The organism is uncultured Streptomyces sp., assembly GCF_947488945.1.
Taxonomy (GTDB): domain Bacteria; phylum Actinomycetota; class Actinomycetes; order Streptomycetales; family Streptomycetaceae; genus Streptomyces.
Map to the genome: position 1 here is coordinate 400,515 of NZ_CANLBS010000002.1, position 115,343 is coordinate 515,857.

Consider the following 115,343-nt stretch of genomic DNA (forward strand, 5'->3'; position numbering starts at 1 on the left):
CACCACGCCCCGTAGAATTGACCCAACACCCGGCCGGTCGGCCGGGTGGTGACCCGAGGAGCCACCCTTGGCTGCTGAGCTGCATGTCGAGCTGGTCGCCGCGGACCGCAGTGTCTGGTCCGGCGAGGCCACCCTGGTCGTCGCGCGCACCACGTCCGGCGACATCGGCGTCATGCCCGGTCACCAGCCGCTTCTGGGTGTGCTGGAATCGGGCCCGGTGACGATCCGCACCAGTGACGGCGGTACCGTCGTCGCCGCGGTGCACGGCGGATTCCTCTCCTTCGCGGACGACAAGCTGTCGCTGCTGGCGGAGATCGCCGAGCTCGCCGACGAGATCGACGTCCAGCGCGCCGAGCGCGCGCTGGAGCGTGCGAAGTCGGACACGGACGCCGCCGCCGAGCGGCGCGCGGACGTCCGACTGCGTGCGGTGTCGGTGCACTAGCACCCCACCGAGCGATGTTTTTACTCAGCCGCGGCCCGAGCTGGAATTATCCAGACCGTGTCGCGGCTGAGGCGATGCAGGTGCGACGCGTTTTTTCGGTTACTCGACGATGCGAGGAGGTCGGTGGAGATGGTCCTCGCGTTGTGGGTGGGGGGTCTGGTCGTCGTACTGGTCCTGGTGGGGCTGTTCGTCTTCGGACTGCGCCGGCGGCTGATCCAGCGGTCCGGCGGCACCTTCGACTGCAGCCTGCGCTGGGACGTCGCGGACGACCCCGACCCGTCCGGCAAGGGCTGGGTCTACGGCGTCGCCCGCTACAGCGGTGACCGGGTCGACTGGTTCCGTGTCTTCTCCTACTCCCCGCGGCCCCGCCGCGCCCTGGAGCGGGCCGCCATCGAGGTGGTCGACCGCCGGCTCCCCGAGGGCGAGGAAGAACTCGCGCTGCTCTCCGATTCCGTCGTGCTCGGCTGTCTCCTGCGGGAGACGCGCCTGGAGCTGGCGATGAGCGAGGACGCCCTGACCGGCTTCCTCGCCTGGCTGGAGGCGGCCCCGCCCGGCCAGCGGGTCAACGTGGCCTGACACCCGCACGGGTGTATTCCTCAGCCCGGTTTCCGCCCCCACGCCGTGAAGACGGCGAGCGAGAGGTCGTGGAAGTCGGGCCGCGCCAGCTCCTCGTACGCCGCCTCGAAGTCGGCGTCGGAGGCGAGCCCGGCCGCGACCATCGCCGCCCGGGACTGCTCCAGGCTGAGCCGCCACCACTGCGCCTCGGTGTCCCCGCCCGAGACCGGCTGGATGCGGGCCTCCATCCCCGTGCCGGTCAGCCCGGCCCGTTGCAGCGGCACCGGCAGGGTGCGCGCCCAGCCGGTGTCCGTCCCCACCGTGCGTTCCAGATGGGTGCGGAAGGCCCGCATCACCGTCCGGTACGCCGGATGCGGGGAGTCCAGCACCGGGAACGAGGCCGGCTCCTCCAGCAGCAGAGTCCCGCCCGGCGCCAGCCACGAGGCGAGCCGGGCGACGACCCGGTCGGGTTCGGGCAGGTGCAGGACGACGTACCGGGCGTGCACCAGGTCGAAGGAGCCGGGCGGGAAGTCGTCGGTGCACACGTCGTGGCGCAGCACCCGCACGCCCAGGTCGCCGAGGTCGGTCAGGAAGCGGGTGTCGAGGTCGGTGACGGTGACCCGGGCGCCCTGCCGGGCCATCCGGCGGGCCACCGAACCGCCCCCGCCGCCCACCTCCAGGACCCGGGCGCCGGGGGCCGGCCGCAGTGCGTCGATCCGGTCGTGGGTGGGGCCGTCGAGGAGCGACTCCAGCAGCTCCAGCCGGTGCCGTTCGGTGGCGAGGGAGTGGCTGAACATCCCGTCGCTGTAGCGGTCCTGGAACGGCACCGGGGCGGGTGGCGCCGCGGTCGTGGATCCGTCCACGGTGAAGGTCCTTCCCTGGTGCGTGGGCCGGGCGGGCGTGGGGCCGGGCGTCAGAGCGCCGGCTCCGGCACCAGCCGGTCGCCGGGGATGCCCGCCTTGTCCGGTGCGTAGAAGTCCCTGATGCCGAGGTCCCAGACGTCCACCGGGATCCGGTCGGCCGGGTCGGGGCCGAAGGCGGTGAACAGGGCGTCGATGTTGGCCGGGCGGAAGCCGATCGCGGTCATCAGGGCGCTGAAGTCGGCGTGCTCGACGCGTCCGTCGCCGTCCGGGTCGCCCAGGACCGAGAGCGCGCGGGCGAATTCGGTGACCGCCGCGTCGAACCGCTCCGGAGACAGGACGCAGGCGCGGTACTCGTCGAAGTCCACCCGGCCGTCCCGGTCGGCGTCCAACTCGGTGAGCAGGGTGCGCCAGTAGGTCGTGAAGGCGTTCCGCATCGCCTCCTTCGCCGCCTCGGAGGCCTCGGGCGCCGCCTCGACGACGTTGTGCGCCATCAGGTCGAAGTCGCGTTCCTCCAGGGCGCCGTTGCCGTCCACGTCGAAGAGGGTGAAGACCAGCCGTACCCGGTCGACCGCTTCCTGCCGCATCGTGTTCCGCCTCACCTCGGTGAGCGGGCCGTGTGCCCGCGCCCCCCAACTCTGCGCGGCGGCACGGTCCCGCACGCCGCGGGCCGCCCGTGTTCACCGGAAGAGGTGGCAACGGGCGGCCCGAGGTTTGGGGCGGCTTCCGGCGGTGCCCGGGGCGGTGCCGGGCGGTTTCCGGCGGTGCCGGGTCGCCGCAGGCCGGACACGAAAGACCGGGGAGACAGGGGGCGGACCTGTCTCCCCGGCGTTTTCGGGGGGTGGCTGTGCGGACCGGTGTTACAGGTTGTTGCCCATGGCCTTCACGAGCTCACCGTTGGCGGTGTCGCCGCTGAACTCCCAGAAGAAGGCGCCGCCGAGGCCCTGGTTCTTGGCCCAGGCCATCTTGGTGGCGATGGTGGCCGGGGTGTCGTAGCTCCACCAGTTGGTGCCGCAGTGGGCGTAGGCGGTGCCGGCGATGGTGCCGGTGACGGGGCAGCTGGTCTTGAGGACCTTGTAGTCCTCGATGCCCGCCTCGTAGGTGCCGGCCGCCGCGCCGGTGGCGGTGCCGCCGGGCGCGGACTGGGTGACGCCGGTCCAGCCGCGGCCGTAGAAGCCGATGCCGAGCAGCAGCTTGGCCGCCGGCACGCCCTGCGCCTTGAGCTTGGCGATGGCGTCGGCCGAGGTGAAGCCGGCCTGCGGGATGCCGGAGTACGAGGTCAGCGGCGAGTGCGGGGCGGTCGGACCCTTGGCGGCCCAGGCGCCGAAGAAGTCGTACGTCATCACGTTGTACCAGTTCATGTACTGCGAGGCGCCGGCGTAGTCCGCCGCGTCGATCTTGCCGCCCGCGGAGCCGTCCGCGGTGATGGCGGCGGTGACCAGGTTGGAGGTGCCGAACTTGGTGCGGAGCGCGGAGGCGAGGTTCTTCAGGGCCGCCGGGCCGCTGGTGTCACAGGTGAGACCGCAGGCGTTCGGGTACTCCCAGTCGATGTCGATGCCGTCGAAGACGTCGGCCCAGCGCGGGTCCTCCACCAGGTCGTAGCAGGACTGGGCGAACGCGGCGGGGTTCTGCGCGGCCTGGCCGAAGCCGCCGGACCAGGTCCAGCCGCCGAAGGACCAGAGGACCTTGATGTGGGGGTACTTGGCCTTCAGCTTGCGGAGCTGGTTGAAGTTGCCGCGCAGCGGCTGGTCCCAGGTGTCCGCCACGCCGTCCACCGACTGGTCGGCGGTGTAGGCCTTGTCGTAGTCGGCGTAGGCGTCGCCGATGGTGCACTTGCCGCCGGAGACGTTGCCGAAGGCGTAGTTGATGTGCGTGATCTTCTCGGCGGAACCGGAGGTGACCAGGTTCTTCACGTGGTAGTTGCGCCCGTAGACGCCCCACTCGGTGAAGTAGCCGAGGTTGATCTTGCTGCCGGGGTTGGGGTTGGTGGTGCCGCCCCCGGTGGTGCGGACCTTGACGGCCGCGGAGACCGGACCGGTCTGGTCGGCGGTGTCACGGGCCTGAACGGTGTACGAGTAGTCGGTGCCGGCGGTGAGGCCGGTGTCCGTGTACGTCAGCGTGGTGACGGTGGCGACCTTGGCCCCGTCGCGCAGCACGTCGTAGTTCTTGACGCCGTTGTTGTCGGTGGCGGCGGTCCAGGAGATCTTCGCCGAGGTGTCGGTCACGGCGCTCGCGGTGGGGGTGCCGGGCGCGCTCGGAGCGCTGTCGCCGGGGACGCTGCCGCCGTCGCAGGAGGCGCCGTTGAGCTTGCAGCCGGCGGGGGAGCCCGTGCCGGAGCCGTTGAAGCCGAAGCTGATGCTCGCGCCGGCCGCGAGGGAGCCGTTCCAGCCGAGGTTCTTCGCGGTCCAGTGGTCACCGGAGTTGGTGACCGTGGCGTCCCAGGCCGAGGTGACCTTGGTGCCGGAGGGGAAGTCCCACTCGACGGTCCAGGAGGAGAGCGCCGTCGTGCCGGTGTTCTTCACCGTCCACTGGCCCTCGAAGCCGGTGCCCCAGTCGGACTTCTTGACGTAGGTCGCGGTCGCGGAGGTGGCCGCCTCGGCGGGGGAGGCGAGGCCCACCATCGCGGCCAGCGGCAGCAGCAGTGCGGTGAGGCCCGCGACCGCCTTGGAACGGGTGGTGCTTCTGAACGGCCGGCCGAATCTTGTTCGGCGTCCGGGGGTCTCGGTGCTCAACGGTGCTCCTCGGGTGAGGTCCGACAAACGGGGGTGGTTCGTGGACTGCAGACCCTGCGCCGCCCTGAGCGCGCTTTGTCATGGCGTGCTCACCGCAGTGTTGTTGCGGTGAGACTAGGAAGGTCTGGACCAATCGTCAAGAGGTCTGGACCAAGGGCGGAAGCTTCGGGTTCACACGCCCGACTCCCGCGCCAGCACCGCGGCTTGGGCCCGGCTGCGCAGTCCGAGCTTGGCCAGCAGGCGGCTGACGTGCGTCTTCACCGTCGTTTCCGCCATCGAGAGCCGGTCCGCGATCTCCGCGTTGGAGAGCCCCTCGCCGAGCCGGCCGAGCACCTCGCGTTCGCGCGGGGTCAGCACGTCCAGCACCGCGGGGTCGGCCGTGCGCGCGGACGCCGTCCCGGCGAACTCCGCGATCAGACGGCGGGTCACGGCGGGGGCGATCATGCCCTCGCCCCGCGCCACCGTACGGACCGCCGCCAGCAGGTCGTGCGCGTCGGTGCTCTTCAGCAGGAACCCGGCGGCTCCCGCCCGCAGCGCGCCGAAGACGTATGCGTCCAGGTCGAAGGTGGTCAGCACCAGCACGTCCGCGAGGCCTTCCGCCACCACCTGCCGCGTCGCCGACACCCCGTCCAGCCGGGGCATCTGCACGTCCATCAGCACCAGGTCGGGCCGGAGCGCACGGGCCAGCCGCACGGCGGCCTCGCCGTCACAGACCTCGCCCACCACCTCGATGTCCGGCGCACTGCGCAGGATCAGCACCAGTCCGGCGCGCACCGACGTGTGGTCCTCGGCCACCAGCACCCGGATCGTCACCGCCCCATCATCCCCTCCGCCGCCGGCAGTTCGGCCCGCACCCGCCACACTCCGCCTCCGTCCGGCCCGTCCGCCGGCCCCGCCTCGAACGTGCCGCCCAGCAGCACCGCCCGCTCCCGCATGCCGACCAGCCCGGCCCCCGAACCCGGCGCCCGCGGCCGCTCCGGGCCCCCGTACACGCTGGTCACCTCCACCCGCAGCACCCCGCCGGCGTCGCCGAGCCGCACGGTCACCGGACCCGGCGCGGCGTGCTTGAGGGCGTTGGTCAGCGACTCCTGGACGATCCGGTACGCGGCCAGCTCCACCGGCGCGGGCAGCCGCTCCCGCGACCTCCGCCCGTCCTCCAGCACGCAGACCAGCCCGCCGGAGGCGGCGTTGGCCCCGGACAGCCGGACCAGTGCCTCCAGCCCGGACAGCGCCGGCGCCGCGGCCGGCTCCCGGTGGTCCTCGGCCGTCCGCAACAACCCGATCAGACGGCGCATTTCGGCCAGTCCCGCCACGCTGTTCTCCCGGACGACGCCCAGTGCGTCCCGCGAGGCCGCCGGGTCGTCCAGGGACAGCGCGGCGGTCGAGTGGATGGCGATGGCGGAGAGGTGGCCCGCGACCATGTCGTGCAGTTCCCGCGCCATCCGCGACCGCTCGGCGGTCACCGCCTGGGCGCGGTCCATCTCCGCCAGCAGCGCGGTCTGCTCCGCCCGCAGCCGCGCCGCGTCCGCCGCGACCCGGTGGGTGCGCACGCCGGCACCGGTCAGGGCCGGCAGCACCGCCACCATCCCGACCACGACGCCGATCAGCAGCGCCTCGGCGGGCCGCAGCCAGGCCAGGCACCCGATCGTGACGGCCACCGTCACCAGCGACGCGGCCGCCGGGACGCGCCGGGCCGCCGACGCAGTGCCGTACACCACCGCCGCGTAGGCGAGATCGGTGAACATCACCACCGTGGCGAGATTGCCCGGGGTGAGCTGGTCGGCCGTCAGGGCCACCACGCCGAGGGCCACCGCCGTCGCCGGCCGTACCCGCCGCAGCAGTTCCAGCGCGGCCATCGCGGCCAGCGGCAGCAGGGCGCTCCACGGCGCGCCGAAGGGCCGGCCGGCCTGGAGGCCGAGCCCGGCCAGCCACATGAGCAGACCGCCGGACAGGCCGCAGACCGCGATCAGCACGTCGGCACGGTGGGGGCGCGATACGGGAGCCACGCGCCCCATCCAACACGCCGTGCCCGTCCATCGGCATCGGCCGTGACGCGCGGAGGACGGGGGCCGCATCCGTCGAAGGATGCAGTCCCGGCTCGTCACCGCCGACGACGACTGCGGCCCCGCCGGCCGGGATGCTGGAAGGGAACGGGAGGAGAAGACGGTGATCGTCACCCTGATCGTGCTCTGCGAGATCGGCTTCTGGGTGCTGCTGGCCGCCGGGCTGGCCCTGCGCTACGGAGCCCGCAGGCCGAGGCTCGGAGCCGCCGTGCTGCTCTGCGAACCGGTGCTGGAGGTCGTCCTGCTGGTGGTCACGGCGATCGACCTCAAGAACGGCGCCGCGCCCGACTGGAAGCACGGACTGGCCGCCGTCTACATCGGCTTCACGGTCGGCCTCGGCCGCTCGACCATCACCTGGGTCGACGCCCGCGTCGCCCACCGCTTCGCGGGCGGTCCCGCCCCGGTGAAGCCGCCGAGGTACGGCCGGGACCGCGCCCTGCACGAGTGGCGCGTCGCCGCCCGCTGGATCCTGGCCGCAGGGGTGGCTGCGGCCCTTCTCCAGGCCGCAGCCTGGTACGTCGGCGGGGACGGGGACGTCAGCTCCCTGCGGGCCTGGCAGTACCGGACGGGGTTCGTGGCCGCGATCAATCTGGTCATCGCCACGAGCTACACCCTCTTCCCCAAGCGGGCCCCGGCGGGCGGCGCCGCACGGACCCGTGCGGACGCCTGAAACCCCGCGAGCCGCTGGTCAGCGTTCGCCGCCCGGCACCCACAGCACGTCGCCGACCTCCTTGTTCGCCGTCCTGGCAAGGATGAACAGGAGGTCGGACAGACGGTTGAGATAGGTCGCCGTGAGCGCGTTCATGGTCTCGCCGTGCACCTCCAGCGCCGCCCAGGTGGACCGCTCCGCCCGTCGCACCACCGTGCACGCCTGGTGCAGCAGCGCCGCCCCCGGCGTCCCGCCCGGCAGGATGAAGCTCCGCAGCTTCTCCAGGTCCTCCAGGAAGCGGTCGCAGTCGGCCTCCAGCTTGTCGACGTAGCCCTGTTCGACGCGCAGCGGCGGGTACTGCGGATTCTCGACCACCGGCGTCGACAGGTCCGCGCCCACGTCGAACAGGTCGTTCTGGACCCGCACCAGGACCTTCACCACGTCCTCGTCGAGCCGCCCCAGCGCGACGGCCGCCCCGATCGCCGCGTTGGCCTCGTTGGCGTCGGCGTACGCGGCGATCCGCAGATCGGTCTTGGCGGTACGGCTCATGTCACCGAGCGCGGTGGTGCCCCGGTCGCCGGTACGGGTGTAAATGCGCGTCAGATTGACCATGCCGTCAGGGTAAGCGCGGGCGCGGCCCCGAGCCGTGTCGCGCACGCCACACACCTGCCGCGCACCCCCGCGCGACCCGTCCGCCGAAGCGGCCGTCGAACGCGCGTCGGGGACGGCCGCGCCCAACTGCGCCCGGCATGCCACCGGGTGGCCCCGTCGGTGTGATGTCCGTCATGTGAGACGTGACGCGCATCTCTTCACGGTCACATCGTCCGTTCCGGGCACTAATCTCCGCCGGAGAGCATGGACAGCCGGGCGGGACGACGTCCGGGACGACAGCAGTGCCGAACAGAACCGAGGGGTGCCAACGTGGCCAGGAAGCTCGCCGTGATCGGAGCCGGACTCATGGGGTCGGGCATCGCCCAGGTCTCGGCCCAGGCGGGCTGGGACGTGGTCCTGCGCGACGTCACGGACGCGGCGCTGACCCGCGGACTCGACGGGATCAAGGGCTCGTACGACAAGTTCGTGGCCAAGGGGAAGCTGGCCGGGGCCGACGCCGAGGCCGCCCTCGGACGCATCACCGCCACCACCGATCTGGACGCCGTCGCCGACGCGGACGTGGTGGTGGAGGCGGTCTTCGAGCGGCTCGACGTCAAGCACGAGATCTTCCGCTCCCTGGACCGGGTGGTCCGCGAGGACGCCGTGCTCGCCTCCAACACCTCCGCGATCCCGATCACGAAGATCGCGGCCGTGACGGAGCGTCCGGAGCGGGTGGTCGGGGTGCACTTCTTCTCCCCGGTCCCGATGATGCAGCTCTGCGAACTGGTGCGCGGCTACAAGACGAGCGACCAAACCCTGGCCGCGGCCCGCGAGTTCGCCGAGTCGGTCGGCAAGACCTGCATCGTCGTCAACCGGGACGTGGCGGGCTTCGTCACCACCCGGCTGATCTCCGCCCTGGTCGTCGAGGCCGCCAAGCTGCACGAGTCGGGCGTCGCGTCCGCCGAGGACATCGACACCGCCTGCCGGCTGGGCTTCGGCCACGCCATGGGCCCGCTCGCCACCGCGGACCTGACCGGCGTCGACATCCTGCTGCACGCCACCTCGAACATCTACACGGAGTCGCAGGACGAGAAGTTCGCCGCCCCGGAGTCGATGCGCCGGATGGTCGACGCCGGTGACATCGGCCGCAAGAGCGGGCAGGGGTTCTACACCTACGGAACGTGAGCGGCGCCCTCGTCCCCCCGGTCCCGCCACCCGGGGCCCGGAGGGGGCCGGCCCCCGGGGCGGGGCGCGGACGGCGGGCCCGCCGGGCGTCCGCCGGTGCGCCCGGATCACCCCGCGGAGTGAATTCGGTATCGGTTCGCTCACGGGCGGCAACCACGCCTTCGCCGCCGCGGTCCATGCGGGCAGTGTCGGAACGGACAGACGGAACTCGCTACGGAGTACATCGGGAGCGCATATGCACATCAGGGGCGATCATGCCGAGCTGGTCGTCGGGGGCCGCCTCGACGTCCGGAGCGCGGCGGACGCCCGTACGTCGCTGCACGCCGCCGTCGACGGGGGCACCGGGGATCTGCTGCTGGACCTGAGCGAACTGGACTCCTGGGACGCCACCGGACTCGGCGTCATCATGGGCGTGCACCGGCGCGCGGGACGCGGCGGCCGCCGCCTGGTGCTGCGCGGTGTGCCGCCCCAGATGCAGCGCCTGCTGGTCGCGACCCGGCTGCACCGCATCCTCTCCATCGAGGGCGGTCTCGCCGCGGAGTCCCTGCCGCGCGTCTGAGCTGCGGGCGCTCCGGCGGACCCTCCCGGTCCGCTTCGGGTGGCCATGCCCGCGCCGTACCACCCCCCGCCGGTCCGCCGGACACCGGGACGGTCTAAGGTTCGCCCGTCCGCCGATCGACCAACCCGGGGCGGACACCGAACCGTGAGCGACAGCGGTCCGTACGGTGCCGGTGGGGCGATCGTGCGGCGCGTATGGGGGACTTGGACGATGGACCCGACATCCCGGGACCCGGAGCACTTCACCGGTGAGCCCGGCACGTCCGGCGACTCCGCGAGCCGCAAGAGACCGCCCCGCGACCCGCTGGCGACCGAACCGGCCCCGCCGACCGGCGCGCAGGCCCGCGTCGTGCAGGTGATATCGGGCGACCTGCTGCTGACGGTCAACCCCGTCGACGGCACCGAGGCCGAGCAGCTTCCGCCCGGCGAGCGCGCTCCGGCCCCCGTGCGGCGGACCGCCGAGGAGCGCGCCGACCACGAACGCGCCGGGTCGCCCCCGGTGCCGCCCGGCCCGCCCGCCCCCCAGCTCCCGCTGCTGGAGCGTCAGGAGGAGCGCGAGCAACTAGTCCGGCTGCTCTCCCGCGGCCGCTCGGTCCGGCTCACCGGCCCCGCCGGATCGGGCCGCACCGCGCTGCTGGAGGCCGTCGCCGCCGACTGCGCCGATCTCGCGCCGGACGGCGTCGTACGCCTGAACGGTCACCGGCGCACCGTCACCGATCTGCTGCACGCCCTGTTCTCCACCGTCCACCGGGCCCCGCTGTACCGGCCCGACCGCGAGGAACTGCTCGCCCTGCTCGGCGGCGTCGGCGCGGTGGTCGTCGTCGACGACCTGGAGTGCGGTGGCGCCGCCCTGGACGAACTGCTCGACGCCACCCCCGAGTGCGCCTTCCTCTTCTCCGCCACCCCCGACCTGGACACCGGCGACGTCGTCGAAGAGGTCTTCCTCGGCGGCCTCAGCCGGGCCGCCGCCACCGACCTGCTGGCGCAGGTCGTCGGCCGGCCGCTCTCCGAGGACGAGTCGAACTGGGCCGGCGACCTCTGGTTCGAGTCCGAGGGGCTGCCGCTCCGCTTCGTCCAGGCGGGCGCGCTGCTCAGCCAGCGCGACCGGCTGACCGAGGAGCACGCCGACCCCGACGAGTACAACGCCTTCGAGGAACGCCCGGCCGGCCCGCCGCCCGTCTCCCTGCTGCCCGCCTCCGGCACGCACCCCGGCGACGACACCCCACTGCCCAGCATCGGCGAGGGTGCGGCGCCCTCCCTGCTGCTCGCCTCACGGCTCAGCGAGGCCGCCCGGGACACCCTCCGCTTCGCGGTGGCGCTGGGCGGCGAGGTGCCGCACCAGGCGCACCTGCCCGCCCTCGTTGGCCACACCCACGCCGACGCCGCCCTCGGCGAACTGGCCGGCTGCGGGCTGCTCTCCCCGGCGGGCTCCCGCTACCGGCTGGCGGCGGGCGTCCTCGCGCAGCTCGAAGCCGGCGGCTACGGCGACGACGCCGTCGAGCGGGCCCGTACCGCGGCCCAGCACTACGCCTGGTGGGCGGGCCACCCGTCGGTCACCGTCGAGCGGGCCGCGGCGGAGTCCGACGCCGTGCTCGCCTCGATGGCGCGACTGGTCCCCGGCTCCGAGGCCGGCCAGGCCGGCACGGTCGTCCTGCTGGCCCGCCGGGCGGCCCCGGCGTTCGCGGCCGCTCTGCACTGGGGCGCCTGGGAGAAGGTGCTGCGGATCGGTCAGGAGGCCGCGCGGATCGCCGGAGAGGTCGCCGAAGAGGCGTACTTCCACCACGAACTGGGCGTACTGGCCCTCTGCGGCGGTCATCTCGACCGGGCGCGCGCCGAGTTGGAGACCTCCATCGGGATGCGCGGGGCGCTCGCCGACAAGTCGGGAGCGGTCACCGGACGGCGCGCACTGGCACTGGTCTCGGACCGTGCGGGCACCCCCGCGGCCGGGAGCGCCGCCCTCGCCGCGGGCGGGGCGCCCACCGGCCGGCCCGAACCCGTGGCTCCGGCGCCCCTGGGTCTGACGGCCCCGACCGCCGTGCTGCCGACGCCGCGCGACGCGGTGGTGGTGGACGCGGTGCCGCTCGCCCCCGCCGCGCAGTCCGCCGGTCCGGCGGCCCGCCTGTGGGGCGGGGTGCGCAACAACCTGGTCGCGGTCGGCGCGGGCGCGCTGCTGGTCGCCGTGCTCGGCACGGTGGTGACCCTCGGCGCCACCTCGGGCAGCGAGGAGGCCGACGGCCGCGACGCCACTCCGGGCCAGTCGGTCACGGAGGACGGCGGCGACGACGGGGGCCCGTCCCCGGAGGACACCCCGCAGGACGACGGCGTACCGGGGGAGACCGCACCGAGCGGCAGCGCCTCCGCCTCGCCCGGTCCGTCCGGCTCGGCCACCACTCCGACGGGCACCCCGTCGCCCGGAGCCACCGCCTCACCGTCGCGGACGAGCCCGGCGGACGGCGGGGAGCAGGACGGTAACGAGGGCGGTGACGGGGACGGGGACGGGAACGAGGACCCGACGGGCGGGAACACCGGAACCGACGGGTCGACGCCGCCGGAATCCGAGTCGTCCGGACCCGCGACGCCCACGCCGACCACCTCGACCTCGCCGGCGCCGACACCCACCATTCCCACTCCCACGGACACCGGGACGACCGGTGGCGAGGAGGAGTCGGCCTCGGCCAGCGCCTCGCAGTCGCTCGCGGACCCGACGGCCACCGCACCGATCGTCTGACGCCCCGTCCGGGCGGGGTGGTCCGGGGCGGGCCGTCCGGACAGGGCGGTCCGGGCTCGTCCGGGCGGGGCAGTCCGGGGCGGGCCGTCCGGACGCCCCGCCCCGGACGGCCTGGCCGCTGGACGACGACGCCCGGAGCCCCGTCCCGAAAGCAGCGGACACGGGCGACGGCCGTGCGCGACACCGGGCCCCGAAACGTCCGCCCGAAACCCCGATTACCGGACTTTCCCGCGCGGCTCCAGGGGCGGGGGTGAACCGGGCGAACGCCCTCAGAACAGGCGGAGTTTGTCGTCCTCGATGCCGCGCATCGCGTCGTAGTCGAGCACCACGCAGCCGATCTTGCGGTCGGTCGCCAGCACGCGCGCCTGGGGCTTGATCTCCTGCGCGGCGAAGACGCCGCGCACCGGGGCGAGATGGGGATCGCGGTTGAGCAGTTCCAGGTAGCGGGTCAACTGCTCGACCCCGTCGATGTCGCCCCGCCGCTTCAGCTCCACGGCGACCGTGCCGCCGTCCGCGTCCCGGCACAGGATGTCGACCGGCCCGATGGCGGTGGGGTATTCGCGGCGGACGAGGGTGTAGCCCTCGCCCAGGATCTCGATCCGGTCCGCGAGCAGTTCCTGGAGGTGCGCCTCCACACCGTCCTTGATCAGGCCGGGGTCCACGCCCAGTTCGTGCGAGGAGTCGTGGAGGATCTCCTCCATCGTGATGATCAGTTTCTCGCCCGCTTTGTTGATCACGGTCCACACGCCCGCCTCGTCACCCGCGCCCTCCTTCAGGGTGCAGGGCGGCGACATCCAGTTGAGCGGTTTGTACGCACGGTCGTCGGCGTGGATGGAGACGCTGCCGTCCGCCTTGACCAGGATGAGACGGGGCGCGGAGGGCAGGTGGGCGGTGAGCCGGCCCGCGTAGTCCACGGAGCAACGGGCGATGACGAGACGCATGGTCGGCAACGCTACTCGACGTCCGGCGGTGCATGCGACCGCCCCTTGCGTCCCTCCCGTCCCGCGGGTATGCACCGCGGGCTTGTCCGCCTTTGTTCCCGCCCGTCATTGGCCGGTTGTGTTCCCATTCTCCTGGTGCGGTCGGGACTGCGCCCTTACCGTGGATGCAGGAGGTCGCCGCCCGTGTACCCTGCGTCGTCGCTCTCCTGCCCTGCCCGTAAGGCCCCGGCCACCGTCGGGGCCGCGAGAGGAGAATCCATGTCGCTCGACGTCTCACCGGCCCTCTTGGAACAGGCCGAGCGAGGCGAGGTCGACGAAGCCGACTTCGTCGACTGCGTCCGGACCTCCCTGCCCTACGCATGGGAGATGGTCAGCTCCCTGGTGGCCCAGCTGAAGGTGGACGGCGGAGAGTTCGCCGACAACCAGACGCCGCCGCCGGACGAGCAGGCTCGTGGCCAGCTGCTGCGCGCGCTCGCGAGCGATGCGATACGCGGGGCGCTCCAGCGGCACTTCGGGGTGCGTCTCGCATTCCAGAACTGTCACCGGCTCGCGGTGTTCCCGCTGGATTCCTCGGTCGACGACCGGCTGGCCAAGTTCACCTCGGTGAGGGGCCAGCTGCTCAACCAGTCGCCCGAACTCCGGGACTGCTGAATCCCTTCGCTGCCGACCCGGAGCGCGGGAGGCGCCCCGCGCTCCGGGACGGCAGCTCTCCCCGCCGACGACGCGTCGGCCGGTACGCCGCCATGAACCCTTCACCCCAGCAGGGGCAGCACCTCGGTGCCCAGCCTGCGCACGTTGTCCTCGGTCGCCGCCAGCTCGCCGGATCCCTCCGTCAGCAGGGCGAACCGGGTGATGCCCGTGCGCTCCGCGGTGGCCGCGAGCCGGTCGGCGGCGAACTCCGGGGGCCCCACCGGATGGATCCCGCACAGCATCTCGGTGTACGCCACCGGGTCCCGCATCACGCGGTGCCGGCCGTCCACCGTGACGTGCGCGTCCAGTCCCTGCCGCAGCCACCCCGGCATCGCCTTCACCAGCGTCTGCTCGGCGTCCTCGCGCCGGTCCCCGATCTGGGCGACCCCGGCCGACACGTGGCCGGCGTTCTCCACCGCCTCCGCACAGACGCCCGCCTCGCGCGCCGCCGTCCGCCAGAGACCCACCATCTCGGCCTTCTCCTCGTCGCCGCAGTGCATGCCCAGCAGCATCGGCAGCCCCTTCGAGGCGGCGAGCCGCACGGTTTTGGGGGAGGTGCACGCCACGATCACCTCGGGCCCCCCGGCCGGCCGCTCGCCCTGGGCGTCCAGCAGCTCGTCGGCGCGCGGGACGACGGCCACCTCCCGGAAGCCGTGCGCCCCGCGCCCCGGGACGCGGGGCAGCCGCAGCCAGTCCATCAGCAGCCCGAGCGCGTCCGGGAAGCCGTTCTCGTACGCCTCCAGGCCGCCGCCGAACACCTCCAGGTCGACCCAGGGACCGCCCCGGCCGACGCCGAGGGTGAACCGGCCGCCGCTGGTGAGGTGCAGCAGCGCCGCCTGCTCGCCGAGTGCCACCGGGTGGTGGTTGGGCAGCACGCTCACCGCGGTCCCGACCCGGACGGTGCGGGTGCGGCCGAGCAGCAGTGCCGCCAGGGTCACGGCCGACGGGCAGACCCCGTACGGCACGAAGTGGTGCTCCGCCAGCCAGACCGCGTCGAGCCCGGAGGCCTCCGCGACCTCGGCGGACCGGACGGCCCGGTGCAGGGCCTCGGCCTGGCCCTGACCCGGGAACTGGGCTGCCAGTACGAACGTTCCAACGCGCATCGCGCTCTTGCCTCCTTGGGGCCGACGCGGCTCTCCCCTACCGGCACCAACGTCTGACACGTGCCAAAGGCACGGGCACGCGCGAAGTTCTTGCGATTTTCCGCTAACTCACTCCACTGCGCCCCCGCCGGACCGGGGCCCGGCCCTCGCGGCGGCGGTCCGCCCTTAGGCTGGAAGGCCCTGCCGTCCGCACCCCCGTGAGGTGTCCACGTGTCCCCGCGCCGCAACCGCCCCCGAGGCGGCGAGAGTCCCGCACCGAGTCCCGGCGGCGGGGCGCGGTACGGGGGAGGAGCCGCCACCGACAGCTGGCAGGGCGAGGAGTGGTCGGTGCGCCCGGTCAGCGGGGCGAGCGCGCAGGGCAAGCGCTACCGCTGCCCCGGCTGCGACCAGGAGATCCCCTCCGGTGTCCCGCACGTGGTGGTCTGGCCCGAATGGGGCGGCGTCGACGACCGCCGGCACTGGCACAAGGCCTGCTGGAACGCGCGGGACCGCCGCACCACACGGGTGCAGCGGTCCAGGAACGCCCCGCGCCACTGAGCGGCCGGGCGGCGCGCGGCCGGACGGCGACTGGCCGGGCGCCGTGCGGGCGGGACATGAGCGGGCCGGGGGGCCCGCCCGGCAGCAGGGGCTCGAGCGGGCCGGGCGCGGGCTGGCCCGGCAGGGTCAGACGTCGCGCCGGTCCATCACGAAGAAGGCCGCGCCGAGGGCCACCGCCGCCACCGCCGCCATGATGCCCACCGCCTGCCATCCGGACGGCCCCGAGACGCCCACCGAGGCGTCGTAGAGCGAGGCGATCTGGCTCGGGACCGAGTACGCGAACAGCGCGGTCCGGACGTCCGTCAGCCGGTCCGAGAACATGAACATGGCCATCACCAGCGGCAGCAGCACCAGCGCGATCACGATCGTGATCGCACCCGCCGAGTGCCGGACCACCGCGCCGAGGGCGAGCGAGGCGAGCCCCAGGAGCGCCAGGTAGAGGCCCACGCCGAGAGTGGCACGGGCCCACTCCGCGCCGTCCGCGGCCCGGCCGCCCATCAGCGCGGTCTGCAGCATCGCCACCACGGTGGTGGTCACGGCGGTGACCGTGAAGACCATCAGGAAGAAGACGCAGGACTTGGCCGCGAGCACCCGGCCCCTGCTCGGGCACGCCGTGAGCGTCGTGCGGATCATGCCGGTGCCGAACTCGGAGGTCACGGTCAGCACCCCGAGGGTGATCACGCAGATGGAGCTGAGCAGCACCCCGAAGAAGCCGAGTTCCAGCACCTCGTCGGTGCCCGGCGGCTGATCGCTGTAGGCGGTCACGGCGATCGCGGCCAGCACCCCGACGACCAGCAGCAGCGCGACCATCACGCCGAGCGTCCACAGGGTGGAGCGCACCGACCGGATCTTGGTCCACTCGGAGGCGAGGGCGTCGGAGAGGGTGGCGGGCCGGACCGGGATCGCGGAGACGTACGGGCCGAGCCCGGGGAGTCCCGCCCCGGGGTCCGTCGGGGGCTGCGGCGCGGCCGGCGTCGTCATCGGGATTCCTCGCCGGTCTCGGCGCCGGCGCGGGCCGGCGGCGTGGTCGCGTACGGGTTCCCGCCGGGCGGCGGCGGGACGTACCAGTTCCGCAGCGGTACCTCGTCGGCCGGCCGCGGCGGCCCGGCCGGGTCGGGCGGCAGGACGTAAGGGGGCGGCGGGGGTCGCAGCCCGGCCTTCGCGTCATCCGTCGAACGGTAGTCCACCTCGGCCTGCGTCATCCGCATGTACGCCTCTTCCAGCGAGGCCCGGTGGGGCGAGAGCTCCCACAGCCGCACACCGTCCGCGTGGGCCAGGTCGCTGATCCGGGGCAGCGGTACGCCCATGACGCGCAGTGCCCCGTCCGGCTCGGACACCACCCGGCCTCCGTCGCCCTCCACCGCGGCGGTGAGCGCCCGGCTCCCCTCCGCGTCGTCGTCCGCCACCCGCACCCGGGCGTACCCGGCGGAGTTGGCCGCGATGAACTCGCCGACCCCCATGTCTGCCAGCAGCCGGCCCCGGCCGATCACGATCAGATGGTCGGCGGTCAGGGCCATCTCACTCATCAGATGGCTGGAGACGAAGACCGTGCGGCCCTCCGCCGCCAGCGTCTTCATGAGGGTGCGGATCCAGAGGATGCCCTCCGGGTCGAGCCCGTTGACCGGCTCGTCGAAGAGCAGCACCTGCGGGTCGCCGAGCAGGGCCGCCGCGATGCCGAGCCGCTGCCCCATCCCGAGCGAGAAGCCGCTGGAACGCCGCCCCGCCACCTCACGCAGCCCCACCACCGCGAGGACCTCGTCGACCCGGGCCGCCGGAATGCCCGCGAGCTGGGCCAGCGACAGCAGGTGGTTGCGGGCACTGCGCCCGCCGTGCACCGCCTTGGCGTCCAGCAGCGCGCCCACCAGCCGCGGCGCGTTCGGCAGGCTCCGGTAGGGATGGCCGCCGATCGTCACGTGGCCGGACGTCGGCCGGTCCAGTCCGAGCATCATCCGCATGGTCGTGGACTTCCCCGAACCGTTCGGCCCGAGGAACCCGGTGACGATGCCGGGCCGCACCCGGAACGAGAGGTCGTGCACGGCGGTCCTGGACCCGAACCGCTTGGTCAGGCCGACTGCCTCGATCATTCCCAGCCCCATCGACTCGTCCGTCCGGCACCCGGCCCGCCCACCCGGCCGCGCGCCCCCCGTATGAGTGAGGAGGATAACCAGGACACATCGGTTCCGGCGAAGCCCTGCCGGGTGCGGCGCGCGCCCCCGCGGCCGGTCCGGCCGGTCCTACGCGTCCCGCTTCCGCAGCACCACGTACCCGCCGACGAGGGCCGCGACGACCCACAGGGCCATGATGCCGAGGCCGCCCCAGGGGCCGTACGGGGCGGGGTCGCTGTTCATCGCGTCGGGGACGACCTGCATGATCTTCGAGCCGGCCTGGTCGGGGAAGTAGCGGGCGACCGTCTTGGCGACGGGGACCGCCGACAGGATCTGGGAGACCAGGAAGAAGAACGGCATCAGGATGCCGAGCGAGAGCATCGAGCTGCGCAGCATCGAGGCCACGCCCATCGAGAAGATGGCGATCAGGCCCATGTACAGCCCGCCGCCGATCACCGCGCGCAGCACGTTGTCCGCGCCCAGGTCGGTGCGGTGGTCGCCGAGCAGCGCCTGGCTGAGGAAGAAGGTGACGAAGCTGGTGGCGAGGCCGACCACCAGGGCCAGCACGCCGGCCACCAGGATCTTGGAGAAGAGGAAGACGCCGCGCTTCGGGACGGCCGCCAGCGAGGTGCGGATCATGCCGGAGCTGTACTCCGTGCCGACCACCAGCACCCCGAAGACGACCATGGCGAGCTGCCCCAGGATCATCCCGGAGAAGCCGACGAAGGTCGGGTCGAAGGTGGCCCGCTCCGCCTCGGAGAGGTCGTCGAACTGGGAGCGGAGCAGGGCGCTGAGCGCCGCCCCCATGGCGACGGTGACCACGAACGCCGAGATCAGCGTCCAGGTGGTGGAGGAGACCGTGCGGATCTTCGTCCACTCGGAGTTCAGGACCGCGGGTACCGATGCCATCGCCGTCATGCTCCCGTTCCGTCGGGGCCCTGGGGGCCCCGGCTGTCGTCCGCGGTGGATCCGGCGGTACCCGAGGAGCTGCCGCCCTTGCCCTGCGGCTGCCGCCAGTCCGCGCCCCAGTCGGCTCCCACCACCGGCTTCTCCCCGTCCTGCCCGTCGTGCGCGTGGTACTCCACCGAACCCGCCGTCATCTGCATGAACGCCTCCTCCAGCGAGGCCCGCTGGGGGCTCAGCTCGTGCAGCACCACCTGGTGGCGGGCGGCCAGTTCGCCGATCGCCTCGGTGGTGGCGCCGTCGATCTCCAGCGTGCCGTTGCCGGACTCGACGGGTGTGAAGCCCTCCTGGTGCAGCACGTCGCGCAACCGCTCCTGCTGCGGCGAGCGCAGCCGTACGTAACTGCGCGAGTTCTCGTGGATGAAGTCGGCCATGGAGGTGTCGGCCAGCAGCTTTCCCTGGCCGATCACGATGAGGTGATCGGCGGTCAGCGCCATTTCGCTCATCAGGTGGGAGGAGACGAAGATCGTCCGGCCTTCGGAGGCCAGCGATTTCATCAGATTGCGAATCCAGTGGATTCCCTCGGGGTCCAGGCCGTTCACCGGTTCGTCGAACATCAGGATCTGCGGATCGCCGAGCAGCGCGGAGGCGATGCCGAGCCGCTGTCCCATGCCGAGCGAGAACCCCTTGGACTTCTTCTTCGCCACCGCGCTGAGCCCGACGGTGTCCAGCACCTCGGCGACCCGGCGGGTGGGGATGCGGTTGCTCTGGGCGAGGCAGAGCAGGTTGTTGTACGCGCTGCGCCCGCCGTTCATCGACTTCGCGTCGAGCAACGCCCCGATGTACTTGAGCGGTTCCGCGAGATCGCGGTACTGCTTGCCGTCGATGCGGACCGATCCGCTCGTCGGGTTGTCCAGACCGAGCATCATGCGCATGGTGGTGGACTTCCCCGCGCCGTTCGGTCCGAGGAAGCCCGTCACGATGCCCGGCTTGATCCGGCAGGACAGATGGTCGACGGCGACCTTGCGGCCGAATCGCTTGGTCAGTCCCTCGAGCTCGATCATGCGTTCACGCTAGAACGGCCGCGCGCCCGGCGCCACCACAACGGCGGAACCGGGCGCACATGGCGTACAGCGGTGGGACGGGAGGCGTCAGCGGGTCTGCTGGGCCGGAACCCCGCGGGTGGCGGGCTCGTCGTCGGGGGAACCGGCAGCGGCGACCGCGGCGCCGGTCAGCGTCGCCAGCATCTCGCGGACGTTGGTGAGCTGGGCGTTGATCGAGTCGCGGCGGTTGGTGAGCGCCGCCAGCTCGCGCTCCGACTCGCTGCGGATCCGGTCGGCCTTGGCGTTCGCGTCGGCCACGATGTCCTCGGACTGGCGCTGCGCGGTCTCGACCGTCTGGCGGGCCCGGCGCTCGGCGTCCGTACGGAGCTTCTCGGCCTCCAGGCGGAGCTGCTCCGCGCGGTGCTCGATCTCCGCGAGGCGCTTCTCGGCCTTGGCCTGACGGGACGCGAGGTCGCGCTCCGACTGGTCGCGGCGCTTGGCCAGGTTGGTCTCGAAGTCCGCGGCGGCCTGGGCGGCCTTCGCGCGGGTCTCCTCGAAGAGGGCGTCCGCCTCCTCACGCTTGGACTGGGCGTCCTTCTGCGCGTCCCCGCGCAGCGAGGCCGCCTCGCCCTGGGCCTTCTCGACGATGCGGACGCCGTCGTCCTCGGCCTTCGCCTTGCGCTCGGCGGCGAAGGACTCGGCGTCGTTGCGCACCTGCTGGGCGGCCGACTCGGCCAGCTCGCGGTGCTGCTCGGCGGCGCGACGGGCCTCCTCGCGCAGGTCCTTCGCCTCCTCCTCGGCGAGGCGGAGGATCTTCTCGACGCGCGCGCCGAGGCCGGCGTACGACGGCTCCGCGTCGTTGACCTGGGCCTGGGCGTTCTGCGTCTCGAGGTGGAGTTCCTCGATGCGCTTTTCCAGAGAGGTGATGCGTGCCAGAGCACTGTCGCGGTCGGCGACGAGCTTGGTAATGCGGTCGTCCACCTGACCGCGGTCGTAACCACGTCGCACGAGCTCGAAGCCGAAGGGGGAAGAGGGGTCGCTCATGGGTTTCCTGTCGAATGAGACCGGTGAGGTGATAGAGGGAATCCTAGGGGCCAAAGCGGCGTGTCAGCGTGCAGATACTGGTTTGATCTGGAGAATGACACCTCTTTAGGGTGGCTGGCCCACAAGGTGCTTACCACCCCGCGGGGTTGATGTCCGTGCCCATGCACGGGACTCGGCGTCCCGCTAGCCCTCCGACTGCTTGCCACCCGAACGGGTGCCCGCGGTCGCAGCTGCCTTGACGCCCCCGGCGGAACCGCCGCTGCCGGACTTCCCGCCCCCCGTCGGCGCCTCGAATGATTCCAACGCCTCCAGCACGTCCTGGACACGGGAGATCTCCGTATTGATGTCCTCGCGCCTGCGCACCAGGACGTCCAGTTCGTGCCTGCCCTCGTCCACGATCCGCTTCGCCTCCGCCTCCGCGTCGGCCCGCAGCTTCTCCGCCTCGCGGACCAGGCCGGCCTTCTTGGTCTCGGCCTCCTTCAACAGCGACTCGGCCCGCTTCACCGCGGCGATCCGGACCTTGCTCGCCTCCGAATTGGCCTCCGCCAGCAACTCCTTGGCCTTCGCCGCGGCCTCGTCGCGCTGCTCGGTCGCCGCCTTCATCAGGTGGTCGACGCGCTCGCCCGCGGTCCGCATCTGCTCGGACGTCTCGCGGCGGGCGCGGTCGTGGAGTTCCTCGATCTCGGCCTCGATCCGCGTCCGCAGCTCCTCGGCCCGCTCCCGGGTCGCCGTGGCGTCCCGGCGCGCGCCGACCAGCAGCTCGTCCGCGTCCGTCCGGGCCCGCTCCACCAGGGTGTTGCCCTCGACCGTGGCCTCGGAGGTGATCCGCACCGACTCCTGGCGGGCCGCGCCGACCATGGCGTCCGCCTGGGCCTCGGCCTCGGTGGCGGTGCGCAGCGCCTCCTCGCGGGCCTTGTTGATGAGCTGGTCCGCCTGTTCGGCGGCGTCCGCCCGGCGCTTGGCCGCGTCGGTGCGCGCCTCGTCGAGCGTGCGGTCCGCCTCCTCGCGGGCCTCGCTCCGCATCCGCTCGGACGCCGACTCCGCCTCCGCGCGCACCTCTTCGGCCTCCGCACGGGTACGGGCCGCGTGCTCCTGGGCCGACCGCACGGTCTCCGCCGCCTCCGCGCGCAGCCGCGCCGCCTCCGACGAGGCCTCGGACAGGAGCTGTTCGGACTTCTCCTTGGCGTCCTTGCGCCGGCGCTCCGCCTCGACGGTGGCCTCACCGACCAGCTGGTTGGAGGCGTCGGTGGCCTCGGTGCGCACCCGGGTGCTCTCGGTCGTCGCCTCGGCCATGAGCCGGTCCGCCTGCTCGGCGGCCTCCGAACGCATCCGGTTGGCGTCCTCGCGGGCCTCCGCACGCGCCTTGGCGGCGTCCTGCTCGGCCGACGTCAGGGCGTCGGCCGCCTCGGTGCGGACCCGCCGGCCGTACTCGGCGGCCTCGCCGCGCAGCCGGTCCGACTCGGCGATCGCCTCGGTGACGGTCCGCTCGGCCAGCGCCTTCGCGGCCTCGGACTCCTCCGCGGCGACCTGCCGGATACGGCCGGCGTCCTCCGCGGCGCGCTCGCGCTCGGCGTGGGCGTCGGCACGGAGGCAGTCGGCCTCCGCCTGCGCCTCGGTCCTGACCCGGTCGGCCGACTCCTCGGCGGCCGTCCGCCGCTCGGCGATCTCCTGCTCGGCCTGCTCGTGCAGTCCGGCGACCGCGTCCCGCACCTGCTGGGCGGTCTGCTCGGCCGCGGCCGTCAGCTCGGCGGCGCGGGTCTCGGCCTCCTCGACCAGCCGGTGCGCCTCGGTCTGCGCCTCCTCGACCCGCTTGCGGGCGGAGGCGAGCAGCTCCTCGCTCTGCTCACGGGCCCGCTCCCGCTCCTGCTCCGCCTCGGTACGGGCGGAGTCCAGGGTCTCCTCGGCCGCCCGGCGGCGCCGGTGGGCCTCCTCCTGGGCCGCGGACAGTGCCTCCGCCGCTTCCGCGGCGACCCGCTCGGCCGCGGCCGCCGCCTCGGCCCGCACCCGGTCGGCCGTCTCCTGCGCCTCCGACTTCAGGCGCTCCGCCTCGGCGGCCGCCTCGGAGCGCAGCCGCACGGCGAGGGTCTCGCCCTCGGAGCGGGACTGGGCGGCGTCGGCCGCCGCCTCGTCGCGGAGCCGCTCGGCCTCCGCCTCGGCCTGCTCCCGGTGGACGCGCAGCCGCTCGGCGGACTCCGCGCGCAGCCGCTCCGCCTCCTCGCCGGCCTCGCGCCGCAGCCGCTCCGCCTCGGCGCGGGCCCCGGCCAGCGCCTCCTCGGCGGCGGCGACCCGCTCCTCGGCCTCGGCACGCAGCCGGGCGAGCTCCCCGGCCGCCTCCTCCTCGCGGGCGGCGACCGCGCGCTCGGCCTCCGTACGCAGCTCGCCCGCGGCCGCCTCGGCGGCCGTGACGGCGGCCCGTGCCTGTTCCTCGGCGTCGGTCCGCAGCTTCTCGGCCTCCGCGCGGGCGCGCTCCCACTGCTCCTCGGCCTGCTTGCGCAGACCGGTGGCGCGCTCGGCCGCCTCGGTGCGGACCCGCTCGCTCTCGGCGGCGGCGGAGGTACGCAGTTCCTCGGCGTCCGCCTTCGCCTTGGTCAGCAGCTCCTCGGCGGTGCGGGCTTTCTCCTCGATCTGCTGGACGGCCTCGCGGCGCGCCTCGCCGCGGATGCGCTCACCCTCGGCGACCGCCTCGGAGCGCAACTGCTCGGCCTCGCCGCGCAGCCGGCGGGCCTCTTCCTGGAGCTCGACCGTCTTGGCCCGGTACTCCTTGGTGTCGTCCTTGGCCGCGCCCTTGAGCTGGTCGGCCTGCTCGGCGGCCTCGCCGCGCAGCCGGTCGGCCTCGGCCTCCGCCTCGCGGCGGATGCGCTCGGCCTCCTCGCCCGCCGACCTGGTGGTGGACCGGGCGTCCTCCGACGCCTTGGTCAGCACCTCCTCGGCGCTGCGGGCGGCCTTGGCGAGCTGGGCCGCGGCGTCCTCGGCCGCGTCCGTGCGGGCCTTCTCGGCCGCCTCGGCGACCAGCCGCTCGGCCTCGGCGCGGGCGTCCGCGAGGGCCTGCTCGGCCTCCGCCTTCAGCGTCTCGGCGCTGGTGGTGGCCTCGCCGACCAGGCGGGCGATCTCGGACTTGGCGGTCCGGGTGCGCTGCTCGTTCTGCGACTCGACCCCGGCGAGCTGCTTGGCGGCGGCGTCCTTGGCCTCCTGGACCAGCTTCTCCGCCTCCAGCCGCGCCTCGCGCAGCCGGGTGGCGGCCTCCGTCATCTGCTCTTCGGCGGCCCGCTGGAGCTCGGCGGTCCGGCGGCGGCTCTGCTCGGACTCGGCGGTGGTCGTGGTGCGGAGCTGCTCCGCGTGGGTGGACGCCTCCTGGGCCTGGGTGGAGGCGGCGTTCAGCAGACGCTCGGCGTCCCTGCGGGCGCGCAGCAGGATGGCCTCGGCCTCGGCGCGGGCGGTCTCCGCCTCGGAGCCGAGCCGCTGCCGGGTCTCCTCGGCGACCCGGACGGCCTCGCTCCGCGCGGCGGCGAGCGCCTGCTCGGCCTCGGCGCGGGTCTCCTCCATGAGGCGGCGGGCCTGCGACTCCGTGCGCGCGCGCAACTGCTCGGCCCACGCGACGTTCTCGTTGACGTGGGACTCGACGGTCTGCCGGCGCTCGGCGAGCTCCTGGTCGAGCCGCTGCCTGCGCTGCACCGCCTCGGCGTGCAGTTCCGCCTGGAGCCGGGCCTGGTGCTCGGCGTGCTCCTGGAGGATGCGCTGCGTCTGGGCGCGGGCCTCGCGCAACTCGCGTTCCGCGTCGGTCCGGAGCTGGTCCGCCTGCATCTGGGCGGTGCGGAGCATCTGTTCGGCCTGGTAGCCGAGATCGGCGCCGTCGTACGCGGGACGGGTCGCCAGAGTGCGGCGCGCCTCGTGCAGCTTGGCGCGCAGGACCTCGACCTGGTACCCGAGGTCCTCGGCGTGCTGGACGGCCTTCTCCCGGTCGGTCTTCAGCCGGTCCATCTCGGCCTCGAACCGCGAGAGATGGTCGACTTCAGCCCGGTGGCTCTCCTGGCGTTCGTAGCCCCGCACTGCGCGGTCCCATCCTTCCCCGAGCTCTCAACTGCGTTCGAGCAGGGGAGACCCCAACCCTGGTCGAAAATCGAACGAGCACCGCTCGCCGACGAACGGCCCCCCGGGGAATGGTGACAGATGCATCGGGGACGCGGTGCGGCCCCGACCCGGCCCGGGCCCGGAAACGCCCACTCTACCGGGCCGGGTATCCGGAGGTCAGTGCTCCGTCCGGGACGTGACCAGTTCGGTCAGTACGCCGTGGCAGTCCTTGGGGTGCAGGAAGGTGATCCGGGACCCCATCGAGCCGGTCCGGGGCTCGTCGTAGAGCACCCGGACGCCCTTTTCGCGGATGTTCGCGGCGTCTTGGTCCACGTCCGCGGTCCCGAAGGCGATGTGGTGGACGCCCTCCCCGTTCTTTTCCAGCCACTTGCCGACGGCCGAGTCCGGTCGGGTCGGCTCCAGGAGTTGGAGGTACGAAGCACCCCCGTCCGAGGTCTCGTTGATCTTCAGCATGGCCTCGCGCACGCCCTGCTCCTCGTTGACCTCGGAGTGGTACACCTCGAACCCGTAGGTCGCGCGGTAGAACTCCACGGTCTTGTCGAGATCGAAACAGGCGATTCCGATGTGGTCGATTCGCGTCAGCATGGAACCAGTGCAACGGTCCGCGGATGGTTACGCAACGTGCGCGCCGTCACACCCGCTGCCGGATGACGGGCGCGAGGGTGCTCAGTACATTCGAGTAAACCCTCGTTCACACCACATGTTTAGGGGCCGTGCCCATGTCAGCAACGACCGGTAACACCTCAGTGATCGTCGCGGGCGCCCGGACGCCCATGGGGCGGCTCCTCGGCTCCCTGAAGAGCTTCTCCGGCGCCGATCTCGGCGGCTTCGCCATCAAGGCGGCGCTGGACCGGGCCGGCATCGGCGGCGACCAGGTCGAGTACGTGATCATGGGCCAGGTCCTCCAGGCGGGCGCCGGCCAGATCCCCGCGCGCCAGGCCGCCGTCAAGGCGGGCATTCCGATGAACGTCCCCGCGCTCACCGTGAACAAGGTGTGCCTCTCCGGGCTCGACGCCATCGCCCTCGCCGACCAGCTCATCCGCGCGGGCGAGTTCGACGTGGTCGTCGCCGGCGGCCAGGAGTCGATGACCAACGCCCCGCACCTGCTGCCCAAGTCCCGCGAGGGCTACAAGTACGGCGCGGTCGAGGTGCTCGACGCGATGGCGTACGACGGGCTGACCGACGCCTTCGAGAACATCGCCATGGGCGAGTCCACCGAGAAGCACAACACCCGGCTGGGCCTGAACCGCGCCGAGCAGGACGCCGTCGCAGCCCTCTCGCACCAGCGGGCCGCCGCCGCGCAGAAGAACGGGATCTTCGAGGCGGAGATCACCCCGGTCGAGATCCCGCAGCGCAAGGGCGACCCGGTCCTCTTCTCGCAGGACGAGGGCATCCGCCCCGAGACGACCGCCGAGTCCCTCGGCAAGCTCCGCCCGGCCTTCACCAAGGACGGCACCATCACCGCCGGCACCTCCTCGCAGATCTCCGACGGCGCCGCCGCCGTGGTCGTGATGAGCAAGGCCAAGGCGGAGGCGCTGGGCCTCGACTGGATCGCCGAGATCGGCGCGCACGGCAATGTCGCCGGCCCGGACAACTCGCTCCAGTCGCAGCCGTCCAACGCCATCCGGCACGCCCTGAAGAAGGACGGCCTGACCGTCGACGACCTCGACCTGATCGAGATCAACGAGGCGTTCGCGGCCGTCGCCGTCCAGTCCATGAAGGATCTCGGCGTCTCCTCGGACAAGGTCAACGTCAACGGCGGGGCCATCGCGCTGGGCCACCCGATCGGGATGTCCGGCGCCCGCGTGGTGCTGCACCTGGCGCTGGAGCTGAAGCGGCGCGGCGGCGGCACCGGCGCGGCGGCGCTGTGCGGCGGCGGCGGTCAGGGCGACGCGCTGATCATCCGCGTTCCGGGCAAGTAGTCCCCGGCGGCGGGCCGGGTGCCCCGGGGAAGGGGTTCCGGCCCGCCCGCCCCGGGGAACCACGTACGGACGAGCAGGCCGGCAGAGCGAACGGAGCGGTGATGGTGGACGTCCCCACCCTGGTGGAGCAGGCACGGCAGGGCGCGCCGCGTGCGGTGGCCCGGCTGATCTCCCTGGTGGAGGGGGCGTCCCCGCTGCTGCGCGAGGTGATGGCGGCGCTGGCCCCGCTCGCGGGCAACGCGTACGTCGTCGGGCTGACCGGCTCGCCCGGCGTGGGGAAGTCCACCTCCACCTCGGCGCTGGTCTCCGCCTACCGCCGGGCCGGCAAGCGCGTCGGGGTGCTGGCGGTGGACCCGTCCTCGCCGTTCTCCGGGGGCGCGCTCCTCGGCGACCGGGTCCGGATGTCGGACCACGCCTCCGACCCGGGCGTCTACATCCGCTCCATGGCCACCCGCGGCCACCTCGGAGGTCTCGCCCGCTCCGCGCCGCAGGCGGTGCGGGTGCTGGACGCGGCCGGCTGCGACGTGATCCTGGTGGAGACGGTGGGCGTCGGCCAGTCGGAGGTCGAGATCGCCTCCCAGGCCGACACCTCGGTCGTCCTGCTGGCTCCCGGCATGGGCGACGGCATCCAGGCGGCGAAGGCCGGAATCCTGGAGATCGGCGACGTCTACGTGGTCAACAAGGCGGACCGGGACGGCGCGGACGCCACCGCCCGGGAGCTGAACCACATGCTGTCGCTGGGGGAGTCGCGCGGTCCCGGCGACTGGCGGCCGCCGATCGTGAAGACGGTCGCCGCCCGCGGCGAGGGCATCGACGAGGTCGTCGAGGCGCTGGAGAAGCACCGCGCCTGGATGGAGGAGCACGGCGTGCTGGGCACCCGGCGGGCCGCGCGCGCGGCCCGCGAGGTGGAGACGATCGCCGTCACCACGCTGCGCGCACGCATCGCGGACCTGCACGGCGACCGCCGCCTCGACACCCTGGCCGAACGCATCGTCGCGGGCTCCCTCGACCCGTACGCGGCGGCCGACGAACTGGTTGCGGGCCTCACCGGCGAAGGCTGACGCACCCCCGACGCACCCCCGGCTGCCGGGTGGGGGAGCGCCGGGGCCGGCCCGTCCTCCCGTCAGTCGCGGTCGTCGCGCTCCCCGCCGCGGTCGTCGTCGGAGTCGTGGGAGTCGTCGTCCGCCGTGACCGACGCCGCCGCCGTCCCCGCGTCGACCCGCACGTCCCGGTCCGCGCCCTTCGCGCCCGTGACCTCCACGTCCCAGTGCGCCCCGCCGTCGTCCTCCAGGTCCACCGACGTCACCCGGCCCGGAGCCGCCTTCAGCGCCGCATCCGCCGCCTCCGTCACGGAGACGGCGGCCGACCGGGGCGCGCGGCGGTGGCGGTCGTCGTTGTCGTCGTCGGCGCGGTGCGACAGGACCGAGCCGTCGCGCCCGTCCACCGTCACGTCGTGCCAGGCCTTGTCGGCGCCGTACACGTCGAGCTCCCAGACCGGACGGTCGCGGTCGTCGTCCCCGTCGTCGTCCGGGCCCTCCCACTCCGCCCCGGTGACGGTGCCCGGCACGGCCTTCAGCGCGGCGGCCACCGCCCGGTCCACCGTGATCCGGCCGGAGGCGGGGGCATCGGAGGCGGTGCGGTCGCCGGCGGTGTCCCTGCCGGCGGCGCCGGTGCCCGCGGCGGACGAGGACCGGGTGCGGTCCCGGTCGTCCGCGCCGTCGTCGGCCCATGCGACGGTGGCGGCGGTGGCGCCCCCGACGAGCACGGCGGCGGTGGCTGCGGCGATGGCGATCTGGCGCTTCATGAGGTTCCTCCCCGAGTACGGTGCGGTGCGACGGGAACCACCCTGCCGGGACGTTGCTGAACGCAGCCTGAAGCGAGCTGAAGACGTCTTCAGCTCCGGTTTGCGACGCTGTGCGTATGCGCCTGTTGATCGTGGAGGACGAGAAGCGCCTCGCGGTGTCCCTGGCCAGGGGGCTGACCGCCGAGGGTTTCGCCGTGGACGTCGTGCACGACGGCCTGGAAGGGCTGCACCGGGCCGGGCAGGGCGGCTACGACCTGCTGATCCTGGACATCATGCTGCCCGGCATGAACGGCTACCGGGTCTGCGCGGAACTACGGGCGGCCGGCCACGAACTGCCGATCCTGATGCTCACCGCCAAGGACGGCGAGTACGACGAGGCCGAGGGGCTCGACACGGGTGCCGACGACTACCTGACCAAGCCGTTCTCCTACGTGGTGCTCGTCGCCCGGGTCCGCGCCCTGCTGCGCCGGCGCGGCGGTTCCGCCTCGCCCGTGCTCACGGCCGGCGGTCTGCGGATGGACACCGCCGCCCGCCGGGTCCACCGCGAGGGGACCGAGATCGTCCTCACCGCCAAGGAGTTCGCCGTGCTGGAGCAACTTGCGGTGCGCGCGGGCGAGGTGGTGAGCAAGGCCGAGATCCTGGAGCACGTCTGGGACTTCGCCTACGACGGGGACCCGAACATCGTCGAGGTCTACGTCAGCACCCTGCGGCGCAAGCTCGGCGCGGAGACCATCCGTACGGTGCGCGGCGCCGGTTACCGCCTGGAGGCCCGATGAGATCGGTGACCGCCAGGGCCGCCCTGGGTGCGACCCTGGTGGTCGCGGTGGCGCTGGTCGCCGCGGGGCTCACGGTGCTGCTGGTGCTGCGGAGCAACCTGACGGACCGGGCCGGGCTGGAGGCGGAGGTGGCCGCCCGCGAGGTGGCCGGCCGGCTCGCGCTCGACGTGCCGTACGCCGAACTCGACCTGGACGACGAGGAGACCCCGGTCCAGGTCACCGACGAGGAGGGCCGGGTGGTCGCGGTCTCCGACAAGCTGGAGGCGGTCACCGGCACCGGGGCCGCCGGCGTCACCCCCGTCCCCCCGCCGACGGTCGGCCAAGGGCGCGGATCCACTGCCGACGAGCCCCGGCACGACTCCGACGGCTCCGACGACTCCGAGGGCGATGACGGCGGCGACGGCGGCGGCCGCTCGGCGGACGATCCCGCCCGGGGCGAGGTCTCCGACGACGACCCGGTGTTCTCCGACGGCACCGCCACCGTCGACGGGACCCGCGCCGCCTACCGGTTCGCCGCCGTCGAGGGCACCACCCCGGACGGCGTCACCCTCACCGTCCACGCGGGCGCCCCGCTCGCCGCCGAACGGGAGGCGGTCGGCTCGGTCCGCACCGCCATGCTGGCCGGCCTTCCCGTGCTGCTGGCGGTCGTCGCCGGGGTGTCCTGGCTGGTGACCCGCCGGGCGCTGCGCCCGGTGGAGGGCATCCGGCGGGAGCTGGCCGCCATCACCGCCTCGGAGGACCTCGCCCGGCGGGTTCCGGAGCCGGACTCGCGGGACGAGATCGCCCGGCTGGCGCGCACCACCAACGAGACGCTCTCCGTGCTGGAGGCGTCGGTGGAGCGGCAGCGCAGGTTCGTCGCGGACGCCTCGCACGAGCTGCGCTCGCCGATCGCCTCGCTGCGGACCCAGCTGGAGGTCGGCGAGGCCCATCCGGACCTCCTCGACGTGCCGGGCGCGGTCGCGGACACCGTACGCCTCCAGGTGCTGGCCGCCGACCTGTTGCTGCTGGCCCGGCTGGACGCGGGGGAGCGGCCGGGGGACGCGCCGGTCGACCTCGGCGCGCTGGTCCGCGAGGAGCTGGCGCAGCGGACCGGGGACCGGGTGGCGCCGGAGCTGTCCGTGGCGGACGGCGCGCTGGAAGTCACCGGTTCGCGCGGCCAGTTGGCGCGGGTGGTCGGCAACCTGCTGGACAACGCCCGGCGTCACGCCGAGGGCTGGACGGCCGTGGCGGTGGGGCGGGAGGCCGGGCACGTGCTGGTGCGCGTCGACGACGACGGGGCGGGTGTCCCCGAGGGCGAACGGGAGCGGATCTTCGAGCGGTTCGTCCGGCTCGACGACGCCCGCGGCCGGGACGACGGCGGCGCCGGGCTCGGTCTCGCCATCGCCCGGGACGTGGCGGTCCGGCACGGCGGCACGCTCACCGCCGGCCCGGCACCGCGGGGCGGGGCCCGGTTCACGCTCCGGCTGCCGGCCGCGCCGGGAGGCCCCCGGCGGACCGGGGGGCGCCCGACCCCCGGCGGACCCGTGCCCGGAACGGACCGCCGGCCGGGCCCGTGCCCGGAACGGATCACCGGAGGCGCGCCGGACAGGCCTGTGGCCCCGGCGCCCGGGGGGACGGGTGACGGGGCCGCGGGGGCGGGTCCGCACGCCCCGCCGGCCTGAGGAACCCGGCGGGACGTGCGAGCTGAGGGGGAGGGCCGCTACAGCGGGGCGTCCGTGGTGGCCAGGTACGCGATCTCCGGCACGGAGGTGACGCCCGCGAGGAATGCCGTCGCGCCGGTCAGGACCGCGCCCTCGCCGGTGACGCGGACGGTCACCGTGCGGGTGGTGACGGGCTCGAAGATCTGCACCCGCTGGGAGCCGACGGTGAACCCCGAGGCGAACGGCGTGCCGGTCGCGTCGCACAGTTCGTGCGCGGTCACCCGCTGGCCCCCGGCCAGTTCCTCGGTCAGCCAGAGGTGGTCGAAGGTCACCGCGGAACCGAAGTCCAGCTCCCAGACGCCCGGCGCGACCTCGCGGACCCCGGCCGGCAGCGGGGCGGCGAACCGGCGGTCGAGCTCGGTGCGCAGCTCGCGCAGCCGCCGCACGTCCTCCTGCGGCAGCCGTCCGGTGCTGTCCGGCGGCAGGTTGAGCAGCAGGTTGGCGCCCAGGCCGACGGACCGGTAGTAGATGGCCAGCAGGTGGTCCAGCGTCTTCGGCGCGTCCTCGGGGTGCCAGAACCAGCCGCGCCGCAGCGACACGTCGCACTCCGGCGGCAGGTAGAGCGCGTCGGTCAGCTCCACCGTCTCCACCGTGTAGTTGGAGAACTCGGTCTTGCGCACCACGTATTCGACCGGGTCGGCGGCCAGTCCGTCCTCGTTGCCGACCCACCGGATGGTGGGGGCGCCCATGTTGAAGACCATGGCCTGCGGCTGGAGCTCGTGGATGACCGAGCTGATCCGGGCCCAGTCGTAGCGGTGGCCCTCGGAGCCGGCGCCGTCGAACCAGATCTCGTCGACCCGTCCGTAGCCGGTGCACAGCTCGCGCAACTGCTGGGCGTAGAAGTCGTCGTAGGCCGCCTCGTCCGCGTACGCCGGGGCGTTGCGGTCCCAGGGGGAGAGGTAGAAGCCGAACTTCACCCCGTGCCGGGCGCAGGCGTCGGACACCTCGCGGACCACGTCGCCCCTACCGTCGCGCCACGGCGAGGAGCGCACCGAGTAGTCGGTGGTGGCGGTCGGCCAGAGGCAGAAGCCGTCGTGGTGCTTCGCGGTCAGGACGACGTAACGCGCGCCCAGCTCCTTCGCGGTGGCCACCCACTGGTCGGCGTCCAGGTCGCTCGGGTCGAAGGACGAGGCGGGCAGCGTTCCGTCGCTCCACTCGACTCCGTGGAAGGTGTTCATCCCGAAGTGGAAGAAGACGCCGAGCCGGTCCCGCTGCCAGGCCGACTGCTGCGGGGTGGGGACGATTGCGGTGGGCACGGGGGACTCCTGGTCCGGTCGGGCGGCGGGGGCCGGGGCGGTCTCGACGGCGGTCATCGGACCACCTCGGTGAGGGAGCGGGCGGCGAGGTACGCGGTGTCGTCCGCGCGGGAGGCGAGCACCAGGGCCGGGGCCGGGCCGCGCTCGCAGGCCATTTCCTTACTTTCCCAACGGACCCGCGCAGGCTATACATCGGTTGTTTCGGCTGTCAATGCTCCGCTGGACGGCGACGAGTCGCTACCTCTGTGCGATGTGGCCGGGTGATTTTCCCCTTCTGTTGCGCGCCTCCTGCCGAGGTGTGCGGACTGATGCTGCGTCAGGTCGTGCGCCATGTGGTCTTGGGCTGGGGGAATGCTGAACCGTTGACACGGGAGGGCTTCCGGCGGGTCGCGGCGACGTCCGATGTGCGCATTCGTGGGGACGTATTCCGTATGTGCGGGGGTCCCAGGACATCGGATGATTGGTCACACTCGTGCCATGACCGTCACCGACGGAGCGATCGTCAGATCAGAAGGATGATCGCCTCCGGGGAGCCGGCCCTCGGGGCGGCTGCCGCCGGAGAAGGAACTCAGGGCCTGGTCGAGCACGATCTGGAGTTCCCTCGGGCGATCGTCGACAGCGCGGGCAACGGCTGTCTCGCGAGCCTGATCGACGGCTCTCCAGCGCCACCGTGCGGGCACGGATCTGGCGCGGCATCACCCAGGAGGACGCCGTGACCCACACGCTCTCCGAGCGCCGGGCGATCGTGGAGGCGCTGCGCCGCGGCGACGCCACCCTGGTCAAGGCGCTGACCACGGTGCACATCAACGGCGTGGAGCAGTGGCTGCGCATGGCGCTCTGAGGCGCGCGGACGGCACCGGGGGCCGGACGGCGTCCGGCCCCCGGCCCGTACTGTTCCCCGCCGCTACGGCCGGCCGCGCCGCCCCCGCAGGTGCTCCGCGATCGGCGTGAGCGCCGCGTGCAGCTCGGCCAGCGCCTCGGGCGACAGCAGGTCGATGAAGTGGTTGCGCACGGAGGCCACGTGGTGCGGGGCCACCGCGCGCATCGTCTCCGCTCCGTGATCGGTCAGCACCGCGAAGAGCCCCCGCCGGTCGGACTCGCAGTTCTCGCGCCGGACCAGCCCGGCCGCTTCCATGCGGGTGATCTGGTGGGAGAGGCGGCTCTTGGACTGGAGGGTGGCCTCCGCCAGGTCGCTCATCCGCAGGCGCTGGTCCTCGGCCTCCGAGAGGTTGACGAGGATCTCGTAGTCGTTGTTGGTCAGGCCGAACGGCTGCAGATCCTTCTCCAACTGGTGCGACAGCAGTCTGCTGACGTCCAGGTGGGTGCGCCAGGCGCACTGCTCCGCGTCGCTCAGCCAGCGCGTGGCCGTCTCGGTCTCCATGTATGGATTCTACCTAAGAAGTTGAAAGCCGGACGAATTAAGGGGTGTGAGCCCCGGCACCCGTCCGCGACCGCGGAGCCGCCCCCGTCCCCGGAGCGGACCCGCGCCGTGACGGCCGCGCCTACGGCCTCACGTTCCGCAGGGTACCCGTCACAGGCCGAAGCGACGCTGGAGATCCCCGAGCTGACCGGGAGCGCGGGGGAGGGAGCCGTGTTGACCGCCCCCCGGAACCCCGGGCGCGGCGGCCTGCTGCGGAGTCCCGCCGACCGGCTGCTCGGGCATCAGCACCTCCGTCGACTGGAGCAGCACCGTACCCGCCCCGACGAACTCGAACTGGTGCTCCTCGCCCGAGGCGCCGCCGAGACCGGTCATCGCCCGCAGCCCGCCCATGACCCCGGTCATGTACCCGTGGTCGTAGTGGTGGCACGGCGACGGGCAGTCCGCCCAGCCGACCAGCGCCTCCGGGTCGACCCGCAGCGGCGGTTCCATGAAGACCACCGGACCGTTCGACGCCGCCACGAACTTCCCCGTGCCGATCAGCGTCAGGAACCCGGGCACGATGGACTGCTTCAGCGCCAGCGACGGCTGGTACGCCAGCAGGTTCCCCGACCGGATCGTCAGGTTGCCCTGGTCCAGGTCGAAGCTGTTCACGTCGAACGCCCGGTCCGCCAGCAGCATCTTCCCGCTGCCCTCGGCCACCACCCAGTCCGCGGCGTGCAGCGGCGAGTGGAAGCTGGTCCGCAGCAGCCGGTCGAAACGGCCGTTGCCGATGCCGGTGAAGTCGATCCGCCCGTAGTAGGCGATCATCTTCCCCTTCTGCAGGAACCACTGGCTCCCCTTCAGCTCCACGCAGAAGGTGTACGCGTTGACGTTGTCGTCCGACGGCAGCGTCGCCGGATCGTGGATCACGGGGGTGCTCACAGCTTCTCCTCCGACGCCTGGACGTACACCGCGCCGCTGCCGCTCAGCTCCAGCTGGAACGCCTCGCCGGAGCCGCGCCCCACCATGTCCCGCCAGCCGAGCGCGGTGGACAGCTTGTTGGTCACGTCCCCGTGGTGGGCGACGTACGCCTGCGGGTCGACGTGCACCGGACGGCCCGGCGCGATCGGCAGTTCGATCACCCCGCCGTGCGCCATCACCGCCACCGCGCCGTGCCCCTTCAGGGTGGTGGTGAACAGGCCCTGCCCGGTGACCTGGCCGCGCACCATCCCCATCACCCCGCCCTGCGAGCCCATGAACATGGTGCCCTGGTGGAGGGTGCCGTCGAAGGCGAGCAGCCGGTCGGCCTCGACGTGGAGCGTGTCCCCGGCGAGGTTGATCACCTGGATGTGGTGCCCGCCGTGGCCGAACATCACCGTGCCGCTGCCCTCGACCGTCATCAGCGGGGTGGCCTCGTTCGCCACCCGCCGGCCGATCATGGACATCACGCCGCCGCTGCCGCCCTGCAGGTTCGGGGTGAAGGAGACGTCCCCGCGGTAGGCGAGCATCGCCCCGCGCTGGCTGAACATCTTCTGGCCGGGCACCACCGTCGCCTCGACCATCTTCGCGTTGATCTCGCGGAACGGCATCAGACGTCGCCCCCGATCGTGTTGCGCTCGCTGGGCTGGACGTAGACGACGCCGTCGCCCTCGAAGCGGATCTGGAACGACTCCCCGGACCCCTCGCCCATCAGCGTCCGGAAGTTCACCCCGGACTGGAAGTGCTGCTGGAGGTTGCCCTGGTGCGCGACGTACGCGCCGGGGTCCACGGTCAGCGGGTACTGCGGCGTCACCCGGAGCACCACCGCCTGGCCGTCCGACATGATCGCCGCCTGCCCGGTGCCCTCGATGGTCGTGGTGAACAGGCCGTTGCCGGTCGCCCCGCCGCGCATCCCGGTGAAGGAGGTGCCGGTACGCAGCCCGCCGTCGGTGGCCAGGACGTTGCTCGCCTCGACGTACAGCTTGTCGCCGCGCAGCTGGACCAGACTGATCTGGCTCGCGCGGTCGGCGAACCAGCAGGTGCCCCGGCCCGTCACCTCCATCATGGTCATCTGCTCGCCGGTCAGGCGGCGGGTCACCATGCCGCGCAGCCCGTCACCGCCGCCGCTCAGCTTCTTGAAGGACATCTGGCCGTCGTACGCGACCATCGATCCGTTCTTCGCCCGGACGGCGTCGCCCGTCATGTCGACGGCGAGCGTCTTGCTGCCTTGGAGCCGGAACATCGCCACCCTGCGACGGTAGCCGCTGGGCCCCCGGCCGGGCCAGCGATTCCGGCGAGAGTGACGGCGCCCGCCGGTCCGACCGTCCCAGCCGCCCCGTCCGCCCCGTGCGCGCCTCGGGTACCGGGCCCCCGGCACCGGAGCACCCGGCCGCCGGTGCCACAATGGTGCCCGGCTTTGTGCTCGCGTTCACAAGCCGTGACGCCCCTCCCACCGAAGGTGCCCCTGTGGACATCAAGACCGCTACCGCCCTGCACCGGCTGCGCCTCATCTCGATTCCCGAGGCGCTCTCGTTCCCGGCGCTTATCCTCTTCGGCTCGGTTCTCAGCCGCGTCTCGGACATCGATTTCCTGATGATGCCGCTGGGCATGCTGCACGGCTTCCTCTTCGTGGTCTACGCCGTGATCCTGCTCGACGTCTGGGTGAAGGCGAAGTGGCCCTTCCCGCGCGTCCTCCTCTTCTTCGTCCTCTCGCTGATCCCGTTCGGCGGGCTCTACGGCGACCGGCGCCTCAAGCGGTACGAGGCCGACGGCGTCATCGCCGCCCGCGCCCGCCGCGAGGGGACGGTCAGCGCATGATCGTCGCCTTCTCCGTCTCCCCGCTCGGCGTCGGCGAGGACGTCGGGGAGTACGTCGCCGACGCCGTCCGGGTCGTCCGCGCGTCCGGGCTGCCGAACCGCACCGACGCGATGTTCACCTCGATCGAAGGCGAGTGGGACGAGGTCATGGACGTCGTCAAGCGTGCCGTCGCCGCCGTCGAGGCTCGCGCCGGCCGCGTCTCGCTGGTGCTGAAGGCCGACATCCGGCCCGGCGTCACCGACGGTCTGACCTCCAAGGTCGAGACCGTGGAACGGCACCTGGCGGGCTGACACTCTTCGTCCGGGGCCACGGCCCCGAACTCCTCGACAGGCCCCCGCCGCGTCCGGCGGGGGCCTGTCGAGGTGCGCGCTCCGGGCCCTGACGACTACAGCCGCAGGCGGCGTACCGTCCAAGGGGTGAGCGAGCATCTCGGAGACAAGCTCTCCCGCCTGCGCCGGCTGTCCGACCTGACCCAAGAGGAACTGGCGGAGAAGTCAGGCGTCTCCGTCGACGTCGTGCGCAAGCTCGAACAGAAGCGCAAGGGATCCGCCCGTCTGCCCACCCTGCACGCACTGGCGAGCGGGCTGGGCGTCGAACTCACGACGCTGCTCGGGGATCCTCCGGGCGTTCCCCCGACCGGGGAAGCCGACCCACCGCAGCTGGTGGCGGTGAGGCGAGCCGTTCACCCGCTCATGTTCGCGCCCCCGGAGGAACCTGACGCGGCGGAGGTGCTCACGGCCTCACTCCTGCGCGCCGAGATCGCGGATGCCTGGACCCTGTACCACTCGGCAGAGTTCCCGCAGCTCCTGAATCTGCTTCCGGGAATCCTGGCGGACGCCCGTCTCACAGCCTCGCAGGAGCACCACGAGGGACAAGCGGCCCTGGGCAAGGCGTTCCAGCTGGCCGGGCATCTGAGCATCCGTCTGGGCAAGCTCGACCTTGCCCTGGCCGCTCTGGAGCGGGCCATGGCTGCTGCGGAAGTCTCCGGAGATCCCCTCCTCGTTCCGATGATCTGCAACTCGCTGGCATGGGCTTATCAGAGATCCAACCGGCTCGACGATGCCAAGAGCATTGCCCTGTACGCCGCTCGGGCCATGGAGCGGGACGGGCTGATCAGTGATGCACCGGGGCTACGCGTGTGGGGCGGGTTGACCATGAGCGCCGCGACGTCGTACGCGCGGCTGGACAGGTACGACGACGCTGACGGCATGATGCGTGCCGCTGAGAAGGCGGCCGGGCGCCTGGCGAAGATGCCGCCCGCAGAGGGTGACGGTCGCCTCCTGTCCGTCTTCAGCAAGTCGTCCGTCCGCATCGAACGCGTGCGCCTGGCGGTACAGCACGAGCGGCCGCATGAGGCGCTGCGCCTCGCCAAGGGCATGCGCCTGTCGAAGGACACGCCCCCTTCGTGGCGCACGTGGCTCCTCCTCGACGTCGCCCGCGCGCACACGGATGTCGGGAACGCCGAGGGCGCTGTGAAGGCGTTGGAGAGCCTCCGGCGGGTCGCGCCGACGTGGATGCGGCATCACACGCTGGCGGTCGCCGTGGTGAGCGATCTGTGGGAACTGCCGTCCCGTCCGCCGGGACTGCGCAAGCTGGCCGAGTTCCTGGGAGTAGTGAAATAGCGTCGCAGAACTAGGGCGCCGCGTCCCTGTCCCACCGCTCCGCGTGGCGGAATGCTGACGCCACCGATTCCGCAGCGGAGGTGCGTCGATGAATCATCAGTTGCAGGGCCCGGTGACACTGGCCACGGATGGCCTTCCTCCCGGTCCGCCCAAGGTGTCTCCCGGGTGCGACGTGTGCGCGGCGTTGTCTCGACAGTGGCGCCACGCCACCGACCCCCACGGGCCGGCCCACGACCCTTCGCACGCGACGGATCTGGCCGTCGGGATCGGCCGGCACCCGCACGGACGGAAGCGGACGCCGTGACGCGGCTGACCACCCGGTACGTCCGGCACGTGATGCGGCAGCACCCGGACCTGCCGACGCGTTTCGACGCTTCGTGCCTCTCGTGCGGCCGGACCGCCCCGCCTTCTCCCTCGTCGGCCCCCCGCCCGCCCGCCCGGGGCCGCGGCTCCGCCCCCCGACAGGCCCGCGCCGCGTCACCGCCCGGACCCGCCCGCACACCCGTCCGGTACCGAACTCCGAGACGGTGCGGAGCCGGAAGTGACCAGTGGGTAAGGTCGGGGTCGTGCCGAAGCCGCTCAGCCTCCCCTTCGATCCCATCGCCCGCGCCGACGAGCTCTGGCACCGGCGCTGGGGGCCGGTGCCCTCGATGGTGGCCATCACCTCGATCATGCGGGCCCAGCAGATCCTGCTGGCCGAGGTCGACGCGGTCGTCAAGCCGTACGGGCTGACCTTCGCCCGCTACGAGGCGCTGGTGCTGCTCACCTTCTCGCAGGCCGGGGAGCTGCCGATGTCCAAGATCGGCGAGCGGCTGATGGTGCACCCGACCTCGGTCACCAACACCGTGGACCGGCTGGTGAAGTCGGGTCTCGTCAGCAAGCGGCCCAACCCGAACGACGGACGCGGGACGCTCGCCTCCATCACCGAAAAGGGCCGCGAGGTGGTCGACGCGGCCACCGAGGACCTGATGGCGATGGACTTCGGCCTCGGGGTGTACGACGCCGAGGAGTGCGCGGAGATCTTCGCGCTGCTGCGGCCCCTGCGGGTCGCCGCGCAGGACTTCGAAGAGGCCTGAGACCGGTCGGCCACGGCCTCCGGAGGCGCCCGGGGAGCACGGTCCGGGACCGCTCCGCGACGCCGGGTGGCGGCCCCGGCCCGCTGCAAGATCGGCCCCGGCGTGCGGTTAGGCTCGCTGTCATGAAACGCAGCGTGCTGACCCGCTATCGGGTGATGGCATACGTCACCGCCGTCATGTTGTTGATCCTCTGCCTCTGCATGGTCTTCAAGTACGGATTCGACAAGGGTGAGGGCTTGACCCTCGTCGTCTCGCAGATCCACGGCGTGCTCTACATCGTGTACCTGATCTTCGCCTTCGACCTCGGCTCCAAGGCCAAGTGGCCGGTTGGCAAGCTGCTCTGGGTGCTGATCTCGGGCACCATCCCGACCGCCGCGTTCTTCGTCGAGCGCAAGGTCGTCCGGGAGGTCGAGCCGCTGGTGGCCGACGCCTCCCCGGTGACGGCGAAGGCCTGACCGCGCTCTCCGGCACATCCTGACCGCCCGGTGACGGGGAACACCCCGCGCGCCGGGCGGTTTGCCGTCGACAGATACTAGGACGTCCTAGTAAATTCGTCGGTATGGACGCTGACGCGATCGAGGAAGGCCGCCTCCGCTGGCAGGCCCGTTACGACCAGGCCCGCAAGCGCGACGCGGACTTCACCACACTCTCCGGCGACCCGGTGGACCCCGTCTACGGGCCGCGCCCGGGTGACACGTACGAGGGATTCGAGCGCATCGGCTGGCCGGGCGAGTACCCCTTCACCCGCGGACTGCACGCCACCGGCTACCGCGGCCGCACCTGGACCATCCGGCAGTTCGCCGGCTTCGGCAACGCCGAGCAGACCAACGAGCGCTACAAGATGATCCTGGCGGCCGGCGGCGGCGGACTCAGCGTCGCCTTCGACATGCCGACCCTGATGGGCCGCGACTCCGACGACCCCCGCTCGCTCGGCGAGGTCGGCCACTGCGGGGTCGCCGTCGACTCCGCCGCCGACATGGAGGTGCTCTTCGCCGGCATCCCGCTCGGCGACGTCACCACCTCGATGACGATCAGCGGCCCCGCCGTCCCCGTCTTCTGCATGTACCTGGTCGCCGCCGAACGGCAGGGCGTCGACCCGGCGGTGCTCAACGGCACCCTCCAGACCGACATCTTCAAGGAGTACATCGCGCAGAAGGAGTGGCTCTTCCAGCCCGAGCCCCACCTGCGCCTGATCGGCGACCTGATGGAGCACTGCGCCGCCGCCATCCCCGCCTACAAGCCGCTCTCCGTCTCCGGCTACCACATCCGCGAGGCCGGCTCCACGGCCGCGCAGGAGCTGGCGTACACGCTGGCCGACGGCTTCGGATACGTCGAGCTCGGGCTCTCCCGCGGGCTGGACGTCGACACCTTCGCTCCCGGTCTCTCCTTCTTCTTCGACGCGCACCTCGACTTCTTCGAGGAGATCGCCAAATTCCGCGCCGCCCGCCGGATCTGGGCCCGCTGGATGAAGGAGACGTACGGCGCGACCAGCGACAAGGCCCAGTGGCTGCGCTTCCACACCCAGACCGCCGGTGTCTCGCTCACCGCCCAGCAGCCGTACAACAACGTGGTGCGCACCGCCGTGGAGGCGCTGTCCGCGATCCTCGGCGGCACCAACTCCCTGCACACCAACGCCCTCGACGAGACCCTGGCGCTCCCCTCCGAGCAGGCCGCCGAGATCGCGCTGCGCACCCAGCAGGTGCTGATGGAGGAGACCGGCGTCGCCAACGTCGCCGACCCGCTCGGCGGTTCCTGGTACGTCGAGCAGCTCACCGACCGCATCGAGGCCGACGCCGAGAAGATCTTCGAGCAGATCCGCGAGCGCGGCGCCCGCGCCCACCCGGACGGGCAGCACCCCGTCGGGCCGATCACCTCCGGCATCCTGCGCGGCATCGAGGACGGCTGGTTCACCGGCGAGATCGCCGAATCCGCCTTCCAGTACCAGCGGTCGGTGGAGAAGGGCGACAAGCGGGTCGTCGGCGTCAACGTCCACCACGGGTCCGTCACCGGCGACCTGGAGATCCTGCGGGTCAGCCACGAAGTCGAGCGCGAACAGGTGCGCGCCCTCGGCGCCCGCCGCGCGGCCCGCGACGACGCCGCGGTGCGCGCCGCGCTGGACGCGATGCTGGCCGCCGCGCGGGACGGCTCCAACATGATCGCCCCGATGCTGGACGCGGTACGCGCCGAGGCGACCCTCGGCGAGATCTGCGGGGTGCTGCGCGACGAGTGGGGCGTCTACACGGAGCCGCCGGGGTTCTGAGCCGGCGCGGGGCCCCGGCCGCCGGCGTTCAGTCGCCGGCGGCCGCGCCCAGCCCCTGGAGCAGCAGCCGGGTGAAGCGCAGCGCCCACTCCTCGTCGACGGGCTCCGCGCTGACCAGCGTCCGGTGCACCACCGCCCCGGCGATCACGTCGAAGATCAGGTCCACCGTCCGCGCCGCCGCCCGCAGGTCCGGCTCCGGCGGCAGCTCGCCCCGCTCCAGCGCCCGCCTGCGGCCCATCAGCACCAGATGCTTCTGCCGGTCCACGATCGAGTCCCGGATGCGGGCCCGCAGCGCCTCGTCGCGGGTGGACTCGGCGACCACCGCCATCAGCGCGGTGCTGGTCTCGGGGCGCTCCAGCAGGGCGGCGAACTGGAGGACCACGCCCTGCACGTCGGCGGCCAGGCTGCCGAGGTCGGGGAGTTCCAGTTCGTCGAAGAGCACCGCGACCGCGTCCACCACGAGTTCGTTCTTGCCCGCCCAGCGACGGTAGAGCGTCGTCTTGGCCACTCCGGCGCGGGCCGCCACGTCCCCCATGGTCAGCTTCGACCAGCCGAGGTCGACCAGGGACTCCCTGGTCGCCTCCAGGATCGCGGCGTCGGCCCCGGTGTCGCGGGGGCGCCCGGGGCGGGCGGTCGAGGGGTCGCCGTGGCTCAGCATGGAGCGACCTTACCGGTGAGTAGGTAAAGACGGACCGGTCAGGGATCCGTGAGAGAGATCACCGATGCCTCCTGTTCGACCGGGGGTCCGGGCAGTTACGCTACGACCCGTAGCGAAAGGAGGGTGACTCCCTCCCGCAGCCACGAACGAGCGACAGCCACGCAGGGGCGCCGGATGGGGATCCGGGGCCGAAACCGCGGCGCCGGGTGGGGATCCGGGGCCGTACGAGGGGGTTTTCAGGGCCCCCCGGCCGTGTCCGTCCGCCCGCCCCGCACACCGGCCGGGGCTGCGGGAAGACGCGGTTCACCCACCGCTTTCCGGATTGGTGCGCGCAGGGGGGAGGATGTACGCATGCAGCCTAGGAACATGTCCATGAGCGGCGTCGTCGACCTCGCCGCGGTGAAGGCGGCCGGCGAGGCCAAGGCCAAGGCGGAGCAGGCCCGAGCCGAGGCCGCCCGCACCGGCGGCAGCGCCGCCGTCGCCCCCTCCGCCCTGGTGATCGACGTCGACGAAGCCGGCTTCGAGCGCGACGTCCTCCAGCGCTCGGCCGAAGTGCCCGTCGTCATCGACTTCTGGGCCGAGTGGTGCGAGCCGTGCAAGCAGCTCGGCCCGCTCCTGGAGCGGCTGGCCGTGGAGTACAACGGCCGCTTCCTGCTCGCCAAGGTCGATGTGGACGCCAACCAGATGCTGATGCAGCAGTTCGGCATCCAGGGCATCCCGGCGGTCTTCGCCGTCGTCGCCGGCCAGGCCCTTCCGCTCTTCCAGGGCGCGGCCCCGGAGGCCCAGATCCGCGAGACGCTGGACCAGCTCATCCAGGTCGGCGAGGAGCGCTTCGGCCTGACCGGCATCGTCGTCGACCCCGACGCGCAGGCGGGCGGACCCGTCGAGGCGCCCGTCGGTCCGTACGACGCGCTGCTGGAGGCCGCGGCCCGCGCGCTCGACGCCAACGACTTCGCCGGCGCGACGCGGGCGTACCAGAACGTCCTGGTCGACGACCCGGCCAACCCGGAGGCCAAGCTCGGCCTGGCGCAGGCCGAACTCCTCGGCCGCGTACAGAAGATGGACCCGAACGAGGTCCGCAAGAACGCCGCGGAGAACCCGGCGGACGTGGCGGCCCAGATCGACGCCGCCGACCTCGATCTGGTCGGCGGCCACGTGGAGGACGCCTTCGGACGGCTGGTGGAGACCGTCCGCCGCACCTTCGGCGACGACCGCGACGCCGCCCGGGTGCGGCTGCTGGAGCTGTTCGAGGTCATCGGCCCGGAGGACCCGAGGGTCGGCGCGGCCCGCACGGCGCTGGCGCGCGTGCTCTTCTGACACGTTGTCGTGAGGTGACAAGACGGCCGGGTGTCCAGGCGGACGCCGCGGCCGTTTTGGCGCCCGAGCGACAATCCGGCTGTCTCCGGGCCCTGTCTTTACCAAATCTTGACAGATCGACGGGCTGTTACTGGCAGTAAACCGCGCTCGGCCATTTGTCCGATTGCGCCGTGATCCATGCCTGTTTGGGTGTCCGGTTCGCGCCACAGTGTGTGGCTGCCCGGTGCCGCCCCGTCGTGACACGGACATCGAGCCGTTACTAGCCAGTAACGAACCCCCTTGTGCCACGGCCCCGAATGCACCACGATCGGCCACGCTCGGTCCAATACCCGCCAGCCCGACAGCCGGTCGTGCAGAGGGGTTTGTTGGGTCCCCACCGGGCGGGCCGGCGGCAGTGGGCGCCGGCCGCGGACAGGGGGGTTCCTGCTGACCGGCAGGGCCTGTCCGAACAGCCGCGCACACGTGCGGCCAGTGGTTGTCGCTCGGGGGTGATCGCCGGTGCACCGGATGCCGAACAAGCCTCCGGGGCGGGCGCTCTCCTTCCCGAGGACGTAGCACTTCTCCCATCCCAGGACGGGCACGAGCCCGGCCGGAGATGTACGTCCGAGAAGGAGGAAAACATATGATTTCCCAGGTTCGCGGTGGGACCAGATGGAAGCGCTTCGCTCTGGTCATGGTGCCGAGCGTCGTCGCGACCGCGGCGGTGGGTGTCGGTCTCGCGCAGGGTGCGCTCGCCGCGTCGTTCAGCGTCTCCGGCCAGGACTTCAAGGTGCGGGCCGGCACGCTCGACGGTGAGGACTTCGTCCAGTACGGGTCCGTCGCCGCGGGCAGTGACGGCAAGACCGGTCACGCGGTCGCCGTCTCCGGCTTCAGCAAGGCCACCATCACCAACATGTGCCAGTCGGTCGTCACCCCGGGGCTGCCGTTCGGCCTCGGCACCGTGACGCTCCGCCTGGAAGCGGGCACCAAGTCCGGCAAGCCGGTCGAGGCCACCAACCTCTACCTGGACGTCGCCGAGCTCGACGCGGACGCCGAGTTCAAGAACATCGACATCGGCGTCGCCGCGGGTTCGCTGAAGAAGGCGGACCGGCCCAACTCGATCGGCATCCAGCCGAACACCCAGGCCAACCCCAACGGCTTCTCCCAGCGGGCCGAAGAGGCGCACCTGAAGGGCGTCGAGCAGAAGGCGTGGGCGACCACCGCCGGCACCTTCAAGCTCAGCAACCTCAAGCTGCGCCTGTACGGCGGCGACGAGGCCAAGACCAAGGAGTGCTACTAAGCACCCGCAGGGTGACCGGGGCCCGTCCGGGTTCCGGTCGCCCGTCCGGTGACCGGGGCGCCCGCAGGGGCGGACCCTCCGGCACCCCCCTCTCTTCTCTCACAGCGGTACCGGTTCCAGGGAGCTGTTTTCCATGAGCCCCGAGTCCACAGGGCAGAACGAGCACTACCTCACCGTCTTCCGGCGGGGATTCCGCACCTGGCGGGGTAACAGGCCTTTCTGGGCGGGCCTGTTCACCATGGTGGGCGGTGTACCCATCGCCTACTTCCCTTACGCCAACATGCACCTGGGCAATGTCACCCTGGCGATGTCCACCACCGCCGGCGCCGGGTCGCTGATCATCGGCGTGCTGCTGATCACGCTGGGCCTCACGATGTGGTTCCACCACATCGTCCGTGTCTTCGCCGGCGTCGCGGCGATCCTGCTCGCCCTCATATCCATACCCGTCGCCAACATCGGCGGCTTCGTGGTCGGCTTCCTCTTCTCTTTGCTCGGCGGCGCACTCTCCGTCTCCTGGGCCCCGGGCGACCCGAAGGCCGAGTCCGCCCCGGCGGCGGAGCCCGCGGCCACCGAACCGGCCGCCTACGGAAGCCAGTTCCGCGGCGACGACTTCCCCGCGGACGAGTTCCACGGTTCCGCCGTCCCCCGGCAGACCGCCTCCTACGAGCCGTCCGCGCCGTTCGGGGCGGCGGCGGAGAAGACCGAGGGCGGGGGGCACCGTGCCGGGTGACGACGAACTGACGAACGCGCTGACGGGAGACTTCGCCCGGGTGCGCGGCCCGCGCCACGCGGCCCCCAGGAAGTCCCTGCTGACGAAGCTGCACCTGCCCGCGGGCCGGAAAGCGATCGCCCTCGCGGCGATGCCGACGGCGGTCTTCGTGGGCATGGGGCTGACGCCGAAGCTGGCGATGGCCGACGACGCGTCGGACTTCCCCTTCGCGCCCGGCCCCTGCGTGACCCGGTCGGACGAGCCCAGCGAGTCGGCCGAGCCGAGCGCGAGCGCCTCCCCGTCCCCCTCGGCCTCCGCCACGAGCGGCGCCGACGAGGACAAGCCGGCCGACGACGCCACCGCGACCCCGAAGCCCTCCGCCAGCTCCACGACGGCGGACGGCGCGGACACCGAGGACACGGCGGCGGACGACAAGGCTGCCGACGACGCGGCGGCCGACGAGGCCGCCGACGCCGCGCAGCCGAAGTCGGCGGCGGACCAGCCGGAAGCCACCCCGTCGCCCTCCGCGACGAAGTCGGTCAACCCGCTCGACCCGCTGGGCGTCGGCGACGCGCTCAAGGAGTTCTTCGACGGGCTCGGCGGCAAGACCGCCACCCCGACGCCCTCCCCGAGCGCCACCACCGGGGCCCCGGCCACGGAGGACGACGAGAAGCCCACGGACACGGACCCGGACGGGGACGCGGACGCGGACGGCGCCACGACGGAGAAGCCCGTCGCGGCATCGGAGTCCGACGCGGTGAAGGAGACCAAGGACGCGAAGGACGCGGCCGAGGACGCCTCGGACAAGACCGCCGAGGCCATCCGCAAGGCGGCCGCCGAGGCGGGGCAGGACGTCGAGGAGCTGGACGAGGACGTCAAGGGGCTCGACCCCAAGGCGGACGAGGACATCCCCGACGGCGCCAAGCCGGCGTTCCCGTGCCCGACCCCGGACCCCGAGGCGCTGGCCGCCGCGGAGCTGGAGCCGGACCTGCCGCTGCTGCCGGACGACCCGTGGATCCTGGAGTCCTCCGCGCTGACGCTGACCGGGCTGGACTACGCCGGCATCGTCGAGGTGAAGACGTACGGCGGCAAGACCAAGAAGGTCCTGAAGTTCACCGCCGGCGGCGTCGACATCAAGGACCTGCACCAGCTCACGACCGGCCCGAACGGCACCACGGGCCACGTCCAGGCCAAGGCGGGGTCCACCTCGACCATCCGCAACGGCACGGTGACCATGTACACGGAGGAGCTGAAGGGCAACCTCTTCGGCATCATCCCGGTCACCTTCAGCCCGGAGTCCCCTCCGCCGCTGAACGTCCCGCTCGCGATCTTCACCGACGTACGGGTCGTCCAGGCCGGCCAGTTCGGCGGCACGCTCAAGGTCCCCGGACTGCACAACTACTTCACCGAAGGCGCAAGCTGACCGGTGATCCGGACCCGTCCGGGAGCCGCACACGACGATGGCCCGCACCCCTGCGAGGGGGTGCGGGCCATCGTCGTGTGCGGTGCAGCGGTTATGCCGCTCCTCCATGTGCTCCACCTCGGTGACGGCGAGCTCCCCGTAACGGAAGGCCTGTCCGAGCCCGTCCAGCCTCGCGTACTGCTCCTCGGTGAGGTACGTACGCTCCGAAGGCGGCGCGGAGAACGTCCCCACCAAGGCGCGGAGCAGCAACCGGAGGGCGAGGTCGGGTGTGCCGGCGCGGACGCACCCGGCCAGTGCGTCCGTGACGTCCGGCCCCAGAGGCCGAGCGAACTCCGCCACCACGGCTCGCACCTCGGGGGTCAGCTCCTCGCCGCCGTAGGCATGGAGTTGGCTACCGACCCTCAAAGCCGGGGCCCGGTGCCGCGTCCCGAGGCCGACAGCGGCCGACCGTGAACCCGCGCCCTCGGCGCCCCGCGCCGCCCGTCCACGCGAAACGGCCGCGGGCCGCGCCCCCGGTCCTCACCGGAGAGGGGCGCGGCCCGCGGCCGTCGTGCGGGCGGTGCGGGTGCGTCAGGCGTTGCCGCCGACGTGGTGGACCCGGACCATGTTGGTGGTGCCGGGGACGCCGGGGGGCGAGCCGGCGGTGATGATGACGGTGTCGCCGGCGTTGTAGCGGCCGAGCTTGGTCAGCTCGCCGTCGACCATGTCGACCATCGCGTCGGTGTTGTCCACGTGCGGGACGACGTGGGCCTCGACGCCCCAGCTCAGCGCGAGCTGGTTGCGGGTGGCCTCTTCGGTGGTGAACGCCAGCACCGGCTGCGCGGCGCGGTAGCGGGACAGCCGGCGGGCGGTGTCGCCGGACTGGGTGAAAGCGACCAGCGCCTTGCCGTCGAGGAAGTCGGCGATCTCGGCGGCGGCGCGGGCGACCGCACCGCCCTGGGTACGCGGCTTCTTGCCCGGGACGAGCGGCTGGAGGCCCTTGGCGAGCAGTTCCTCCTCGGCCGCGACGACGATCTTCGACATGGTCTTGACCGTCTCGATCGGGTACGCGCCGACCGAGGACTCGGCGGAGAGCATGACCGCGTCCGCGCCGTCCAGGATCGCGTTGGCGACGTCGGACGCCTCGGCGCGGGTCGGCCGGGAGTTGGTGATCATCGACTCCATCATCTGGGTCGCCACGATCACCGGCTTGGCGTTGCGCCGGCACAGCTCCACCAGGCGCTTCTGCACCATCGGGACCTTCTCCAGCGGGTACTCGACGGCGAGGTCGCCGCGCGCCACCATCACACCGTCGAACGCCATGACGACGCCCTCCATGTGCTCGACGGCCTGCGGCTTCTCCACCTTGGCGATGACGGGGACCCGGCGGCCCTCCTCGTCCATCACCTTGTGCACGTCCTTGACGTCGTCGGCGTCGCGCACGAAGGAGAGCGCCACCAGGTCGCAGCCCATCCGCAGGGCGAACCGGAGGTCCTCGACGTCCTTCTCCGACAGGGCGGGCACGTTGACCGCCGCACCGGGCAGGTTGATGCCCTTGTGGTCGGAGATGACACCGCCCTCGATGACGATGGTCTTGACCCGGGGGCCGTCGACCGACACGACCTTCAGCTCGACGTTGCCGTCGTTGATGAGGATCGGGTCGCCCTTGGCGACGTCGCCGGGCAGACCCTTGTAGGTCGTGCCGCAGATCGACTTGTCGCCGGGGACGTCCTCGGAGGTGATGGTGAACTCGTCCCCGCGGACCAGTTCGACGGGGCCCTCGGCGAACTTCGCCAGACGGATCTTCGGGCCCTGGAGGTCGGCGAGGACGCCGACGGCGCGGCCGGTCTCGGCGGCCGCCTTACGGACCCGGTCGTACCGGCCCTGGTGCTCCTCGTGGGTTCCGTGGCTGAAGTTGAACCGGGCCACGCTCATGCCGGCCTCGATCAGAGCGACCAACTGCTCGTGGGAGTCGACGGCGGGACCGAGGGTGCAGACGATTTTGGAACGGCGCATGGGGCGGATCCTATCGGTTTGTTTCGCTGCGGAATATTCCGTCTGGTGGAAAGTACAAAGGTGCGCGGGGGTGCTCAGTTGTCGTTCTGTCCGGACGCTCCGGCGCGGTCGTCCCCGCCCCCCGGAGCGGCCCCGCCGACCAGCGCGAAGGTCTGCCCGGCGATCTCCAGTTCCTCGTCGGTCGGGACGACGGCGACCGCCACCCGCGCGTACTCGGGGGAGATCACCCGCGGCTCGCCGGACCGTACGGCGTTGAGCCCGGCGTCGACCGCCATGCCCAGCTCCTCCAATCCGGCGATCGCCGCCTCGCGGACCGGCGCCGAGTTCTCCCCGACGCCCGCCGTGAAGACGACCGCGTCCACCCGGCCGAGCACGGCGGTGTAGGCGCCGATGTACTTCTTCAGCCGGTGGATGTAGATCTCGAAGGCCAGCGTCGCCGCCCTGTCGCCCTCGTCGACCCGGCGGCGGATCTCGCGCATGTCGTTGTCGCCGCAGAGCCCGACCAGCCCGCTCTTCTTGTTGAGCAGGACGTCGATCTCGTCCGCCGACATGCCCGCCACCCGCTTGAGGTGGAAGACGACGGCGGGATCGACGTCCCCGGAACGCGTCCCCATGACGAGGCCCTCCAGCGGGGTCAGGCCCATGGAGGTGTCCACGCACCGGCCGCCCGCGACCGCCGACGCCGAGGCGCCGTTGCCGAGGTGCAGCACGATCGTGTTCAGCTCCTCCACGGGGCGGCCGAGCAGCTCGGCCGTCCTGCGCGAGACGTACGCGTGCGAGGTGCCGTGGAAGCCGTAGCGGCGCACCCGGTGCGCGTCGGCGGTCGCCACGTCGATCGCGTACCGCGCCGCGTGCTCCGGCATCGTCGTGTGGAACGCCGTGTCGAAGACCGCCACCTGCGGCAGGTCCGGGCGGAGCGCCTGTGCGGTGCGGATGCCGGTGATGTTCGCCGGGTTGTGCAGCGGGGCGACCGGCACCAGCCGCTCGATCTCCTTGAGCACGTCGTCGTCGATGACGGTCGGCTCGCTGAACTTCAGCCCGCCGTGCACGACCCGGTGGCCGATGGCGGCCAGTTCGGGGGAGTCCAGGCCGAGGCCGTCGGCGGCCAGCTCCTCGGCGGCCGCCTTCAGCGCCTCCTCGTGGTCGGCGATGCGGCCGGTGCGTTCGCGCGCCTCGCCGCCCCGGGCGACCGGGGTGTGGACCAGGCGGGAGGTCTCCTCGCCGATCCTCTCGACCAGGCCGGACGCCAGCCGGGTCCCCGCACGCATGTCGAGGAGCTGGTACTTCACCGACGAGGAGCCGGAGTTCAGCACCAGCACGCGGTGCGGCGCGGCCTGCGCGTTCTCGTCGTGGGCGGTCGTGTTGTTCGTGTCGCTCGTGGTCATGCTGGTCACTCCTCGCCCTGGGCCTGGATCGCCGTGATGGCCACGGTGTTGACGATGTCCTGCACCAGTGCGCCGCGCGACAGGTCGTTGACCGGCTTGCGCAGCCCCTGGAGCACCGGGCCCACGGCCACCGCCCCCGCCGAGCGCTGCACGGCCTTGTAGGTGTTGTTCCCGGTGTTGAGGTCCGGAAAGATCAGGACGGTCGCCTGGCCCGCCACCTCGGAGCCCGGCAGCTTCGTCGCCGCCACCGACGGTTCGACCGCCGCGTCGTACTGGATCGGGCCCTCGATGCGCAGATCGGGCCGCTCCGCGCGCACCCGCTCGGTCGCCTGGCGCACCTTGTCGACGTCGGCGCCCGACCCCGAGGTGCCGGTGGAGTACGACAGCATCGCGATCCGGGGTTCCACCCCGAACCGGGCGGCGGTCGCCGCCGACTGCACCGCGATGTCCGCGAGCTGCTCGGCGTCCGGGTCCGGGTTGACCGCGCAGTCCCCGTACACCAGTACCTTGTCGGCGAGGCACATGAAGAAGACCGAGGAGACGATCGAGGCGTCCGGCTTGGTCTTGATGATCTCGAAGGCGGGCCGGATGGTCGCCGCGGTGGAGTGCACCGAGCCGGAGACCATGCCGTCGGCCAGGCCCTCCTGCACCATCAGCGTGCCGAAGTAGTTCACGTCGGAGACGACGTCGTGTGCCAGCTCGACCGTCACCCCCCGGTGCGCGCGGAGCTGGGCGTACCGCTCGGCGAACCGCTGCCGCAGCTCGGAGGTCTGCGGGTCGATGAGCTGGGTGCCGGTGAGGTCGATGCCGAGGTCCGCGGCCTTCTTGCGGATCAGGTCGGTGTCGCCGAGCAGAGTCAGGTCGCAGACGTCTCGGCGCAGCAGCACGTCCGCGGCGCGCAGCACCCGCTCCTCGGTGCCCTCGGGCAGCACCACGCGACGCCGGTGGGCGCGGGCCTGCTCCAGCAGGTCGTGCTCGAACATCATGGGCGTGACCCGGCCGCTGCGGGCCAGCGAGATGCGCTCCAGCAGGGCGCCGGTGTCGACGTGGCGCTCGAACAGGCCGAGCGCGGTCTCCACCTTGCGCGGGGTCGCCGCGTTGAGCTTGCCCTCCAGGCCGAACAGCTCGCCCGCGGTCGGGAACGAGCCGCCGGCGACCGAGACCACCGGGGTGCCGGGCGCGAGGCGGGCCGCCAGCGTCAGGATCTCCTCGCCGGGCCGCTCGTCGAGGGTGAGCAGCACCCCGGCGATCGGCGGGGTGCCGGCGCTGTGCGCGGCGAGCGAGCCGACCACCAGGTCGGAGCGGTCTCCGGGGGTGACCACCAGGCAGCCGGGTGTCAGGGCGTTCAGCAGGTTGGGCAGCATGGCGCCGCCGAAGACGAAGTCGAGCGCGTCGCGGGCCAGCCCCGCGTCGTCGCCGAGCAGCACCGTGCCGTCCAGCGCGGCGGTGATCTGCGCGACCGTGGGCGCGGAGAGCGCGGCGTCGTCGGGGAGCACGAAGGCGGGGACCGGGAGCCGGGCGCCGATGCCGTCCGCGACGGTCTGCCGGTCGTCGGGCGCGACCCGGTTGACCACCATCGCGATGACGTCGCAGCCGAGCCCGGCGTAGGCGCGGTAGGCGTTGCGGGCCTCCGCGGCGACCGAGTCGGCGGGCTGTCCGCGACCGCCGACGACGGTGACGACGGAGGCGCCGAACTCGTTGGCCAGCCGGGCGTTGAGAGCCAGTTCGTCCGGGAGCTGGGTGGCGGCGTAGTCGGAGCCGAGGACCAGGACGACCTCGTAGTCGCGGGCGACGGCGTGGAAGCGCTCCACGAGCCGGGAGACCAGCTCGTCGGTGCCCTTTTCCGCCTGGACCGCCGCCGCCTCCGCGTAACCGAGGCCGTACACGGTCTCCTCGGCCTGCGAGAGCCGGTAGCGGGCCCGCAGCAGTTCGAACAGCCGGTCCGGACCCTCGTGGAACAGTGGCCGGAACACGCCGACGCGGTCCACCTGGCGCGTCAGCAGTTCCATGACACCGAGTTCCACGACCTGGCGGCCGTCCCCCCGGTCGATGCCGGTCACGTACACGCTGCGCGTCACGCGTGCTCTCCCATCCCCACGGGCGGTCACGGCCGATCGTGTCGCCGATATCCCGATTCGGGTCGTATTGGCTTGCATTGCCTCTTGACGATACCCGCGCGGCGGGCTAGGACGCCCCCGGAGAGAGTGCCCTGCCGGGGCTGGGCCCGCACCTGCGCCACGTGGGGTCCGAAGCCTCTCCGGGCCCCGGACCAAGGCTGCCGCAGTCCGCCGTCGCACGGCCCGCGCGCACCGGGTCTTCCGTCACCCGTACCCGGGATTTCGCTTTTTCGTCTCCCCGCCGGGGCGGCCGGAAGCGCGAGGTGCGTGCGCGCCGTGGGACAATCGGGGCGGCTCACGGTACGGGGGTTCCCAGGGGCTCCCGGTAGCCCGGCACTAGCGAGCAGGAGACACAGCACGATGCGCATCGGAATTCTCACCGCGGGCGGCGACTGCCCCGGACTGAACGCAGTGATCCGGTCGGTCGTGCACCGTGCGGTGGTGGGGCACGGCGACGAGGTCATCGGTTTCGAGGACGGCTTCAAGGGCCTCCTGGACGGTTTCTACCGCCCCCTCGACCTCAACGCCGTCAGCGGCATCCTGGCGCGTGGCGGGACGATCCTCGGATCGGCCCGGCTGGAGCGCGACCGCCTGCGCGAGGCCGCCGAGAACTGCGACGAGCTGGCCCGCCGCTACGGCATCGACGCCCTGATCCCGATCGGCGGCGAGGGCACCCTGACGGCGGCCCGGATGCTCTCCGACGCCGGCATGCCGGTCGTCGGCGTCCCGAAGACCATCGACAACGACATCTCCGCCACCGACCGCACCTTCGGGTTCGACACCGCGGTGGGCGTCGCCACCGAGGCCATAGACCGTCTGAAGACCACCGCCGAGTCGCACCAGCGGGTGATGGTCGTCGAGGTCATGGGCCGGCACGCCGGCTGGATCGCCCTGGAGTCCGGGATGGCGGGCGGCGCGCACGGCATCTGCCTGCCCGAGCGGCCCTTCCAGGTGGACGACCTGGTGAAGATGGTCGAGGAGCGGTTCGCGCGCGGCAAGAAGTTCGCCGTCGTCTGCGTCGCCGAGGGCGCGCACCCGGCCGAGGGTTCCATGTCGTACGCCAAGGGCGCCATCGACCAGTTCGGCCACGAGCGCTTCCAGGGCATCGGCAACCGGCTCGCCGCCGAGCTGGAGATGCGGCTCGGCAAGGAGGCCAGGCCGGTGATCCTCGGCCACGTCCAGCGCGGCGGCACCCCGACCGCGTACGACCGGGTGCTCGCCACCCGGTTCGGCTGGAACGCGGTGGAGGCCGTGCACCGCGGCGACTTCGGCAAGATGACGGCCCTGCGCGGCAACGCCATCGTCATGGTGCCGCTCGCCGACGCCGTGACGCGGCTGAAGACCGTGCCCGCCGAGCGCATGATCGAGGCGGAGTCCGTCTTCTAGGAGACCCCGCGCCCACCGGGGCGCCGTGCACGAGGGGCGGGGCCGCGAGCCCCGCCCCTTCGTGTTGTCGTGCTTGTGCGCTCCCGCCGTCACCGGTGGTCCGGCGTCCACCGGTAGTGCAGCTCCGGTCGCCCCACCTGCCCGTAGTGCGGCTTCCGGGCCGCCCGTCCCTCGGTCACCAGGTGCTCCAGATAGCGGCGGGCCGTGATCCGCGAGATGCCCAGCGCCTCCCCGGCGGCCGCCGACGTCACCCCGCCCGGGGCCGCCCGCAGCACCCGCGTCACCGCCTCCAGCGTCGGCCCGCTCAGCCCCTTCGGCAGCGCGGAGGCGTGCGGCGCCCGCAGCGCGCCGAGCGCCCGGTCCACCTCCTCCTGGCCGCTGGCCTCGCCGGCCGCCGCCCGGAACTCCGCGTACCGGGTCAGCCGGTCCCGCAGCGTCGGATAGGTGAACGGCTTCAGCACGTACTGCACCACTCCGAGCGACACGCCCTCCCGCACCACCGCCAGATCGCGCGCCGAGGTCACCGCGATGACGTCCGCCCCGTGGCCGTTGGCCCGCAGTGCCCGCAGCAGTTGGAGCCCGTGGCCGTCGGGCAGGTAGAGGTCGAGCAGCAGCAGATCGACCTCCGTGCGCTCCAGCGCCCGCACCGCCGCCGCCCGCGAGTGCGCCACCGCCGCCACCTCGAAGCCCGGCACCCGCTCCACGTACAGCCGGTGCGCGTCGGCCGCCACCGGATCGTCCTCGACCACCAGCACCCGGATCACGCCCGCGCCTCCGATCCCGTACGGCCCGCCAGCGGGAGGCGCACGGAGAACTCCGCGCCGCCGTCCGCGCCGCGGCCCAGCTCCACCGAACCGCCCGCCCGCACCGCCGCCTGTCGGACCAGCGCCAGGCCGAGCCCCCGGCCCGAGCCGCGGGTCGACCAGCCGTCGCGGAACACCGCGTCCGCGTCCCCGGCCTCCACGCCCGGTCCGCTGTCCGCGACCCGCAGCAGCAGCTCACCGCCGTCCGCCCGCACCGTCACGGTGACCCGCGGCCGGACCGGGCCGGCGCCGGCGGACGCCCGCGGGACGGGCACGGCCGCCGTCCGGGCCGCGTCCCCGTGCCGCCCGCCGAAACCACCCGTCGCCGCGTCCACCGCGTTGTCGATCAGATTGCCGAGGACGGTCACCAGGTCGCGCCGGGCCAGCCCGTCCGGCAGCACCCCGTCGTCCAGCAGGCTCTCCTCGGTCAGCACCAGCTCCACGCCCTGTTCGTTCGCCTGCGCCGCCTTGCCGAGCAGCAGCGCCGCCAGTACCGGCTCGCCGACCGCGCCCACCACCCGGTCGGTGAGCACCTGCGCCAGCTCCAGCTCGGCGGTGGCGAAGTCCACCGCCTCCTCGGCCCGGCCCAGCTCGATCAGCGACACCACCGTGTGCAGCCGGTTCGCCGCCTCGTGCGCCTGGGCCCGCAGCGCACGGGTGAAACCGCGCTCCGAGTCGAGCTCGCCGGACAGCGCCTGCAGCTCCGTGTGGTCGCGCAGCGTCACCACGGTGCCGCGCCGCTCGCCGCCCACCACCGGCCGGGAGTTGACCACGATCACCCGGTCCGCCGTCAGATGCAGCTCGTCGGCGCGCGGCTCGGGGGCGAGCAGCGCCCCGGTGAGCGCGGCCGGCAGCGCCAGCTCGTCCACCCGCCGCCCCACCGCGTCCGGGCCGAGGCCCAGCAGTTCCCGCCCCGCGTCGTTGACCAGCGCGATCCGCCGCTGCCCGTCCAGCATCAGCAGCCCCTCGCGCACCGCGTGCAGCGCCGCCTGGTGGTAGTCGTGCATCCGGCTCAGCTCGGCGGCGTTCATCCCGTGGGTGTGCCGCCGCAGCCGCGCGTTGACCACGTACGTGCCGAGCCCGCCCAGCGCCAGCGCCCCGCCGGCCGCCAGCCCGAGCGCCCGCACCTGCTCCCGGACCTGCCGCGACACCCGGTCCACCGTGATGCCCGCGCTCACCAGGCCGGTGATCCGGCCGCCGTCCCGCACCGGTGTGACCACCCGGATCGACGGGCCGAGGGTGCCGGTGTACGTCTCCGAGAAGGTCTCGCCCAGCAGCGCCCGCTCGCGGTGGCCGAGGAAGGTTTCGCCGATGCGCGCGGTGTTCGGGTGGGTCCACCGCGAACCGGCCGGGCTCATGATCGTGACGAACGCGATCCCGGTGTCCGCGCGGACCCGCTCCGCGTACGGCTGGAGTACGGCGGACGGGTCCGGGGTACGGATCGCCTCCCGCACCGACGGCGAAGCGGCCACCGCGAGCGCCGTCGCGCGGACCTGCCGCTCGGCGGTGTCACGGGCCTGCTCGCTGCCGGAGGCGTACGCGTAGACGGCGCAGCCGGCCACCACCGCGGCGACCAGCACGACCTGCATCGCGAAGAGCTGCCCGGCCAGCGAACGCGGGCGGGTACGGGGGAGGCGCATGGCCCACAGTCTGCCTTCCCGTCCCGCGCCCTCCCACCGGTCCCGTGAACGTTATGAACGCAAGGGTGACGGCCGTCACAGCGCGATGGATAGTCACCGAGGCCCCCCAGGGACGAGGGGCCGCCGCCGACCGAGCCGAGGAGACGCCCGTGGCAGGGACAGCCGCACGACGGGACCGTACCCACTACCTGTACATAGCCGTGATCGCCGCCGTCGCGCTCGGCATCCTGGTGGGCTTCGTCGCCCCCGGGGTCGCGGTCGAGCTGAAGCCGATCGGCACCGGCTTCGTCAACCTCATCAAGATGATGATCTCGCCCATCATCTTCTGCACGATCGTGCTCGGCGTCGGTTCCGTGCGCAAGGCCGCCAAGGTCGGCGCGGTCGGCGGCCTCGCACTCGGCTACTTCCTGGTGATGTCCACCGTCGCCCTCGCCATCGGCCTGGTCGTCGGCAACATCCTGGAGCCCGGCTCCAGCCTCCACCTCACCGAGGCGGCCCGCGCCGCCGGGGAGAAGCAGGCGTCCGGCGCGAGCGAGTCGACCGTGGACTTCCTGCTGGGCGTCATCCCGACGACGATCGTCTCCGCCTTCACCGAGGGCGAGGTCCTCCAGACACTGCTGGTGGCGCTGCTCGCCGGTTTCGCGCTGCAGGCGCTCGGCTCCGCCGGTGAGCCGGTGCTGCGCGGCATCGGACACATCCAGCGGCTGGTCTTCCGCATCCTCGCCATGATCATGTGGGCGGCGCCGGTGGGCGCGTTCGGCGCGATGGCGGCGGTGGTCGGCGAGACCGGCGCGGACGCGCTGAAGTCGCTGGCGATCATCATGGTCGGCTTCTACGTCACCTGCGCCCTGTTCGTCTTCGTGGTGCTGGGCGCGCTCCTGCGGCTGGTGGCCGGGGTCAACCTCTTCCTGCTGCTGAAGTACCTGGGCCGCGAGTTTCTGCTGATCCTGTCCACCTCCTCCTCGGAGTCGGCGCTGCCGCGGCTGATCGCGAAGATGGAGCACCTGGGCGTCAGCAAGCCGGTCGTCGGCATCACCGTGCCGACCGGCTACTCCTTCAACCTCGACGGCACCGCCATCTACCTCACGATGTCCTCCCTCTTCATCGCCAACGCGATGGGCGAGCCGCTGACCGCCGGACAGCAGATCTCCCTGCTGGTCTTCATGGTCATCGCGTCCAAGGGTGCGGCGGGCGTCACCGGCGCCGGGCTCGCCACCCTCGCGGGCGGCCTCCAGTCGCACCGGCCCGAACTGGTCGACGGGGTCGGACTGATCGTCGGCATCGACCGCTTCATGAGCGAGGCCCGCGCGCTGACCAACTTCGCGGGGAACGCCGTCGCCACCGTCCTCGTCGGCACCTGGACCAAGGAGATCGACAAGGGCCGGGTGGACCAGGTGCTGGCCGGCCGGCTCCCCTTCGACGAGCGGATGCTGTCCGACGACGCCCCGGTGCACGGCGATCCCTCCGGGCCCGCCCACGAGCACGAGCGCGTGCCGGAGACCCGCGAGGGCGACGGCGCCCCGCTCAAGGTCTGACGGCCGGTCCGCCACCCCGACCCGGGGCCCGCGCCGGGGACGCCCGACCCCCCACCCCCGGCCGCCCCGAACGGAAGCGCCCGCACCCCGAACGGTGCGGGCGCTTCTGTCTCCCGCCGCCAGGCGCACCCTCCGCCAGTCCGTTGTCGTACCCCCGCGCTACGGTGCTGACATGACGAACTACGTACTGGCGCCGGGAGCTTGGCTCGGAGCGTGGGCCTGGGACGAGGTGGTGCGGGAGCTGCGGGAGGCCGGGCACACCGCGCACCCGCTGACCCTCTCCGGCCTCGCCGAGAAACGGGACCTCCCGGCCGGACAGCAGACCCACGTGCAAGACGTCGTGGACGAGGTGGAGCGGCTCGGACTGCGGGACGTGGTCCTGGTCGGGCACAGTTACGCGGGCATCCCGGTCGGCCAGGCCGCCGAACGGATCGGGGACCGGCTGGCACACGTGGTGTTCGTGGACTCCAACGTCCCCGCCGACGGCGAGTCGTTCGTCTCCGCCTGGCCGGACGGGCGGGCGACGGTCGAGGCCGGCATCGAGGCGAGCGGCGGCTGGTGGCCCCCGCTGACCGCCCCGGACTTCGAGGGCCAGGACCTCTCCCCGGAGGCCGTCGCCCGGTTCGTGGCCGGTGCGACACCCCACCCCGGCGCGACCCTGACCGAGCCCGCGGTGCTGGAACGGCCGCTCGGCGAGCTCCCGGCGACGTACGTCAAGTGCCTGCTGGACGGCCCCGAGCCGAATCCGGACGTCGTCGAACTGCTCAAGGGCGACCGGTGGCGGCTGGTCGAGATGGAGACGGGCCACTGGCCGATGCTCTCGCGCCCGCGCGAGCTGGCGGAGGTCCTCCTGACGGCGGCGGCACCGGCCGCCTGACCCGGCGGCGGGGAGGGGGCGGATTCCGGAGGGCGGCCGGGGGCCGTCCTCCGGAACGCCCCTTGCCCTGACGCCCACGTCAAGGATTACCGTCGGCGCATGCGCATCGGGGAGCTGGCCGAACGGGCCGGGACGACGACAAGGACGCTGCGGTACTACGAGTCCCGCGGCCTGCTGCGGTCGCGGCGCACGGAGAACGGCTACCGCACGTACGACGAGAGCGATCTGCGGCAGCTCCTCCAGATCCGCACCCTTCAGGACTTCGGGTTCGGTCTGGAGGAGACCCGGCCGTTCGTGGAGTGCCTGCGGGCGGGCCATCCCCACGGTGACGCCTGCCCGGCCTCGCTCGCGGTCTACCGCCGCAAGCTGGACGAACTTGACGCGCTGATCGCCGAGTTGCGGTCCGTACGCACCGAGGTCGGCACCCAGCTCGCCCGCGCCGAGGTCGAGGCGGCCGCCGCGCTGCCCGGCGGCCCGGAACCCCGCTGCGCACTCAGTGACCCGAGCCCTTCCACTGCCCCCAGCCCTCTCACGGACCAGGAGACCGACCGATGATCCATGCCACAGGCGTCGCCGAGGTGACCGACGGGACCTTCGACGACGAGGTGCTGACCGCCCCGCTCCCCGTCCTGGTGGAGTTCACCGCCGACTGGTGCGGTCCCTGCCGCCAGCTCGCCCCGGTGCTCAGCCGGATCGCCGGGACGGAGTCCGGGCGGATCAAGGTCGTCCAGATCGACGTGGACCACAACCCCGCCGTCGCCGGCCGGTACGCCGTCCTGTCCATGCCCACCCTGCTGGTCTTCAAGGACGGCGAACCGGTCCGCTCCATGATCGGCGCCCGCCCCGAGCGCCGCCTGCGCCAGGAACTGGAGGAGGCGCTCGCGGGGGCGTGACGGGTGCCGCGGGGCCGCTACCGGACGGGCCCGTGCCGCCGGTCGTGGCGGTACGGGCTCCGTCACGCGGGTCGGGCCGGGGACCGGGCCCGCCCCCGGTCAGGCCGGGCGGAACCAGACCGTGGCCAGGGGGGGAAGGGTGACCGTGATGCTCCGGTCGCGGCCGTGGGACGGGACCGGTTCCGGCTTCAGCGGGTCCTCGTTGCGGACGTCGCTGCCGCCGTAGCGGGCGGCGTCGGTGTTCAGGACCTCCACCCAGGCGTTGGGGGCGTCCGGGACGCCGAGGCGATAGTCGTGGCGGACCACCGGCGAGAAGTGCGAGACCGCCAGCAGCGGCGAGCCGTCGGCGTCGAAGCGGAGGAAGGCGAAGACGTTGTCCTCGGCGGCGTCGCCCACCACCCAGCTGAAGCCCTCCGGCACGGTGTCGCGCTGCCAGAGCGCGGGCAGCGCGCCGTACACCGCGTTCAGGTCGCCGACCAGGGCGCGGACGCCCTGGTGGTCGCCGGACGCCTCGTACGACGGGTCCAGCAGCCACCAGTCCGGGCCGTGGCCCTCCGACCACTCCGCGCCCTGGGCGAACTCCTGCCCCATGAAGAGGAGTTGCTTGCCCGGGTGGGCCCACATGTAACCGAGGTAGGCGCGGTGGTTGGCGCGCTGCTGCCACCAGTCGCCGGGCATCTTCGACACCAGCGACCGCTTGCCGTGCACCACCTCGTCGTGCGAGATCGGCAGCACGTAGTTCTCGCTGTACGCGTACACCATGGAGAACGTCATCTCCCCGTGGTGGTACTTGCGGTGCACCGGCTCCTTCTCGACGTAGCCGAGCGAGTCGTGCATCCAGCCCATGTTCCACTTCAGCCCGAAGCCGAGGCCGCCGAAACCGTCGTGGCCGATGTGGTGGGTGGCGCGGGTGACGCCGTCCCAGGCGGTGGACTCCTCCGCGATGGTGACCACACCGGGGTTGCGGCGGTACACGGTCGCGTTCATCTCCTGGAGGAAGGAGACCGCGTCCAGGTTCTCCCGGCCGCCGCGCTCGTTGGGCGACCACTCGCCCTCCTCGCGGGAGTAGTCGAGGTAGAGCATCGAGGCGACCGCGTCGACCCGCAGGCCGTCGATGTGGAACTCCTCGCACCAGTAGGTGGCGTTGGAGACCAGGAAGTTACGCACCTCCTTGCGGCCGAAGTCGAACTCCAGGGTGCCCCAGTCCGGGTGCGCGGCCCGCTGCGGGTCGGAGTGCTCGTAGAGCGCCCGGCCGTCGAACTCGGCCAGCGCCCACGCGTCGCGCGGGAAGTGCGCGGGCACCCAGTCGACGATGACGCCGATGCCCGCCCGGTGCAGCGAGTCGACCAGGAAGCGGAAGTCGTCCGGGGTGCCCATGCGGGAGGTCGGGGCGTAGAAGCCGGTGACCTGGTAGCCCCAGGAGCCGCCGAAGGGGTGCTCGGAGACCGGCATCAGCTCCACGTGGGTGAAGCCCAGGTCCTTCACGTACGAGGGGAGTTGCGCGGCGAGCTGGCGGTAGGTGAGGCGCGGACGCCAGGACGGCAGGTGCACCTCGTACACGGAGAAGGGGGCCTCGTGCACCGGGCGGTCGCCGCGGTGCGCCATCCACTCGTCGTCCTCCCACGCGTAGTGCGAGGCGGTGACGACCGAGGCGGTGGCCGGCGGCACCTCGGCCTGCCGGGCCATCGGGTCGGCGCGCAGCGTGTGCGAGCCGTCCGGGCGCGCGATGTCGAACTTGTACAGCGTCCCCTCGCCGACGCCGGGCAGGAACAGCTCCCACACCCCGGTCGAGCCCAGTGAGCGCATCGGGGACGCGGTGCTGTCCCAGTAGTTGAAGTCGCCGGCGATCCTTACCCCGCGCGCGTTCGGCGCCCACACGGTGAACCGGGTGCCGGTGACGCCCTGGTGCTCCATCACCCGCGATCCGAGCGCGGTCCACAGCTCCTCGTGCCGGCCCTCGCCGATCAGGTGCAGGTCGAGGTCGCCCAGTGCCGGGAGGAAGCGGTACGGGTCGTCCACCTCGATCTCGTCCGGGGTCTCGGGGCCGTCGGCGTAGGCGACCAGCAGACGGTACTCCGGCACCGTCGCCACCGGCAGGACGCCCGCGAAGAATCCGTCCCCGTCGTCGTGCAGTTCCGCGCGCAGCCCCTCGGCGACCACGGTCACCCGCGTGGCGTGGGGGCGCAGCGCCCGTACCAGCACCCCGCCGCGGGTGGGGTGCGCGCCCAGCAGGTCGTGCGGGGCGTGGTGCTCGCCGGCGAGCAGCCGTCCCCGGTCGGCTCCGTCGAGGGCGGGCGCGGGCTGGGCGCCCTTGCTGCCGCCGCCGCGCCGCGGCCGGGGCGGGACGGCCGACACCTCCTGGGCTTCGGCGCGCTCGGGGGCCGGGGCCGCCTCACCGGTGGCCGGAGCCGTCGCGACGGGGGCCGCGACGGGGGCGGCCGCGGCGGGAGCGGGCGCGGTGGGAGCGGCGGCCGGCGGGGTGGCCGAGGACGTGCGGCCGTCCGTCACGTCCGTCGGCGCCGGCTTCGGCGCGGGGGTGGCCTCGATGGATGCGGGCGTCTTGCGGGACGGCTTGCGGGCGGTCACGGGGGACTGCCTCCTCGGGGGTGTCGGTGGGGTGGCGGGGGAGCGGACGGGGTGGGGCGGCGGGGCCGGCGGCGCACGGTCCGGCGGTCGCGGGGGCGGACCGGCGGGCCGTGCGGCCGACGGCTCAGGGGGTGGAGGCCAGCCGTTTGACCGCGGCCATCGGCACCGGCAGCCAGTCGGGCCGGTGCCGGGCCTCGTAGAGCACCTCGTAGACCGCCTTGTCCGTCTCGTGCGCGCGCAGCAGTTCGGGCTCGCTGCGCGGGTCGGAGCCGGAGACCTCCGCGTACCCCTCGCAGTACGCGGCCCGGCAGCGCTCGGCCCAGGCGTCGTTCCACGGGCGGTGCGAGCGGGCGGCGTAGTCGAAGGAACGGAGCATTCCGGCGACGTCGCGCACCGGCGGCTGCGGGCTGCGGCGGTCGGCGAGCGGCCGGGCGGGCTCGCCCTCGAAGTCGATCAGCGACCAGAAGCCGTCCGCCGCGCGCAGCGACTGGCCCAGGTGCAGGTCGCCGTGGACCCGCTGGGTGGCCCAGGTGCGCCCCTGGTGGCCGAGTTCCGCCACCGAGTCGAAGGCGGTGCGCAGCCCGGGGACGTAGGGGACGAGGGCGGGCACCGCGCGGGCGGTCGCCTCCAGGCGCTCGGTCATCCCCGCGACCAGTTGCTCCGTCGCGTCCCGGCGCAGGGCCGGGCCGGGCAGGGCGGCGGCGAGTGCGGTGTGGACCTCGGCGGTGGCCCGGCCCAGGGCGCGCGCCTCGGGGACGAAGTCGCGCCCCTCGGCCAGCGCGGCGAGCGCGAGCTGCCAGCCGTCCTCGGCGCCGCGCAGGAACGGCTGGAGCACCCCCAGGGTGCGCTGTTCCGGCGTGGTCGCCTCGAACCAGGCCACCGGCGCGGGCACCCGGCCGCAGCCCTCGCTGACCAGGGCGAGCGGCAGTTCCAGGTCCGGGTTGGTGCCGGGGAAGACGCGCCGGAAGATCTTCAGGATGTACGCGTCCTCGTAGACCAGCGAGGAGTTGGACTGCTCGGCGTCGAGCAGCCGGGGGGTCAGGCCGGCCGGGATCGTCTCGGCGCGTTCGAAGCGCAGCGCGCCGAGGGCGCCAGGGGTGCGGAAACGCTCCAGCAGAAGGCCGGCGACCCGCGGGTCGTGCAGCCCCTCGTACACGGTGCGTCCCGCCAGCGGGCCGTCCGCGACCCGGCCGATCAGGGCGGGGGACAGGCTCGGCGGCAGTGCCGTGCGCACCCCCAGCAGCAGTTGGTAGCAGTCGCCGGCGGGGCGGGAGGGCAGGCCCGGCTGGTGCACCCGCAGGAGCAGGTGGAGCAGGCCCGGACCCGCGGACGCGGGATCGACGGGCAGTATCTCGGTGGCCGAGACCAGGGTGAACCCGGCGACCGCGTGCCCCTTGCCCGCGAACCAGCGCTGGCGCGGAAGCCAGTCGTGCAGCAGCGGGGCGAGGGACGGCAGCAGCGCGGCCCCCGCGACCCCCTCGGCAGGGCGTGGCCGGGCGGGATGTTGCGCCCGTTTCGCTGTGTTCTTCGCCAGGGCGACGTGACTGGATGCAGCCTCCGACATGGCATCGCGTCCTTTCCCCGGGCACCACACAGGATGCGAAGAGTGTCCCGGATTGCGGCAATGGCTGTCCGGCTGTGCGGGACGTGTCGGGTGAGGATGGTCCGTACGGACTCGGTTCGACGAGTTTCAGGGTCCGACGCTGGTCCCGACACTCGGTGTGCGCGGTACGGAAGTGCTCGGCGTGCGCGTACCGGTCGTGCTGTGCGGGGCCGGTCGCCGCCCGATGGGGCCCGGCGGCGCCGGTCGTGCTCGGTGTGCGCGGATCGGGTCGTGCTCGATGTGGGACAGAGTGCCCCGTGCGGGACGGAGGAAACCGCCCCGCACGGGTCGTTGTCCGGCCCCGCGGGGCCGGACGGGGCTCACGCGGCCGGGGGCTCCTTGCGGAGCCGGAACCAGTAGAAGCCGTGCCCGGCGAGAGTCAGCAGGTAGGGCCACTGGCCGATGGCCGGGAAGCGCACCCCGCCGATCAGTTCCACCGGGTGCCGCCCGTTGAACGCCCGCAGATCCAGCTCGGTCGGCTGCGCGAACCGCGAGAAGTTGTGGACGCACAGCACGAGGTCGTCCTTGTACTCGCGGGTGAACGCCAGCACCGCCGGGTTCGAGGACGGCAGCTCGGTGTACTCGCCGAGCCCGAACGCCGGGTTCTGCTTGCGGATCTCGATCATCCGCCGGGTCCACTGCAGCAGCGACGACGGGGACGCCATCGACGCCTCGACGTTGGCGACCTGGTAGCCGTAGACCGGGTCCATGATCGTGGGCAGGAAGAGCCGGCCCGGATCGCTGGAGGAGAAGCCGGCGTTGCGGTCCGGGGTCCACTGCATCGGGGTGCGGACCGCGTCGCGGTCGCCGAGCCAGATGTTGTCGCCCATCCCGATCTCGTCCCCGTAGTAGAGGATCGGGGAGCCGGGCAGCGACAGCAGCAGAGCGGTGAACAGCTCGATCTGGTTGCGGTCGTTGTCCAGCAGCGGCGCGAGGCGCCGCCGGATGCCGATGTTGGCGCGCATCCGGGGATCCTTGGCGTACTCCGCGTACATGTAGTCGCGCTCTTCGTCCGTCACCATTTCGAGCGTCAGCTCGTCGTGGTTGCGCAGGAAGATGCCCCACTGGCAGTTCTTCGGGATCGCCGGCGTCTTCGCCAGGATCTCGGAGACCGGGTAGCGGCTCTCCCGGCGCACCGCCATGAAGATGCGCGGCATGACGGGGAAGTGGAACGCCATGTGGCACTCGTCGCCGCCGGCCCGGTAGTCGCCGAAGTAGTCGACGACGTCCTCCGGCCACTGGTTCGCCTCGGCGAGCAGCACCGTGTCCGGGTAGTTGGCGTCGATCTCCTTGCGGACCCGCTTGAGGAAGCCGTGGGTCTCGGGGAGGTTCTCGCAGTTGGTGCCCTCGCGCTGGTAGAGGTAGGGCACGGCGTCGACGCGGAACCCGTCGATGCCGAGGTCCAGCCAGAAGCGCAGCGCCGAGATGATCTCCTCCTGCACCGCCGGGTTCTCGTAGTTGAGATCCGGCTGGTGGGAGAAGAACCGGTGCCAGTAGTACTGCTTGCGCACTGGGTCGAAGGTCCAGTTGGACGTCTCCGTGTCGACGAAGATGATGCGCGCGTCCGGGAACTGCTTGTCGTCGTCGGCCCAGACGTAGTAGTCGCCGTACGGCCCGTCCGGGTCGGTGCGGGACTGCTGGAACCACTCGTGCTGGTCGCTCGTGTGGTTCATGACGAAGTCGATGATGACGCGCATGCCGCGTTGGTGCGCGGCGTCCACGAACTCCACGAAGTCGGCGAGGTCGCCGAACTCCGGCAGTACGGCGGTGTAGTCGGAGACGTCGTAACCGCCGTCGCGCAGCGGCGACTTGAAGAACGGCGGCAGCCAGAGGCAGTCGATGCCCAGCCACTGGAGATAGTCCAGTTTGGCGGTCAGGCCCTTGAGGTCGCCGATGCCGTCGCCGTTGGAGTCCTGGAAGGACCGGACGAGTACCTCGTAGAAGACGGCGCGCTTGAACCAGTCGGGATCGCGGTCCTTGGCGGGGGTGTCTTCGAAGGTGTCGGGAACAGGCTCATTCACGATCATGGTGTGGGTGACCCTCCGGTCGGCGGGGACGGTCGCAGGACCACGATGTGCGCAGGCGTGATGCCCGGCTCGAGGCGCACATAGAAGTTCCTGCCCCAGTGATAGGTGTCGCCGGTGAGCTCGTCGCGCACCGGCACGGTCTCGTGCCATTCGAGGCAGAGTTGCGGCATGTCCAACGAGACCGTGGCCTCCTGGGTGTGGTGCGGGTCGAGGTTGACGACCACCAGAACGATGTTCGATCCGGAGCGCTTGCTGTAGACGATCAGCGCGTCGTTGTCGACGGAGTGGAAGTGCACGTCGCGCAGCTGCTGAAGAGCCGGATGACGCCGCCTGACACGGTTCAACGCGGTGATCAGCGGGGCGATGGTGCGCCCCTCACGCTCGGCGGACTCCCAGTCCCTGGGCCTGAGTTCGTACTTCTCCGAGTTCAGGTACTCCTCGCTCCCGGGGCGCACCGGGGTGTTCTCGCACAGCTCGAATCCCGCGTACACGCCCCACGACGGGGACAGCGTCGCGGCCAGCACGGCCCGTGCCTCGAAGGCGGGCCTGCCGCCGTCCTGGAGGTAACCGGGCAGGATGTCGGGGGTGTTCACGAAGAAGTTGGGCCGCATGTACGAGGCCGCGTCCCCCGAGAGTTCGGTGACGTACTCGGCGATCTCCTGCTTCGAGTTCCGCCAGGTGAAGTAGGTGTACGACTGCTGGAAGCCCGCCTTGGCCAGCGTGTGCATCATCGCGGGCCGGGTGAACGCCTCCGCCAGGAAGATCACGTCCGGGTCCGCCTTGTTGATCTGGGAGATCACCTTCTCCCAGAACACCACCGGCTTGGTGTGCGGGTTGTCCACCCGGAAGATCCGCACCCCCCGGTCCATCCAGAACCGCAGCACGCGCACCGTCTCGGCGACCAGGCCCGGCATGTCCTGGTCGAAGGCGATCGGATAGATGTCCTGGTACTTCTTCGGCGGGTTCTCCGCGTACGCGATCGAGCCGTCCGGGCGATGGTGGAACCACTCCGGATGCTCCTTCACCCACGGGTGGTCCGGCGAACACTGGAGCGCGAAGTCCATCGCGATCTCCATCCGCAGGGTGCGGGCCGTCTCCACGAAGTGGTCGAAGTCCTCCAGCGTGCCCAGCTCCGGGTGGATCGCGTCGTGCCCGCCGTCCGCCGAGCCGATCGCCCACGGCACGCCGGGGTCGTGCTCGCCCGCGGTCAGCGTGTTGTTCGGGCCCTTGCGGTGGCTGGTCCCGATCGGGTGCACCGGCGGCAGGTAGACCACGTCGAAGCCCATCGCGGCGACCGCGGGCAACCGCTCCGCGGCGGTCCGGAAAGTGCCGCTGACCAGCCGGGTCCGCTGCGCGGCGCGGGCGCCGCCCTTGCCCTTCCTCGCGGGGGCCGGGCCCACCGGCTCGGTCCGCGCCCCCTCGGAGCGGGGGAACAGCTCGTACCAGGAGCCGTACAGCGCCCGACGGCGCTCCACGTTCAGGGCCAGCGGCTTGGACGCCGTCACCAGGTCGCGCAGCGGGTGGCGCCCCAGCACCTCGGTCACCGCCGGGGCCAGCGCCGCCGCGAGCCGGGCCGCAGCCGGGCGGGACCCGTCGCGCAGCGCGTCCGCCACCGAGAGGACCGTCTCCCTGCCGTCCTTCTTCGGCACGCCCTTGGCCGCGCGCTCGTACAGCTCCGCGCCCTCGGCCATGACCAGCTCGGTGTCGATCCCCGCCGGGACCTTGATCCCGGCCGTGTGCCGCCAGGTGGACAGCGGATCGCTCCACGCCTCCACCGTGTACGTCCACCGGCCCTCGGCGTCCGGGGTGAGCTCGGCGCCCCAGCGGTCCGTGCCCGGCGCCAGCTCCCGCATCGGGGTGAACGGACCGCGCCGCCCCGACGGGTCGCGCAGCACGGCGTTGGCCGCCACCGCGTCATGGCCTTCGCGGAAGACCGTTGCGGTGACCTGGAACGTCTCACCGACGACCGCCTTGGCCGGCCTGCGGCCGCAGTCGACGAGAGGACGGACGTCCAGGACGGGAATACGACCGATCATGGAATCACCTGGTGGCTGGAGCGGGGCGTGCGGGGAGAACGGCACGGGTGCGCTGGACCGTCCGCCCGTGCCGCGGGGATGGGGATCAGTCCTTTGTAGCTGCTCAGCACTCTGCTGACGGGCTGTGGGCATGGCCGCTCCTGTCCGCGTTCACTCGAATGGCACTCGAATGGATGGGCGCGCGGGGGTCCGTGCGTGATCCGGGCGGCACGACAGGACGTGCGCGGACGCCCTGGTCGGGCTGCGTTCGCGGGTAGCCTTCCCACCGTCTTCGGCCGGCCAACCCGCCGTCGTGTTAACTACTGGGTCGTAGTCGGGGCGCGTCGCGCGCCCCTCCCGTGGACGGGGTGGGCCTGCGGCGCCGTACGTGCACCGGGTACCCGCCCTGCGGCGGCCCGCACCTCCCGGTGCCGCCGCCCACCGAAGCCTCTCCCGGCACGCCGGGGCCCCACAAGAGCGCCCAGGGGGTGTGAATCAGCCATATCGGTCGGGGCTCCGGGTACGCCCGAGCACCCGGCGGCCGGTGGGGCGCATGGGGCACCGGCGTACGACCGGCGTGTGCGGGCACGCGTACGGCGGAACGTGGACCGTCCGCGCGCCGTGGTTGCCGGGCGGGCCCACCGCTACCGTCGAGGGTGACTGCGCGACGCACACCGTGGTGCGTCCCCTCGGATCCGGACGTCCCCTGTAAAGGTGGAATACGTGAAGGCCATTCGTCGATTCACCGTGCGTCCCGTCCTCCCGGACTCCCTCCGACCCCTGCACGACCTCGCCCGCAACCTGCGCTGGTCCTGGCACCCCGAGACCCGCGAACTCTTCCGGTCCGTCGACCCGGAGGGCTGGCGGCCCGCCGACGCCGATCCGGTCCGCCTGCTCGGCGCGGTCTCCGCCTCCCGGCTCGCCGAGCTGTCGCGCGACGAGGAGTTCCTCGGCCGGCTCTCCGAGGCCGCCGACTCCCTGGCCGAGTACCTCACCGGACCCCGCTGGTACCAGAACCGGCTCGCCCAGGGCGCGGAACTCCCCGCCGCCGTCGCCTACTTCTCGCCCGAGTTCGGCGTCACCGCCGCGCTGCCGCAGTACTCCGGCGGCCTCGGCATCCTGGCCGGGGACCACCTCAAGGCCGCCAGTGACCTCGGCGTCCCGCTCGTCGGCGTCGGTCTGCTCTACCGCCACGGCTACTTCCGCCAGTCGCTCTCCCGCGACGGGTGGCAGCAGGAGCACTACCCGGTGCTCGACCCCAACGAGCTCCCGCTCACCCTGCTGCGGGAGCCCGACGGCACCCCCGCCCGGGTGGTGCTGGCGCTGCCCGGCGGCCGCTCGCTGTACGCCTGCGTGTGGCAGGCGCACGTCGGCCGGGTGCCACTGCTGCTGCTCGACTCCGACGTCGAGGAGAACGCCCCCGGCGAACGCGACGTCACCGACCGGCTCTACGGCGGCGGCAGCGACCACCGCCTGCTCCAGGAGATGCTGCTCGGCATCGGCGGGGTGCGCGCGGTGCGCGCCTACTGCCGGCTGACCGGCGCCCCCGCGCCCGAGGTCTTCCACACCAACGAGGGCCACGCCGGCTTCCTCGGCCTGGAACGCATCCGCGAGCTGGCCGGCGAGGGCCTCGACTTCGACTCCGCCCTGGAGTCGGTGCGGGCCGGAGCCGTCTTCACCACCCACACCCCGGTGCCCGCCGGCATAGACCGCTTCGACCGCCAGCTGGTCGCCCGGCACTTCGGCGACGACGGCGAACTCGCCGGCGTCCCGGTCGACCGCATCCTCCAGCTCGGCGACGAGACCGCCACCGGCGGCTCGCCCGACCTCTTCAACATGGCGGTCATGGGCCTGCGGCTCGCCCAGCGCGCCAACGGCGTCTCCACCCTGCACGGGGCGGTCAGCCGGGAGATGTTCTCCGGCCTCTGGCCGGGCTTCGACCCGGCGGAGGTCCCGATCACCTCGGTGACCAACGGGGTGCACGCCCCGACCTGGGTCGCTCCCGAGGTGATCGCCCTCGGCTCCCGGCTGGTCGGCGGCGACCGGGCCCAGGACGCGCTGACCGGCGGCGAGGTGGCCGCCTCCGGCGACCCGTCCCGCACCGGCACCCTCCGCCGCTGGGACGCGGTCACCTCCCTGCCCGACCGGGAGATCTGGGACACCCGCCGGGCGCTGCGCGAACAGCTCGTCACCGAGGTCCGCAAGCGGCTCTACGCCTCCTGGCGGCGGCGCGGCGCCGGGACGGCCGAACTGGGCTGGATCGACGGGGTCCTCGACCCGGACGTGCTGACGATCGGCTTCGCCCGCCGGGTGCCGTCGTACAAGCGGCTCACCCTGATGCTGCGCGACCGCGACCGGCTGACCCGGCTGCTGCTCCACCCGGAGCGGCCCATCCAGATCGTCGTCGCCGGAAAGGCGCACCCCGCCGACGACGGCGGGAAGCGGCTGGTGCAGGAGCTGGTCCGGTTCGCCGACGAGGCCAAGGTGCGCCACCGCATCGTCTTCCTGCCCGACTACGGCATGGCGATGGCGCAGAAGCTCTACCCGGGCTGCGACGTCTGGCTCAACAACCCGCTGCGCCCGCTGGAGGCGTGCGGCACCAGCGGTATGAAGGCCGCGCTCAACGGCTGCCTCAACCTGTCGGTGCGCGACGGCTGGTGGGACGAGTGGTTCGAGCAGGACTTCGGCTGGGCCATCCCGACCGCCGACGGCTCGGCCGTCGACGAGGAGCGGCGCGACGAACTGGAGGCCAACGCCCTCTACGCGCTGATCGAGGACCGGGTCGCCCCCCGCTTCTACGACCGGGGCGAGGAGGGGCTGCCCGAGCGGTGGATCGAGATGGTCCGGCGCACCCTGGTGACGCTGGGTCCGAAGGTGCTCGCGGGACGCATGGTCCGCGAGTACGTGGAGCGGCTGTACGCCCCCGCCGCGCAGGCCCGGCGGGCGCTGGACCCGCGGACCGCGCGCGAGCTGGCGGCGTGGAAGGCGAAGGTCCGCCAGGCCTGGCCGCGGGTGGCGGTCGACCACGTGGAGACGGTCACCGACACTGCCGACAACGGCTCCGCGGAGCTGGGCTCCTCGCTGGCCCTGCGGGTGCGGGTCGACCTCGGCGGCCTCGAACCGGAGGACGTGGAGGTCCAGGTGGTCGCGGGCCGGGTGGACTCCGGCGACGCGCTGCTGGACGCGCAGGCGCTGCCGCTGAAGCCCGCCGGCGGCCAGGACCTGGAGGACCGGATGCTGTACGAGGGCCCGCTGGCCCTGGACCGCACCGGGCCGTACGGCTACACCGTCCGGGTGCTGCCCGCCCACCCGCTGCTGGCCTCGGGCGCCGAACTCGGCCTGGTGGCGCTGCCGGACGGATCGGTCGGCGGCCGCGACGGTGACCGGGACGGGGCGGAGGGCGTTCTGCTGCGCTGACCCGCGTCCGCGCACCACGTGCGGCGGCCCGGCCGGAGCGGATGCTCCGGCCGGGCCGCCGCCGCGTGAAGCGGGGTTCCGGGTCCGTCAGGTCCCCGGACGGCTCAGAAGGTGAGCTTGAAACTGTTGATCTTGCCGGTGTCCGCCGCAGCGATGTCCTGGACCTTCAGCTTCCAGGTGCCGTTGGCCACCTCGGACGAGGCGTTGACCGTGTAGGTCGCCACCACGTTGTCCGCCGAGTCGCTCGACGAGGAGTTCTTCAGCCGGTAGGCGGTTCCGTCCGGGGCGACCAGGTCGACGACCAGGTCACCGCGGTAGGTGTGGGTGATGTTCACGCCGACCTGGAGGGTGCTGGGGGCGTTGCCGGTGATGCCGGTGACCGCCAGCGAACTGGTGACCGCGGCGCCGTTGTCCGGGATGGCGACCACGGTGCTGTTGGTGAACACCGTGCCGGTGGGGGGCGTCGTGCCGCCGCGGGTGCCGACGTTGATGCCGGCCCAGGCGTTCTGCACGGCGGTGTACTCGGCGCTCGTCGCCCCGTACAGCTCACTGGCGACGGCGAGGGTGCCGGTGCGGGCGGCGGCATAGTTCGTCGTGGTGGTGAACTTGGTGGTGAGCGCCTTGAACCAGATCTGCAGCGCCTTGTCCCGGCCGATGCCGGTCACCGGGAGGCCGTCGGAGGTCGGCGAGTTGTAGGAGACGCCGTTGACGGTCTTCGCGCCGCTGCCCTCGGAGAGCAGGTAGAAGAAGTGGTTCGCCGGACCCGAGGAGTAGTGGACGTCGGCGCTGCCGATGCCCGAGTACCACGAGTCGTACGAGCCGCCGTCCTTGCTCGGCTTGTCCATGTAACGCAGCGGGGTGCCGTCGCCGTTGATGTTGATCTTCTCGCCGACGAGGTAGTCGCCCGGGTCGGCGGCGGTGTTGGAGTAGAACTCCACGCCCGCCGCGAAGATGTCGCTGGTCGCCTCGTTGAGGCCGCCGGACTCACCGCTGTAGACCAGGCCGGCCGTCGCGGCGGTGACGCCGTGCGTCATCTCGTGGGCGGCGACGTCCAGCGAGGTCAGCGGGGCGGCGTTGCCCGAGCCGTCGCCGTACGTCATGCAGAAGCAGCTGTCCTGCCAGAACGCGTTGACGTAGTTGTTGCCGTAGTGGACACGGGAGTAGGCGGCGACGCCGTTGCCCTTGATGCCGGTGCGGCCGTGCACGTTCTTGTAGTAGTCCCACGTCTCGGCCGCGCCGTAGTGCGCGTCCGCGCCGGCGGTCTCGACGTTGGTACCGACGCCGTTGCCCCAGACGTCGTCGGCGCCCGAGAAGAGCGTCCCGGTACCCGAGGTTCCGCGGTTCAGGTTGTACGTCTTGTGGCTGCCGCGGGTGGTGTCCGTCAGCGTGTACGCGCCGGCCGAGCCGGACGTGCCGAGGGTGACGGTGCCGCTGTACTGGGTGTTGCCGGTGCCGTTCTCCACGCCCTGCCACTCGAAGAGCTTGGCGCCCGAGGCGGCGTCGGTGACGACGTGCAGCTCGTTCGGGGTGCCGTCGTGCTGGAGTCCGCCGACCACGGTCTCGTACGCCAGCTTCGGCGTGCCGTCGGCCAGCCAGACCACCTTGCGGGGCGCGTCGCTCGCCGCGGTGGCCTTGGAACCCTCGGCCTTGGCGAGGCCGAGCGCCTGCTTCTCCGCGACGGCGGGGGCCACGTCGGCCGCCAGGTCGACGGCCTTCAGCTGGGCGGTGGTGGCCCTGGACGCCTTCGAGACGCTCTCGGTGGCACCGGCCTTGGCGGAGACGACGAGGTCCCCGCCGAGCACGGGCAGCCCGTCGAGGGTGCGCTCGTAGCGGGTGTGGGTGGTGCCGTCGACGTCCTGGACCACGTCCCGGACGACCAGCTTCTCCTTGGCTCCCAGGCCGAGTTCGGCGGCGGTGGCCGCCTTGGCGGCGTCGGCCTTCTTGATCAGCGCGGTGCGCTGTGCGGGGGAGAGCGGGGCCGGCAGCGCGCCGGGGTCGGCCTTGCCGAGGGCCGGGGCGGCGGCGGGTGCGCCGACCGGGGTGGCGGTCGCCGAACCGGAGGTGACGCCTACGGCGACGAGAGCGGCTGCGGCTATCAGAGCGCCGGTCGCGGTGGCACGACGGCTGTGCGTGGATCTCACGCGGACTCCTTCTGCGAGGGGGGTACCACCGGTCCTGGGGAGACCGGAGGACGGAGCAGCGGTGCGTGGAACGACCGAAGAGTGCCAGCCGTGGACCTGGCCTGTCAGGACCGCGTCAATAGAATGGCCGGAAGTCGTCCGGTGTCGGAACGGCCGTGTTCGTTAAGCGGACGTTTCGGCGATCTTGCGCCGTACGACACCAGGAAGCCCTTTCCGCGCCTGTTCACCGAGAACGCCGCGGGCGGACCCGGCCCGGCCCGTGTGAACGCCGCGTGGCGGCCCCGCCGCATTCCGGTGGCTGAGACGCTCACCCCCGGTGGCCCATAACCAGCCACGGGCGGACACCCGTTCGCCGCTGGACGCGTCCGGCCCGAGCCCCCTCGCGACAGGCCGCCGGGGACGGCGCGACGCCCTGCTTGTGCAGTTGGTGGGATGGCGATCACGGACATGTCGCGCCGGCGTCGTCGGAACTGCCGTGGCCGGAGCAGAGGTGTGCGGCTGCCGGCCGGGCTGCTCCTGCTGCTCGTGAACATCTCGTTGCCGAATCCCGATCACGTCACTCGTTCCGTCGATACTGAACTGACCGGGGCGATCACGGAGCGGTGGGGGCAGCGGTGGAGTGGACGATCTGGGCCGGGTTCGCGGCCGGTCTGCTGATCTCGACGGTGACCGTTCCGGTCGGTGTGTCCGGGGCGGTCTTCCTTCTGCCGGTGCAGCTCAGCGTGCTGGGTGTGCCGAGCCCCGCGGTCACGCCGACGAACCTGCTGTTCAATGTGGTGGCCGGGCCAGGCGCACTCTGGCGCTACCGCCGCGATGGCGCTCTGCGCGGCGGACTGGCCCGGTGCCTCGTCGCGTGGACACTGCCCGGCGTCGTCGCAGGCGCCGCCGTCCGCGTCTTCGCCCTCCCCGGCCCCGGCGTCTTTCGCGTCCTGGTCGCCGCCTTTCTGCTGCCGCTCGGTGCCTGGCTGTGCCTGCGCACCCTGTGCCCGGCCCGGCGTCGGCAGGACGCGGACGAGCCGTCGGCGTGCGCTCTCGCGGCTCTCGCCCTGACGGTCGGGGTGGTCGGCGGAATCTACGGGATCGGCGGCGGTTCCCTGCTCGGGCCCGTCCTTGCCGCGCGCGGCATGCCCATGGCCCGTATCGCACCGGCCACCCTCGCCGCGACCTTCACCACCTCCTGTGCCGGGGCCGCCGCGTACGCGCTGCTGGCCCTGGCGAGCCCCGGGCCCGTCTCCCCCGACTGGTGGCTGGGCGTGGCCTGCGGCGTCGGCGGGCTGATCGGCGGCTACCTCGGCGCACGTCTCCAACCGCACCTGCCCGAAACCACGCTGCGGCTCCTGCTCGGTACCCTCGCCGCCGCCCTCGGCGCGGTGTACGCCGCCCAGGCACTGACCTGATTCCGGGACGGCCGGCTCAGTGGCCGCCCCGATCCCGAACAGCGCGGCGACGACGAACAGGGCGATGGAGCGGGCGACGGGCGAGGCAGAACTCTCGGAAACAGGGGAGGAACTGTCCACGGAGTCGCGGAACCCGCAGCGCCGTCACTCAGGCCAGGCTCTCCCTCCACGCCTGGTGCAGACCGGCGAACCGGCCCTCCGCGCCGATGAGTTCGGCGGGGGTGCCGTCCTCCACGACGCGGCCGTGCTCCATCACCAGGACCCGGTCCGCGATCTCCACCGTGGACAGCCGGTGGGCGATGACCACCGCCGTCCGGCCGTGCAGCACCGTGTCCATCGCCTGCTGCACCGCCCGCTCGCCGGGGACGTCCAGCGAACTGGTCGCCTCGTCCAGGATCAGCACCGCCGGGTCGGCCAGCAGGGCGCGGGCGAACGCCACCAACTGCCGCTGACCGGCGGAGATCCGGCCACCGCGCTTGCGCACGTCGGTGTCGTACCCCTCCGGGAGCGCGGTGATGAAGTCGTGCGCGCCGATCGCCTTCGCCGCACGCTCGATCATGCCGGGGGTGGCGTCCGGGCGGCCGATCGCGATGTTCTCCGCGACCGTCCCGGAGAACAGGAACGCCTCCTGCGTCACCATGACCACCCCGCGCCGCAGCTCCGGCACCGCCAGGTCCCGCAGGTCCACGCCGTCCAGCAGCACCCGCCCCTGCGAGGGGTCGTAGAACCGGGCCAGCAGCTTCGCCAGGGTCGACTTGCCCGCGCCCGTCGAACCGACGACCGCGACCGTCTGGCCGGCCGGGACCGTCAGGTCGAAGCGGGGCAGCACCTCGCCCCCCGTGCGGTAGCCGAAGCTCACCCCGTCGAAGACGACCTCGCGGCCCCGCTCCCGTCCCCCGGTCGGCGGCAGTTCCTTCGGAGCGGCCGGTTCCGGGACGGTCGGCGTCTGCGCCAGCAGACCGGCGATCTTCTGCAGCGAGGCGGAGGCCGACTGGTAGGAGTTGAGGAACATCGCCAGCCGGTCGATCGGGTCGTACAGCCGCCGCACGTACAGCACCGCCGCCGCCAGCACGCCGAGCGCCAGCGTGCCGTCCGCCACCCGGTACGCGCCCCAGAGCACCATGCCCGCGACCGCGGTGTTGGCGACCAGACGGGAACCGACGACGTACCGCGCCATCTCCAGCAGCGCGTCGCCGTTGGCCCGCTCGTGGCGGTGGTTCAGCACCGCGAACTCGGCGTCGTTGGCCCGCTCCCGGCGGAACGCCTGCACCGGCCGGATGCCGTTCATCGTCTCCGCGAACTTCACGATGACCGCCGCCATCGCCGTGGAGCGCTCCGCGTACGCCCGCACCGCCCGCCGCTGGTACACCCGCACCAGCAGGTAGAGCGGCCCGAACGACAGCACCGCGATCGCGCCGATGCCGAGGTCCAGCCAGAGCAGCATCCCCGAGATGAACACGAACGACAGGACGACGCCGATCAGTTCCTGGAGCCCTTCGCCCAGCAACTCCCGCAGCGACTCCACGTCCGTGGTGGAGCGGGAGATCAGCCGGCCGGAGGTGTACCGCTCGTGGAAGTCGACGCTGAGCGCCTGCGCGTGCCGGAAGATCCGGCCGCGCAGGTCGAGCAGCACGTCCTGGTTGATCCGGGCGGCCGCCCGTACGAAGCCGTACTGGAACGCCCCGCCCGCCGCCGCGCACAGCGCGTACCCCACGGCCACCGCGACCAGCGGCCCGTGGTCGGCGTCGCGGAAGGCGGGCACGGCGGTGTCGATGGCGTACGCCACCAGCAGCGGGCCCCCCTGGGTGGCGGCCTGCTGCACCAGCAGCAGGAGCGCCGCGCACACCACCCGCAGCCGCATCGGCCGCAGCAGGGAGCGCAGCAGCCGGCCGGTGGCGCCGGGCGGGGTGGGCAGGTCGTCCCGGTCGAAGGAGTCGTCGGGCTCCGGGCGGGGCCCGGTGCCGCCGGCGACGCCCGCCGCCTCCGGAGCCCCGGGGACCCGCGGGTCCTGAGCGGCGGTGCCCGGCGCGCCGGGGGTGCTGGTCGTGCCGGTGGTACTGGTCACGGGGTCGCGCCTTCCTCGACGGCGGTGCGTCCGGCGCCCGACATCAGCCAGGCGTACTCCGGGCTCCCGCGCAGCAGTTCCTGATGGGTGCCGACCGCGGTGATCCGGCCGCCGGACAGCAGCGCCACCCGGTCGGCCAGCATCACGGTCGACGGGCGGTGGGCCACGATCACCGCCGTGGTGTCCTCCAGCACCCGTCGCAGGGCGGCCTCGACCCGCGCCTCGGTGTGCACGTCCAGCGCCGACAGCGGGTCGTCCAGCACCAGGAAGCGGGGCCGTCCCACCACCGCGCGGGCCAGCGCCAGCCGTTGGCGCTGACCGCCGGACAGGCTCAGCCCCTGCTCGCCGACCTCGGTGTGCAGGCCGTCGGGCAGCGCGTCGACGAAGTCGGCCTGCGCGACCGCCAGGGCCCGCCGCAGCGCCTCCTCGTCGGCGCCGCCGGACGCGCCCATGGCCACGTTCTCGCCGACGGTCGCGGAGAAGAGCGTCGGCTCCTCGAAGGCGACCGACACCAGCTCGCGCAGCCGGGAGCGGTCCATCGCGGCGATGTCCTCGCCGTCCAGGGTGATCCGGCCGCCGGTGATCTCGTGCAGCCGCGGCACCAGCGCGGTCAGGGTCGTCTTGCCCGATCCGGTGGCGCCGACCAGCGCCATCGTCTCGCCCGGCCGCACATGCAGGTCCACCCCGCCGAGCACCGGCACGGAACCGGGCGCCGCGTCCGGGTAGCGGAAGGAGACGTCCTCGAACCGCATGCCCCCGGCGGGCCCCTCCGCCCCGGCCGACGCGGTCCGCGCGGGGGCCGACTCCACTTCCTCGGCCACGTCCATGACCTCGAAGTACCGGTCCGTCGCGGTCGCCGCCTCCTGGCTCATCGCGAGCAGGAAGCCGATCGACTCCACCGGCCAGCGCAGCGCCAGGGCCGTCGAGAGGAACGCCACCAGCGTCCCCGCCGACAGGTCCCCGTCGGCCACCTGGACCGTACCGAGCACCAGCGCCGCCCCGATCGCCAGCTCCGGGACGGACATGATCAGCGCCCAGATCCACGCCAGCAGGCGCGCCTTGGCCAGTTCGGTGCCCCGCAGCTTCCGGGACAGCTCCCGGAACGCCAGCGCCTGGCTGCGGTGGCGGCCGAACCCCTTGACGATCCGGATGCCGAGCACGCTCTCCTCGACCACCGTCGTCAGGTCGCCGACCTGGTCCTGGGCCCGACGGGCGACCAGCGCGTACTTCGTCTCGAACACCGAGCTCAGCACCACCAGCGGCACCGCCGGCGCCAGCAGCACCAGCCCCAGCGTCCAGTCCTGCGCGAAGAGGATCACGAACCCGATCACCAGCGTGGAGGCGTTGACCAGCAGGAAGGTCAGCGGGAACGCCAGGAACATCCGCAGCAGCATCAGGTCCGTGGTGCCGCGCGACAGCAACTGCCCCGACGGCCAGCGGTCGTGGAACGCCACCGGGAGCCGTTGCAGCCGCCGGTACAGCGCGGCCCGCAGCGACGCCTCCACCCCCGCGAGCGGCCGGGCCACCAGCCACCGCCGGAGCCCGAACAGCACGGCCTCCAGGACGCCGAGCAGCAGGAGCCAGAGGGCTCCCAGCCACACCCCGCCCGGGTCGCGGCGGGCGACCGGGCCGTCCACGATCCACTTCAGCACCAGCGGGATGACCAGGCCGAGACAGGAGGCGACCACGGCGACGACCGCCGCCGAGAGCCAACGCGCGCGCACCTGACGGACGGAGGGCCACAATCGCCACAACGAGCGCACGGCGGACCGGTCCGTGGGCTCAGCAAGTTCTTCGGGCATCAGGGGCGATCCTAAGGTTCACCACTGACATCGCTCAGCTGGTTTTTCCGCCGTTCCGGGACGGCCCCGCAGCTCAGGGGCGTGCACCGGCGCACAGCCCTCTCGTGTGCCGTGCGCCGGGCGGACCCCGTGCCCTACTCCACCACCCGCAGCAGCAGCACCGACCGCGCCGGGACCATCAGCTCCTCCCCGGCGCGGTACTCCGTGCCCGGCGCCTCCCGCTGGTCCTCCCGCGCGGTGTCCAGCAGCAGTGCGTAGCGGCGCGCCCAGGGCGGGCCCGGCAGCAGGAACGCCGTCTCCTCCGGGCCCGCGTGCAGCACTGCGAGGAAGCTGTCGTCGACCACCTGCTCGCCCCGCGCGTCCCGCCCCGGGATGTCCCGGCCCGACAGGAACAGCGCGACCGTCGACGCGGGCGCGTACCAGTCCTCCTCCGTCATCTCCCGGCCCCGCCCGGTGAACCACGCCAGGTCCCGCAGCCCGTCCTCGCTCCGGGCCCGCCCGGAGAAGAACGCCCCCCGGCGCAGCACCGGGTGGGCGTGGCGCAGCGCCAGCACCCGCGCGGTCAGTTCCGTCAGCTCCCGCCACTGCGGCTGCTCCAGCAGCGACCAGTCCACCCAGCCCGTCTCGTTGTCCTGGCAGTAGGCGTTGTTGTTGCCGCCCTGCGTACGCCCCATCTCGTCGCCCGCCACCAGCATCGGCACCCCGGTGGACAGCAGCAGTGTGCTCAGCAGGTTCCGCAACTGCCGGCGCCGCAGCGCGTTGACCCCCGGATCGTCGCTCTCGCCCTCCGCGCCGCAGTTCCAGGCCCGGTTGTCGGAGGTGCCGTCGCGGTTGTCCTCGCCGTTGGCCTCGTTGTGCTTGTGCTCGTAGCTGACCAGGTCCCGCAGGGTGAAGCCGTCGTGCGCGGTGATGAAGTTGACCGAGGCGTACGGCCGCCGCCCGCCCCACGCGTACAGGTCGCTGGAGCCGGACAGCCGGTAGCCGAGATCGCGCACGTCGGGCAGCGCGCCGCGCCAGAAGTCCCGGACCGCGTCCCGGTAGCGGTCGTTCCACTCCGTCCACAGCGGCGGGAACGCGCCCACTTGATAGCCCCCGTTGCCGACGTCCCACGGCTCCGCGATCAGCTTCACCCGGCGCAGCACCGGGTCCTGCGCGATCACCGCGAGGAACGGCGACAGCATGTCGACGTCGTGCATCGAGCGGGCCAGCGCCGCCGCCAGGTCGAAGCGGAAGCCGTCGACGCCCATCTCCGTCACCCAGTACCGCAGCGAGTCGGTGATCAGGCGCAGCACGTGCGGCTGCACCACGTGCAGGGTGTTGCCGCAGCCGGTGTAGTCCGCGTACCGGCGGGCGTCGCCCTGGAGGCGGTAGTAGCCCCGGTTGTCGATGCCCCGCAGGGACAGCGTCGGCCCCAGCTCGCCGGCTTCCGCTGTGTGGTTGTAGACGACGTCGAGGATCACCTCGATCCCCGCGTCGTGCATCGCCCGCACCATCCGCTTGAACTCGCCGACCTGCTGGCCGGCCGTCCCGCTCGCGGAGTAGTCGGCGTGCGGGGCGAAGTAGCCGATGGAGTTGTAGCCCCAGTAGTTGTGCAGCCCGCGCCGCAGCAGGTGGTCCTCGTGGGCGAACTGGTGCACCGGCAGCAGTTCCACCGCCGTCACCCCCAGCCGCTTCAGATGTCCGATCGCCGCCGGGTGCGCGAGCCCGGCGTACGTGCCCCGCAGCTCCGGCGGGATGCCGGGGTGCATCCGGGTGAACCCCCGGACGTGCAGCTCGTAGATGACCGAGTCCGCCCACGGCGTCTTCGGCCGCCGGTCGTCCACCCAGTCGTCGTCGTCGTGCACCACGACGCCCTTCGGCACGAACGGCGCCGAGTCCCGTTCGTCGCGCACGGTGTCGGCCACGCCCTGCTGCGGCCAGTCCCTCATGTGGCCGTACACCTCGGGCGGCAGGGTGAACGATCCGTCGACCGCACGGGCATACGGGTCGAGCAGCAGCTTGGCCGCGTTCCAGCGGGCGCCCGTCCACGGGTCCCACCGGCCGTGCACCCGGTAGCCGTACCGCTGACCGGGCCGCACCCCGGGCACGAAGCCGTGCCAGATCTGGTGGGTCAGCTCGGTCAGCGAGCACCGGGTCTCCCGGCCCTCCTCGTCGAACAGGCACAGTTCGACGGCCTCCGCCCCGCCGGCCCACAGCGCGAAATTGGTGCCCGCCACCCCGTCCGGGCCGACCCGGAACCGGGCCCCCAGCGGCATCGACGCCCCCGGCCACACCTGCGGCGGCGACCCACCGTGGTGCCCGGCCGCCGTCCCCGCACCCGGAGCGGTGCCCCGCTGTTCCGCGGTCCCGCCGACGCGGTGCCGGCGTACGCCCGCACCGCCCCGCAGGGCCGTGCCCGTCTCCGCGACGCCCGGTTCCTCCACCGGCTCCCGTACCGTCTCCTGCTCGGCTGCGCTCGACATACCCGGCCTCCCGCGGCTCATGGGACAGGCACCGGCGGAGCGCCCACGGCGTCCCGGCCGTGGCCTCCCCGGTGAAGTCCTCCCCCCTGTTCTGCCCACCCGGGGGCCCGCACTCACGTTTCCCCCGACCGGCCCTCCTCGTTGGTGGTGCGTGAACCACGTAGCGAAGAGAGCACGGACCTGTTCGGCCGCCGTGCTGACCTGGGCGGGGCTGCTGACCCTGCCGGCCGTACTGACCGGATGCACCGACGGTGTACCGCTCATCAACGCGAAACCGCGCGCACCGCAGGACGCGATCCGCGTCGTACCCGGGGACGGGGCGAAGGGCGTCCGCGCGGACGCCCCGCTGGAGGTGACCGTCCCGGACGGACGACTGGAACGGGTGAAGGTGGTCCGGATCGAGGACGCGCAGCAGGAGGAGGTGACCGGCCGGGTCTCCGGGGACGGCCGCACCTGGCGGCCCGCCGGCGCCGCCGCCCGGCTGAAGCTCGCCGCCAAGTACAGCGTCGACGCCGTCGCGGTGGACGGGGCGGGACACCGCTCCGCCCGCCACACGACGTTCACCACGGTCGTCCCCGGCGACCGCTTCATCGGGTACTTCAAGCCGGAGAACCGCTCCACCGTGGGCACCGGCATGATCGTCTCCTTCGACTTCAACCGGCCGATCACCGACCGCGCGGCCGTCCAACGGGCGATCCGGGTCACCGCGGACCCGGCCGTCGAGGTCGTCGGCCACTGGTTCGGGAAGGAGCGGCTGGACTTCCGCCCCCAGGAGTACTGGGACCCCGGCACCGAGGTCACCGTGGACATCGGACTGCGGGACGTGGAAGGCGCCCCCGGCGTGTTCGGCAGCCAGCGCAAGACGGTCCGCTTCACCGTCGGACGGTCCCAGGTCTCGCTGGTCGACGCGGAGGAGAAGACCATGGAGGTCCGGCGCGACGGCGAACTGCTGAGCACCGTCCCCATCTCCGCGGGCGCCCCGTCCACGACGACGTACAACGGGAAGATGGTGGTCAGCGAGCTGCACGAGGTGACGCGGATGAACGGCGACACCGTCGGCTTCGGCGGGGAGTACGACATCAAGGACGTCCCGCACGCCATCCGCCTCACCACGACCGGCACGTTCCTGCACGGCAACTACTGGTCCCCGCCCGACACGTTCGGCTCGATCAACACCAGCCACGGCTGCGTCGGGCTGCGGGACGTGAAGGGCGGCAGCGCCGACACCCCGGCCGGCTGGTTCTTCGACCGCACCCTGATCGGCGACGTCGTCGAAGTGGTCAACTCCGAAGACAAGACGGTCGCCCCGGACAACGGCCTCAGCGGCTGGAACCTCCCCTGGCCGGCCTGGAAGGCGGCGTCCGCGCTGCGCTGAGGAGAGGGACGGCGCCGGGCGGGGCGGGCGGGAGGGCGGTGTAGGTCGGAGGGGTCCGTGAACCCCTCCCGCGCCCCGCCCTCCGCTCCTCCCGGCCCTCGCCCGCCACCCCCTGCCACCTGCACATGTACACCAAGAAGTTGGGACTGAACGGTGACATGGGCGCGTCCTTTTCCCGACGTTCCGTGTGGTTCCCTGTCGCTGGGCGCGCATGTGCAGCGCGCGGGGAGTGCGGGGCCGGGTGGGGCCAAGCCGTGCGAAGGGGAGACACCGCGATGAACGGACAGCCGATATCGGGAGCGCCGGCGGGAACGGGCAGGGCCCGCCGGGGCCGGCGCGGGCCGGGGCTGTTGACCCTGGTCCTGGGCGCACTGCTGCTCCTGGTCACGGCGTGCGGCGGCAGCGCCGACGCCGGTACGCCGGGCGGTGACAAGGCGGGCCGCGCGGGGGAGAAGACGGCGGACACCACCGCCTCCGAGGCGGTCGTGACGGTCCTGCCGAAGGACGGCGCGGACTCGGTGGAGACCAGCGGCGCGCTGAAGGTCACCGCCACCGGCGGCAAGCTGACCACGGTCAAGGTCGCCGACGCGGAGGGCCACGAGGTCAAGGGCACGCTGGCCACGAACGGCACCAGCTGGGAGCCGGAGCGGCACCTCGCCGCCGCGACCAAGTACACGGTGCACGCGGTCGCCGCGGACGCCGAGGGCCGCGAGTCGGCGAAGGACACCACCTTCTCGACGCTCGTCCCGCAGAACACCTTCATCGGCCACTACACCCCCGAGGACGGCTCGACCGTCGGCGTGGGGATGCCGGTCTCCATCAACTTCACCCGCGGCATCACCGACCCCGCGGCGGTGGAGAAGGCCATCACGGTGACCGCCGAACCGTCGGTGGAGATCGCGGGCCACTGGTTCGGCAACGACCGGCTCGACTTCCGCCCCGAGCAGTACTGGGCCGCCGGCACCAAGGTCACCGTCCGCCTCGACCTCGACGGCGTCGAGGGACGGCCCGGCGTCTACGGCAAGCAGGCCAAGAGCTTCAGTTTCACCATCGGCCGCAGCCAGGTCTCCACGGTCGACGCGAGCGCCCACCGCATGAAGGTCGTCAGGGACGGCAAGCAGATCAAGGACATCCCGATCTCGGCCGGCGCCCCGTCCACGACGACGTACAACGGGCAGATGGTCATCAGCGAGAAGCTCAAGGTGACCCGGATGAACGGCGACACCGTCGGCTTCGGCGGCGAGTACGACATCAAGGACGTTCCGCACGCCATGCGGCTGTCCACCTCCGGCACCTTCATCCACGGCAACTACTGGGGCGCCTCCAGCATCTTCGGCACCACCAACACCAGTCACGGCTGCGTGGGACTGCGGGACGTGCGCGGCGGCTACGACGGCGCGACCCCGGCGGCCTGGATGTTCGACAACTCCCTCATCGGTGACGTCGTCATCGTGAAGAACTCCAAGGACAAGACGATCCAGCCGGACAACGGTCTGAACGGCTGGAACATGTCCTGGTCGGAGTGGACCGCCTGAGGCGCTCCCGCCAAGGGCGCCACCCGCGACCGCACGCCCCGCCCGTACCGCCCCCGACCCGGGAGCGGCACGGGCGGGGCGTTTCGGGTTCCTCCCTCACGCACCTGGCCGGCACCCGCCCGTCCCGGGACCTCCGTCAGGGTGCGGGGTGGTCCGGCTCGGGACATTGGGGCTTCGAGCGGACGGGGTCCCGGTGGTCGGCGTCCTGGTGACGCCTGCGCCGGACGCGCCAGTCGGTGGCGAGGCTGTGATCGCGGGCGGCGGTAGCCTCGCGTTCGGCGCGGTCGACGGCCGCGCAGGTCCGGCATCCGGCGGGCGGTTCCGCCGCCGTCCCGCTCACGTCGCTCATGCCACCCATGCAACCCATGCCACTCACGTCACTCACAGGAGGGAACCTCGGCTTCTCGCGTTGTCACGCGCCACTCCGGCGCGCATCCGTTCCTCGGGGGTGGCAAGGCGTACGAGCGCCGGCTCGGCCTCCCACTCCCGGCCCCCGCCGACCGGCCGCAACGCCCAGTACGGGCCCGACCTGCCACGGAACTCACCGACCCGGACGACCGGGCCGGCGGTGTCCACCACGACCGTTCCGACGGGCGGCGGGAGAGACGTGCAGTCCATGGAGCCGACTCCTCTCTGTAGCTGTTTCGCTACGGGGCGACCTCACACTGACCTACAGTCAGATCCCCTTCAACTAGCGCAATCGGAAGGAAGGGTCGGGTCCGCACATGGTCAATCGCAAGGAACTGAACCCCGGAGCGAGCCCCCGAGCGGCATACGGGGCCCGCTTCCGGCGGTTTCGCGAGGAGCGAGGCTGGAGCCAGGAGGCGTTGGCCGGGAAGCTGACGTATTCCAGCCAGCACGTTTCTGCCGTGGAAACTAGTCGCAAACCGCCAAGCCTCCCGTTCTCGCGGGAGATCGACCGCGCCTTCGGCACCGCTGAGACCACCGAGTCGTTCGAGCGCGAGTGGCGGGAGATGCGCAACGGCTCTCTGCTGGAGGGCTTCCCGGAGTATGTCGCCTACGAGGGTCGGGCGGTGGAGCTGCGGCTGTACAACGTGGGCATCATTCCGGGCTTGTTGCAGACGCCGGAGTACGCGCAGGTGTTGGCAGACAGTGCCGTGCGACGAGGGACTATCACTTCCCAACAGGCTGAGGAACGCGTTGCCTTTCTTGCCGAACGCCAGGCCGCGTTGGTCAGGCCCCGGCCTCCCATGCTGTTCGTGACCATGGACGAGAGCTGCATCCGGCGGCGGGTCGGTGGGGAGGCGGTGATGGAGGGGCAGCTGGCCCGGCTGGCCGAGATCGCCGAACTCCCCCACACGCTTCTCCAGGTGGCTCCGTACGACATAGGGGAGCGGCGGACGTTCGACCTGCCGGTCAACCTGCTGACCATGTCGGACCGTTCAGTGGTCTGTTACGCGGAGTCCCAGGCGCAGGGGCATCTCGACCGGGAAGCGACCTCCGTGCTGCCCATGCTCACCGCCTATCATCAGCTACAGGCCGAATCGCTGTCGCAGGCAGCCTCCGTGGCCTTGATCAACCAATTGCGAAAGGGCACCCCGTGACGGCCGAGTCCCCCCAGTGGTTCAAGTCCTCCTACAGCAACAACGGCGGCGACTGTGTCGAGGTGGCCACGAACCTCGTCGAGGCGCGGGGCGTCGTCCCCGTACGTGACTCCAAGAACCTCACCGGCCCGGTCCTGGACTTCACTGCTCCCGCGTTCGCGTCGTTCGTGGCGGCCGTGAAGGTCGCGGAGGCCACCGTCTGAGCGTGCGGTCGCCCCTCCCCGAGGGATGACGCGACTCCGCATCGCACCTTCGGCTCGTGGGTGTGGCGGGGGAGGCGGCCGGGGCCGGGCGGTGCGCCCGGCCCCTTTCACATGCGGTCGGCTCACGCGGTCGAAGTGCGCGGCCTGCCGTCGACGGGGCGTCGGTTCAGCCGTCCGACCGGCTGTCTTCCGCCCCCTTGCGGGCGATCCAGGCGCTCGCCTCCCGGCCGTAGCGGGTGAGGAAACGTGCGAACTGCAAACGGTCCGCGACGTCCCAGTGTGCGGTGATCTCCTCGAAGGCGCGGCGCTGTTCGGCCGCGTACTCCCGGCGTGCGGCCTCTCCCGCCTCGGTGAGTTCGAGCAGGCTGCTGCGCCCGTCCTGCTGCGAGGCGACTCGACGGAGCAGGCCCTCGGCGATGCACGCGGCGGTGGCGCGGCTGGCGACGGGCTGGGCGACGCCCATCTCCTCGGCAACGCGCCCCACCGTGATCCGGCCCGCTGCGTCGCCCACCACGTTCAGGACGATGTTGCGGGTCAGGTCCCCGCGACCGCCGCCGACGCGCCGACGGAGCCTGGACAGTGCCGGCCCCACGCTGTCGAGGAGCGGGTCGTCGGCGGGCGCAGGACGTCCTTGACTGGTCATACCCCTAATCTACGACACGGTTAATCAACATGCGAGTCGCATGTGTATGACTAAAGGTATACGGTGAGGGCCGGTCCACCAGAAGCGAGGCACAGTCATGAGCACTACCGCCATCACCGGCGCCCGGGTCTTCGACGGGGAGAAGCCGCTGGGCGTCACCACCGTCGTGATCCGAGGGGGCACGATCGTTCAGGTCGGAGGAGAGGTCCCGGCGGGGGCCGAGGTCGTCGACGGCTCCGGCGCCACACTGCTGCCGGGGCTGATCGACGCGCACGTCCACACCGACCGCGACTCCCTCGCACTGGCCCTGAAGTTCGGCGTCACCACCGAACTGGAGATGCAGGGGGTGAACACCCGCGACCGGCGGGGAGCGATCAGCGAGGACGATTCGGTGGCCGACGTGCGGTCCTCCGGGTTCGCGCTGACTCCGCCCGGCGGGCACCCCAGCGAGCTGTTCCCGAAGGACTTCCACCCCGGCGGGCCCGCCGGGGGGCGGGGCGGCGGGCACCGGGGCGAGCCGCCCTACCGCCCCGACGCCACCAGCCCCGAGGCCGCGGCGGCTTCCGTACCGCAGCTGCTCGCGCACGGCTCGGACTACATCAAGTTCATGATCGATGACGGCAGCGTCGAGGGGCACCCGGGTCTGCCCATGCTCGATCAGGACACCCTGAACGCCGGTGTCGCCGCGGCGAAGCGGCACGGTGCGCTGACCGTCGCGCATGTGCTCACCATCGACGCCGCCCGCATGGCGATCGAGGCCGGCATCGACGGCTTGGTCCACCTGTTCGTCGAGCCGCCCACCGACGAGATCGTCACCATGATCAAGGATTCCGGGGCGTTCGTCGTGCCTTGCACCGTGCTGAACGCCTCCATGATGGGCGTCACCGGCAGCGAGCTGGCCGACGACCCTCGCGTGGCCCGCCGCCTGGACACCGACTGGGACGCCACCCTGCGCTCCTGCTTCGGTCACTATCCCCAGGGCGGGTTCCAGGACGTCCTGGACGGCGTCGAGGCCCTCGCCGACGCAGGGGTGGACCTGCTCGTGGGCACCGACGTGTCGCAGCCCCTGCCGTTCCTCGGCGGTCTCGCCCACGGCGCCAGCGTCCACCAGGAACTGCAGAACCTCGTCCGAGCCGGCCTGACGCCCGCGGCGGCGCTGCGCGCGGCCACCGCCACCACCGCCCGGCGCTTCCGTCTCTCCGACCGGGGTCGTATCGCCGAGGGTCTGCGCGCGGACCTGCTCCTGGCCGGCGGCGATCCCACCACCACCATCACCGACAGCCTCAACACCCGAGCCGTCTGGCGGCGCGGAACCCGACTGGCCGTCTGAAGAACCCCGCCGGATCCGGGGCCGGTCCCGAAGGGCCCGGTCCTGCCGGCTCGGGCGGCCGGGGTGTCGTCAGCGGGCGAGTTCCCCGTGCAGGTGGTCGAGCAGCGCTTCCGCGTCCGCCAGCCGCCGCGGCCCGAGCGAACCGAAGAGCCGGCGCAGCGTGTGCGCCCCCGCCCGTTCCGCCGCGGCCAGTGCCGTGCGTCCGGCGCCGGTCAACGAGACCGTCTTGCGACGGCGGTCCCGGGGGTCGTCGCGGCGGACCACCATGCCGAGGCGTTCGAGGCTCTCCACGATCTGCGTGACGGAGCGCGGAGCCCGGTCGAGGGCCTCGGCCAGTTCGGCCTGGTGCAGCGCGCCGCGGCTCGCCAGGACCTGGAGCACCTTGGTGCGGGACAGGGACAGACCGGCCGCCGCCATGTCCTGGTCGACCTGTTCGCGCAGGCCGTGGGCGAGATGGAGGAAGGCCAGTCCGACCTGCTCGGGGGTGCTGTCCGCAGTCGTCGGTTCACGCGTGCTCATGGTTCGGGTATCGTCCCACAACGTACTCGTGAGGTACCTCATGAATGGAGTTCGGGATGGACCGTCCTGTTGCCGTGGTCACCGGCGCCACCTCCGGACTGGGGCGCGTCGCCGTCCTCGAACTGGCTCGCCGGGGCTACCGCGTGAGTGCCGTGGCCCGCTCCCGCAGCAAGTCCGAAGCGCTCGTCGCCGACCTCGCGGCGGTGACCGACGAACCCGTCGAGGTCTTCCACGCGGACCTCGGCCTCCTCTCCGAGGCGCGCCGGGTGGGGGAGGAGATCGCGGCGCGTCACGCGCGGCTGGACGTCCTGGTCAACAACGCCGGGCTGCACGCTTTCGCGCAGCGGGTGACGCCGGAGGGCCTCGCGGAGATGACCGCCGTGAACTACCTGGGCCCGTTCGTCCTGACCCGCGCGCTGACGGCGAAGCTCGGCTCGTGTGCGCCGGCGAGGATCGTCAACGTCGCGTCCGAGGCTTCCGGCCGGGCGAGGACGATCGCACCGGCCGAGGACCTGCGTCGTACCGATCCGTACAACCGCCGGGAGTCGATGCCCCTGTACGGGCGCACCAAGTTGATGACCATCATGTGGACCCAGGAACTCGCCCGGCGCCTGGACCCGCACAAGGTCACGGTGAACTGCTGCGATCCCGGCTTCAACGCCACCGGGCTGGGTCGTGACCTGCCCGGTTCCGACGTTTTGCGTCGCGTGCTGAACACCCTCGGGATCGGCGATCCCCGCAGAGGCGCGGGCATCATCGTGCGGTTGGCCACCGATCCGGCGCTCGACGGCATGAGCGGCCGCTACCTCTCGGTGCGCGACGCCCGGCCGCTCCGGTGCCCCGAACCGGGCCGGGACCCGCGGGCGCAGGCGGAGCTGTGGGAGGCGACCGAAGCGCTCCTCGCCGAGCGGTCGGCCGGCTGAGGTGCGGATGCCCGGCCCCTGCGTGGCCGGCGTGGGGAGGCCCGACGGCCGGTGGGGGCTACCGCCGGCTCCGGGTGTGACCGAGCGCACCGGCGTCCCTGCGGTGAGCCGCGGTTAACCTGCGTGGCATGACCGTAACCCTCGAAGTGAGCGAGAACGTCGGCACGATCCGGCTGGACCGGCCGCCGATGAACGCCCTGGACGTCGCTACCCAGGACCGGCTGCGCGAGCTGGCCGAGGAGGCGACCCGGCGCGACGACGTGCGGGCCGTGGTCCTCTACGGCGGCGAGAAGGTGTTCGCCGCCGGCGCCGACATCAAGGAGATGCGCGCCATGGACCACGCGGCGATGGTGCTGCGCTCGAAAGGGCTTCAGGACTCCTTCACCGCCGTGGCGCGCATCCCGAAGCCCGTCGTGGCCGCCGTCACCGGCTACGCGCTGGGCGGCGGGTGCGAGCTGGCGCTGTGCGCCGACTTCCGGATCGCCGGCGAGAACGCGAAGCTCGGCCAGCCGGAGATCCTGCTCGGGCTGATCCCGGGCGCCGGCGGCACCCAGCGGCTGTCCCGGCTCGTCGGTCCCTCGAAGGCCAAGGACCTGATCTTCACCGGCCGTCAGGTGAAGGCGGCGGAGGCACTGGAGATCGGGCTGGTGGACCGGGTGGTGCCCGCCGACGAGGTGTACGCGCAGGCCCTCGCCTGGGCCTCCCGGCTGGCTCGCGGCCCCGCGCTCGCGCTGCGCGCCGCGAAGGAGGCGGTGGACACGGGGCTGGAGACCGACATCGACACCGGGCTGGCGATCGAGCGCACCTGGTTCGCCGGACTCTTCGCCACCGAGGACCGGGAGCGCGGGATGCGCAGCTTCGTCGAGGACGGGCCGGGCAAGGCGGTCTTCCTCTGACGGAGTGGACAACCCTTCCCTGACGGGCCGTCAAGCGGATGCGGCCGTGAGAGGTTTCATCCGTGCGAGCGCATTGGCCGGGCTTCCCGAGAAGCGGAGGTCCGGCCTTTCCGCGTGGGGGAATTCCACCCCTGTAGTGCCCGTCGCCGCAGGTGGGAAGGGGTGTCAAGGCGTGCATCCTGCCTTCGGCATATGCCGATCCGTGGATTGGAATCAGCCATTCCGGTGGGCGGATTCCGCAGAGGCGCCTCCCTGGTGCGCGTTCGCCGTCCATGATGGTGGGCATGGCGGGCCTGGAAGGTGTGGAGCAGCCGCGACCGCGCAGCAGTGCGCCCGCGGCGAGGTGGACGTTGGCGGCGGAGGGTGAACAGGCCCTCGAAGTACTGGAGTTGTACGGAAATCCGACCGAGGGAGAAGTTCGCCTCCCCTCGCTTCCGCAGTCCGCCGCAACTGCCCGGAGGGTCGCCGCCTGTGTGGTGCTGCGGCAGTGGAGGCTCTCCCCCCAGCTCGCCGAGTACGCGGTGTTACTCGTCTCCGAGCTGGTCGGCAACGCCGTGCGGCATACCGGAGCCCAGTACTTCGGTCTCCGGATGGAGCGCCGGCGGGGGATGATCCGCATCGGCGTGCGTGACCCGTCGCGCGGTCTGCCCTGCCTGATGCCGGTGGCGGAGATGGACGTCAGTGGACGGGGCCTCTTCCTGGTGGACAAGCTCTCCGACCGCTGGGGCGTGGACCTGCTGCCGCGCGGCAAGATCACCTGGTTCGAAATGCGGATCGCGGACCGCTCGGACCGCTGAGCCGCCCCGTCGCCCGCCGGAGCCCGCCCCGCCGGAGCCCGCCCCGCCGGAGCCCTCGCCGGGCAGGGCCGCCCCGTCGGTGCGGATCGCTCCGCCGGAGAGGGCTGCCCTCCTCCGGGATGCACAGAAGCCCCCGGCTCGCCGTCGTACGGCACCGCGGGGGCTTCCTGGGGGGCCGTGGAATGGGGGGTGTGTCCACGGCCGCATGGTGACGACCGGCTCGGGTCAATAGCGGTCGTGGGTCCGACTATGGCAGAACGACGAAGGAAAACCAAGACGGCAAAAGGGGTATACCTTAACGATTCGGTATGAATCGATGGCGAATCGAAGGTTGAGCGCGTCACGGGCCTGGCATTCTCTGTATAGGTATGAGCTTTCTTGGATGATTCGCAGAACTCTCGGCTCGGTGATGCTGGGGGAACAGCGGGGGAACGACTCCTTCGGCACGGCTGCGGCGGGTCTCATTCCTGCGTGAGGAGAGCCTCCGACGCCACGGGCCGGTAGGCGGCCGGAAACCGGCCGGGCGGGCCGCCGCCGGCATCCGGGCCAGTGCCGCGCCGGGCATGCTCGTACCGCCTCTGCGAGGGATGGTTCCGGTCATCGTCGTGGGCGAACGGCCGCCGCACAGGCGGCCGGTGCGGCCAGTTAATCTGACCTCCGTCAATCAAGCGTTACGAAGGGGCGGAAAAGTGGCGGACATCGAGTCGGCGCGCAAGGCGTTCGAGCGGTTCGACCTGGACGGCGACGGGCGCATCACCGCGGCCGAGTACAAGAGCGCCATGGCGCAGCTCGGTGACCCGTTCGTCACCGAGACGGTCGCCCAGGCGATCATCAACGCCCAGGACGGCAACAAGGACGGGCTGCTGAGCTTCGAGGAGTTCTGGGCCGTCCAGAACAAGGACTGACCTTCGGGGTAGCGTCCCCGGGGCCCGCGCGCCGGGAGCGCGGCGGCCGTGCACACCGGCCGCCGCGCCCGCGCGCGTCACCCCTCCGCGCGCCAGTCCTCCGCCCGTCGGCCCTCCGCGCGGTACGGGGCCCAGCCGTGCAGTTCGTCGTCGCGCGGGGCGTTCACCACCGACGGGGCGTCCGGGCCGAACAGCATCACCGGGCGGCTCGCGTCCCAGGCCGGCCAGCCGGGATCGCCGGTGGCGGCGAACCGCACCCACGCCGTGTGCATGGCGTCCGCCAGTTCCTGCGGGGCGTCCGGCCCGGTCAGCGCGACCGCGTCCGGGTGGGCGAGGGTGTCGAAGACGAAGCCGATCTCCAGTGCGTGGCAGGCGCCGAGCCGCCGCACGGGGGAGGGCCAGCCGAACTCGTAGACATGGGTGGTCGCCGACGGGGCCCGCAGCCGGGCGTCGGCGAGGCGGTTGAGCGGAACCCGCAGCAGCAGATCGGTCGCGACGGCCCCGAGCAGCTCGCCCGGTGCGGCGCCGGGGCGGTTGGCCCGGTAGACGGCGGCGGTGGCGCGGGGGACCTTGAACTTCAGCAGCGCCAGGCGCAGTTGCAGCCCGCTCAGCCGCTCGGCGAGCCCGCTCGGCACGAACCAGAGCCGGTACTCCTCACTGGTCGTGCCCATCAGCAGACCGATGCCGGCCGCCGCGCCGTCTGCGAGGGCGCGCGCCGGATCGCGCGGCAGCAACTCGCCGTCCACCACGATCTGGAAGGCGTTCCGGCCGGTCAGCGGGTTGCCCCCGGCCGTCACCGAGCCCTGGGCGGCCAGCAGCGCACCGGGGTCGACGGCGGCCAGCGCGGCGGCGGTGGCGGGCACCCCCAGCCGATCGGCGATCAGCGCCGTGAGGCGCCGACCGCGCCCGGGTGGGACCGCGCCGGGCGCGCCGCTCTGCAGCACCGCCCGCCGGAACAGCCCGGCCGCCGCCGGGGAGGCCAGCAGGGCCCCGACGCTGATCGCCCCCGCCGACTCCCCGGCGACGGTCACCCGCCCCGGATCGCCGCCGAACGCGGCGATGTTGTCCCGCACCCACTCCAGCGCGGCGAGCTGGTCCCGCAGTCCGAGGTTGGCGGGCGCGTCGGGGAAGACCCCGAACCCCTCGATGCCCAGGCGGTAGTTGACGGACACCAGGACGATCCCGTCGCGGGCGAACGCCGTGCCGTCGTAGACGGGCACCGCCGAGGAACCGTGCAGCAGCGAACCGCCGTGGACCCACACCAGCACCGGCAGTCCGGACGCGGCCGTGTCCGGGGTCCACACGTTCAGGTTCAGCCAGCCGTCGCCCGGCACCGAGGGGTCCGGCAGCAGGGTGTCCAGCGGTGGGGCGTACGGGTGCTTGGGGGCGGTCGGGCCGTACGCGACGGCCTCCCGCACTCCCGTCCACGGCTCGGGCGGCTCCGGCGCCCGGAACCGGCGCTCCCCGACCGGCGGGGCCGCGTAGGGGATGCCCCGGAAGACCGACACCCCCCGTTCCCGCACCCCCCGCACCGCGCCCGCCGTGGTGGTGGCCTGCGGGGACGCCTCGTGCGGCCAGGTGCGTGTCTCGGACATCGGGTGTATCCGTCCCTTCGCGTACGGCAAGTGGCACCGCCTGCCGGCGGACGGACGTCCGGCGAGGACCCCGGCGGTACGCCACGCCTTCAGCATGCGGGACACGGAGCCACGGGGCACCGGGTGTGCGGAGGTCCGCGTGTCCGGAAGGGTGGAGGGCCGTGGAGCGCGTCCGCCGCCGGAACGCACCGCGCCCGCCCCGGTGGCCGGGGCGGGCGCGGTGCCGTGTGGCGCTCCTTCAGGCGGTGCTCCTTCAGGGCGTCGCTACTTCAGGTACACCAGGCCGTCGGTGGTGATGGCGGGACGGCCCGAGGTGCCGACCACGACGAGCTTCACCGTGTGGGCGCCGTTGGTGGCCCAGGAGGTGGTCCACAGCGCGTCGCGGTACTTGGTGGTCGACGACTTCAGGTCCACGGTCGCCTTCTTCACCCCGTCCACGTAGACGTACACCTGGCCGGAGGTCGAGGCCCGCGAGACCACCAGGGCGGCGGAACGGCCGGTGAACGTCCAGGTCATGGTCGCGTTCTTGGCCGAGCTGCTGTACGACTTGCCGCCGAGGTAGCTGCTGGAGGACTTGGTGGTCCAGGTGCCCGTCCGCTTGGCCGACGACTCCTGGAGGATCACCGGGGTGCCGGTGACGGAGGCCGTCGCGGTGTTCCCGGCCCGGTCGTACGCCGTGGTGTTCCAGGCCGTGGCCGCACCGGACTTGGCGGTGTGCGAGGCGCTGAGCACGGTCGGACCGTAGGTCTTGGCCACCGGAGCGGTGAGCCGCACCTCCTTGAGCGCGACCGCGTCCGCCGCCTTCCACTTCAGGGTCAGCGGTACGGCAGTCGTGTTGACCGTTCCGGTGCGCAGCGCCAGGGACGGCTTGGCGGAGAACGTCGGCGCCGTCCGGTCGGCGACGACCGTGGCGGCCGCCGAGGTCGCCGTCCTGCCCGACTGGTGGGTGGCCCGGACCTGCACCTTGTGGGTGCCGACCGCGAGCGTGGCGCTGCCCGAGGTGGTGGAGCCCGTGCCGGTGGTGACGACCTTGCCGTCCACCAGGAGTTCGTACTTCGTCAGGAAGACCGCGGGCGTGGTCGAGGTCCACGAGACCTTGACGGCAGACTTGGTGTAGTGGGTGGTGCCGGAGGTGGAGCCGCCGGTGATCGAGGAGACCGTGAGACCGGTCGGAGGGCCCGCCGCCAGGGAACGGATCGATCCCAGCTGCCCGTAGAGGGCGGCGCCGGGGCACTCGGTGTTGAAGCCGTCACGGTGGCCCGAGATACGGCTGAAGGTGTAGTTCTGGCCGGCCGTGTACGACTTCCCGGTGCCGCTGGACTGGGTCGCGCCGGCCGTCAGCGCGACGGTGCCCGCCGGGTCGGCCTTGTACTGCCCGAGCTTCCAGGCGGCGAGCCGCGCGACCGCCGTGGTCGCCGCCGCCGGGGCCTTCGTGGTGCCCGTGTACATCCCGATCACGGCGATGCCCGCGGTGTCCCGGTTGAAGCCGTAGGTGTGCGCGCCCATGACCGGCCGGTCCACGCCGCCCTTGCGGCCCTCGAAGACGGTGCCGCACTTGTCGACGATGAAGTTGTAACCGAGGTCCTTCCAGCCGTTCGACTTCACGTGGAAGGCGTGCAGCGAGCGCACGATCGCGGCGGACTGGGAGCAGGTGTAGTCGTTGGTCCCCGCGGTGTGGTGGACGAAGACCGCCTTGACCGAGTCGAGGTAGTCGGGCGCCTCGTCGTTGAGCGACTCGTCGGCCTGCCAGCCGGCGCGCGACACGATCGGCGGCTTCGGCACGGTCGAGGCGGGCCCGGTCGGCGACGCGGTCGGCGTGGGCGTGGGCGTCGGCGTCGTGGGCGCGGGCGTGGTCGGGGTCGCCGGGGGAGTGGTGGGCGGCTCCGGGGACTCGGTGGTCGGGGTCGGAGCGGGCTCCTCGGTCACCTCCTCGGCCGGCGCGCTCGTCGAGGCACCGGCGTCGGGCAGCGTGTCCTCGGTCGGCGTGGCGGACGGCGACCCGCTCTCGCCGTCCTCGGCCGGGCCCTCGGCCAACGCGGCGGAGAAGGCGGCCGGTTCGGCGTCCGAGGACGAGCCCGTGCCGGGGTCGACGGTGTCCAGCCGCAGCCCGGCGGGGAGCCCGGCGGCGGAGCTGCCGCCCTTGGTGACGCGGACCTCGACGCCGTCGGAGGGACCGACCCAGCGGGGCTCGGTGGAACCGCGGACACCGGCGCGGCCGGTCTCCGTGCGTCCGTCCATCTCGGTTTCGAGGGTCAGCCAGTCCGACCAACCGCCGGTCGCCACCGACCGGGTGCGCGCCTCCACGGTGCCGGTCACCTTCGCCGCGGGGTCGGTCCAGGTGACCCCCAGCAGGCTGAACGGGTCGGTGTCGCGGCGCTCCAGCGCGGCGGAGCCACCGTCCGCGGCGACCTTCAGCGACGCCTCGTGCACATCGGCCTCGACCGGCCCGGACTTCGCGTCCGCGGGGGCGCCGTCCGTGTCCCCGGTCACCCCCTGGAACACCAGGACACCCGCCACGGCTGCCGTGGTGACGGCAGCGGTGGCCCAGACTCTTCGCTTCGTGAGCATGTGCGATTCCCCCCCAGGGACACAAGACGACCGGATCCGGCACTCCGCCGACCTGCGGTGCACGGGCCCGGCGCGTGGCGGGGGCCCGTCCGGGTCGATGACCGGAAGTGCCGAGTGCGACAGTCTCGCACAGGAGGGGTGCGTGGGACGCGGCGCACGGGCGACGTGCGGGCGTCCGGAACATGGCCGCCGGGCGAACCGCCGCGGGCCGCGGGCGGGCGGACCGGCGGCGGCTCCGGCTGCGGCCCGGCCGTGCACCGGCCATGGCGGGCCGCCACCGCCGTCGGGCCCCGCTCCCGCCCGCGCCCCCGCGCGGCCCGCACGGTGTCAGGCCGCGAAGAACTCCGACAGGGCGGCACGGTCTTCCCGCTCCGCCAGGTCGGGTCTGGTGTACCGCTCGGCGCGGGCGTGGAAGTCGAAGTCGCCCCGCACCAGCCCCCGGTAGTCGCGTACGCAGGCTTCCAGCGCCTCACGGGTGGCACCCTCGATCCCGGCCGCGTCCATCTCCGCGACCAGATCCTTCTCGGCCTTGCGCACCCGCTCGGCGACCCGGGCGAGCTGGATGCCGGCCTCGTCCACGGCCTCCTGGAGGCCGGTGCCGCGCTCGCGCTGGATCAGCCGGACCGCGTTGTGCTCGTACCCGAGGGCCGCCTCCTTCTCGAAGGAGCAGATGTCGTTGCAGAGCCCGGAGTGGTCGGTCACCGCGTTGCGCAGCGCGATGTAGGCGGGCAGACTGCGGGCGGACTCCGGCAGGTCGATGCCCGCGGTGATCTCGTGCAGGTCGAGGAACGGCTGCATGGCGACCGAGTCCCGCCGGTGCTTGGCGAAGTCGGCGCGGGTCGGGATCCGGCCGGCCGCGCGCTGGACCGCCTCGGCGTAGTACGTCCAGAGCCAGCAGACCGTGTCGCGCCGGAACTGGCGCACCCAGTGCGCCGACCGCCCCCGGCAGGTCCGCTCCCGCAGTTCTTCGAGCGCGTCCTCCATCGGGCCACGCGGCGGGGCCCCGTCGAGGACGTCCACCAGCCGGGCGATCGCCTTCTCGCACATCCCCGGATCGCGGCCCGCCGGTCCGTCGTCGAACTCGTCGTCCACGAGGAAGGCCCAGAACAGCCACTGGCAGAAGAGGTCGAGGTGCGGCTGCGAGGCCCGGGGGAAGATCAGCGAGATCCAGAGCTCGGGACGGGTCCGCAGCATCTTCCGTCGTGCGGGTGGCGACAGTTCGAGTCCGTGGGTCCCGGCCCACGTCCAGGCGGCGTGCTTGGTCTCCTCCATGCCGACGTTGCATCCGGTGCTTTCGAACGGCATGTGGAACACCGGCAGCACAATCTGGCTCATTGGTACCCCTCGTCAGGACGGTGTGGACGAACGATGGGAGCGCGGGCGGCCGGTCGTGGTGACGGCGCCCCCGGTCGCGGGTGCCGGCACCGGAGCCCGGCGGTGCGGGTCACCGCGATCCGTTGGTGCGGGCCAGGGCATCACTCTGCGAGGTGGAGCGGTCGTCGCCCCCGTTCCCCCCTCCTTCCGCCTGTCGCTCCGTCGCCGCCGGGACCCTCGTCGGGCGCGGGAGCTGCGGTGGCACCCGGGCCGTCACGTCACCATGCGTGACTTCCAGTGAACCCCGTGCAAAGGATTGAGGGAAGCAGTTTCTGACTGAAACTGCTTGATCACGCAAAGAGAGTGCGCATGTGTGAGCGGTTGACGGCCGCGAGGCGGTCGGGATGCGTGGGTTGTGCACGTACGTGGGGGAGGGCCGGAGGCCCCGCTCCACTGCGGGCCGGAGGCGGTCGGGACCGGGGGGACGCGGCCGGGGCCCACCGCCTCGCGCACAGCCCGTCCGGCCCCGGTCCCGCCACCCGCCGGGCCGCGCCCGAATGGCGCACCCGCGACGCGCGGCAGAGGGTGGTGGACAGCGACCCCGTGTGTGCGAAGGGCGGTGCAGCAGTGCCGGACGCCGATGAGCCCTCGGCCGGACCGCCGGACGGTCCGGTGACCCCGGCCCTGCTGGACGCGCTGGCGACCGCCGACGCCATCCGCACCTACGTGGTCGACCGCGATCTGCGCATCGTCCGGGCCGGCGGCCTCACCCTCCGGGCCACGCCCGAGCCGCTGCGCGACCGCCTCCTCAGCGAGGAGTACGAACTCGACGACCCCCAGGCCCTGTCGCGCGCCCTCGCCGCGCCGAACGGCACCGCACCCGCCCCGGCCGGGTCCGTCCGGGGCCGCCGCACCGACGAGGACGGCCGCGACCGCACCTTCGCCGTCGCCTTCCACCCGCTGCCCGGTGACACCACGGGACCCGGCGGCACCCCCGGCGCGCTGCTGGTGCTGGCCGCCGACGTGACCCGGCGGGAGCGGGCCCGCTCCCGCGCCGCCGCACTGGACGCCGTGCGCGAACGCGTCGGGCAGTCCCTCGACCTCGCCACCACCTGCGAGGACCTGGTCGACGCCCTGGTGCCCCGGTTCGCCGACATCGCCGTCGTCGAGATCGTCGACGACGCCCTGCACGGCGCCGACGCCCCGGAGGCGCCGCCCTCGCGCGGCACCCCGCTGCGCCGCATCGCCTTCCGCGGCCCCCGGGGCACCGCCGGGGCCGCGCACCCGCTCGGCGACGTACGGGAGATGCCGCACCCCACCCCGTACGCCCTCGCGCTCGGCGACCTCCGGCCCCGACTGGTCACCCTGGGACCGGACACCCCTTGGTACCCGTCCGACCCCGACCGGGCGCGCGCCATCGAGGAGTTCGGCGCCCACTCGCTGATCGTGGTGCCTCTCGCGCTGCGCGGGACCGCCCTCGGCATCCTCAGCTTCTACCGCTGCGGCGGCAGCGAGCCGTACGACGGGAGCGACCTCGCCTTCGCCGCGACCCTCGCCGCGCACACCGCGCTCAGCGTGGACAACGCCCGCCGCTACGAACGCGACCACAGCATCGCCTCCACCGTGCAGCGCCGGCTGCTTCCCCCCGGGACCAGTACGCCGGTCGCCGTGGAGACCGCCCACGTCTACCTGCCCGGCCGCAACAGCGGATGCTGGTTCGACGCCATCCCGCTCTCCGGCGCCCGGACCGCCCTGGTGGTCGGACGGGTCGACGGCCACGGGGTGCAGGCCGCCACCACCATGGGCCAACTCCGCACCGCCGTACGCACCCTGGCCGCCCTCGACCTGCCGCCCGCCGAACTCCTGGCCCACCTCGGTGACACCACCGCCCACCTCGCCGCCGAACGCGCGGCGCTGCCCCTAGGCGACTCCCTGCGCCACCGCCCTCTCGTCGCGACCTGCCTCTACGGTGTCTACGACCCGTTCACCCGGATCTGGACCGTGGGACGGGCCGGTCACTCCCTCCCGCACGTCACCCGCCCGGACGGCACCCCTCAGGAGTACCCCGCCCCCGAAGGCCCCCCGCTGGGCTCCTCCGAGGGGACGCCCTTCGTCACCACCGACATCCCGCTGGAGCCCGGCAGTCTCCTCGTCCTGCACAGCGGCAGCCGCAACCTGGAAGCCCGCTCCGGCACCCGGCCGGTCGACGAGGTACTGGCCCCGGCCGGCCGCAGCCTCCGCGAGATCGGCGACGCGATCATCTACAACTACCCCGCCGACGCCCACCCGGACGGTGCGGTCCTGCTGCTGGCCCGGCCGTCCGAGGTCGCCCCGGACCGGGCCGTCACCGTCCGGCTGCCGGACGACGAGAGCGCCCCCTCCGAAGCCCGCACCCTGGTCCGCGCCCACCTGACTGGCTGGAACATCCCCAAGGACGTGCTGTACGCCGTCGAACTCATCGTCAGCGAACTCGTCACCAACGCCGTCCGTTACGGCACCCCGCCGCTCTCCTTCCGGCTGATCCGCACCCACGTCCTCACCTGCGAGGTGCGCGACCACAGTTCCACCACCCCCCACCTCCGCCACGCCCGCACCGGCGACGAGGGCGGCCGGGGCCTGTTCATCATGTCCCAGCTCGCGACGAGCTGGGGCACCCGCTACACGGCCGACGCGAAGATCGTCTGGGCCGAGGTGGAGCTGTAGGGGGCCGCGGCGCGAAGCGGCCCTCCGCCGCGGTGCCTCAGGCGCCCCCGGTGCTCCGACCGAGGCCGCGGCCCGTACGCGTACCTGCCGGCGCCGGCGGGGCGCTTCCGGGGGCCGCCGGACTCCGGAACCGTCCCTCAGCGGCCCGAAGCCGGGCCCTAAGAAGACCCGAAGCTGGTCCGAAGGCATATGCCCCACAGTGGGAACATGCTCGGAAAAAGGGCTCGGACCAGCAGGGCGGCGAGGGCGTGAGAGGGATGCACATGGATGACCAGGTCGACAAGTTAAGACTGGTGATCATCGTCGGCGCGGCCAGGGACGACCGGTTCGGCCTCGCCGCGGCCGAGTGGCTCGGGGCTCGCGCCCGGTCGCGCCAGGACTTCGAGGTCGACGTCATCGATCTCGCCACGGCGTGGCTGCCGGACCTCATGGGAGCCGATCCCGCCGCTCCGCTGCCCTCGGCGGTGCGCGACCTCTCGCCGTGGCTGGCCGCCGCGGACGCGTTCGCCGTCGTGACGCAGGAATACCGCTTCGGCTGTCCTGCGTCACTGAAGAACGCGATCGACTGGTACGACATGGAATGGCATGCCAAGCCGGTCGGCTTCGTGTGTTACGGCGGCGCCTCCGGCGGACTCTGTGCCGTCGGCCAGCTCCGGCAGGTCTTCGCCGAAACTCACGCGGTGACTCTTCAGGAGACGGTCAGCTTCCACCACTACCAGCAGTGTCGGGGCGACCGTGGGCAGCTCCTGGAGACCGAGGACTGTCGGCGGGACGCCATCGCCCTGCTCGACCGGCTCGCCTGGTGGGCCCATGCGTTGAGCCGAGCCCGTCGCAACGAGCCGTACGACCACCCCAGACTCGCGACGGCCGAGGACTGACCCGAGGAGGACCGGAAGTGGGCAGGACCGACGTGAGGAATGGCAGGGACATGGAAAACACCCGTTTCCGGCAGTGCGGCCGGCCGGCGCCGTCGGCTCCCCGCCCGGTCCGTACACCGTGCCCGAGCGGTGCGGCGGGAGCACGCACACCGCTGTCGCACCGCCCGTCCGACGCCGCGGACGTCCTGGTGAAGCGGCTTCCGGTCTGCCAGGACCGGCGGAAGGAGGCAGCGCAGGGCGGCGATCCCGACCTCTGTACGCGGATGGTCGACCAGCCCGCACCGACGGCCGACGGGGCCCCGGCCCCGTACCGCCGGCAGGACGATCCGGTGCGGAACATACGTCTCACGACGCCCGCGGGCGACGCCGGTCCGGCCGTGCCGGCCGCGTCGGTCGCGGGCCGGACACCACAGACGGACCAGGACAACGAGGTCCCGGTCCTCTCCGGAGGGCACTTCTTTCTGAGTGAGCGGCTGCACGAGGTGAGCACGGTCGTGCTGGGCCGCTTGACCGCAGTGACAGGGGATAGCAGTGGAATTCCGGATTCTGGGCCCATTGGAGGCTTTGCAGGAAGACCATCGGCCGGCCCTGGGCGGCCACAAGCAGCGGGCCGTGCTCGGCCTGCTGCTTCTGCGTGCCAACCGGGTGGTGGCGACCAGCGAACTGCTGGGCGCGCTCTGGCCTGACGAAGCACGGCCCGCCACCGCCCGCAAGATCGTGCAGAACGCGGTCTGGGCACTGCGTGCCCTGTTCTCCGAGTCCGCCGGCCAGGGCGGCGGAGCCCGTCCCGAACTCGTCACCCAGTCGCCCGGTTACGTGCTGCGGATCGACCCCGAAAGCGTCGACCTGCACCGCTTCAACCGCCGGGTGGCCGAGGGGCGTGCGGCTCTGTCCACCGGCCGGCCGGACGACGCGGCCAGGCTGCTCGGGGCGGCGCTGGAGGAATGGCACGGCCCTCCCCTCGCCGACCTCGCGGAGGCCGGAACCGACTGGCCGGAGCTGACCGCCCTGTCCCAGTTGCGGCTGGACGTCATGGAGGACCGCTTCGAGGCGGAGCTCCGCAGCGGCCACCACCATTCCGTACTCTCCCAACTCGTCTTCCTCGCCGAGGAGGAGCCGCTGCGCGAGCGCCTGTGCGGCCAGTTGATGCTGGCGCTGTACCGGTGCGGGCGGCAGGCGGAGGCGCTCGACGTGTTCAGCCGGGTACGCCGCGCACTGGTCGAGGAGCACGGCCTCGAACCGTCCCGCGAACTCCAGCAACTCCAGCAGCACATCCTCAGCCACGATCCTTCGCTGGCCGCGCCCCGGGCGACCGTGGCCGCGCCACCGGCAGCGACCCCCCGGACCGAACCGCACGAGCCGGCGCACGGCGGCCCGCACACCGGAGCGTGGGAGCACGCGGACGGCCCCGCGAGGAACGCGTATCCGGAGCCGGCCCGGCAGACCGACACCGCCTCGGGGGTGCCGGCCGCCGTACCGCCTCCCGTCGGCCGCGCACTGCACTCCGAGCGCCGGCCGGTCGCCGTCCTGCTCATCAGCGCCAGCAGTCCGGACGTCACCGGCACCTCGGCGTCCGACACCGGCCCCCAGTCCCGGGCGCTGTACGACGCCGTGACGGCGGTCACCGAGTGCGTCGAGGAACTCGGCGGTGAAGTCGTCGGATCGCTCGGCCGGATCTCGGTGGCGGTGTTCGGGCTGCGCACGGGGCGGGCGGACGCCTCGCGTGCCGCGGTGCGGGCCGCCGTGGCACTCTGCGCCAGGCTGCACCAGGTACCCGGCCCGGCCTGGCACGCCGTCGTGTCGGCCGGAGAGGCCCTGGTGCGCCACGACCCGTACGACACGTCCGGTCCCGTCATGGTGGTGGGGCGTCTCGTCGACGAGGCGCGGGCCCTGCTGGCCCACGTGCCGCCCGGTGACATCCACCTGAGCGCCGAGGCGGCGGCCGACACCAGCGACCTGGTCCGGCTCGTGCCGACCGACCGCGCGGCCGTGCACGCGGTGGCCGGGCTCCGGTCGGCCGGCGGCGGCAACGCGCTGCCGGACCCGTTCGGCAGTTTCGAGGCCGAACTGGGCATCCTGCGGAGCCTGTTGGTCCGGGCCCGTCGGCAGGACGCGCCCCACCTGGTGACCATCCTGGGTGACGCGGGCGTGGGCAAGACGCGTTTCCTGGCCGACTTCGTCCGGGACATCCGGGGGGAGGCGGTCCGGGTGGTGCGGGTCCGCGGCGGTGACGCGGCCCGGTGGACGGTGTGCGACGTGCTTCGCGCGGGCTGCGGGCTGCCCGTGTCGGACACGCTGGACAGCCGGCTCGGCGAGGTCGTACGACGGGTCGCGGGGCGCAGCGAAACCGCGGAACGGCTCCTGAGGCGGCTCGTCTCCGGCAACGGGTACAAGGGCTACCCCGCGTACGGCGCGGACGGCGTCGCCGCGACGTCGATGGCCGAGGCGATGGACGCCTGGTGCGATCTGCTGGTGCTGATCGCCCGGGAGCAGCCGCTGGTGCTGTGCGTGGACGACGTCCATGCCGCCGACGAGGCGGTACTGGTCCTGATCGAACGTCTGGCGTCCCTGCCGCAGGACGTGCCGCTGTTCATTCTGGCGAGCGCGCGGCCAGGGATCCTGCGCGAACGAAGGCCCTTCTGGGGCAGCGGGCTGCGGCACAGCGGGACGCTGACCCTGGAGTCGCTGCCCGGCGAGGGGCCCGACCACCCCTTGAGCCCCGGCAGGGTGCACGAGCCGGCCGCCCGTGAGACGACGGGCGGGCGCCGGGGGGCCGGCATGGCCTAGTGCGCGGACGGAACGGTGGCCCGCATGCCAGACGCATGCGGGCCACCGTCGTGGGCGATGCCGGTCGGACAACCCGGCGCGATCACCGTTCGAGGGGGTCAGGCCGGGTCGCCGTCGGGCAGGAAGGCCGAACGCAGCAGGCGGTCCAGGGCATCGTCGGCCGGAGGGGCCAGCCGCATGGTCATCGTGTGCCGCACGTCCCGCGGCCAGCCGGGGCGACGCGTGAGCAGATCGTTGCGGGCGCCGACCACGGCGAGGAGCGGAACATCCGGATTCTCCCCGCACAACTGCTCCACCGCGTCGAGCAGCGCGTCGTCGGCCCGATGCAGATTGTTCCAGACCAGCACCAGGGGCGTGGGGCGGGCCGCCTCGGCCATGAAACGACGCCAGGCGCGCAGGACCGGCAGCGGTTCCACGCCGGTGCGGGCCCCGGTGACCAGCGTATTCAGCAGCGGCAGCAACTCCGCCGCGCGGTCGGGGCCGGTCACCTCGCGCAGGACCGCGGTCAGCTTGAGCCGGGCGGTCTCGGCACCGTCCTGGCAGGTGACGCCGCAGTAGTCCGCGAGCATCGTGGCCGGGACGGACAGCACGTCGTCCGGTCCCGCGACGGTGCCGCTCAGCACGCGCACCGGGTCCGCGCCGACGTTCACGACGCGGCGGTGGAACTCCTGCAGCAGCCGGGTGCGGCCGGCCTCGGAGCGCTCCAGGACGGTGATCAGATGCGGGGTGGAGTGCCGTCGGACCCGGCTCAGGAAACCGGTCATCAGCTCCAGTTCGGAGTCGCGCTCCGCGCAGGGGCTGTCGCCCGCCTCGGGTTTCGCCCCGCGCACCTGCCACGTCGGGGCGGGGAGCGGCAGGCGGTGGTATTCGATGCTGTCCTCGGTCCTGCGGCGGGTCTCGTCGCACACGTGGACCTCGCCGGGCGGGGTGCTGTCCAGCATCGCCTCGCACAGGTCGATCAGCTCACCACCGACCCAGGGCCTGCCGCTGCCCTCCGCGGAGGGCCACCTGCACACGTACGAGGTGCCCGTCACCGCCGCCGCGTGCATGGAAAGCCCCTTGAGCACCGGGATGTTCCCGGCGAACGGAGAGGCGGGGAGGCTGAGCGAGTCGCGTATCGCGATGCCCGCGCGGACGGCCCGTTCCGCGCAGTCGGCACGGTCCGGGGCCTCCTCGAACACTCCGAGCAGCACGGACCCCACCGACATCGTCGAGCAGCCGCCCGAGTTCTCCATCTTCTCGCGGGCCAGCTCGCACACGGTGTCCAGCACACGGTCGATGGCCCCGCCCTGGAGGTCGTCGAACTCCGCGCCCAGGCCGAAACGGAGCATCAGGACACCGGCAGGGCGGCGGGCGGCGTACCCGTCACCGGATGCAGGGGCGGCGTCCTGCGGCTCGGGGCTCCGGCCGGGGCCGACCGGCACACCGGGGCCGGCGGCCACACCGGGGCCGGGGGGCCCGGGAGCGGCGGGCGTGACGGCGACGCCCTCGTGCCCGGGAACGGCGCCGCTGTCGGCTCCGGACCACGACCTGTGTCCCGGCCACAGCCCGGACGGGGTGTGCGCGGCGGAGTCGGCCGTGGCCGGGGGCAGCGGCGCGGGCGTGTCGAGTCGGCTGTCCTGGGCCAGGATGTCCCGCTGGAGCTGCTGTATCTCACGGCCCGGCTCCAGACCGAGGCCCTCGACCAGAGCGGTACGGACCCGGGCGTAGACGTCCAGCGCGTCGGCCTGGCGGCCGCACCGGTAGAGGGCGAGCATCAACTGGCGGGGGGCACGCTCCCGCAGGGGCTCGGCCTGGACGAAGGCGTCCAGCTCGCTCAGCACGGACAGGTGCTCACCGCACAGGAGTTCCCCCTCGAAGCGGTCCTCCATGACGTCGAGCCGCTTCTGCTCCAGCGCGGTCAGTTCCGGCCACGCCGTGCCCTCCTCGACGAGGTCGGAGAGAGCGGGGCCGTGCCACAGGTCCAGCGCGTCGCGCAGTGACTGGCGGGCACACTGGGCGTCGCCGCGCAGCAGCGCCGTCCGGCCCTGCTGCGCCAGTCGTTCGAAGCGCATGAGGTCCACCTGCTCGGGCGCCACCCGCACCATGTATCCGGGTGCCTGGGTGAGTAGTTCGGGTGCGTCGGTGTCTCCCGGCGGCGCCGCCAGAGTGCGCCGCAGCCGCCAGATCGCGTTCTGCAGGATCTTGCGGGCGGTACCCGGCGCCCTGCCGGTGGGCCACACGGCGGACAGCAGGCGCCTGGTCGGCACCACCTCGTTGGCGTGCAACAGCAGATAGGCCAGAGCGGCGCGTTGCCTGGTGCCGCCGAGCGGCACCAGACCGGTATCGCGTTCCATCTCGAGCGGTCCCAGAAGCCTGAGCTCCATGTTCTCTCCCCGTTTCCCGGCCCCGTCGCCCCCCGACCGCGGTCGGCGGATTCGCAAGCCGGTCGCTGTCTCAAGGACGGTAACGCCGGATTCGTTCGAATGAACGCGAATATGACGGTGGCTGGGAGACGGGCCGGAGTTCACCCCGGCACGCTGGTCAGGGAGCCGAGGCCCCCGTCAGACTCCCGCCGTCTCCGTCGCGCAGGAGGCGACAGACGTCCCGCAGCCCGGTTCCGAGGCGTTCGATGTGCTCGTCGGGAAGCTCGATCGAGGGTTCGAACCGGAGAGTGTTGATCGCACTCGCCGTCGGGAACGTGCGAACCCGGTGTTCCCGCAGCAGCCGGCCGGCCAGGAAGTAGCCGAACAGTCCGCTGTCCGCCAGCGCGCGGACCGACTCCGACGCGGCCCGCGACTGGTCGTGGAACTCCATGCCGAGCAGCAGCCCTCTCCCGCGGACCTCCTTCACCTGCTCGGGGAACTCGGCGCGGACCGACTCCAGCGTCTCGCGCAGGGCCAACCCGCGCTCGACGGCCCGCCGGTAGGCGGCGCCGTCGTCCGCCTCCAGCAGCTCCAGCACCTTCAGGGCGATGCCGCAGGAGAAGCTGTCCTTGGCGAAGGTCGAGCTGTGCACGATCTCGAAGTCCCGCCGGTAGCGGGCCTGCCGCACCAGCATCACCGAGGTCTTGGCGATGCCGCCGCCGAGCGCCTTGGCCAGGACGTAGTAGTCGCCTCGGAGGCCCAGTTGGGAGGAGGCGAGCAGCGTGCCCGTGCGGCCCATGCCGCTCTGGATCTCGTCGACGACGACCGGACAGTCGATCTCCTCGCAGAACCGCTGGATCGCCCCGGCGAACCCGGGGTCCAGGACGTGGATGCCGCCCTCGCCCTGGACGGGTTCGACGAGGAAGGCGCAGAACACCGGGAACTCCCGTTCCACGATCTCGACCCGCCCGCCCGACACCGTCAGGAGCCGGACCACACCGCGGTCGCGTGCGTAGATCTCCTTGAGCGCCTCGGGCCGGTCCTGCGGCACGAACCGGGTCTGCGCGGCGAGAGAACGGAACGGAACGCGGTAGGCGTCGTTGTGCGTGAGCTGCACGCTCAGGCCGAGCTTGCCGTGGAAGCCGCCCTCCAGCGCCAGGAACAGCGGCGGCCGGTCCAGTTGCGGGGTGTTGTCCCGGTCCAGACGCTCCACCAGGGCCTCCAGCGCGGCGGCCGGTTCCGCCTCCGCCGCGATCCCGTGGCGCGCACGGACCGCGTCCGGGACGGTGGCCGTACCCGCGGTCACGGCGGACCTGGCCGCGGCGGCACCCTGCTCCAGTTCCTCGCGGAGCTCCGCGATCCGCATCACGCGGTCCAGTTCGGCGTGCTTGACGGCGGCCTCCACGGCTTCGGCCCCGCTGTTGCCGAATATCGCGAAGTACGGTTCGTCGGTGCTCAGTTCGCGGTGCACGATCCGATTCAACGCGGCCGCGAGCTCGTTGGCGTAGGGATGCCGGGAGAACTGCGCGTGCACCGGCGTCCCCGCCTCCAGCAGGTCCTGGGCGCGGCGAACGATGTCCGGCTGGCTGTGACCGAGCAGCACCGAGCCGTATCCGCCGGCGAAGTCGGCGACCGGGACCTCGTCGCCGCGCTCGTCGCGCATGTACAGCGTGTTGCTCTCGGCACGCACATACTCGACGGCCAAACCGGCCATGCCCAGCACTTCGCGCAGGTACGGTTCGGCCAGTTCCGGCGCGTCCGCCTCGGGTTTTGTGATGTCCATGCCCCCTAGATTGCGCCATTCGGGTCTGCGGCCGGTCACTGGCGACTCTTCGCTCCCGTCCGGGCCGTGCCGGTCTTCCGCGGAGCGTCGGCGGGACCGGGCGATTACCGGTGGATGAGACGACGTCGGAAAAGCCGGAGGTACGTTGGCGAAGGCGGGCCCGTGGTCGTCGTTCCTCCGGCGGGGGCGGGACCCGTGTATCTCCACCAAGCGGTTCCCCGCGAAACAGCGCGCCGCGAAACCGCGCGACAAGACCCGAAAACGGATCGGAGAATACGGAAATGAATTCCGCGCCCGCCGGCCTCGGCCCCGCGACCTGCCCGCCCGCGCACGATGAGGTGACCCCTTCGGTGCTGCGCTCCGTGGTGTCGCGCTTCGCGACCGGAGTCACCGTCATCACCGTGGGCGGACCGGAGCCGCACGCCATGACGGCCAACGCCTTCAGCTCCGTGTCCCTGAAACCGCCGTCGGTGCTCTGCAGCGTGGGACACGGCGCGGTGATGCACGGCGCCCTGACGTCGGCCGCACGGTTCGCCGTCAACATACTCGGCGACGACCAGGAGAAACTCGCCCGCCACTTCGCCGACAAGGAACGCACGTTGGGTGCCGCCCAGTTCGACGGCGTCCCCTGGACCCCGGGCGCCCGGACCGGCGCCCCGCTGCTGGGCGGCTCGCTCGCCTGGCTGGAATGCGAACTGACGGCCGCGCACTCCTTCGGAGACCACACGGTCTTCATCGGGACGGTGGTGGCCGCGGGCCGATCCGCCGAGGGCCGGGGACTGCTCTTCGTCGACGGCCGGTTCGGCAGGCCGGAAACCGACGCCGCCTGAGAACAAGAAACCGGACAACCGGCTTCGGCCACCCGTTTCCGGGGACGCGCCGCCGGTTTTCCCCGATGGTCCGTCGATGACCGGGCCGTGGACGCCCGATTCCGTGACCGTGGACAGTTCGTTCGGCGGCCCTGTTTTCATGAGCCGTCACTATCCACGGCATTTCTCGGATCGGAGTCTTCCATGGCGGACCAAGACCTTTCCCCGGTGACGGTCATCGGGCTCGGACTGATGGGCCGTGCGCTGGCCGCCGCATTCCTGAAAGGGGGGCACCCGACCACGGTGTGGAACCGGTCGGCCGACAAGGCCGCCGACCTGGTGGCCCGGGGCGCGGTGCTCGCCGACACACCCGCCGACGCCGTGACGGCCGCGGAGCTGGTCGTCGTCTGCGTGTCGGACAACGACGCCGTGCACGCCGTGCTGGACCCGGTGACCGACCGGCTGCGGGGCCGCGTCGTGGCCAACCTGACGTCCGGATCGTCGGACCAGGCCCGGGCCGACGCGGCGTGGGCCGAGGAGTCGGGCTTCAGCTACCTCGACGGCGCCGTCATGACGGTGCCCGCCCTGGTCGGAGCGGAGGACTCGGTGTTCTTCTACGCCGGTCCCCAGGAGGCCTACGACAGGCACGGCGCCGCCCTGCGGCTCCTCGGCGGCGGTACCACCCATCTCGGCGACGACCACGTGCTGGCCTCGCTGTACGACGTGTCGCTGCTCGGCATGATGTGGGGGACGCTCAACAGCTTCCTCCAGGGGGTCGCCCTCCTGTCCACCGCCGGAGTCAAGGCGGAGGAGTTCCTGCCCTGGGCGTCCAGGTGGATCGATGTCGTGAAGGGGTTCGCCACGGATTACGCGGCCCAGATCGACGCCGGAGACGGGGAGTACCCCGCCCACGACGCCACGATGGAGGTGCACTTCGGCGCGCTCAAGCACCTCCTGCACGAAACCGGGGCACAGGGCGTCAACACCGAACTGCCGCGCTTCGTACACGGGTTGATGGAGCGTACGCTCGCCGACGGCTTCGGGGGGAACAGCTACGCCGCCATGATCGAGCTGTTCCGCACCCCCGAGAAGTAGGGCGGACCCCGGGGCGGACGGGACGGGCCCGCCGCGCTGTCCGGAAGAACCGCCGCATGCCGGAGCCCGGGACGCCGTAGGCGCCCCGGGCTCCTGGGAGGGCCGCCGCACCGGCCCCGTCCGCGCCGGCCCGGGAGAAGGACTCCGGGCCGGGAGATCAGAGGAAGTACGTCCCCGGGTCCAGGTCCATCAGCACCCGGCCCTGGACCTCCAGGTTCGCGCCGAGCTGGATCAGGGCGTGCAGGGAGAAGCCCTGGATGTCGCGGTGGAACCGCTGGAGGGCCACGTCGTTCCGGATGACCGAGCCGCCGCTGGCCGCGTACAGCAGCTCGACGGCCTCCTTGCACAACTGGCCGGCGTAAGCGGTCTGGCCGCGGATGACGGCCTTCTCCCTGTCGGTGGGCTGCTCGCCGGCGTCGGCCCGCCGCTGCAACACCTCCTGCCAGTACGCGGAGAGCGCCCGCGCGGACTCGAGCTTGTTGGCGGCGAGGGCCACCTGCTGCTGGGTGACCGGGTGCTGCCGCTGGTCGGTCCAGTCCGTGTAGGTGATGCCGCGTCCCGGCACCCGCTCCATGAACAGCTCGTACGCGCCCTGGCCGATGCCGAGGAAGGTCGCGGAGACCGTGGACAGGATGTAACCGAGCAGACCGTAGTTGCGTCCCGTGGCCCCGGTGTTGGACCGGTCGCCGGTCGCGCTGACCATCGCCTCCTCCAGCGGCACCGTGCGGTGTGCCGGCACGAACAGGTCCGTGGCCTTCACGGTGCAGCTGGCCGTTCCCGCACCCGACGACACGTGCCAGTCGTCGACCAGGGTGAGTTCGCCGGTCGGCACCAGTGCGACCAGCTCCTGATGGGTGCCGTCCGGCAGCTCCACCGCGGCGGTCAGCAGGTCCCAGTCGGCGCCGCGGACGCCGGAGTTGTAGCGCCATGTGCCGTCCAGGCGGTAGCCGCCGTCCACCGGCTTCAGGGTGCCGGTCGGGGCGAAGACGATCGAGACCCGGGTGGAGCCCCCGGAGAAGACCTCCTCCTGGGCCCGGTCGGGGTAGAGGCTGACGCACCAGGCGCTGGTCAGCCACACCATGGTGAGCCAGCCGGTGGAGGGGCAGCCCCGGGCGACCTCGGAGACGACCCGCGCCTGCTGGGCCGCGTCCAGGTCGAGTCCCCCGAACCGCTCGGGGACCGCGGAGCGGAACACCCCGGCCTTCTCCAGGAGCTGAATGTTCTCCTCGACGATCCAGCGCCGCTCTTCGCTCTCCTGCCCGTTGCGGCGCAGGACCGGCACGGTGTCCCGTACCCCGTCGAGAACGGAGGCGAATTCTTCTTCGGTGGTCATGGTTCTTCTCCTCGTCGCGCGGGACCGGATCTCTCCTGTTTCACGTTATGGGGTGGACTTCCCGTGCCGGGAAATCCCCGGCCTCTCTCCGGTAATCGCGACGTGCGGGATCCGGCGGGTGGAACGACCCTGCGGTGACCGCGTGATGACCGGCGGATGGGCGGGCGGTTCCCGGTGCGGCCGGGAAAGGCATCCGCGACCGGACCGCCGAAAGGGGCAGGGCCTGGACGAATTCGTCCCGGCGCCGCCGCGTGGAAGGCCCGTTCCCTACGGACCCGTGCGCCGCAGGCCGGTCGCGGAATGCGGCGGCACTTCCCGGCGGCGCCCCGGCCACTGCGCCCCGCGACACGTTCCCGGCGCGCGTGCCGCCCGGCCCGCCCCTTCGGACGGGTCCGCCCCGGCGCGGGGGCGGCGTCCGCCGGCGTGCCCCGGCACGGCGGTGCCCCCCGGACCGGTTCGTCCGGGGGGCACGCGTGCGCTGCCGGGGAACGGCTACTCGGCGGCCACCAGACCGGTGGAGGCCACCGGGCGGTCGATCGCCATCAGCCAGCGGCCGTCGTCGCCGCGGCGCAGGACGTCCGTGCAGACGCCCTCCAGGTGCACGGGCTCGCCGTCCTTGCCGGTGGTGTCGATGCTGTATTCGACGCCGATCAGGGCCACGTCCCCGGCGACGTAGGCGTGCGTGACCTCTGCCTTGAGCGAGGGGCGGGCAGCCAGGAACTCCTTGAAGAACGCCAGCCGGTCCGCCCCGGTGAGCGGCTCACCGGAGAAGTTGGAGACGGAGTTCTCCCGGTACAGGCTGTCGAATATCGCACCGTCGCCGGTGTTGAACGCCTGCAGGAAGATCTCGTTCTGGGTGTCGGTGTCGCCGGTGAGGTCCGGGTTCTCGGGGTCGAAGTCGGTGCTGAAGTCGTAGGCCATGATGAACCGGCCCGCCTCTCTGTGAAGGTGACTGGAACGGAATGGGACGTGTGGTTGTTCGGGCCGGGACCGCCCGGCCGGGGCAGGATCGCGCTACTCCTGACCGAGTGTCTGCCGGGCCGCGCGCAGGCCCGACTCGACCGCGCCGTCGAGGAAACCCGACCACCCCTCGGCCAGGTCGCCGCTGGCGAACGCGACCCGGCCGCTGGCCGCCAGGACCTCCGGATAGAGCGAGGTGAGCTGGCCGGGCTTGCGGAAAGCCCAGCCCCCGCGTGCGTACGGGTCCTTGCCCCAGTCGTGGGCGCGCACCTCGATGACGTCGAGTTCGGCGCCCAGACGGCGAACGGCGTCCGTGACCCGGGCGGGATCGGACGGGTCCAGGTCGGGGTCGGTACTGAAGGCCACGTACAGGAAGCCCTGGGGGGTCTCCTCGAAGGGCAGCACCATCGGTATCGGTGCGGCGCCCTCGGCACCCTGCGCGTGGAAGCGGCCCGCACCGCCCCGGGCGTGGATGTAGAGCTTGAGCGCCGTGGGTACCCCGATGCCCTGTGCGGCGACCGCGGTGTGCGAAGCCGGCAGGGCCGGCGAGAACCTGATCGTGGACCAGAGATTGACCGGCACCGCCACGATCACCCTGGCCGCGGCGTAACCGCCGCCGGAGCGCAGGGCCACGTACACCCGGGAGCCGGTGTCCGTGACGGAGGCGACCGGGGAGTTGAGCCGCAGCACCGGCTTCGCCTCGGCCAGCATGGCCGAGAGCAGACCGCCCGTGCCGGGGGCCATCCGCCAGCGCTGGGTGTTGTTCCACCCCTCGTTGTCCCAGCCGGCCAGCGCCCACCAGTGCGCGAGCATGGTGAACGCGCCCGACGCACTGGAGCCGCCCGAGTAGATCGACGTCTGGCCGTTGACCAGCAGTTCCTCCTCGGCCGTCAGGCCGAGTTGGGACAGCCGGTCCCGCAGGGAGAGCCGGTCCAGACTACGCAGCAGGTCCTCCCGGTGCAGCGGCTCGAAGGGACGCTCGAAATACGTGCGGGACCCGTCGAACAGCTTCTCCAGTACGGCGCCGACGCGGCCGAAGGCGTCGTCCGGGGTGAACTCCCGCGGCCCGTCGGGGGTCGGCAGGAGTACCCGGTCGACCGGTACCTCTTCCGTGAGCCCGATGCCGTACCGCTCCAGCTCGGCGCCGATGTGGGGCTGCGCGGCCTCCACCCAGGTGCCGCCCATCTCCACCCGGTGCCCCGCGAAGCTCTCGGTGCGGGTACGTCCGCCGACGCGGTCGCGGGCTTCCAGCACCAGCACCCGCCGGCCCCGGGCGCGCAGTTCGCGGGCCGCCGTGATCCCCGCGTACCCCGCCCCGATCACGATGTCGTCGTACGCGGCTTCCTCACTCGCGCCGGTCTCTCCGGCGACGGCCGGAGCGGCCGCCGGAACGGGCGCGGCGACCAGGGCGGCGGCTCCCGCCGCCCTGAGCACGGCGCGGCGCGACGGACTCCGCCGCGCTGCCTCCGGGTCGTGTAGGTGTCTCATGTCTTCCCTGGGTGGTCGAGGGACAGCACAGGGCTCGGGGGCAGGAGGCGTGGGGGCTACTTCTGCCCGTACGGGTCGTCGACGGCGTACCGCCAGATGCCGTCGGTACCGAGTCGCAGGACGTCGACGCCGATCCCCGTCAGCCGCTCCGGCCGGCCCGCGTCGTCGACGGTGTCGATCACCCAGTCGACGATCAGCAGGGCGGTGTCGTCCGCGACGAAGGCGTCCCGGGTCGACGTACTGATCTTGGGATTGCGGGTCAGGAACTCCCGCTGGGCGTCCCGCCGCGCCTGTCCGGTCAGCGGGACACCGGGCTCCCAGACGGCCACCGCGTCGTCGGTGTAGAAGGCGTCCAGGGCTTCGAAGTCGCCCGAGTTGAAAGCTTCCACGTATTGCGCGTTGTGCTTTTTCAGGTTCTCCAGCTGAGACATGGGAAGAGTCGACCTGCCTTCTCGGTAGTCGGCGTGCCGGGCCTTGGGTGATCGGCATCCGGATATCCGGTAAGAAGCTATGCGGTGACGTTCCGCAGATCGTCCATCGATCGGTAATTCCCCGGTCATGCCCCATTGTTCCGGCCCCGGAAGTGAACGGAATTACCCGTTCGAGGCCGATTGCTGAAGATCGGGAGAGAGGTGCCCGCCTACGATCCAATGGAGTTGCGGCCATGGCTCGGGATTTTCGTACGTGTTGACATTTCAGTCTGGAAAGGCAGTCGAGCGCGATGACGAATCAGCACCGGATCGAATTTCCTGCGACGAGCGGAGGCGAAGCGGAGGCGATCGCGATCGTCGGGCTGTCCTGCCGCCTGCCCGGTGCGGACGGACCCGAGATGCTCTGGGAACTCCTGCGCACCGGTGCGAGCGCCGTCACGGACGTCCCGGAGGACCGCTGGCGGTCCGCGACCGGCGAACCGGCCCCGGAGGACACCGTGCCCGGGATGCGGCGCGGTGGTTTCCTCGACCGCGTCGACACCTTCGACGCCGCCTTCTTCGGCATCGCCCCCCGCGAGGCCGTCGCCATGGACCCGCAGCAGCGGCTCGTCCTGGAACTCGCCTGGGAGGCGCTGGAGCACGCCGGCATCGTCCCCACGACGCTGCGCGGCACCCGCACGGCGGTCTTCGTCGGCACCCTGCGCGACGACTACGCCGCCCTGCTCTACCAGCACGGGGCGCGTGCCGTCACCCAGCACACGATGGCCGGCGTCAACCGCGGTGTCATCGCCAACCGGGTCTCCTACCACCTCGGCCTGCACGGTCCCAGCCTCACCGTGGACTCGGCACAGTCGTCCTCGCTCGTGGCCGTCCACCTGGCCTGCGAGTCCCTGCGTGCCGGAGAGTCCGACGCCGCGCTCGTCGCCGGTGTCAACCTCAACATCCTCGCCGAGGGCGCGGTGACCGGAGAGCGGTTCGGCGGGTTGTCCCCGGACGGCACCGCCTACGTCTTCGACGAGAGGGCCAACGGGTTCGTCCGCGGCGAGGGCGGCGCCGCCGTCGTGCTCAAGCCGCTGTCGCGCGCCCTCGACGACGGCGACACGGTCCTCGCCGTGATCCGCGGCAGCGCGGTCAACAACGACGGCGCCACGTCCGGCCTGACCGTCCCCGGCCAGGCCGCCCAGGAGCGCGTGCTGCGGGAGGCGTACGAGAGGGCGGGCGTCGACCCGGCCCAGGTGCAGTACGTCGAACTCCACGGCACGGGGACCCCGGTCGGCGACCCGATCGAGGCCGCGGCACTCGGCGCGGTGCTCGGCGCGGGCCGGGAGGGCGGACACCCGCTGCTGGTGGGCTCGGTGAAGACCAACGTCGGCCACCTGGAGGGCGCGGCGGGCATCACCGGTCTGGTCAAGACCGTGCTCGCGATCAGCCGCCGGCGCCTGGTGCCGAGCCTGAACTTCGAGACGCCCCACCCGTCCATCCCGCTCGCCGGTCTCGGCCTGGAGGTGCAGCGCGGGGCGACGGACTGGCCGGAGCCGGGACGGCCGCTGATCGCGGGCGTGTCCTCGTTCGGCATGGGCGGGACCAACGCCCACGTGGTGCTGGAAGAGGGTCCGCGCCCCCGGGCCGGTGCCCTCCTCG

92 protein-coding genes (1 of these 92 only partly in view) are annotated in these 115,343 nt (G+C 72.6%); 45 read left to right on the forward strand and 47 right to left on the reverse strand.

Annotation, left to right across the window (positions count from 1 at the left end):
• Positions 1 to 67: 67 nt before the first annotated feature.
• Both Q0994_RS03925 and Q0994_RS03930 read left to right on the forward strand, forming a co-directional pair.
• Positions 68 to 442, forward strand: a complete 375-nt coding sequence (locus Q0994_RS03925; RefSeq protein WP_299529066.1) for a F0F1 ATP synthase subunit epsilon — start codon at positions 68 to 70, stop codon at positions 440 to 442.
• Positions 443 to 571: 129 nt separating this feature from the next.
• Positions 572 to 1,018, forward strand: coding sequence for a DUF2550 domain-containing protein (locus Q0994_RS03930; protein ID WP_299529266.1), 447 nt, complete (start codon positions 572 to 574; stop codon positions 1,016 to 1,018).
• 20 nt (positions 1,019 to 1,038) lie between these two features.
• Here the strand turns inward: Q0994_RS03930 and Q0994_RS03935 are convergent, their stop codons facing one another.
• The 5 genes from Q0994_RS03935 to Q0994_RS03955 all read right to left on the reverse strand — a co-directional run bounded on the left by Q0994_RS03935 (position 1,039) and on the right by Q0994_RS03955 (position 6,595).
• The gene (locus tag Q0994_RS03935; protein WP_299529068.1) at positions 1,039 to 1,860 is read right to left on the reverse strand and encodes a class I SAM-dependent methyltransferase; all 822 of its coding nucleotides are present in this window, start codon (positions 1,858 to 1,860) and stop codon (positions 1,039 to 1,041) included.
• A 50-nt stretch (positions 1,861 to 1,910) separates the two neighbouring features.
• Entirely contained in the window at positions 1,911 to 2,444 is a 534-nt protein-coding gene (locus Q0994_RS03940; protein ID WP_299529070.1) for an EF-hand domain-containing protein, read from the reverse strand.
• A 273-nt stretch (positions 2,445 to 2,717) separates the two neighbouring features.
• Entirely contained in the window at positions 2,718 to 4,589 is a 1,872-nt protein-coding gene (locus Q0994_RS03945) for a glycoside hydrolase family 18 chitinase (protein ID WP_299529072.1), read from the reverse strand.
• A 171-nt stretch (positions 4,590 to 4,760) separates the two neighbouring features.
• Positions 4,761 to 5,402 (reverse strand): response regulator transcription factor, encoded by a 642-nt coding sequence (locus Q0994_RS03950; RefSeq protein ID WP_299529074.1) that lies wholly within the window; start codon positions 5,400 to 5,402, stop codon positions 4,761 to 4,763.
• Positions 5,399 to 6,595 (reverse strand): sensor histidine kinase, encoded by a 1,197-nt coding sequence (locus tag Q0994_RS03955; protein ID WP_299529076.1) that lies wholly within the window; start codon positions 6,593 to 6,595, stop codon positions 5,399 to 5,401. The genes Q0994_RS03950 and Q0994_RS03955 overlap by 4 nt, the downstream gene beginning before the upstream one ends.
• A gap of 160 nt (positions 6,596 to 6,755) precedes the next feature.
• Here Q0994_RS03955 and Q0994_RS03960 point away from each other — a divergent pair, with 160 nt between their 5' ends.
• Positions 6,756 to 7,322 carry a hypothetical protein gene (locus Q0994_RS03960; protein WP_299529268.1) on the forward strand — a complete coding sequence of 189 codons (567 nt, stop codon included), beginning with the start codon at positions 6,756 to 6,758 and terminating at the stop codon, positions 7,320 to 7,322.
• Between the two features lie 18 nt (positions 7,323 to 7,340).
• On the opposite strand, the gene Q0994_RS03965 is transcribed toward Q0994_RS03960, so the two are convergent.
• Positions 7,341 to 7,913 (reverse strand): cob(I)yrinic acid a,c-diamide adenosyltransferase, encoded by a 573-nt coding sequence (locus Q0994_RS03965; RefSeq protein WP_299529078.1) that lies wholly within the window; start codon positions 7,911 to 7,913, stop codon positions 7,341 to 7,343.
• Between the two features lie 309 nt (positions 7,914 to 8,222).
• Between Q0994_RS03965 and Q0994_RS03970 the strand changes: the two genes are divergently transcribed.
• The 3 genes from Q0994_RS03970 (at position 8,223) to Q0994_RS03980 (ending at position 12,363) form a co-directional block, all read left to right on the forward strand.
• Positions 8,223 to 9,077: a 3-hydroxyacyl-CoA dehydrogenase family protein gene (locus Q0994_RS03970; RefSeq protein WP_299529080.1), complete on the forward strand. Its 855-nt coding sequence runs from the start codon at positions 8,223 to 8,225 to the stop codon at positions 9,075 to 9,077.
• Between the two features lie 235 nt (positions 9,078 to 9,312).
• Entirely contained in the window at positions 9,313 to 9,636 is a 324-nt protein-coding gene (locus Q0994_RS03975) for an STAS domain-containing protein (RefSeq protein ID WP_299529083.1), read from the forward strand.
• Between the two features lie 210 nt (positions 9,637 to 9,846).
• Positions 9,847 to 12,363, forward strand: a complete 2,517-nt coding sequence (locus Q0994_RS03980; protein WP_299529084.1) for an ATP-binding protein — start codon at positions 9,847 to 9,849, stop codon at positions 12,361 to 12,363.
• Between the two features lie 269 nt (positions 12,364 to 12,632).
• Here the strand turns inward: Q0994_RS03980 and nucS are convergent, their stop codons facing one another.
• Positions 12,633 to 13,304: an endonuclease NucS gene (gene nucS / locus Q0994_RS03985; RefSeq protein ID WP_299529086.1), complete on the reverse strand. Its 672-nt coding sequence runs from the start codon at positions 13,302 to 13,304 to the stop codon at positions 12,633 to 12,635.
• Between the two features lie 258 nt (positions 13,305 to 13,562).
• Between nucS and Q0994_RS03990 the strand changes: the two genes are divergently transcribed.
• Positions 13,563 to 13,955: an SCO5389 family protein gene (locus tag Q0994_RS03990; RefSeq protein WP_299529270.1), complete on the forward strand. Its 393-nt coding sequence runs from the start codon at positions 13,563 to 13,565 to the stop codon at positions 13,953 to 13,955.
• Positions 13,956 to 14,056: 101 nt separating this feature from the next.
• Here the strand turns inward: Q0994_RS03990 and Q0994_RS03995 are convergent, their stop codons facing one another.
• A complete protein-coding gene (locus Q0994_RS03995; RefSeq protein WP_299529088.1) occupies positions 14,057 to 15,097 on the reverse strand; it encodes an LLM class flavin-dependent oxidoreductase in 1,041 nt (346 codons plus the stop codon).
• 210 nt (positions 15,098 to 15,307) lie between these two features.
• On the opposite strand from Q0994_RS03995, the gene Q0994_RS04000 reads away from it, so the two are divergent.
• Positions 15,308 to 15,634 (forward strand): ATP/GTP-binding protein, encoded by a 327-nt coding sequence (locus Q0994_RS04000; RefSeq protein ID WP_299529090.1) that lies wholly within the window; start codon positions 15,308 to 15,310, stop codon positions 15,632 to 15,634.
• A gap of 126 nt (positions 15,635 to 15,760) precedes the next feature.
• Here the strand turns inward: Q0994_RS04000 and Q0994_RS04005 are convergent, their stop codons facing one another.
• The 7 genes from Q0994_RS04005 to mce all read right to left on the reverse strand — a co-directional run bounded on the left by Q0994_RS04005 (position 15,761) and on the right by mce (position 25,403).
• Positions 15,761 to 16,615, reverse strand: a complete 855-nt coding sequence (locus tag Q0994_RS04005) for an ABC transporter permease (protein WP_299529092.1) — start codon at positions 16,613 to 16,615, stop codon at positions 15,761 to 15,763.
• Positions 16,612 to 17,718: an ATP-binding cassette domain-containing protein gene (locus Q0994_RS04010; RefSeq protein ID WP_299529094.1), complete on the reverse strand. Its 1,107-nt coding sequence runs from the start codon at positions 17,716 to 17,718 to the stop codon at positions 16,612 to 16,614. Before Q0994_RS04010 ends, Q0994_RS04005 begins: the two co-directional genes overlap by 4 nt.
• Before the next feature lie 150 nt (positions 17,719 to 17,868).
• Positions 17,869 to 18,648, reverse strand: coding sequence for an ABC transporter permease subunit (locus Q0994_RS04015; RefSeq protein ID WP_299529096.1), 780 nt, complete (start codon positions 18,646 to 18,648; stop codon positions 17,869 to 17,871).
• Between the two features lie 5 nt (positions 18,649 to 18,653).
• Entirely contained in the window at positions 18,654 to 19,706 is a 1,053-nt protein-coding gene (locus Q0994_RS04020; RefSeq protein WP_299529098.1) for an ABC transporter ATP-binding protein, read from the reverse strand.
• Between the two features lie 87 nt (positions 19,707 to 19,793).
• The gene (locus Q0994_RS04025) at positions 19,794 to 20,729 is read right to left on the reverse strand and encodes a cellulose-binding protein (RefSeq protein ID WP_299529100.1); all 936 of its coding nucleotides are present in this window, start codon (positions 20,727 to 20,729) and stop codon (positions 19,794 to 19,796) included.
• A gap of 183 nt (positions 20,730 to 20,912) precedes the next feature.
• Positions 20,913 to 24,776, reverse strand: coding sequence for a polarized growth protein Scy (gene scy, locus Q0994_RS04030; protein WP_299529102.1), 3,864 nt, complete (start codon positions 24,774 to 24,776; stop codon positions 20,913 to 20,915).
• Positions 24,777 to 24,974: 198 nt separating this feature from the next.
• Complete coding sequence (gene mce, locus Q0994_RS04035) at positions 24,975 to 25,403, reverse strand: methylmalonyl-CoA epimerase (protein ID WP_299529104.1); 429 nt, start codon at positions 25,401 to 25,403, stop codon at positions 24,975 to 24,977.
• A 134-nt stretch (positions 25,404 to 25,537) separates the two neighbouring features.
• On the opposite strand from mce, the gene Q0994_RS04040 reads away from it, so the two are divergent.
• Together Q0994_RS04040 and meaB are read left to right on the forward strand one after the other, a co-directional pair.
• Complete coding sequence (locus Q0994_RS04040) at positions 25,538 to 26,740, forward strand: acetyl-CoA C-acetyltransferase (RefSeq protein WP_299529106.1); 1,203 nt, start codon at positions 25,538 to 25,540, stop codon at positions 26,738 to 26,740.
• Between the two features lie 101 nt (positions 26,741 to 26,841).
• Positions 26,842 to 27,801 carry a methylmalonyl Co-A mutase-associated GTPase MeaB gene (meaB, locus tag Q0994_RS04045; protein ID WP_299529108.1) on the forward strand — a complete coding sequence of 320 codons (960 nt, stop codon included), beginning with the start codon at positions 26,842 to 26,844 and terminating at the stop codon, positions 27,799 to 27,801.
• 62 nt (positions 27,802 to 27,863) lie between these two features.
• Here meaB and Q0994_RS04050 read toward each other — a convergent pair whose 3' ends face one another.
• Positions 27,864 to 28,544, reverse strand: coding sequence for a PepSY domain-containing protein (locus Q0994_RS04050; RefSeq protein WP_299529110.1), 681 nt, complete (start codon positions 28,542 to 28,544; stop codon positions 27,864 to 27,866).
• A gap of 116 nt (positions 28,545 to 28,660) precedes the next feature.
• Here Q0994_RS04050 and Q0994_RS04055 point away from each other — a divergent pair, with 116 nt between their 5' ends.
• Positions 28,661 to 29,320: a response regulator transcription factor gene (locus Q0994_RS04055; protein ID WP_299529112.1), complete on the forward strand. Its 660-nt coding sequence runs from the start codon at positions 28,661 to 28,663 to the stop codon at positions 29,318 to 29,320.
• Entirely contained in the window at positions 29,317 to 30,981 is a 1,665-nt protein-coding gene (locus Q0994_RS04060) for a cell wall metabolism sensor histidine kinase WalK (protein ID WP_299529114.1), read from the forward strand. Before Q0994_RS04055 ends, Q0994_RS04060 begins: the two co-directional genes overlap by 4 nt.
• Positions 30,982 to 31,019: 38 nt before the next feature.
• Here the strand turns inward: Q0994_RS04060 and Q0994_RS04065 are convergent, their stop codons facing one another.
• Entirely contained in the window at positions 31,020 to 32,333 is a 1,314-nt protein-coding gene (locus tag Q0994_RS04065) for an alpha-L-fucosidase (RefSeq protein ID WP_299529116.1), read from the reverse strand.
• A gap of 655 nt (positions 32,334 to 32,988) precedes the next feature.
• Between Q0994_RS04065 and Q0994_RS04070 the strand changes: the two genes are divergently transcribed.
• Positions 32,989 to 33,117, forward strand: coding sequence for a hypothetical protein (locus Q0994_RS04070; protein WP_299529118.1), 129 nt, complete (start codon positions 32,989 to 32,991; stop codon positions 33,115 to 33,117).
• Between the two features lie 63 nt (positions 33,118 to 33,180).
• Here Q0994_RS04070 and Q0994_RS04075 read toward each other — a convergent pair whose 3' ends face one another.
• From Q0994_RS04075 to Q0994_RS04090, 4 genes are all read right to left on the reverse strand, one after another.
• A complete protein-coding gene (locus tag Q0994_RS04075; protein ID WP_299529120.1) occupies positions 33,181 to 33,657 on the reverse strand; it encodes a MarR family winged helix-turn-helix transcriptional regulator in 477 nt (158 codons plus the stop codon).
• A gap of 150 nt (positions 33,658 to 33,807) precedes the next feature.
• Complete coding sequence (locus Q0994_RS04080) at positions 33,808 to 34,578, reverse strand: AIM24 family protein (RefSeq protein WP_299529122.1); 771 nt, start codon at positions 34,576 to 34,578, stop codon at positions 33,808 to 33,810.
• Entirely contained in the window at positions 34,575 to 35,225 is a 651-nt protein-coding gene (locus Q0994_RS04085) for an AIM24 family protein (protein ID WP_299529124.1), read from the reverse strand. Before Q0994_RS04085 ends, Q0994_RS04080 begins: the two co-directional genes overlap by 4 nt.
• A complete protein-coding gene (locus Q0994_RS04090; protein WP_299529272.1) occupies positions 35,225 to 35,857 on the reverse strand; it encodes an AIM24 family protein in 633 nt (210 codons plus the stop codon). The genes Q0994_RS04085 and Q0994_RS04090 overlap by 1 nt, the downstream gene beginning before the upstream one ends.
• A 224-nt stretch (positions 35,858 to 36,081) precedes the next feature.
• Here Q0994_RS04090 and Q0994_RS04095 point away from each other — a divergent pair, with 224 nt between their 5' ends.
• The 6 genes from Q0994_RS04095 to Q0994_RS04120 all read left to right on the forward strand — a co-directional run bounded on the left by Q0994_RS04095 (position 36,082) and on the right by Q0994_RS04120 (position 41,390).
• On the forward strand, positions 36,082 to 36,432 hold the full coding sequence (locus tag Q0994_RS04095) for a DUF3817 domain-containing protein (RefSeq protein ID WP_299529126.1): 351 nt from the start codon (positions 36,082 to 36,084) through the stop codon (positions 36,430 to 36,432).
• Complete coding sequence (locus Q0994_RS04100; RefSeq protein ID WP_299529128.1) at positions 36,429 to 36,722, forward strand: MTH1187 family thiamine-binding protein; 294 nt, start codon at positions 36,429 to 36,431, stop codon at positions 36,720 to 36,722. The genes Q0994_RS04095 and Q0994_RS04100 overlap by 4 nt, the downstream gene beginning before the upstream one ends.
• Positions 36,723 to 36,848: 126 nt before the next feature.
• Entirely contained in the window at positions 36,849 to 38,054 is a 1,206-nt protein-coding gene (locus Q0994_RS04105; protein ID WP_299529130.1) for a helix-turn-helix domain-containing protein, read from the forward strand.
• Between the two features lie 566 nt (positions 38,055 to 38,620).
• On the forward strand, positions 38,621 to 39,130 hold the full coding sequence (locus tag Q0994_RS04110; protein ID WP_299529132.1) for a MarR family winged helix-turn-helix transcriptional regulator: 510 nt from the start codon (positions 38,621 to 38,623) through the stop codon (positions 39,128 to 39,130).
• Between the two features lie 122 nt (positions 39,131 to 39,252).
• Positions 39,253 to 39,585 carry a DUF3817 domain-containing protein gene (locus Q0994_RS04115; protein ID WP_299529134.1) on the forward strand — a complete coding sequence of 111 codons (333 nt, stop codon included), beginning with the start codon at positions 39,253 to 39,255 and terminating at the stop codon, positions 39,583 to 39,585.
• Between the two features lie 104 nt (positions 39,586 to 39,689).
• Complete coding sequence (locus Q0994_RS04120; protein ID WP_299529136.1) at positions 39,690 to 41,390, forward strand: methylmalonyl-CoA mutase; 1,701 nt, start codon at positions 39,690 to 39,692, stop codon at positions 41,388 to 41,390.
• 28 nt (positions 41,391 to 41,418) lie between these two features.
• Here the strand turns inward: Q0994_RS04120 and Q0994_RS04125 are convergent, their stop codons facing one another.
• The gene (locus Q0994_RS04125; protein WP_299529138.1) at positions 41,419 to 42,048 is read right to left on the reverse strand and encodes a TetR/AcrR family transcriptional regulator; all 630 of its coding nucleotides are present in this window, start codon (positions 42,046 to 42,048) and stop codon (positions 41,419 to 41,421) included.
• A gap of 351 nt (positions 42,049 to 42,399) precedes the next feature.
• Here Q0994_RS04125 and Q0994_RS04130 point away from each other — a divergent pair, with 351 nt between their 5' ends.
• The 4 genes from Q0994_RS04130 (at position 42,400) to Q0994_RS04145 (ending at position 46,776) form a co-directional block, all read left to right on the forward strand.
• Positions 42,400 to 43,365, forward strand: a complete 966-nt coding sequence (locus Q0994_RS04130; RefSeq protein ID WP_299529140.1) for a tetratricopeptide repeat protein — start codon at positions 42,400 to 42,402, stop codon at positions 43,363 to 43,365.
• Positions 43,366 to 43,987: 622 nt separating this feature from the next.
• Positions 43,988 to 44,644 (forward strand): DUF6230 family protein, encoded by a 657-nt coding sequence (locus Q0994_RS04135; protein WP_299529142.1) that lies wholly within the window; start codon positions 43,988 to 43,990, stop codon positions 44,642 to 44,644.
• A gap of 133 nt (positions 44,645 to 44,777) precedes the next feature.
• A complete protein-coding gene (locus Q0994_RS04140; protein WP_299529144.1) occupies positions 44,778 to 45,374 on the forward strand; it encodes a DUF6114 domain-containing protein in 597 nt (198 codons plus the stop codon).
• Positions 45,364 to 46,776, forward strand: coding sequence for a hypothetical protein (locus tag Q0994_RS04145; RefSeq protein ID WP_299529146.1), 1,413 nt, complete (start codon positions 45,364 to 45,366; stop codon positions 46,774 to 46,776). The genes Q0994_RS04140 and Q0994_RS04145 overlap by 11 nt, the downstream gene beginning before the upstream one ends.
• A 570-nt stretch (positions 46,777 to 47,346) precedes the next feature.
• On the opposite strand, the gene pyk is transcribed toward Q0994_RS04145, so the two are convergent.
• The 3 genes from pyk to pta form a co-directional block, all read right to left on the reverse strand.
• Positions 47,347 to 48,771, reverse strand: coding sequence for a pyruvate kinase (pyk, locus tag Q0994_RS04150; RefSeq protein WP_299529148.1), 1,425 nt, complete (start codon positions 48,769 to 48,771; stop codon positions 47,347 to 47,349).
• Between the two features lie 74 nt (positions 48,772 to 48,845).
• Positions 48,846 to 50,156 carry an acetate kinase gene (locus tag Q0994_RS04155; RefSeq protein WP_299529150.1) on the reverse strand — a complete coding sequence of 437 codons (1,311 nt, stop codon included), beginning with the start codon at positions 50,154 to 50,156 and terminating at the stop codon, positions 48,846 to 48,848.
• Between the two features lie 5 nt (positions 50,157 to 50,161).
• On the reverse strand, positions 50,162 to 52,234 hold the full coding sequence (gene pta, locus Q0994_RS04160; protein WP_299529152.1) for a phosphate acetyltransferase: 2,073 nt from the start codon (positions 52,232 to 52,234) through the stop codon (positions 50,162 to 50,164).
• A 399-nt stretch (positions 52,235 to 52,633) separates the two neighbouring features.
• On the opposite strand from pta, the gene Q0994_RS04165 reads away from it, so the two are divergent.
• Entirely contained in the window at positions 52,634 to 53,659 is a 1,026-nt protein-coding gene (locus Q0994_RS04165) for an ATP-dependent 6-phosphofructokinase (protein WP_299529154.1), read from the forward strand.
• Between the two features lie 89 nt (positions 53,660 to 53,748).
• Here the strand turns inward: Q0994_RS04165 and Q0994_RS04170 are convergent, their stop codons facing one another.
• Positions 53,749 to 54,423, reverse strand: a complete 675-nt coding sequence (locus tag Q0994_RS04170) for a response regulator (protein WP_299529156.1) — start codon at positions 54,421 to 54,423, stop codon at positions 53,749 to 53,751.
• Complete coding sequence (locus Q0994_RS04175) at positions 54,420 to 56,102, reverse strand: sensor histidine kinase (protein WP_299529158.1); 1,683 nt, start codon at positions 56,100 to 56,102, stop codon at positions 54,420 to 54,422. Before Q0994_RS04175 ends, Q0994_RS04170 begins: the two co-directional genes overlap by 4 nt.
• A 149-nt stretch (positions 56,103 to 56,251) precedes the next feature.
• Here Q0994_RS04175 and Q0994_RS04180 point away from each other — a divergent pair, with 149 nt between their 5' ends.
• From Q0994_RS04180 to trxA, 4 genes are all read left to right on the forward strand, one after another.
• On the forward strand, positions 56,252 to 57,637 hold the full coding sequence (locus tag Q0994_RS04180) for a cation:dicarboxylate symporter family transporter (protein ID WP_299529160.1): 1,386 nt from the start codon (positions 56,252 to 56,254) through the stop codon (positions 57,635 to 57,637).
• Positions 57,638 to 57,809: 172 nt separating this feature from the next.
• Positions 57,810 to 58,514 carry an alpha/beta fold hydrolase gene (locus Q0994_RS04185; protein ID WP_299529162.1) on the forward strand — a complete coding sequence of 235 codons (705 nt, stop codon included), beginning with the start codon at positions 57,810 to 57,812 and terminating at the stop codon, positions 58,512 to 58,514.
• 99 nt (positions 58,515 to 58,613) lie between these two features.
• Positions 58,614 to 59,069 carry a MerR family transcriptional regulator gene (locus tag Q0994_RS04190; RefSeq protein ID WP_299529164.1) on the forward strand — a complete coding sequence of 152 codons (456 nt, stop codon included), beginning with the start codon at positions 58,614 to 58,616 and terminating at the stop codon, positions 59,067 to 59,069.
• Positions 59,066 to 59,407, forward strand: a complete 342-nt coding sequence (trxA, locus tag Q0994_RS04195) for a thioredoxin (RefSeq protein ID WP_299529166.1) — start codon at positions 59,066 to 59,068, stop codon at positions 59,405 to 59,407. The genes Q0994_RS04190 and trxA overlap by 4 nt, the downstream gene beginning before the upstream one ends.
• A gap of 99 nt (positions 59,408 to 59,506) precedes the next feature.
• On the opposite strand, the gene glgB is transcribed toward trxA, so the two are convergent.
• The 4 genes from glgB to Q0994_RS04215 form a co-directional block, all read right to left on the reverse strand.
• The gene (gene glgB / locus Q0994_RS04200) at positions 59,507 to 61,993 is read right to left on the reverse strand and encodes a 1,4-alpha-glucan branching enzyme (RefSeq protein WP_299529168.1); all 2,487 of its coding nucleotides are present in this window, start codon (positions 61,991 to 61,993) and stop codon (positions 59,507 to 59,509) included.
• Positions 61,994 to 62,117: 124 nt separating this feature from the next.
• Positions 62,118 to 63,557 (reverse strand): maltokinase N-terminal cap-like domain-containing protein, encoded by a 1,440-nt coding sequence (locus tag Q0994_RS04205; RefSeq protein ID WP_299529170.1) that lies wholly within the window; start codon positions 63,555 to 63,557, stop codon positions 62,118 to 62,120.
• 359 nt (positions 63,558 to 63,916) lie between these two features.
• Positions 63,917 to 65,623 carry a maltose alpha-D-glucosyltransferase gene (treS, locus tag Q0994_RS04210; protein ID WP_299529172.1) on the reverse strand — a complete coding sequence of 569 codons (1,707 nt, stop codon included), beginning with the start codon at positions 65,621 to 65,623 and terminating at the stop codon, positions 63,917 to 63,919.
• Positions 65,620 to 67,659, reverse strand: coding sequence for an alpha-1,4-glucan--maltose-1-phosphate maltosyltransferase (locus tag Q0994_RS04215; RefSeq protein WP_299529174.1), 2,040 nt, complete (start codon positions 67,657 to 67,659; stop codon positions 65,620 to 65,622). The genes treS and Q0994_RS04215 overlap by 4 nt, the downstream gene beginning before the upstream one ends.
• A gap of 702 nt (positions 67,660 to 68,361) precedes the next feature.
• Between Q0994_RS04215 and glgP the strand changes: the two genes are divergently transcribed.
• Positions 68,362 to 71,055: an alpha-glucan family phosphorylase gene (gene glgP / locus Q0994_RS04220; protein ID WP_299529176.1), complete on the forward strand. Its 2,694-nt coding sequence runs from the start codon at positions 68,362 to 68,364 to the stop codon at positions 71,053 to 71,055.
• A gap of 104 nt (positions 71,056 to 71,159) precedes the next feature.
• Here the strand turns inward: glgP and Q0994_RS04225 are convergent, their stop codons facing one another.
• On the reverse strand, positions 71,160 to 73,196 hold the full coding sequence (locus Q0994_RS04225; RefSeq protein WP_299529178.1) for a M4 family metallopeptidase: 2,037 nt from the start codon (positions 73,194 to 73,196) through the stop codon (positions 71,160 to 71,162).
• A 614-nt stretch (positions 73,197 to 73,810) separates the two neighbouring features.
• Between Q0994_RS04225 and Q0994_RS04230 the strand changes: the two genes are divergently transcribed.
• A complete protein-coding gene (locus tag Q0994_RS04230) occupies positions 73,811 to 74,593 on the forward strand; it encodes a sulfite exporter TauE/SafE family protein (RefSeq protein WP_299529274.1) in 783 nt (260 codons plus the stop codon).
• Positions 74,594 to 74,741: 148 nt separating this feature from the next.
• Here the strand turns inward: Q0994_RS04230 and Q0994_RS04235 are convergent, their stop codons facing one another.
• From Q0994_RS04235 to glgX, 3 genes are all read right to left on the reverse strand, one after another.
• Complete coding sequence (locus tag Q0994_RS04235; protein ID WP_299529180.1) at positions 74,742 to 76,658, reverse strand: ABC transporter ATP-binding protein; 1,917 nt, start codon at positions 76,656 to 76,658, stop codon at positions 74,742 to 74,744.
• The gene (locus Q0994_RS04240; RefSeq protein WP_299529182.1) at positions 76,655 to 78,460 is read right to left on the reverse strand and encodes an ABC transporter ATP-binding protein; all 1,806 of its coding nucleotides are present in this window, start codon (positions 78,458 to 78,460) and stop codon (positions 76,655 to 76,657) included. The genes Q0994_RS04235 and Q0994_RS04240 overlap by 4 nt, the downstream gene beginning before the upstream one ends.
• 134 nt (positions 78,461 to 78,594) lie before the next feature.
• Positions 78,595 to 80,922, reverse strand: a complete 2,328-nt coding sequence (glgX, locus tag Q0994_RS04245) for a glycogen debranching protein GlgX (protein ID WP_299529184.1) — start codon at positions 80,920 to 80,922, stop codon at positions 78,595 to 78,597.
• A gap of 151 nt (positions 80,923 to 81,073) precedes the next feature.
• Between glgX and Q0994_RS04250 the strand changes: the two genes are divergently transcribed.
• On the forward strand, positions 81,074 to 82,297 hold the full coding sequence (locus tag Q0994_RS04250) for an Ig-like domain-containing protein (RefSeq protein ID WP_299529187.1): 1,224 nt from the start codon (positions 81,074 to 81,076) through the stop codon (positions 82,295 to 82,297).
• 275 nt (positions 82,298 to 82,572) lie between these two features.
• Positions 82,573 to 83,832, forward strand: coding sequence for an Ig-like domain-containing protein (locus Q0994_RS04255; protein WP_299529189.1), 1,260 nt, complete (start codon positions 82,573 to 82,575; stop codon positions 83,830 to 83,832).
• Between the two features lie 381 nt (positions 83,833 to 84,213).
• Here the strand turns inward: Q0994_RS04255 and Q0994_RS04260 are convergent, their stop codons facing one another.
• Positions 84,214 to 84,450, reverse strand: a complete 237-nt coding sequence (locus tag Q0994_RS04260) for a hypothetical protein (RefSeq protein ID WP_299529191.1) — start codon at positions 84,448 to 84,450, stop codon at positions 84,214 to 84,216.
• Between the two features lie 107 nt (positions 84,451 to 84,557).
• Here Q0994_RS04260 and Q0994_RS04265 point away from each other — a divergent pair, with 107 nt between their 5' ends.
• A complete protein-coding gene (locus Q0994_RS04265; protein WP_299529193.1) occupies positions 84,558 to 85,397 on the forward strand; it encodes a helix-turn-helix transcriptional regulator in 840 nt (279 codons plus the stop codon).
• Entirely contained in the window at positions 85,394 to 85,600 is a 207-nt protein-coding gene (locus tag Q0994_RS04270) for a DUF397 domain-containing protein (protein WP_299529195.1), read from the forward strand. The genes Q0994_RS04265 and Q0994_RS04270 overlap by 4 nt, the downstream gene beginning before the upstream one ends.
• 166 nt (positions 85,601 to 85,766) lie before the next feature.
• Here Q0994_RS04270 and Q0994_RS04275 read toward each other — a convergent pair whose 3' ends face one another.
• On the reverse strand, positions 85,767 to 86,243 hold the full coding sequence (locus Q0994_RS04275; protein ID WP_299529198.1) for a MarR family winged helix-turn-helix transcriptional regulator: 477 nt from the start codon (positions 86,241 to 86,243) through the stop codon (positions 85,767 to 85,769).
• Between the two features lie 97 nt (positions 86,244 to 86,340).
• Here Q0994_RS04275 and Q0994_RS04280 point away from each other — a divergent pair, with 97 nt between their 5' ends.
• Positions 86,341 to 87,573: an amidohydrolase family protein gene (locus tag Q0994_RS04280; protein WP_299529200.1), complete on the forward strand. Its 1,233-nt coding sequence runs from the start codon at positions 86,341 to 86,343 to the stop codon at positions 87,571 to 87,573.
• 69 nt (positions 87,574 to 87,642) lie between these two features.
• Here Q0994_RS04280 and Q0994_RS04285 read toward each other — a convergent pair whose 3' ends face one another.
• The gene (locus Q0994_RS04285) at positions 87,643 to 88,092 is read right to left on the reverse strand and encodes a MarR family winged helix-turn-helix transcriptional regulator (RefSeq protein ID WP_299529202.1); all 450 of its coding nucleotides are present in this window, start codon (positions 88,090 to 88,092) and stop codon (positions 87,643 to 87,645) included.
• Between the two features lie 56 nt (positions 88,093 to 88,148).
• On the opposite strand from Q0994_RS04285, the gene Q0994_RS04290 reads away from it, so the two are divergent.
• The 4 genes from Q0994_RS04290 to Q0994_RS04305 all read left to right on the forward strand — a co-directional run bounded on the left by Q0994_RS04290 (position 88,149) and on the right by Q0994_RS04305 (position 91,613).
• Positions 88,149 to 89,015, forward strand: coding sequence for an SDR family NAD(P)-dependent oxidoreductase (locus tag Q0994_RS04290; protein WP_299529204.1), 867 nt, complete (start codon positions 88,149 to 88,151; stop codon positions 89,013 to 89,015).
• 128 nt (positions 89,016 to 89,143) lie between these two features.
• A complete protein-coding gene (locus Q0994_RS04295) occupies positions 89,144 to 89,911 on the forward strand; it encodes an enoyl-CoA hydratase/isomerase family protein (protein WP_299529206.1) in 768 nt (255 codons plus the stop codon).
• 272 nt (positions 89,912 to 90,183) lie between these two features.
• Positions 90,184 to 90,708 (forward strand): ATP-binding protein, encoded by a 525-nt coding sequence (locus Q0994_RS04300; RefSeq protein ID WP_299529208.1) that lies wholly within the window; start codon positions 90,184 to 90,186, stop codon positions 90,706 to 90,708.
• A gap of 689 nt (positions 90,709 to 91,397) precedes the next feature.
• Complete coding sequence (locus Q0994_RS04305) at positions 91,398 to 91,613, forward strand: EF-hand domain-containing protein (protein ID WP_299529210.1); 216 nt, start codon at positions 91,398 to 91,400, stop codon at positions 91,611 to 91,613.
• A gap of 77 nt (positions 91,614 to 91,690) precedes the next feature.
• Here Q0994_RS04305 and Q0994_RS04310 read toward each other — a convergent pair whose 3' ends face one another.
• The 3 genes from Q0994_RS04310 to Q0994_RS04320 form a co-directional block, all read right to left on the reverse strand.
• Positions 91,691 to 93,208, reverse strand: a complete 1,518-nt coding sequence (locus Q0994_RS04310; protein WP_299529212.1) for a carboxylesterase/lipase family protein — start codon at positions 93,206 to 93,208, stop codon at positions 91,691 to 91,693.
• Positions 93,209 to 93,472: 264 nt separating this feature from the next.
• A complete protein-coding gene (locus Q0994_RS04315) occupies positions 93,473 to 95,776 on the reverse strand; it encodes an N-acetylmuramoyl-L-alanine amidase (RefSeq protein WP_299529214.1) in 2,304 nt (767 codons plus the stop codon).
• Positions 95,777 to 96,103: 327 nt separating this feature from the next.
• Positions 96,104 to 97,081, reverse strand: a complete 978-nt coding sequence (locus Q0994_RS04320; protein ID WP_299529276.1) for a terpene synthase family protein — start codon at positions 97,079 to 97,081, stop codon at positions 96,104 to 96,106.
• Positions 97,082 to 97,717: 636 nt separating this feature from the next.
• Here Q0994_RS04320 and Q0994_RS04325 point away from each other — a divergent pair.
• From Q0994_RS04325 to Q0994_RS04335, 3 genes are all read left to right on the forward strand, one after another.
• Positions 97,718 to 99,793: a SpoIIE family protein phosphatase gene (locus Q0994_RS04325; protein ID WP_299529216.1), complete on the forward strand. Its 2,076-nt coding sequence runs from the start codon at positions 97,718 to 97,720 to the stop codon at positions 99,791 to 99,793.
• A gap of 263 nt (positions 99,794 to 100,056) precedes the next feature.
• Complete coding sequence (locus Q0994_RS04330) at positions 100,057 to 100,671, forward strand: NADPH-dependent FMN reductase (protein ID WP_299529218.1); 615 nt, start codon at positions 100,057 to 100,059, stop codon at positions 100,669 to 100,671.
• 555 nt (positions 100,672 to 101,226) lie between these two features.
• Positions 101,227 to 103,458 carry a BTAD domain-containing putative transcriptional regulator gene (locus tag Q0994_RS04335; protein ID WP_299529220.1) on the forward strand — a complete coding sequence of 744 codons (2,232 nt, stop codon included), beginning with the start codon at positions 101,227 to 101,229 and terminating at the stop codon, positions 103,456 to 103,458.
• 98 nt (positions 103,459 to 103,556) lie between these two features.
• Here Q0994_RS04335 and Q0994_RS04340 read toward each other — a convergent pair whose 3' ends face one another.
• Positions 103,557 to 105,824 carry a BTAD domain-containing putative transcriptional regulator gene (locus Q0994_RS04340; protein ID WP_299529222.1) on the reverse strand — a complete coding sequence of 756 codons (2,268 nt, stop codon included), beginning with the start codon at positions 105,822 to 105,824 and terminating at the stop codon, positions 103,557 to 103,559.
• A gap of 157 nt (positions 105,825 to 105,981) precedes the next feature.
• The gene (locus tag Q0994_RS04345; protein ID WP_299529224.1) at positions 105,982 to 107,586 is read right to left on the reverse strand and encodes an aspartate aminotransferase family protein; all 1,605 of its coding nucleotides are present in this window, start codon (positions 107,584 to 107,586) and stop codon (positions 105,982 to 105,984) included.
• A 281-nt stretch (positions 107,587 to 107,867) separates the two neighbouring features.
• On the opposite strand from Q0994_RS04345, the gene Q0994_RS04350 reads away from it, so the two are divergent.
• Entirely contained in the window at positions 107,868 to 108,416 is a 549-nt protein-coding gene (locus Q0994_RS04350; protein WP_299529226.1) for a flavin reductase family protein, read from the forward strand.
• 183 nt (positions 108,417 to 108,599) lie between these two features.
• The gene (locus Q0994_RS04355; RefSeq protein ID WP_299529228.1) at positions 108,600 to 109,490 is read left to right on the forward strand and encodes an NAD(P)-dependent oxidoreductase; all 891 of its coding nucleotides are present in this window, start codon (positions 108,600 to 108,602) and stop codon (positions 109,488 to 109,490) included.
• Between the two features lie 157 nt (positions 109,491 to 109,647).
• Here the strand turns inward: Q0994_RS04355 and Q0994_RS04360 are convergent, their stop codons facing one another.
• The 4 genes from Q0994_RS04360 to Q0994_RS04375 form a co-directional block, all read right to left on the reverse strand.
• Positions 109,648 to 110,823, reverse strand: a complete 1,176-nt coding sequence (locus tag Q0994_RS04360; protein ID WP_299529230.1) for an acyl-CoA dehydrogenase family protein — start codon at positions 110,821 to 110,823, stop codon at positions 109,648 to 109,650.
• Between the two features lie 492 nt (positions 110,824 to 111,315).
• A complete protein-coding gene (locus Q0994_RS04365) occupies positions 111,316 to 111,744 on the reverse strand; it encodes a nuclear transport factor 2 family protein (protein WP_299529232.1) in 429 nt (142 codons plus the stop codon).
• 93 nt (positions 111,745 to 111,837) lie between these two features.
• A complete protein-coding gene (locus tag Q0994_RS04370; protein ID WP_299529234.1) occupies positions 111,838 to 113,271 on the reverse strand; it encodes an NAD(P)/FAD-dependent oxidoreductase in 1,434 nt (477 codons plus the stop codon).
• Positions 113,272 to 113,327: 56 nt separating this feature from the next.
• On the reverse strand, positions 113,328 to 113,702 hold the full coding sequence (locus Q0994_RS04375; RefSeq protein WP_299529235.1) for a nuclear transport factor 2 family protein: 375 nt from the start codon (positions 113,700 to 113,702) through the stop codon (positions 113,328 to 113,330).
• A gap of 290 nt (positions 113,703 to 113,992) precedes the next feature.
• Between Q0994_RS04375 and Q0994_RS04380 the strand changes: the two genes are divergently transcribed.
• The coding region annotated (locus tag Q0994_RS04380; protein WP_299529237.1) for a type I polyketide synthase crosses the window boundary (this coding region is incomplete at its 3' end): on the forward strand, positions 113,993 to 115,343 show 1,351 of its 9,020 nt. 7,669 nt of the annotated region lie beyond the right edge of the window.

Excerpts from the sequence above, each read along its gene's own strand:
- Q0994_RS04065 (WP_299529116.1), bottom strand. The coding sequence starts at position 32,333 with ATGACCGCCGTCGAGACCGCCCCGGCCCCCGCCGCCCGACCGGACCAG.
- Q0994_RS03965 (WP_299529078.1), bottom strand. The coding sequence starts at position 7,913 with ATGGTCAATCTGACGCGCATTTACACCCGTACCGGCGACCGGGGCACC.
- Q0994_RS04215 (WP_299529174.1), bottom strand. The coding sequence starts at position 67,659 with ATGATCGGTCGTATTCCCGTCCTGGACGTCCGTCCTCTCGTCGACTGC.
- Q0994_RS04285 (WP_299529202.1), bottom strand. The coding sequence starts at position 88,092 with ATGAGCACGCGTGAACCGACGACTGCGGACAGCACCCCCGAGCAGGTC.
- pyk (WP_299529148.1), bottom strand. The coding sequence starts at position 48,771 with ATGCGCCGTTCCAAAATCGTCTGCACCCTCGGTCCCGCCGTCGACTCC.
- Q0994_RS04130 (WP_299529140.1), top strand. The coding sequence starts at position 42,400 with ATGCAGCCTAGGAACATGTCCATGAGCGGCGTCGTCGACCTCGCCGCG.
- glgX (WP_299529184.1), bottom strand. The coding sequence starts at position 80,922 with ATGTCGAGCGCAGCCGAGCAGGAGACGGTACGGGAGCCGGTGGAGGAA.
- Q0994_RS03990 (WP_299529270.1), top strand. The coding sequence starts at position 13,563 with ATGTCGCTCGACGTCTCACCGGCCCTCTTGGAACAGGCCGAGCGAGGC.
- Q0994_RS04345 (WP_299529224.1), bottom strand. The coding sequence starts at position 107,586 with ATGGACATCACAAAACCCGAGGCGGACGCGCCGGAACTGGCCGAACCG.
- Q0994_RS04055 (WP_299529112.1), top strand. The coding sequence starts at position 28,661 with ATGCGCCTGTTGATCGTGGAGGACGAGAAGCGCCTCGCGGTGTCCCTG.
- mce (WP_299529104.1), bottom strand. The coding sequence starts at position 25,403 with ATGCTGACGCGAATCGACCACATCGGAATCGCCTGTTTCGATCTCGAC.
- Q0994_RS04165 (WP_299529154.1), top strand. The coding sequence starts at position 52,634 with ATGCGCATCGGAATTCTCACCGCGGGCGGCGACTGCCCCGGACTGAAC.
- Q0994_RS04340 (WP_299529222.1), bottom strand. The coding sequence starts at position 105,824 with ATGGAGCTCAGGCTTCTGGGACCGCTCGAGATGGAACGCGATACCGGT.
- Q0994_RS04350 (WP_299529226.1), top strand. The coding sequence starts at position 107,868 with ATGAATTCCGCGCCCGCCGGCCTCGGCCCCGCGACCTGCCCGCCCGCG.
- Q0994_RS04075 (WP_299529120.1), bottom strand. The coding sequence starts at position 33,657 with ATGGAGACCGAGACGGCCACGCGCTGGCTGAGCGACGCGGAGCAGTGC.
- Q0994_RS04140 (WP_299529144.1), top strand. The coding sequence starts at position 44,778 with ATGAGCCCCGAGTCCACAGGGCAGAACGAGCACTACCTCACCGTCTTC.
- Q0994_RS03980 (WP_299529084.1), top strand. The coding sequence starts at position 9,847 with ATGGACCCGACATCCCGGGACCCGGAGCACTTCACCGGTGAGCCCGGC.
- Q0994_RS04125 (WP_299529138.1), bottom strand. The coding sequence starts at position 42,048 with ATGCTGAGCCACGGCGACCCCTCGACCGCCCGCCCCGGGCGCCCCCGC.
- Q0994_RS04375 (WP_299529235.1), bottom strand. The coding sequence starts at position 113,702 with ATGTCTCAGCTGGAGAACCTGAAAAAGCACAACGCGCAATACGTGGAA.
- Q0994_RS04255 (WP_299529189.1), top strand. The coding sequence starts at position 82,573 with ATGAACGGACAGCCGATATCGGGAGCGCCGGCGGGAACGGGCAGGGCC.
- Q0994_RS04185 (WP_299529162.1), top strand. The coding sequence starts at position 57,810 with ATGACGAACTACGTACTGGCGCCGGGAGCTTGGCTCGGAGCGTGGGCC.
- Q0994_RS04060 (WP_299529114.1), top strand. The coding sequence starts at position 29,317 with ATGAGATCGGTGACCGCCAGGGCCGCCCTGGGTGCGACCCTGGTGGTC.
- Q0994_RS04320 (WP_299529276.1), bottom strand. The coding sequence starts at position 97,081 with ATGCCGTTCGAAAGCACCGGATGCAACGTCGGCATGGAGGAGACCAAG.
- Q0994_RS04240 (WP_299529182.1), bottom strand. The coding sequence starts at position 78,460 with ATGCCCGAAGAACTTGCTGAGCCCACGGACCGGTCCGCCGTGCGCTCG.
- Q0994_RS04360 (WP_299529230.1), bottom strand. The coding sequence starts at position 110,823 with ATGACCACCGAAGAAGAATTCGCCTCCGTTCTCGACGGGGTACGGGAC.
- Q0994_RS04025 (WP_299529100.1), bottom strand. The coding sequence starts at position 20,729 with ATGAGCGACCCCTCTTCCCCCTTCGGCTTCGAGCTCGTGCGACGTGGT.
- Q0994_RS04015 (WP_299529096.1), bottom strand. The coding sequence starts at position 18,648 with ATGGCATCGGTACCCGCGGTCCTGAACTCCGAGTGGACGAAGATCCGC.
- Q0994_RS03995 (WP_299529088.1), bottom strand. The coding sequence starts at position 15,097 with ATGCGCGTTGGAACGTTCGTACTGGCAGCCCAGTTCCCGGGTCAGGGC.
- Q0994_RS03930 (WP_299529266.1), top strand. The coding sequence starts at position 572 with ATGGTCCTCGCGTTGTGGGTGGGGGGTCTGGTCGTCGTACTGGTCCTG.
- Q0994_RS04100 (WP_299529128.1), top strand. The coding sequence starts at position 36,429 with ATGATCGTCGCCTTCTCCGTCTCCCCGCTCGGCGTCGGCGAGGACGTC.
- Q0994_RS04275 (WP_299529198.1), bottom strand. The coding sequence starts at position 86,243 with ATGACCAGTCAAGGACGTCCTGCGCCCGCCGACGACCCGCTCCTCGAC.
- trxA (WP_299529166.1), top strand. The coding sequence starts at position 59,066 with ATGATCCATGCCACAGGCGTCGCCGAGGTGACCGACGGGACCTTCGAC.
- Q0994_RS04265 (WP_299529193.1), top strand. The coding sequence starts at position 84,558 with ATGGTCAATCGCAAGGAACTGAACCCCGGAGCGAGCCCCCGAGCGGCA.
- Q0994_RS04290 (WP_299529204.1), top strand. The coding sequence starts at position 88,149 with ATGGACCGTCCTGTTGCCGTGGTCACCGGCGCCACCTCCGGACTGGGG.
- Q0994_RS04040 (WP_299529106.1), top strand. The coding sequence starts at position 25,538 with ATGTCAGCAACGACCGGTAACACCTCAGTGATCGTCGCGGGCGCCCGG.
- Q0994_RS03975 (WP_299529083.1), top strand. The coding sequence starts at position 9,313 with ATGCACATCAGGGGCGATCATGCCGAGCTGGTCGTCGGGGGCCGCCTC.
- Q0994_RS04120 (WP_299529136.1), top strand. The coding sequence starts at position 39,690 with ATGGACGCTGACGCGATCGAGGAAGGCCGCCTCCGCTGGCAGGCCCGT.
- Q0994_RS03940 (WP_299529070.1), bottom strand. The coding sequence starts at position 2,444 with ATGCGGCAGGAAGCGGTCGACCGGGTACGGCTGGTCTTCACCCTCTTC.
- Q0994_RS04175 (WP_299529158.1), bottom strand. The coding sequence starts at position 56,102 with ATGCGCCTCCCCCGTACCCGCCCGCGTTCGCTGGCCGGGCAGCTCTTC.
- Q0994_RS04370 (WP_299529234.1), bottom strand. The coding sequence starts at position 113,271 with ATGAGACACCTACACGACCCGGAGGCAGCGCGGCGGAGTCCGTCGCGC.
- Q0994_RS04020 (WP_299529098.1), bottom strand. The coding sequence starts at position 19,706 with ATGATCGAGCTCGAGGGACTGACCAAGCGATTCGGCCGCAAGGTCGCC.
- Q0994_RS04085 (WP_299529124.1), bottom strand. The coding sequence starts at position 35,225 with ATGCCGTTCCGCGAGATCAACGCGAAGATGGTCGAGGCGACGGTGGTG.
- Q0994_RS04310 (WP_299529212.1), bottom strand. The coding sequence starts at position 93,208 with ATGTCCGAGACACGCACCTGGCCGCACGAGGCGTCCCCGCAGGCCACC.
- Q0994_RS04205 (WP_299529170.1), bottom strand. The coding sequence starts at position 63,557 with ATGTCGGAGGCTGCATCCAGTCACGTCGCCCTGGCGAAGAACACAGCG.
- nucS (WP_299529086.1), bottom strand. The coding sequence starts at position 13,304 with ATGCGTCTCGTCATCGCCCGTTGCTCCGTGGACTACGCGGGCCGGCTC.
- Q0994_RS04330 (WP_299529218.1), top strand. The coding sequence starts at position 100,057 with ATGGATGACCAGGTCGACAAGTTAAGACTGGTGATCATCGTCGGCGCG.
- Q0994_RS04190 (WP_299529164.1), top strand. The coding sequence starts at position 58,614 with ATGCGCATCGGGGAGCTGGCCGAACGGGCCGGGACGACGACAAGGACG.
- Q0994_RS04155 (WP_299529150.1), bottom strand. The coding sequence starts at position 50,156 with ATGACCACGAGCGACACGAACAACACGACCGCCCACGACGAGAACGCG.
- Q0994_RS04010 (WP_299529094.1), bottom strand. The coding sequence starts at position 17,718 with ATGATCGAGGCAGTCGGCCTGACCAAGCGGTTCGGGTCCAGGACCGCC.
- Q0994_RS04260 (WP_299529191.1), bottom strand. The coding sequence starts at position 84,450 with ATGGACTGCACGTCTCTCCCGCCGCCCGTCGGAACGGTCGTGGTGGAC.
- Q0994_RS04365 (WP_299529232.1), bottom strand. The coding sequence starts at position 111,744 with ATGGCCTACGACTTCAGCACCGACTTCGACCCCGAGAACCCGGACCTC.
- Q0994_RS04300 (WP_299529208.1), top strand. The coding sequence starts at position 90,184 with ATGATGGTGGGCATGGCGGGCCTGGAAGGTGTGGAGCAGCCGCGACCG.
- Q0994_RS04315 (WP_299529214.1), bottom strand. The coding sequence starts at position 95,776 with ATGCTCACGAAGCGAAGAGTCTGGGCCACCGCTGCCGTCACCACGGCA.
- Q0994_RS04295 (WP_299529206.1), top strand. The coding sequence starts at position 89,144 with ATGACCGTAACCCTCGAAGTGAGCGAGAACGTCGGCACGATCCGGCTG.
- treS (WP_299529172.1), bottom strand. The coding sequence starts at position 65,623 with ATGATCGTGAATGAGCCTGTTCCCGACACCTTCGAAGACACCCCCGCC.
- Q0994_RS04115 (WP_299529134.1), top strand. The coding sequence starts at position 39,253 with ATGAAACGCAGCGTGCTGACCCGCTATCGGGTGATGGCATACGTCACC.
- Q0994_RS04090 (WP_299529272.1), bottom strand. The coding sequence starts at position 35,857 with ATGTTCCGGCTCCAAGGCAGCAAGACGCTCGCCGTCGACATGACGGGC.
- Q0994_RS04135 (WP_299529142.1), top strand. The coding sequence starts at position 43,988 with ATGATTTCCCAGGTTCGCGGTGGGACCAGATGGAAGCGCTTCGCTCTG.
- Q0994_RS04355 (WP_299529228.1), top strand. The coding sequence starts at position 108,600 with ATGGCGGACCAAGACCTTTCCCCGGTGACGGTCATCGGGCTCGGACTG.
- Q0994_RS04050 (WP_299529110.1), bottom strand. The coding sequence starts at position 28,544 with ATGAAGCGCCAGATCGCCATCGCCGCAGCCACCGCCGCCGTGCTCGTC.
- Q0994_RS04280 (WP_299529200.1), top strand. The coding sequence starts at position 86,341 with ATGAGCACTACCGCCATCACCGGCGCCCGGGTCTTCGACGGGGAGAAG.
- Q0994_RS04005 (WP_299529092.1), bottom strand. The coding sequence starts at position 16,615 with ATGACGACGCCGGCCGCGCCGCAGCCCCCGACGGACCCCGGGGCGGGA.
- meaB (WP_299529108.1), top strand. The coding sequence starts at position 26,842 with ATGGTGGACGTCCCCACCCTGGTGGAGCAGGCACGGCAGGGCGCGCCG.